Source organism: Serratia sp. CY74737 (assembly GCF_052166775.1).
Classification (GTDB): Bacteria; Pseudomonadota; Gammaproteobacteria; order Enterobacterales; family Enterobacteriaceae; genus Serratia; species Serratia ureilytica.
The window spans coordinates 1-111,987 of the sequence record NZ_JBJNOF010000014.1 but is presented as its reverse complement, the minus strand read 5'-3'; the positions used below and the strand labels follow the sequence as shown (position 1 = coordinate 111,987).

Sequence of the window (111,987 nt, the reverse complement as noted above, 5' to 3'; positions counted from 1 at the left end):
CATGCAACTGAGCGCCACTGCCTTGATATGCGGTGACAGTTTCTGACCGGCTAGTGTAGAGAGTTACTGCAACTGCGGGATTTTGACTGAATAAAATGGCAGCAAGATGGCCCGTACGGCCGGCCCCACATATTGTTACCCTTAACTTCTCGCCTGAGAACATTATTCTCCCTCCTCAACAGAAGAGAGTGCAAACCAGCTATCAAGTTGCCCCCAAACTTGCACGGAGAGAAGATCCCGTTCTTTGAGCCACTCCTCATTGAAGATCGTATTTAGATATTTTTCACCGCCATCTGCAATAACGAGAGCCACATTCCCCCGAATCGTTCCATTATTGATAAATTCCAACGCTTTATATATTGCCCCCCCGGTAGAACCGCCAACAAGCAACCCGAAACGGCGCGCAAGATAGCGTGCAGTTTCAAAAGCGCAGACGTCGGAAACCTGTTCACCATAATCAATGCAGCTGTAATCCAGAACTAATCCGACGGTGTCTCCTTCCGGTGTGCCGGTTCCTGATTGATAATAGGGCTTTCCTGGCTTTCCAAATACGATAGAGCCTTCTGGCTCTACGGCGATCGTGACTGTATCCGGATTATGAACCTTGAGGCCATGCGCTATCCCTGTCATCGAACCGCCAGTGCCAACACATCCAACCCACGCGTCGACTTTGCCAATCTGGCAGATAATTTCACGCACCAGGTCTGCATATCCACCGGCATTGGCTGCATTATCTGATTGGTTCATGAACACTGCGCCGGGTATTTCACTCGCAATTTCAGCCGCCATACGCTGTCGTTCCACAACCGCGACTTCATTTTCGCCGTAATTACCCTTAACGTAACGAATATCTGCTCCCAGAGCTCGCATGATGGTAATTTTATCCTGAGCGGCATGGTGGTCCACCACTGCAATAAATTTAAGCCCAAATTCGATAGCCGCAATGGCCAGGCCGATCCCCGTATTTCCTGACGATGATTCAACAATTGTCCCACCTGGTTGGATTCGCCCTGATTTCAGCGCCGCAACAATCATATTTCTGGCCATGCGATCTTTCATGCTCCCGCCAGGATTGTTTTTCTCCACTTTGATATAAAGGCGAGACTCAGATTGCGCCAGCGGTAATTGAATGACGGGAGTATTACCAATCAAATCAGTTACTTTTCTGAAGATCATTTTACAACTCCTTAATTGTCAACGGTAAAAATGAGGTTTTGGCGCGAGCTCATGACAGCAGTCAGTCTTGTGGGGAGCGGGTGCCGGTGGAACTGGTTTTCCAGTAAATCCATTTGGTAACCAGCAGTATTGGCAAATATCAGCAAGTCGCCCGGTTCAGGCAGGTGCTTGAATGTAATCAGACGGTTAGTTATAACGTCCTCGTCAAGGCAACTATGACCCGCAATCCATGCTTTCGCAGCAGGAGGTGGCTCATGAGAATTCTGACGAATATGGAGCGGATCGCTTAGGAATTCAGAGTTAAACCACGTTTCGCATGCACTGAAGCTACTTCCCTCGACAAAAATAACGTATCCGGAATCACCGTGAGGCCGGACTCGACATACGCGAAAAACACTTATGGCGCTCTGGTTGGCCAGACTTCTTCCGGGCTCGACACACAGCGTTAATCCTTCATCGATTAATGCATCGCAGACTCTTTTACCCGCAGGGTCCGCGCCGCCAAGAAACTGAGTGAGCCAGTGCTCAGCGTTTATATCGCCACCATAGGGATAGAAAGCATCCGGGACCCGTCGAGTACGATAGTTTTCCTGCGTTTGTGAGGATAGCCATGCCTTATAGCAATTCCCCTCTACATACTGAACGGGCAATCCTCCCCCGATATCGATAATGCATGGGGAATGGCCAAGACTACGGGCGCAGGCAATTAACGGTAAAGTGTCAAAAAAAGCGTTAACCCTGGATACGGGCGAGTAGCCACTAATATGGAAATGGAAGCCATCGATTTTTAAGGGATTACAGGTCTCGAGTTTCTGAAGCACGGCACTCACTTCACGGGATGACATACCAAAACGGCTGGTATGGCTGAACGCGGGGCGAAGGCGCAGTAGTAGACTGATCCGGCCTGTCGGGCTTTTCCAGCGTTTAGCTACCTCTATGAGATCGTCCATTTCCTCGACTGAATCCACAACAATCCGCGCCCCCTGCAGAATTAACTCCTGCAAAAAACGTATTGTTTTTGCAGGACCAGTGGCACACAAATCGTTGCCTCTGCATCCAGCGCGGATAGCATCGTTGAGTTCTTGCAGGCTGGATACATCAGCCCCTGTTCCGGCAGTGACGGCCGCCTGTAATAACGACTGTGATTTATTGACTTTAACGCCATAATAAAATTTCGCTTCAATGCCAAATCCCGCCGTAATAGCAGCCATCGCATTGAAATTATTCTCCACGGTATGTGGCCAAACAATATTGAGCGGAGAACCGTAAATTTCTGATAAGCGAACAAGAGTATCAGGAGACGTCTCTAACCATCGGGCAATAACAGGATCCACATAGGGGGGTAATTCTCTGGCAGGGCTTACCCGCCATGAAGTTGTTTCCCGGCAATAGGTATTTAACAGCGAAGCCATATTAAAACCTCTCAGAAATCAATGGTTACCGATGCAAGGAAGGTGCGTGGCGCTCCCTGCGCAATGGTGCTGTATGACGCCACGCCAGCCCAATAATGACGATCTAACACGTTCTGAACATCAAAGCGGAAAGTTGCCGGTGTACCGTACACACGCGTTTTATAGGCAGCCCCCATATCTACCGTTGTCCAGGAACGGATAGACTGCGTATTCGCCTGATTGACGTACTGCTTCCCGCTGTAATTAACATGACTGTTCAGGGACAATCCCCGTAGGACAGGGAGGTCATATTCCACACCCGCGTTTGCTTGTACCGGGGAGACGCCAACGGGTTTGTTACCACGAACGCCGGTGGAGGGAGATTTGGTGAGCTCAGCATCAATCAGGGAAAGGCTTCCTGACATTCGCAAATTATCCAGAGGTTTATGGGAGATATTCAGTTCAATTCCACGGTTCCGTTGTTCGCTGTTGGAATTGAATGTATTGTTACCGTCGATTGCACCGCTTGGCTTCGTGATCTGGAAAAGAGCAAGACTGCTTTGGATTCCCGCCTCATCGTATTTAATGCCCACTTCGTATTGACGCGATCGGTATGGACGCATCACCTGACCTGCGTTTTGTGCCGTACCAGAGGCAACATCACCTTTGCTGAGCCCCTCAATGTAGTTGGCATACAGCGAAACGGGTTTCCAGGGACGGTAGACCAGGCCAAGCATCGGAGTGACGGCAGAGTCATCATAGGTGGATGAACGATCGCCATTAGCGGCGAAGTTATCGGCACGAACCCTTTGGAGACGCACGCCTGGCGTGATGTCAACACTTCCATCCAGTACGGTCATTGTGTCTGCAAGCGCGAGACCACTTAACTGGCTGGAGGAGGTTTTTGATACTCTGGCTGGCGCAGAAGGCAGGGTGACATCAACGTCTGACGGGGAATAAATATTGGAATCTACCGTTTGCCCCCAAGTGCTGGCGATTGCGAGGCGATCATGGTAATAACTGACCTGCAGCGTCGCCTGATGATCAATGGAACCGGTTGAAAAATAACTTCTTGCGCCAGCTTCTAAAGTATAACGATTCACCTTAAAGCGGAAATTAGTAATCGTCGAGACGACATCCCCTTTGTCGTTAATAATATTAGGGGTTTGCTCTGATATGCGTGAAACCATCGAGCGCCCACCGCCTGCATTCGCAAAAACGGTCACGTTGTCATTAATATCGTATTCTGTGTGTAGCAATGCCCCCTGATCCCGGATTTTCCACCACATCCCCTTTTGTGCGATATTTGTCTTACCATCGGGAGCATCCGGAACATCAATGCCTGCAGCGACAATGAAGGGGCGATTTGGGGATTTGACTCGCTGATATTGATCAAGCAGGTCAAGGGAAGCCCTCACCCCTCCGTTCCCATAATCGAGAGCAAGCGCGCCTAATGCCGTATTTTTATAGGCATTGTCGAGTGCCAAATCGCCACCACTACCGCCACCGTTAAAACGGATTCCCCACACCTCACCGTCCGGAGTAACCCACAATTTACCGACATCGACGTATGCACCGAGTTGGTTGTTGGACTCCCAGGTGGTGGTGAGTCGTTTAATATCCTGAGCTGTAGCCCTTTTAGTCACTGCGTTGATGACACCGCCAACCCCTCCATTCGGGGACATCCCATAGAGCCCCGCGCCCGGCCCCTTCAGTAACTCTATTCGTTCGAGATATTGCGGCAATAATTGATAATTTGGTGCCACACCATAGACACCATTGAGTGCCACTTCACCGGTATTGCCTTCACCAATAGGGAATCCACGGATCATGAAAGAATCCAGGATCCCGCCTGAAGGAGAGGTAACCCGCACGGATGAATCATTTTTTATAACATCGCCGAGAGATTTAGCCTGCCTGTCTTCAATGTATCGCGAGGTATATCCCTTGATACTGAATGGCGTATCATGAATGACTTTACTTCCTAATAAGCCAATGTTGGCTTGTTTGGATAGTTCATCTTCAGTTTGTGTAACAGCACTGTCGGCGGTAACGACAACGGTATCTTCCGCGTTCGCAATATAAGGAATTAAAATTTCTACAACAGCCAAAACCAGAAACTTCTTTCTACGATTCATAACCATTATCTCGAGTCCCAGAGTTACCGGCGTATCAATCAGCTAAAGGATTATTAAGGCCGTGCTGAAGTCGATAATCAGTATATTGTTGTAAATGCATGCTCATTAATGAGCGGGTATACCAGGGATGGTTCATAAAATGCTCGCGTTCCTGATGCCAGAAGCTGTCATCTAGCCTTGGGTGAAGTTCTTTAAATACACGGTCAAGTTCTTCGCCAATAACTTTCCACATACGGTTATCTTGGATGCAATAGAAGTGAGTCAGGCAAAGGGCGATTTCATGTAAATGACTGACAAGGCAAGCATCCACGACGAAGGTTCTGACGGGTTCAATATCATCTTCAAACACCGTGGGTAAAATGCCAGGCCAGATATAAGGCTTGAGTTCGTAACCTTGCTTACGGAGTGCCGGGGCCCAGCTGCGGCCATCGCCGAAGTCACGGATAAGCATGGCCACAGCGCGGCCGGAATCATCAAATAAAACCTGCGTATTTTGTTGGTGTGCTTCAAGCGCCACGCCATAAATCAAATACATAGCCAAGACCGGTTTCAGTATGATCCGGGTGTAATGACGAAACCATGTCTCAGGCGTGTATCCTGACAAGGCAATCAGCTCACTGATAAGGGGATCGGATTTATGCGGGAGGGCGGTAAATAGCGATGCAACCGTGATAGCCAATGAATTATCGTTTCTTTTCCACGCATCCGTACTACGAAACACGACGGAGAGAAACTTACCCTCAGCGTCATCCATACGATCTTTATGACGGAAGTGCCATGCGGCATCTTCCCGGAAAAAGTCGAGTTTGCCGTCAAAACCCTGCTCCACATCCAGGATATCCTCAATAATCGTACTAATACGCGGCCCCATGTGAATGGATTTAGCCTGGAGGCTACGCATCTCACTGGTCATCCATATGGCAACGGGCAATTTTATAAAAGGCAATGCCGGGGCCGTCGGAAGCATAGTTCTGAACGACATTGAGGGTGCGGTTTCAATTTCGGGACCAAATGGCAAAAGAATGCCTTCGTCTATTTCTTTGGCGAAATGACCCAAGACCCAATGTTCAAGATGCCAGGGGTGAAGGGGAATGGGCAGCCATTCTTGAGGGTTGTGATGTTGACTTTCGAGCCAGGCGCACCATTCACTCCAGACGCCAGGAAAGGCCGATGACAGCCATTGATGGGTATCCTGAACATGAGGCATCTTCTCGCAATAAACCATGTCGGCCTGTATGGCTCCCATGCGAAGAATGACTCGGGCTCCAAATTCGGCGGACAGGGCCTCGATGTCTTCATCATTTAATCCAGGCCGGGACTTCCAGGTAGGATAATAAGGGTGGCCTTCCAGAGATCCCCACTGGTCCAGGAGAGTCGCCCCCTCTCTCAAACTGTGATGGCGTCTTATCCATTTAACAAAATAAGACTCCCCCTCTTTCTCCATGTCTTTAGTAATGCTATTCCGCCATTTTGACCGATGCGCTCTGGCCAGCCGGTCATTATGGATACTGTTAGCAACATCTTTATTGAATTTAGCTATACCCTCAGCCGAAGGGCTGAAACTAAATTCATTTTTCAGGACGTCGATCAGTTGTTCATGTGACAGAATCGGTGTTTTGCTCCCGTCGGCTGCCTCGAGGATAATATCACCACGATTAATAACACTATTCGCCGGAAAAACCGCCGTTAGATTTAGCCGAAGGGTATATTCTCCATCAGAGAGGCGGTAATTAACCCTACTTTTATCATCGAAAACCTCAAGTTTCTTTTCATCAAGTAGTTTTTCCGAAAAAAGACAACGAATTATTCGAGAGAGTGCGTTACGAGCCGAAAAATCAGGTTGTGTTGAAAGTGCCTGTCTCGCAAAGCCATTCTCCTCTGCCAGCTCCATCATATTTTCTCCCAAAGTAAGAGGGTTGAAACGATTAGGCGTAAATTGAGAACCTTAAGATCAACGTGATATTTCATTGCTCTCTCAGGTTCCTTGAAAACTTTCAGTCACTACGCTACCATCAAAATAAATTCATGTAAATGATAATCAATATCATTCTCATAACTGTAATCCATGATGAGAGAATCAATTTATATCAATCACTTAGGCGGACAAGGTATGAGTATAGAGATTAGCTATTTGTTTATCCCTGCTAATAAAGAGGTAATGTTTTCGAAGGCGTTGGCCAGTGGTACCGATGCGATCATTATTGATCTTGAAGATGCTGTTCATCCGAACGAAAAGCCCCTTGGGCGTGATAACGTTCTGAGTTGGCTACATAAAATTAATAAGAGCAGCGTTAAAACCGGAATATATATCCGGATAAATCATCCAAACGACAAGGAATTTGATGACGACATCAGTTTACTCAATTCATTAAATAAGCCATTGATTACGGGTGTGATGGTGCCAAAACTGGAATGCAGTGAAACGATAAACCATTTGAAGTCGAGGCTTAATGCCGGAATATCAAGGCTACCCTTTATCGGCATCATAGAAACGGCGCGAGGATTGTATCACTGTGAGAGTATAGCCTGTAGCGGTGTGGTCAGATTAGCGTTCGGCTCTTTAGATTATTCGCACGATATTAATTGTCTGCAAACACCTGAGGCACTTCTCTATGCGAGAAGTCGTATCGTGGTGGCTTCACGGCTTGCCAACCTACCGCCCCCTATTGATTGCGTCACCCCCGAATTTTGTACGTCCGAAACGTTGTTAACGGATTGCTGCCATGCTCGTTCCCTTGGATTCGGTGCTAAATTATGTATTCATCCGGATCAAATCAATGTGGTTGCCAAGGCATTTAGCCCTACGGAGGAACAAATTAAATGGGCTGAAGAGGTGTTAAAACAATCCAGAGATAACTATGCTTTTCAGGTTGGTGGCTCGATGGTTGATTTACCCTTAATAAAACAGGCAGTCCGTTTAATGAACAGTAAATAAACCAGAGTGAATGTATTGGTCAACCACGCAAACTATAAACAGTCAGATAGAAGCGTTAAGCCACCGTTGGGGGGGTTATTCAAACGCATTAACAACCCCGGGCATAATGTGGCTACAAGAATTCTCCTCACTCCGGCTCTGCCGGAGGCTGGCGCGGAGGGCGGCCGTCGCCCAGGATAACCGCCAGCCGATAGCCGCCTTCGGTGGTCTCCAGCGCGATGCGCGCCACGATCGTCAGCGGCACCGACAGCAACATGCCCACCGGGCCGAGCAGCCAGCCCCAAAAGATCAGCGACAGGAACACCACCAGCGTCGACAGCCCCAGCCCGCGCCCCATCACGCGCGGCTCGAGGATATTGCCGATCACCATGTTGACAGCGATAAAGCCGCCCGCCACCACCAGCGCATCTCCTAATCCGTTGAACAACAGCGCCTGAATCAGCGGCGGAATGGCGGCCAATACCGAGCCAATGTTGGGAATATAGTTGAGCAGAAACGCCAGCAGCCCCCAGATAAAGGCGAAGCGTACGCCGACCACCGCCAGGAAGATCCAGACGATCACCCCGGTGGCCAGGCTGATGATGGTTTTAATCACCAGATAGCGCGTCACGCCATCCAGCGCCCGCCGCATCGCGGCGAGCCCCTCGTTCGGTTTATCCAGCGCCTGCTGCAGCTTGTAAGGCAGCAACTGCACTTCGAACAGCATAAACACCACCGTCATCAGCAGCAGGAAGACGTTGGTCATGGCGCCAGACAGGTGCCCCAGCATGCGGGTGACCAGATTCATCGCCGCGCTGGGATCGACATACTGCAGCATCGCTTCGCTGGAGAGGCTGATATTGAAGCGATCGGCGTAATACTGCAGCTCGCGCAGTTTCTCGATCATCATGCCGCGGTACTGCGGCAGCGAACGGGCGAACTCGTTCAGCGAAGCGCCCAGCATGCCGATGAACAGCATCACGACCACAATCACCGCCGTCACCAGCAGCGTCACCCCGACGATACGCGGCACCCGTTTACGCTCCAGCATCGCCACCAGCGGGTTCAGCACCATGGCGAGAAATACCGCCAGCAAAAACGGCACCACAATGTCGGCGGCGGCTTTCACCCCGGCCAAAATGATCACCAACATCGCCAGCAGGACGGCCAGACGCAGGCTGCTGTCGGTCACACGGGTTCGGCCCATGACGTTTCCTTGTTATTTCACTGGGTTAACCGGCGCCAGGGCGCCGGCTCTTGGCGCTAATGGTAGCAAAGTCCGCCGTTATGCCGCAGAGGATTGCGCGTAACCGTTCGAAAAAATTAATCTTTCCGCCCTGCTCTTCGCCGCGAGAAATAGGCATAACCTTTGCCAACAAATAATCCCACCGAGCAATTTATGGACGGTTTACGTAAAATGACAAAAGCTGACATTAATAGATAATAATCCTAATTTTCAACAACTAGCATAAACGTTACGTGAAAGAAATAATATCATCTTCAACGATTTATCTGATGAACTCCGAACATCTCAAACAAATTCACTGACTAATATTTCTAAGAAGTAACATAGTTAAATTTATTATTGATTTTATGTTTCCTAAAGTTTAATTATTGCAGCCAGCCAATCGGTAATCGAAGGAAACAGGATGCTCTGGAAAAATACCGCCGATCGTTTCGGCCATGTGTCAGTGTTGATCCACTGGCTGGTGGCGCTGACGGTGTACGGCATGTTCGCACTTGGTCTGTGGATGGTTACGCTGGGCTATTACGACGTCTGGTACCACCAGGCGCCGGAGATCCACAAAAGCATCGGCGCGCTGCTGTTCATCATCATGGTGATCCGCGTGATCTGGCGCTTTGTATCGCCGCCGCCCAAACCGCTGGCCAGCTATGGCCGCCTCACTCGCGTCAGCGCCATTCTCGCGCATCTGGCGTTATACGCCGTGCTGTTCGGCATTCTGATCAGCGGCTATCTGATCTCGACCGCCGACGGCCAACCGATCAGCGTATTCGGCTGGTTCGACGTGCCCGCCACCGTGACCGGCATGGCGGAGCAAGCCGACACCGCCGGCGCCATTCACCTTTACCTGGCCTGGGCCGTGGTAGTGCTCTCGGTACTGCACGGGCTGGCCGCGCTTAAACATCACTTTATCGATCGTGATGTCACTTTGAAACGGATGCTGGGTAGCAGCGCCGATTAACCTTTGGATTTATGGAGATTGCTATGTTGAAAAAGACCGTTTTGGGCCTGACCGCAGGCGCCCTGCTGCTGAGCGCCGGTTCCGCACTGGCGGCGGACTACAAAATCGACAAACAGGGCCAGCACGCCTTTATCGAATTCCGCATCCAGCACCTGGGCTACAGCTGGCTGTACGGCAGCTTTAAAGACTTCGACGGCGGCTTCACCTTCGACGAAAAAGATCCGTCCAAGGACAAGGTCAGCGTGACCATCAATACCGCCAGCGTCGACACCAACCACGCTGAGCGCGACAAACACCTGCGCAGCGCCGAGTTCCTCAACGTAGAGAAGAACAAGCAGGCTAAGTTTGAATCCACCGAAGTGAAGAAAAGCGGCGACGGTTACGCGGTGGTCGGCAACCTGACGCTGAACGGCGTCACCAAACCGGTTACGCTCGATGCCAAACTGATTGGCCAGGGCAACGATCCGTGGGGCGGCTACCGCGCCGGCTTTGAAGCCAACGGCAAGATCAAGCTGAAAGATTTCGGCATCACCACCGATCTGGGCCCGGCGTCGCAAGACGTTGAGCTGATCATCTCCGTAGAAGGCGTGCGCGAGAAATAAAAAAAAGCCCGGCTTGGCGGCCGGGCTTGTCGGTTCCTCAGGCTCAGCGGGCTGGGCCTTCTTCTTCCGGTGCCGGAATGTGCATCGTGGTCTGCAACAATCCCTTCGATTTATTGAAAATCTTGACGCCGTTTTCGCGGCCGGCACGGCGCGCGCGCTGCTCTTCGCGCGGCAGCTTCAGCTCTTCACGGCAAATCTCACTGCAGCATCCTTCAAACTTGGCGGCGCAGCTCGGGCACTGAATGAACAGCAGATGGCAGCCGTCGTTCTTGCAGTTGGTATGGGTATCGCACGGCGCGCCGCACTGGTGGCAGTTGGCGATCACATCGTCGGAGATGCGCTCGCCCATACGCTCATCGAACACGAAGTTTTTGCCGATAAACTTCAGCGGCAACCCCTGTTCTTTCGCTTTGCGGGTGTACTCAATAATCCCGCCTTCCACGTGGTAGATGTTTTTAAAGCCGTTGTGCAGCATATAGGCGCTGGCTTTTTCACAGCGAATGCCGCCGGTGCAGTACATGACGATATTCTTGTCTTTGCTGTCCTGCAACATCTCCACCGCCATCGGCAGCTGATCGCGGAAGGTATCCGACGGCACCTCGATGGCGTTTTCGAAATGGCCGACTTCGTACTCATAGTGGTTGCGCATATCGACGAACACCGTATTCGGATCGTCGATCATCTGATTGACGCGATCGGCCTGCAGATACTCGCCGACGTTGCTCGGGTCAAAGCTCTCGTCATCGATGCCGTCGGCCACGATGCGCTCGCGCACCTTGAGGCGCAGCACCCAGAAGGATTTGCCGTCGTCTTCCAGCGCGATGTTCAGGCGGACCTGATCCAACGCCGGGTGCGAGGCGAACAGTGCGGCTTTGAACGCGTCGAAATTATGCTGCGGCACGCTGATCTGCGCGTTGATGCCCTCTTTCGCCACGTAGATGCGGCCGAACACCTTCAGTTTTTCGAACTGAACGTACAGGCTGTCGCGAAACGCTTTGGGATCGTCGATGGAGAAGTATTTGTAAAAAGAAACTGTGGTGCGCGGCTCGGTTTCCGCCAGCATGCGCGCCTTCAGTTCCTCGTTAGAAATTCGGTTATGTAACACTGGCATGGTGTACTTTCCTGTCTTTCGGGAGGTGACTGATTATCGCGCGCAGCCTGCCGGCCCGCGCGTGGCGCACATCATACCCGAAAAACCGCCGCCGCGCAGCCCCGCCATAATGCCTACACGGTTGCTCCTGAATAATGCCCGGCCATGATATTGCCGTTGGCCTTTAGCGGGAAACATTGTGGAAAAATTCGGCATTCGATGCATATTTAACGCCCAAAAAGGGATTTTAATGCGTTGTGTTTTCCCGGATCGTCAGAAAAATGCCACAATAGTCGCAAACAATCGGCAGAAACGAACCTTGCGACCGAGCCCACCCGGCCGTCAGACCATGCTATGACTCTGTCATTACACTTAAACAACCGTATTAAAACAGAGAACCCATGACTCAAGTTCCTACTTTCAATCGCTCCTTACTGCACCCGCGCTACTGGCTGACCTGGGTAGGCATCGGCTTGCTGTATCTGCTGGTGTTGCTGCCTTATCCCGTCATCTACTGGCTCGGCACCTCGATCGGGCGATTTTCCATGCGCTTTCTCAAGCGGCGCGTCGTTATCGCCCAACGTAACCTCGAACTCTGTTTTCCCGACATGCCGCAGGCTGAACGCGATGCGCTGGTGGTAAAGAATTTCGAATCGGTCGGCATGGGGCTGTTTGAAACCGGCATGGCGTGGTTCTGGCCGAACTGGCGCATCGAGCGATGGTTCAAGGTCAGCGGCCTGGAGCACATTCAAAAAGCGCGCGACAACCATCAGGGCGTGCTGCTGATTGGCCTGCACTTTTTGACGCTGGAGCTGGGCGCGCGCATCTTCGGCATTCACAACCCGGGCATCGGCGTTTACCGCCCGCACGACAACAAGCTGATGGACTGGCTGCAAACCTGGGGCCGGATGCGTTCCAACAAATCGATGCTGGATCGTAAAGACGTCAAAGGCATGATCCGCGCCCTGAAACAGGGCGATATCATCTGGTATGCGCCGGATCACGACTATGGCCCGCGCAGCAGCGTTTTCGTGCCGCTGTTCGCGGTGGACAAAGCCGCCACCACCACCGGCAGCTACGTGCTGGTGCGGATGGGCAAACCGGCGATCATTCCGTTCACTCCGCGTCGCCTGCCGGACGGCAAAGGCTATGAGCTGATCATGCAGCCGGCGGTGGAAAACTTCCCGCTGGACAACGAACTCGAGGCCGCCACCTTTATGAATAAAGTGGTGGAAAAAGAGATCCTGATGGCGCCGGACCAATACATGTGGCTGCACCGCCGCTTCAAGACCCGCCCGGAAGGCGAACCTTCGCTGTACTGATCACGCAAACCCGCCGCCGGCGGGTTTTTTATTGCGCGCCCCTTGAGAATCAACGGCGAGGGTGGGATGGTAATGTTTTTGCCGCTAACCCTGGAGACGCCATGTACATTGTCAGCCTGACCTACCATCGCCCGATCGCCGACGTCGACAGCCACCTTGACGGGCACATCGCCTGGCTTAAGAAATATTTTCAGGACGGCACCTTCGTCGCCTCCGGCCGCAAGAATCCCCGCACCGGCGGCGTGATCCTGGCCAAAGGCATTGAGCGTGCTCGGCTGGACGCCATCCTGGCCGAAGATCCGTTCAACGCCGTGGCCCACTACGAGGTCACCGACTTTAGCGCCACCACCACCGCCGCCGGTTTCGAGGCGCTGGCCGGACTATAAAACGCTGTAAATTCCGCGCGCCAAGCGCGGAATAAGGTTTAAACGTCATTTTTAAAACTTTATTTCATTTTTTGCCCTATCTGCGTCCCCTCGTTTGCCGTCGCCGCGCCTGCGGCGCATACTTACCACGCTAACTTTCACGTTTTGCCCCATCATCTCGCCACCGGCAAAACGCGTCACCTTTCGGCAGTGGACATTTATGGCTTCGGCAGCAGAACCCGTTAACTGGAAACGCAATCTTTTCGTCGCCTGGCTGGGATGTTTTCTCACCGGCGCCGCCTTCAGCCTGGTGATGCCGTTTCTGCCGCTGTACGTAGAGACGCTGGGCGTTACCGGCCATCAGGCGCTCAACATGTGGTCCGGTCTGCTGTTCAGCATCACCTTCCTGTTTTCCGCTATCGCCGCACCGTTCTGGGGCGCCCTGGCCGATCGACGCGGCCGCAAACTGATGCTGCTGCGTTCGGCGCTCGGTATGGCGATCGTCATGGCGCTGATGGGCATGGCGCAAACGGTCTGGCAGTTTCTCGCACTGCGTGCGGTGCTGGGGCTGCTCGGCGGGTTCATTCCCAACGCCAACGCGCTGATCGCCACCCAGGTGCCGCGCAACCGCAGCGGCTGGGCGCTCGGCACCCTGTCCACCGGCGGCGTCGGCGGTGCGCTGGTCGGCCCGCTGATCGGGGGGCTGCTGGCCGATTTATACGGCCTGCGCCCGGTGTTTTATATCACCGCCGCGGTGCTGTTCGTCTGCTTCGTGCTGACGCTGCTGTATGTCAAAGAACAATTCACCCCGGTGCAAAAGCGCGACATGCTGCACGCAAAACAGGTGTTCGCTTCGCTAAAAAACCCGAAGCTGGTGCTCAGCCTGTTCGTCACCACCATGATCATCCAGATCGCCACCGGCTCGATCGCGCCGATCCTGACGCTGTATGTGCGCGATTTGGCCGGCGCCACCCACAATCTGGCGTTTATCAGCGGGCTGATCGCCTCGGTGCCCGGTGTCGCGGCATTGATGAGCGCCCCGCGGCTGGGCAAGCTGGGCGATCGCATCGGCCCGGAACGCATACTGGTGTTCATGCTGATCGTTTCGGTGCTGCTGCTGATCCCGATGGCGTTCGTGCAAACACCGTGGCAACTCGGGGTGCTGCGTTTTCTGCTGGGGGCGGCCGACGGCGCGTTGCTGCCGGCGGTACAGACGCTGTTGATTTATAACTGCACCAATCAGGTGGCCGGCCGTATTTTCAGCTATAACCAGTCGTTCCGCGACGTCGGCAACGTCAGCGGCCCGCTGCTCGGCGCCGCAGTCTCCGCCGGTTACGGTTTTCGCGCGGTCTTCGGCGTCACCGCGCTGGTGGTGCTGTTCAACGCCGGCTATTCCTGGTGGTGTCTGCGACGACGGCCGGGCTATATGCGGGAAGATACGCTGCAGGAAGAGCAATAGCTGCATTTATCGCCAGCTTTCGCCATTGGCCGGATCAACGGCGCGTTTCCCCTATTTTTAATAATGCTTTCTCGCCGCCGGTGAATTTTCACCTAACTCAGAACCTTCTTAATACAACATCTTGTTTATCAACAAATAATTAACTTTCAGCGCATAAAACCCGCTGTCAATCATATTCCTGTCACAACCAACAGAAAAACCAGAAAAGGAGATGCTTGTCGACTTTTCGTCTAAAAAATGGGATACAGGTACTAGACAAAACCAATGACCAGTTATCAAATGGTTAAATAATATCACGCCAGATGTGAACCATCGGCCAAGTGAAGAAAAGGTCAGCACGCTTTCCACGGTTTATCAGCGTTGCAGCCGCGGTTTTGTCGGGTAATCCGCATTGGGCGGATCGCCTTCATTAAATACACATACATACCACAGTACGGGCTGCAGCCTTGCAGCGCCTTTTATTGGGAAATCGTTATGCAATCCTCTGTCAATAAGTCAGAAAGCCGGACCTTCTTCGGCCATCCCTATCCGCTGGGTTCTCTTTTCTTCACCGAAATGTGGGAGCGCTTCTCGTTCTATGGCATCCGTCCGCTGCTGATCCTGTTTATGGCCGCCACGGTGTACGACGGCGGCCTGGGCCTGGCGCGCGAGAACGCGTCGGCGATCGTCGGCATCTTCGCCGGCAGCATGTACCTGGCGGCGCTGCCGGGCGGCTGGCTGGCGGACAACTGGCTCGGCCAACGCAAGGCCGTCTGGTACGGTTCGATTCTGATCGCGCTCGGCCACCTGTCGATCGCGCTGTCCGCAGTGATGGGCACCAACCTGTTCTTCATCGGTCTGATGTTCATCGTGCTCGGTTCCGGCCTGTTCAAGACCTGTATCTCGGTGATGGTCGGTACGCTGTACAAGAAAGGCGATGCGCGTCGCGACGGCGGTTTCTCGCTGTTCTACATGGGCATCAACATCGGTTCGTTCATCGCCCCGCTGATCTCCGGCTGGCTGATCAAGTCACACGGCTGGCACTGGGGCTTCGGCATCGGCGGTATCGGGATGCTGGTGGCGTTGGTGATCTTCCGGGTGTTCGCCGTCCCGGCGATGAAACGCTATGACCGCGAAGTGGGCCTGGACTCCACCTGGAACAGCCCGGTCGCGAAGAAAAAAGGCGTCGGCGCCTGGTTGCTGGCGTTGGCGGCCATCCTGGTGGCGGTCATCGTGCTGATCGCCCAAGGCACTATCGTCATCAATCCGGTCGAGGTGGCCAGCGTGCTGGTGTACGTGATCGCCGCGTCGGTCACGTTGTACTTCATCTATCTGTTCGCCTTTGCCGGCCTGAGCCGCAAAGAGCGCGCACGCCTGCTGGTGTGCTTCATCCTGCTGATCTCCGCCGCGTTCTTCTGGTCAGCGTTTGAACAGAAACCGACCTCGTTTAACCTGTTCGCCAACGATTACACCAATCGCATGATCGGCGACTTCGAGATCCCGGCGGTATGGTTCCAGTCGATCAACGCCCTGTTCATCATCCTGCTGGCGCCGGTCTTCAGCTGGGCCTGGCCTGCACTGGCACGCAATAACGTGCGTCCGAGCAGCATCACCAAGTTCGTGATCGGCATCCTGTGCGCCGCCGGCGGTTTTGGCCTGATGATGCTGGCCGCGCAGAATGTGCTGAGCAACGGCGGCGCCGGCGTATCGCCGATGTGGCTGGTGGGCAGCATTCTGATGCTGACGCTGGGTGAACTGTGCCTGAGCCCGATCGGGCTGGCCACCATGACGCTGCTGGCGCCGGAGAGAATGCGCGGTCAGATGATGGGGCTGTGGTTCTGCGCCAGCGCGTTGGGCAACCTGGCAGCCGGTCTGATCGGCGGTCACGTCAAGGCCGACCAACTGGATATGCTGCCGAATCTGTTCGCCCGCTGCTCAGTCGCGTTGCTGATCTGCGCCGCCGTGCTTATCGTGCTGATCGTGCCGATTCGCCGCATGCTGGAAAATACCCAGTCCAAGAGCGCGCAAAAACCGGCGACCAACGCCTGACGGATAGCCCGTTTTATCTCGCAAACCGGCGCTCGATGCGCCGGTTTTTTTATGCCTGCCAGGCCTGATGTTGCAATACCACCCGGTAGCCATCAGGATCTTCAAAGGTTTGCCCCGCCCGATCCCAATAGGGATTATAGGCGGCGACTGCTAAGAACCCTGCCGCCCGCATCCGCTCACACGCGGCCCGCCATTCGTTCTCATCCGGCAGATAAAATACCAGCAGATGATCCTGCGTCGGCGCCTGCCCGACCCGTACCCCGCGATGCTGCGTGAACTCCAGATGGTAGGCATGCTGCGGATGCCCGATCATCATGCCGTCGAACCCCTGATGATCGACAAACTCGCCCAGCTTTTCGAACCCCAGCCCGCGGCAATACAGCGTAGCAATCTCTTGCAACCGATCGGTCGGGCGCGCGATGCGCAACACCGCTTTGGCTATCGACATGTCCTCCTCCTCCTCATGATAACGTCATACAGCGCCATGCCCGCCAGCATTGCCAGCAGGAACGGCCATATCCGGCTTATCTCCGCCCCGGCCAACACCCAGGCTGGGCCGGGGCAAATACCCGCGATGCCCCAGCCGATGCCGAACAGCGCGCTGCCCGCCAGCAAACGACGATCCAGACGCCCGGCGGCCGGGATCTGCAGCGTTTCCCCCAACAGGCTACGCTCTCGTCGCCTCGCCCACAGGAAGGCCGGCGCCGCCACCGCGATCGCACCAGCCATCACCAACGCCAGCGAGGGATCCCACGCGCCGGTAACGTCGAGAAACGCCAACACTTTGGCCGGATTGGCCATGCCGGCGACGATCAGCCCCAGACCAAAAATGACGCCGCTCAGCAGCGCCAACAGCGTTTTAAGCATTCTCAACCTCCCGCCAGGTGGCGCATCAACCACACGGTCATAAAGCCCAGCAGCATAAACACCACCGTGGCGGCCAGCGAACGCGGCGCCAACCGTGCGACGCCGCACACGCCGTGCCCGCTGGTGCAACCGCTGCCCAATCGAGAGCCCAATCCCACCAACAGCCCTGCGGCCGCCAGCCCACCGTTGCCGACCGCGATCTCACCGGACGGCAAAGCCGCAGCGGCAGCATACAGCCAGGGAGAGAGCAGCAACCCGCCAATAAATGCGGCGCGCCAGCCCCGCTCCTGGCCACCGGCACTCAATACACCGCCGGTAATGCCGCTGATGCCGGCGATCCGGCCGTTGAACAGCAGCAGCAGCGCCACCGCGCCGCCGATAATGGCCCCGCCCGCCAGCGCGGAATAAGGCGTGAAGTGTTGCCAGTCAATGGTCATCGCGGTTCTCCGGTTGTGGGCAATAAAGCTGATACAGGGTATGGAGCAGCGCCAACGCTTTGGCATCGGCCACCGCATAGTAAATCTGCTTGCCGGCGCGCCGGGTGGACACCAACCCTTCCTCCCGCAGCACGCCAAGCTGCTGGGACAGCGTCGGCTGGCGGATATCCAGCGCCTGCGCCAGCTCGCTCACCGCCATCTCGCCCTGACTGAGCCGGCACAGCAGCAGCAGCCGATCTTCGTTGCCCAGGGTGCGCAGCATCGCGCCGGCCTGCGTCGCCGCCTTACGCATCGCGTCAATATCCATTGACCCTCCATCAATATATAAAATTATATAATATTATTTTATAAAGTATTGACGTGCAAAGCCACAGGCTGGCGTGAAATAACGCCGCATGGCATGCTGTTTGGTCTTATCCTTTTGCCGCGCGGAGGGCGCCAGCGATGTTATTTTTTCACGACGTTCTGCCGCCCGATCAGCCTGTCCGGCCGTTAGCCAGGGATTATCATCATGGCGACAGCGAGCCGGAGCACTACCATAGCTGCGCGCAGCTGATCCACAGCCTGAGCGGCGTGGTGCAGGTCACTACCCGGCTCGGCAGTTGGGTGGTGCCGCCCGGCCGCGGCGTCTGGGTACCGGCGAAAGTGGTGCACAGTCTGCGCATCACCGGCCAGGTAGCGGCCAGGACGTTGTTCATCGATCCGCTGGCGCGCGCCGATCTGCCGGCTCAGTGCCAGGTGGTGCAGGTGTCGCCGCTGCTGCGCGAGCTGATTATCAGCGCGATGGAGATTGCGCCCGGCTACCCCAGCGGCGGGCGCGACGAGCGCATCATGGAGTTGATTCTGGATGAATTACGGGTACTGCCGAGCTTGCCGCTGCACCTGCCCGAGCCGCGCGAGGCCTCGCTGCTCGCCCTGTGCCGCCATATTCAGGCCACGCTGGCGCAGCCCTGGACGCTGGAACAGGCGGCCGAACGCCTCAATGTCAGCGGACGCACCCTGTCGCGGCGCTTCCAGCGAGAAACCGGGCTGCGTTTTGGCGATTGGGTGCGACGCGCCCGTTTGCTGGCGGCGCTGAACGCGCTGGCGATCGGACGTTCGGTGTTGGAAGTGGCGCTGGATCTCGGCTATGACAGCCCCAGCGCGTTCAGCGCCATGTTTCGCCGGGTGCTGGGGGTAGCGCCCAGCGACTATTTCAGCCGGGCCACGCCGACGTTGACGCCAGATAGCGCCCGGCGACGTTGAACAACGCCTGCAGCGAAGCGCTGGCGGAGTCGACGTCGATGCCAACGCCGTAGCTCGCCTCGCCGTGCGGCAAAACGCAGCGAATGTAAGCCACCGCTCGGCTGTCGCTCTGATGCCCCAGCGTATGCTCGTGGTAATCTTCGATAGCCAACGGCAAACCGAAGCGTTGGCGCAGCGCATCCACCGCGCTGGAAAGCAGGCCGTTGCCGGCCCCCTGCAGCTGCAGAGGCTCCCCCTGCCAGGCGACTCGCGCGTTGAAACTGTACGCTTCCACGCCGTGACTTTCCGTTTGATAGCTCAACAGCTGCAAGCGCGGCTGTTCCACCAGCCCGTAAGTGTCGCGGAATAAGCGCCACAGCTGCGCGACGCTCATTTCCTTACCGCTGCCGTCGGTCGCCCGCTGGACCACCTGGCTGAAATCAATCTGCAAACCGCGCGGCAACGCCAGCCCATGGTTCTGCTCCAACAGCCAGGCGGCGCCGCTTTTGCCGGACTGGCTGTTAACCCGGATCACCGCCTCATAGCTGCAGCCGACATCGGCGGGATCGAGCGGCAGGTAAGGCACCTGCCACCAGCCATCTTGCCGCTGCCGTTGCGCGGCGAAGCCTTTCTTGATCGCATCCTGATGCGATCCGGAGAAGGCGGTAAACACCAATTCACCGGCATAAGGATGGCGAGGATGCACCGGCAGCTGATTGCACTGTTCCACCACCTCCACCACCTGCTTCAAGCGGCTGAAGTCCAGGCCCGGCGCCACGCCCTGGGTATAGAGATTCAACGCCAGCGTGACCAGATCGACGTTGCCGGTACGCTCGCCGTTGCCGAACAGGCAGCCTTCGACCCGATCGGCGCCGGCCAGCAGCGCCAGCTCGGCGCAGGCGACGCCGGTGCCGCGATCGTTATGCGGGTGCACGCCGATCGTCACATCAGCGCGACGGCTGAAGTGGCGACAGAACCATTCGATCTGATCGGCATACACGTTGGGCGTACTCACTTCCACCGTCGCCGGCAGGTTGATGATCATCGGCCGCTGTGCCCCCGGTTGCCAAACATCCGCCACCGCTTCGCAGATCTCCAGCGCGAACGCCAATTCGGTAAAGCAGAAGGTTTCCGGCGAATATTCGAAGCACCAGACGGTATCGGGCTGCGCCTCGCAATGCCGGCGAATGCGCCGCGCGCCGTTCACCGCCAGCGCCACGGTAGCCGCCTTATCCTGGCGGAACACGATGTCGCGGAACATCGGCGCCGTGGCGTTATATAGATGCACGATAGCCCGCGGCGCTCCCTGCAGCGCCTCGAAGGTGCGGTCGATCAGATCGTCGCGCGACTGCGTCAGCACCTGAATGGTGACATCGTCCGGGATCAGCCGCTCGTCGATCAGGGCGCGCACAAAGTCGAAGTCCGTTTGCGACGCCGAAGGGAAAGCCACCTCAATCTCTTTGAAACCGCACTGCAACAGCAGCTGATAGAACTCGCGCTTGCGCGCGTTATCCATGGGCTCCGCCAGCGCCTGGTTGCCGTCGCGCAGATCGCTGGAACACCAGCGCGGTGCCTGTCGCAGGGTACGCGCAGGCCACTGGCGATCCGGTAACGTCACCGGCGGGAACGGTCGGTATTTGTTTGAAGGGTCGATTAACATGGGCTTCTCCTGATGCCTGAGTGAACGATACCGTCATTATTTCCCGCCTCCGCGCCTGCTTCTCCCGCTTTGCGGACAACCGTCGTCGCAGAGCGGACAACAAAAAAATTTGCATCCTGCGCCAGTGAGACAACAATTAGTTTTGACGTTTTCCCCCACCGCGCCGGCAGCACGCCGGACGCTTTACTCTCATTGTCAACGGAGGCGAACATGAGCCTGTATGCAACCCTGGAAGAAGCCATCGAGGCCGCACGCGAAGAGTTTCTCGACACCGCCGAAGGCGGCGGCGGTGACGAACCGCCGGTGCCGCAGCAGTTCAATCTGCAAAAGTACGTGATGCAGGATGGCGACACGATGTGGCAGGCGGAGTTCTTCGAAGAAGAAGGCGAGGCGGTGGAATGCCTGACGCTGCGCAGCGGTGCGGCGGCGCAGGCGATCTTCGACGGTGACTACGACGAGGTGGAAATCACCGCCGAGTGGATAGACGAAAACACCCTGTACGAATGGGAGGAAGGCGACTTCCAGCTCGAGCCGCCGTTGGATACCGAAGAAGGCCAGGCCGCCGCCGATGAGTGGGATGAACGTTAACCCGCACGACGCTTTGAACGCCAAGGAGGCAGCATGAACATTCGCCAGGCCCGCCCCACCGACTACCCCGCCATTTTGCAACTGCAGGCGGAAAACGTGCCGGAAGCGCTCGATGAGCGCCAAAAACGGCAGGGATTTATCGTATCGCGCATGAATGAGGCGCAGCTGACGGCGATCAACCGCGGCATCGGCATATGGGTGGCGGAACAGGAGGGCCAACTGGCGGGGTTCGTTTGCCTGATGCCCGCCGACGCGCAGCCGCGGCCGCCGGTGGTGGATGCGATGCTGGCGACGCTCGCCACGCACTCATTCGCCGGACGGCCGCTGCGTGAGCAGCGGGTATTTCTCTACGGCCCGGTCTGCCTCGGCATGGCCTGGCGCGGCAAAGGCGTGCTGAAACGGCTCTACGCCGCCGTCAAAGCGCACACCAGTCATGACTACGACGTGGGCGCGCTGTTTATCGACGACGACAATCCGCATTCGTTGGCCGCTCACGTGCAAGGGCTGAGGATGACGGCGCTGGCGCCTTTCCATTGCGGGCAGAAAAGCTACCAGCTGGTGGTGTTCGCCACCCGCTGAACGAAGTTACTTGTAGGGGCCATGCTGCGCATCGAACGGCAGCATAAAGGTGTCCACCACCATCGACAGCGGCACGTCTATCACCGTGACGTAGCGCCAGGGCGTATCGCGCAGATCCCACTGCACGCCGGGATAATACTGATGACCGTGCCCGGCGCCGGGCACGGTGCGGCTGATGATGCTGCCGCAGCCGGTTAGGGCCATCACGCCGGCCGTCACGCAGGCCAGGCGAAAGTAGGAAGAGAGCTTCACGACATTGACTCTGAGAAAGGGGTTGTTTCGCGAGTGAACAACGCATCGGCCGCAGTCTATCACAGTTCCCTTTTTTCACCGGCACCGGTGCGCTCAGGCAAAAGGTAAAAAAAACGGGGAACGCGCCGTGCGCATTCCCCGTCTAAGCGTTGCCGTTAAGCGATTAACGCCGGCCCGTTGGGTGCGCCAGCGGGTTGTGCGGCAACTGCTGGTAGTGTTCACGCCAGGCAGCGCCTTCCGGCAGCAGCCAGACGCGCTGGTGCAGACGAGCCAGCGTGACCGGATCGCTCAGCAGTTCCAGACGCTTGCCCTTCACCAGCTTCTCCGGCCCCAGCTGCAGCGCTTCGTTTACCCGCTCCTCGCGATTGCGATCGAGCGTCGCGCGCAGGTGGTGACGCGCCGTCGCCAGCGCCGTCGCCAACGCGTTGAAGGACGGGTTGACCACCGCGTGCATAAAGCCGTTGGTCAACGCGCGGTTGCGGTTGAGATGCAGGTACTCTTCCGTCGCCAGCAGCTCACGCGGCGGATTGTACTCTTCCGGGATCAGGAACAGCTTGGCGCGTTTGCTTTTCATGCCCAGCGTCGCGCGGCTCGACAGCACCGACACGAACGGCGACAGGATCAGCGAGAACACGATTGGCGACAGCCACCACAGGAAACGCAGATCCAGCCACGCCATGCCGCCGGCCCACACCAGGCCCAGCAACATCTGCGAGCCATGGCGGCGGAACGCTTCGCCCCACGGCGTGTCGTCGTCGTCACGCTGTGGCGAATTCCACACCACTTCCCAACCGAGGAAGGCGCTCACCACGAACACGGTATGGAACAGCATGCGCACCGGCGCCAACAGCACCGAGAACAGCATTTCCATCAGCATCGAAATGAACAAACGGAACGCGCCGCCATACTCTTTCGCCCCCTTGGCCCAGATCAGCACGATGCTGAGCAGCTTCGGCAGGAACAGCAGCACCAGCGTGGTGGAGAACAGCGCTATCGCCAGCTCCGGCCGCCACTGCGGCCAGACCGGGAACAGCTGCCGCGGCTGCAGGAAGTATTGCGGCTCCATCAGGGTATGCACCACCTGCAATGCGGTGGAGAGCGCCAGGAACATGAACCACAGCGGCGCCGACAGGTAGGACATCACGCCTGTGAGGAACACCGCACGGTGCACCGGGTGCATGCCCTTCACCAGGAACAGGCGGAAGTTCATCAGGTTGCCGTGGCACCAGCGACGGTCGCGTTTCAGCTCGTCCAGCAGGTTCGGCGGCAGCTCTTCGTAACTGCCCGGCAGATCGTAAGCGATCCACACGCCCCAGCCGGCACGGCGCATCAGCGCCGCTTCAACGAAGTCGTGCGACAAGATAGAACCGGCGAAGGAGCCCTCGCCCGGCAGCGGCGCCAGCGCACAGTGCTCAATAAACGGCTTCACGCGGATGATGGCGTTATGGCCCCAGTAGTGCGACTCGCCCAACTGCCAGAAATGCAGACCGGCGGTAAACAGCGGCCCGTAAACGCGGGTAGCGAACTGCTGCACGCGCGCGTACAGGGTATCCATGCCGGACGCCTTCGGCGCGGACTGGATGATGCCGGCGTTCGGGTTGGCTTCCATCAGGCGCACCAGCCCGGTGAGGCATTCGCCGCTCATCACGCTGTCGGCATCCAGGATCACCATGTAACTGTACTCACCGCCCCAGCGACGGCAGAAGTCGTCGATGTTGCCGCTCTTGCGTTTGACGCGGCGACGGCGGCGGCGATAGAAGATGCGGCCGTGGCCGTCGACATCGCGGCACAGCTCCATCCACGCCTTTTGCTCGGCCACGCAGATGTCCGGATCGTAGCTGTCGCTCAGCACGTAGATATCGAAGTGTTCCAGCTGACCGGTCGCGGCGACGGACTCATAGGTCGCGCGCAGGCCGGCGAACACGCGTTCGACGTCTTCGTTGCAGATCGGCATGATCAGCGCGGTGCGGTGCGCCGGGTTGATCGGCTCATCGCCCTTGATGGTGGAGGAAATGCTGTATTTGTCCTTGCCGATCAGCAACTGCAGGAAGCCCATCAGCGCGGTCCAGAAACCGGCCGAGACCCAGCAGAACAGCACGGCGAACAGGATCAGAATGCCGGTTTGCAGCACATACGGCAGCAGCTGCAGCACCGACTGCATCAGATCCTGGTCCAGCATGGCGATAGGATCGATCAGCGCCCAGCCCTGATAAGGCAAGATGGTTTTCATGTACCAGGTGGCGATGCCGGTTTGCACCAGCATCAGCACCAGCAGCACATAGCGGCGCATGGAGCCGACGGTACGCCAGCGGTTCTCGGCCTCGGCCTCCTCTTTGGTGGCGTGCCGATTGTGCGGCGACCGCCCCAGCAGAGAATCCCAGAAGCGCGCCACCGGGTTGGTGCGCCAGGCTTCCGGGAACATGGTGGTGCGTTTGATCGGCGGCGTCGCCTTCAGAATGGCGCGCCCTTCGGCGTCGGTATCGAAGTCGTCATCGCTGACCGCATCCGGCCAGGCGCTTTCGATGCGCGGTTTGACCGAGGCCAGCGCCACGTCATCCGCCGACAGGCTATTGACGTTGGCGTCGGCGGCGCCCATCTGCCGATGGAGCGCCTCCAGAGCTTGAGCGTCATCCGCCGTTTGAGGGTTGAGCGCCTCCGACCGCTCAGCGGTCAGAGGCAGCGCCGCAAGATAATCCTGGGCGGGTTGAGTAGGCTTATTCATTGGCAGGTAGCTGATAGCTCCAGGTTTCCGACAGTGTCTTATCGCCATTGACCAGCGCCGCGCGCATTTCTACCGGCTTCTTGTCGTCTTTCACTTTCAGACGCACCGTCAGGCGCCAGCCTTTGGTCACTGGGTTATAGCGGACGTTGTTTTCTACCATTTCACCGTTGTCGCCGATGCTGATCTGAGAAGCGACCGGCGTATTGGCGTCCAGCGCTTTCAGCACCGGGCCGACGAAATCGACCAGGAAGGCGACGCTGCCGTCAGGCTCGCGGATCAGGTTGGACTGCTTCACGTCACCGGTCGAACGCATGGTCCGCGCCACATAGGCGATGTCTTGCGAATGCAGTTTGTCTTCATCGCGGGTGAAGTTCAGACGGTAGCTCAGCGTCAGCGGTTTTTTGGCTTCCGGCAAGGTATCCGGCGTCCAGAACGCGACGATGTTGTCGTTGGTTTCATCCGCCGTTGGGATCTCCACCAGCTCGACCTTGCCTTTGCCCCAGTCGCCTTTCGGTTCGATCCAGGCGCTCGGGCGCAGATCGTAACGATCGTCCAGATCTTCGTACTCTTTGAAGTTGCGACCGCGCTGCAGCAGACCGAAGCCTTTCGGATTCTCAACGGTATAGGTGCTGACGGACAGGTGTTTAGGATTGTTCAGCGGACGCCAGATCCACTCGCCGTTACCAGCATGGATAGACAGGCCGTTGGAATCGTGCAGCGCCGGGCGGTAGTTCAGCGTCGGCGACGGCTGGTTCGGCCCGAACAGGAACATGCTGGTCAGCGGCGCCAGGCCCAATTTGCCCACCTTATCGCGCAGGAACACTTTGGACTCGACGTCCACGGTGGTGTCACGGCCCGGGATCACCGTGAAACGGTAAGCGCCGGTGGCGCGCGGGGAATCCAGCAGCGCGTAGATCACCAGGTGTTTGTCGCCCTGCTTCGGACGCTCAACCCAGAATTCGCGGAAACGCGGGAACTCTTCGCCGGAAGGCAAAGCGGTATCGATAGCCAGGCCACGAGCGGAAAGCCCGTAAACCTGCCCTTTACCCACCACGCGGAAATAGCTCGCGCCCAGCAGGCTCATAATCTCATCGTTTTTGTCGGCGCTGTTGATCGGGTAGAGCACCTTGAAGCCGGCAAAGCCGAGGTTCTTCACTGATTCAGGATCGTGTTTGACCGAGCCGAAGTTGAAGTAATCCGGGCTGTACTTGATCTGTTTTACGCTGGTAGAGGTGACTTCGTTGATTTTCACCGGCGTATCGAAATACATCCCCTGATGATAAAACTCAAGCTTGAAAGGGGTTTTCAGCTTGCTCCAATAGGCTTTATCGTGATTGAACTGAATCTGCTGATAGTCTGCGAACTTCATCTCGCGGAACTGAGAAGGAAGGTTGCTCTTCGGGGCTTCGAAACCTTTCGCAGCCAGATCCTGCGCCTGCTTGGCCACATCATCAATAGAAAAGGCCCATGCCGGCGAACTGAACAGCGTGAACAATACGGTAGCACCTAACCAACGAACGCTCGCGGCGCGTGGTTGTCCGGATAATATATTAACTAGCACATCCCCCCCTATTCGTGTGCTCAAATCATTTAAATCCATATTAATGGATTACTCAGCTTTCCGACAACATGATAAATGGATGGTTCATGTTTACGGCTCATTGTTTAAGCAGCTGATGGAGCACCAGCGTAGCAAGCCGCGCAACAAGACGCTATGGAAAAATGCGAGGGGCTATAGTAGGGTTCCGGATAACAATTTAACGTTTGACGACTTATTAAGCGTGTTAATGAGCACCCGATTAAATCACCAGCGGTAATCTATGACTAAAGGCAGCAAACAGCGCGAGTTTTTCCTCGATTCGATCCGAGCCTATTTGATGCTGCTCGGCATTCCGTTTCACCTTTCCCTGATTTATTCCAGCCACGCCTGGGCGGTGAACAGCGCGTCGCCCTCCTTCTCGCTCACGGTGCTGAACGACTTCATCCACGCCTTCCGCATGCAGGTGTTCTTCGTGATTTCCGGCTACTTCTCCTACATGCTCTACGAGCGTTACGAGCGCCATCAGTGGCTGAAGGTCAGGCTGGAGCGGGTGGCGATCCCGCTGTTGAGCTCCATCCCGCTAATTACGGTGCCGCAATTTTTCATGCTGAAATATTTCACCGATAAATTAAACGGCTGGGACGAGTTTTCTCTCTATCAGAAAATAAATGTAACAGTTTGGGAATTGGTGTCTCATCTGTGGTTCTTATTGACCCTGTCATTGTTAACCTTCGCCTGCTTTTATCTGTTCCGCAAAATCAAGCGTCAAACCCGCGAGCCTATTCCAGCGTTAATCAACAGAATGCGTGGATTAGGAAACATCTCACTGTGTTTCTTTATTTATGCGTTATGCTATTCGGCCGCGCACCGTATTATTTTAATTTTCGCGCCGCAGCTATTATCCAATGGCCTGTTCAATTTCGTGGTGATGGAGACGATGTTCTACCTGCCGTTCTTCATCCTCGGCGCCTATGCGTTTAAGTATGTGTGGCTTAAAGAGATTTTTCTGCGCCGTTCGCCGCTGGCGCTGCTCGGCTCGCTGCTGCTGTTTATCGCATATATGCTGAACCAGAAACTGTTGGCGCACAGCAGCTATATGTTCGAGCTGGAAGTGGTGATCAAAACCCTAATGGGGATCCTGATGACCAATGTGGTGTTCTCTTTCGGGCATAACCTGCTGAATTATCACTCGCCGCGCATCACCTATCTGGTCAACGCCTCGCTGTTTATATATCTGGTGCACCATCCGTTGACCCTGATATATGGCGCTTTCGTGACGCCTTATATCGGCAACAACCTGTTGGGGTTCTTGCTGGGCCTGCTGTTTGTGTTCTCGCTGGCCTTCGCTTTATATGAGCTGCACAAACGCATCCCGGTGCTGCGCTTCCTGTTCTCCGGCAAGCCGCAATAAACCTGCCCCCTGTAAACCCGAATGTTTGCAGGGGTTTTCTGTCATATTACCGCCGCGCAAAAAGCCTATACTGGTCGTTTGCATGCAGAGCACACATTGTTCAGCTTGGCGTCGTCCGTTAAGGCAAAGTGATACGGCAGCATAGATAACCTGGCTGTTATAACTGCAATGCATAAGTAGAAATCCGGATCCCTGCCTTACGGTAGTGATTGGGCTCAACCCCCGAAGGGCTGCGCGATCGCTTGATTGATTCGATGGCGTTACCTGTCTCTCCCTTCCGTCACGACAGAGAGGATTTTGAATGACCGATAAAAACACCCAGGCTCAGGAAGCCGTAGCAGAAAACGCCACCCTGCTGAAGATCCTCAGCAGGTTGCTGTCCGCGCTGGATGCTTCGATCAGCGGTAAAGAACGCAGCGTTTTGGTCGCTGAGCTCTCCAACTTCAATCTCGACGGCATTTCCGAAGCGGAACGCAAACTGGCCACCGAGCTGATCAAACGGTCGCTGGAATCGCTCGACCATTAACCCTACCGCGCCTGCAAACCATTAAGCCTGCCTGCGCGGGCTTAATGGTTTTTCCCACCGTTCAAACCCGGCATTATTGCCAAAACCGAAATACAGCAGCCTGATAATGTTGGATAAAAGGCAGAACTTCACCTCTTCCCCTCACTTTCTTAATTTAATCGCACCAAAGGGTAATAATTGATCGATTGTTTTCGCAATCAGCCTTGGCGTTTTACCCACTAAACACGTTATCATCGAAACACGCGCAGTGCCCCCTATCCCCCAGCCTCAGGAGAACGATATTTTGGATGCCAGCACCATTAACAGCTTGTTCGTCATCGGTGCCGTGCTGGTGGGGGCAAGCATTCTGCTCAGCTCATTTTCTTCCCGGCTCGGCATTCCGATCCTGGTGATCTTCCTGGCGATCGGCATGCTGGCCGGCGTTGACGGCCCCGGCGGCATCGTCTTCAGCAATTACCCGGTCGCTTATCTGGTCAGCAACCTCGCGTTGGCGGTGATCCTGCTCGACGGCGGCATGCGCACCCGGGTCAGCTCATTCCGCGTGGCGCTGTGGCCGGCACTGTCTCTCGCTACCGTCGGCGTGGTGATCACCGCCGGCCTGACCGGCATGGCCGCCGCCTGGCTGTTCAATCTCGATCTGTTGCAGGGGTTGCTGATCGGCGCCATCATCGGTTCTACCGACGCCGCCGCGGTATTTTCGCTGCTGGGCGGCAAAGGGCTGAACGAACGCGTCAGCGCCACGCTGGAGATCGAGTCCGGCAGCAACGATCCTATGGCGGTATTTCTCACCATCACGCTGATTGCGATGATCGCCGCCGGGGAAACCGCGCTGAGCTGGACCTTCCCGCTGCATCTGATGCAGCAGTTCGGCATGGGCATCGTCTTCGGTCTCGGCGGCGGCTGGCTGCTGCTGACGCTGATTAACCACATCAAGCTGGCGGACGGCCTCTACCCGCTGCTGGCGGTAAGCGGCGGCATTCTTATTTTCGCGCTGACCACCGCGCTGGACGGCAGCGGCATTCTGGCGGTGTACCTGTGCGGCCTGCTGCTGGGCAACCGTCCAATTCGCAACCGTCACGGCATCGTGCAAACCTTCGATGGCCTGGCATGGCTCAGCCAGATCGGCATGTTCCTGGTGCTCGGCCTGCTGCTCAACCCGCATGAGCTGCTGCCGATCGCCATCCCTGCCCTGCTGCTGTCGCTGTGGATGATCCTGTTCGCACGCCCGCTGTCGGTGTTTATCGGCCTGCTGCCGTTCCGCAGCTTTACTCTGCGCGAACGCGGCTTTATTTCCTGGGTTGGCCTGCGCGGCGCGGTACCGGTGATCCTGGCGGTGTTCCCGATGATGGCCGGGCTGCCCAACGCCCAGCTGTTCTTTAACGTGGCGTTTTTCGTGGTGCTGGTCTCCCTGCTGCTGCAAGGCACCACGCTGTCGTTCGCCGCCAAAAAGGCCAAGGTGATCGTGCCACCGGCGCTGACGCCGATCTCCCGCGTTGGGCTGGACGTGCACCCGGAAAACCAGTGGGAACAGTTTGTGTATCAACTTTCGGCGGAAAACTGGTGCGTCGGCGCCGCGCTGCGCGAGCTGAAAATGCCGCCCAATACCCGCATCGCCGCCCTGTTCCGCGGCAAAGAGCTGCTGCACCCTAGCGGCAGTACCCGGCTGCGCGAGAACGATATCCTGTGCGTTATCGGCCATGAGCACGATCTGCCGATCCTCGGCAAACTGTTTAGCCAAGCGCCGGCCGTGACGCTCGACGAACGCTTCTTCGGCGACTTTATCCTGCAATCCGACGCCCGTTTAAGCGACATATCGCAGGTTTATGGCCTCAATCTGCAAGATGATGTCGACGAGCAACAGACGCTGGGGCAGTTCGTCATTCAGCTGATCGGCGGTGAACCGGTGATCGGCGACCAGGTGGAATGGGACGGCCTGACCTGGACCATTGCCGAAATGGAGGGCAATCAGGTCAGCAAGATAGGCGTCAGGATCGTGACCGACTAACGCGGCCGCGCTATCAGATGAGGGAACTTCTGGCCTTAAGAACGTTCTTAATCACTATCATGATGCATGAAGTACGGCGTCGCTGAATTATATCCGTTTGATATAAAAACAATTTAACAGCGGCGCCAACGGGGATTAGGGATGTGAACGGCAAGACTCGATTTCTTTCGGTGATGATGGTCATGGCGCTGGGCGTAGCGGCGCTCGATCTCAGCATCGCCGGTTTGGTCCATAGACTTTTAATTGGATAATTTCAACGTGACGCAGCGGGAACAAGAAAAAGACATTCTGGGGAAAATACTGGTGACGGTGTCCGCGCTTTGCCTGATTCTGGTGGCGGCGTTCCTCATCTGGGGATTCATGCTGGACTGATACCGAGGACGCTCAGAGATAAAAAAAACCGCCGCGGCGGTTTTTTTATGGGTCAGGCGATCAGATCTTGCAACCTTCGCAGTCCGCTTCGTCTTCGAGGAATTCAGGGACCTCTTTTACCTTCTGCGCCGCTTTTTCTTCGGCTTTCGCCAGTTCGGCATCGATATCAAAATCGAAAATATCATCACTCATCGCTTGGTCCTCATTCTGCTTCGCGTTCAAACGCTGAGTATAATCGACAAGCCGCCGGCCGGAAACCTTTCAGTTTGCCGCCGCCAGCTGCGATGGCTCATCCTGCGGCTTTTTTCCGTAGGCCATGTCGTACACGTCGTAGAAGTCGATTTCGCCCTTGTTGCCGATGATCACCCGCATCTTCTGTTTCAGCGCGGCGCCGATGGACGGCTCATCCAGCAGCTGCTGCACCGCATAAGGCGACAGCGCGCGGGTGAAGTACCACTCGCCGTTATAGCACACTCGCAGATCCAGCACCCCGATGTCTTCAAAGCGGTAGACCGGCCGGATCTCTATCAGCAGCATGGCGAACATGAACAGCACAAAGGCGGTGAAGCCGAGGAAGGCATACATCCCCATGTACGGCACCTGATACATCACGGCGATCACCGCGAAGTAACCGGCGAACATGGCAAGGCACAAATAGCGGTGAGTGCGGGCGAATTCGCTGTTGAAGCGCGGCTTGCCGTCGCGCCCTTCGCGCCGATTGATCTGTTCAATCTCTTTAACCAAGATGCTTTTAATCGCGTCCATCGTTACAACCTTATGCTGGAAACAGCATTGCCATCAAATCTCACCGCTAAAAGTAACACAAGTACAGTTTTGCCGGGTAGATCAGTTAACCAACTTAATGGCGGCAACTGTTATAGTTCGGCTTCAGCGCGGTTGAGCGGCTTTGCCTTGCGCAAACATGAACATGCGCTGGGCGACGTCGTCGGCCTGTTTGATTTTCTGCTTTTGCGGTTCGTTGCTGCGTTGAATGGCGCGGGCGTAGGCGATTTCATGGGCCTGATCGATCATCGCGATGATGCGATCACGTTCAGTCTTCTCCATATTGCCCAACATGGTGGTGATAATCGCCTGGTAAGCGTTGGACGCGGCGGTCAGCGCCTTCTCTCTCGCCTCGAGGGCGGCGACGCGTTGCAAGAGTTCCTGCAGTTGCTCGGAGTGGGACATATCGACCTCCTGTTGCCGGGCAGCAAGCCTGCCTGATTACAGTTTAGCAAAGGATCGAGAGAGAAAGAGGAAGGAAAGCCAGCGGTTACGGTAAAGCACACCCGAAAATCCCAACGAGGAGCCGATAGTGCAAATCAACCCGGGTGCGCTTTACGGTAAGCGCGATGAGATGAAGTGAAAGAAAGCTGGCGCGCTATGCAGGACTCGAACCCGCGTCTATCAATTTTCAAGCCAAAACAAGCCATTATAAAACCAATCACTCTGCCAACTGAGTTAATAGCGCGTTCCTTCGCTTCGGGGCGTTATTATCCATAACAACATTATGGACTCAAGCTTTTTTAGCATAATGCCCTGATTTTACGGATAAGTCTTAGGTTATCGCCAGCGTTATGGCCTTACGGCAGCTCAATAATCGGGTAATCGCCGGCGATAAGCGGCTTGCACAAAATCTTGTAGCCATCGCTGTCGAAATGGCTGGCCGCGCTCTGTAGCCGCTCCACCTGCGCCAGATTGCCGACCGAGCCCAGATAAAACCAATTGTGGATCACATGGTACTGACGCAGCGTCTCGCCCTGCTCCTCCAGCGCCACGCGCCCGGCGAACGGCCAACAGGTGATACGCAGCTGCTCAAGCGCCGCGCTGAGCCGCAGCGCATGCTCCTGCGCCGACTCCACGCCACAGCAGGCGCCCGCGCACTTGCGCAGGCTGTAGCGGAAACAGGCTCGCCCCGCCGGCAGCTTTTCGATCCCCAGCTTGCCGTAACATAAACGATGCTCGTCGGCGATGGCGCGCAGCTTTTCCAGCGCGGCGTGGCGATTGGCAAACAGCCCGTAGAGATGGGGCGTGACGGCGAAGTCGATCTCTTTGGCGTGAGCAATCGTCACCGCATCAGCCTGCAAGCGCAGCGCGCACAGCTGTTTCGAGCGCCGCAGACGTTTGTTGAACAGCGGCTGTTGTTGTTTGATCAACTGCGCCTCCAGCAGCAATGCGCCCAACTCACCGGCGGTCTCGATAAAGCTGATGCGTCGGGTTTGGCGCAGCATTTTGGCCTCGTCCTGCGCGCGGAAGTGCGCCATCACCCGGCTGCGTATATTGACGCTTTTACCGATGTAAAGCGGCAGGCTCTCGCTTTGACCGTGAAACACATACACGCCCGGCCCTTTAGGCAACGGCGCCAGGCAGGCGCGCAGGTGCTCCGGGTATTGATAAATGTCGAGTTCTGGCTCGAGGCGGTTTGGCATCATGGCGGTGGCATTATCCTGCTGATGAATGAATACTGGTTTTTTACCCAGTATAACGCCCAACGCAGCCGGTTGCACACCCGGCGGATAATAACTCACCGTGATCTTTAACGGGAAAGCCTTTACTATCCCCTTTCCAGCGGGAAAGCGCCTCACGTTTAGCGCCAGTTCAAGCTGGCGCTGCCATGATGGCAGACTGGAACCGCCGCTTTTATCGTTATGGAAAACCTGGGTATGTCATCACTGAAACTCCCCTCCCGCCGTCTGGCGTTGATCGCCGCCATCGTTTTCATCGCCGTCGCCGTCGCGCTGGCCATCTTTTGGCAACGCCCGCCGCAGCAGGATTACGTTACCGCGCCGGCCCGCCTGGGCGATATCGAAAACGCCGTGCTGGCCACCGGGCGGCTGGATGCCATCGAACGCGTCAACGTCGGCGCCCGCGTCTCCGGCGAAGTCAAATCGCTGAAGGTCAAGCTGGGCGATCGCGTCACCAAAGGGCAACCGATCGCCGACATCGACGATCTGCAACAGCGCAACGATCTGCGCAACGCCGAGGCGGCGCTGAACGTAGTCAAAGCCAATATGTTAGCCAAACAGGCCTTGCTGAAACAGGCGGAGTCGCGTTTTAAACGCCAGCGTCGCATGCTGAACGACGAAGCCAGTTCTCGGGAAGACTTCGAGACCGCCGAAGCCTCGCTCGCCACCACTCGTGCCGATCTGCAGGCGCTCAATGCGCAGTTGGTGCAATCGCAGATCGAAGTCGAGAAGAAAAAAATCGATCTGGGCTATACCCGCGTGGTTGCGCCGATGGACGGCATTGTTATCGCCGTGGTCACGCAGCAGGGACAAACGGTCAACTCCAGCCAAAGTGCGCCGACCATCGTCAAGCTGGCGCGGCTGGATATGATGACCATTAAGGCGCAGATCTCCGAAGCCGACATCACCCGCATTTCGCCGGGACAAAAGGCTTACTTCACTATTTTCTCCGATCCGGATAAGCGCTACGACGCCACGCTGCGCACCATCGAGCTGGCACCGGAATCGGTGATGAAAGACGACTCGCTCGCCGGCACCAGCTCCGCTTCCGGCTCCGGCACCTCGAACGCCTCGGTCTATTACAACGCGCTGCTGGACGTGCCAAACCCGGAAAACCGCCTGCGCATCGCCATGACCGCGCAGGTGTCCTTGCTGCTCGGCGACGCGAAGAACACCCTGCTGGTGCCGATCCAGGCGGTGCATAAAATCGATGGCAAAGAGCAGCAGGTGCAGGTGCTGACCCAGGACCAGCGGTTGGAAACGCGCAACGTGACCACCGGCATCACCAACAATGTCGACATTCAGATCCTCAGCGGCCTGAAAGCCGGTGAAACCGTGGTGCTGTCGCAGCCCGCCGCCAAATCGGCTGAGGATGGCATCTTCCTGTGAACGCGATCATCGAACTAAAAGGCATCAGCCGAACGTACACCAACGGCGGTCAAGCGTTAACGGTGTTGAAAGACATCGATCTGACCATCGCCGCCGGCGAGCTGGTGGCGATCATCGGCGCCTCCGGTTCCGGCAAATCGACGCTGATGAACATCATGGGCTGCCTCGACGTGCCGGATCGCGGCGATTACTACATCAGCGGCCAGAACGCCGCTCACCTGTCGCCGGACGAATTGGCCCGCCTGCGCCGCGAACATATCGGTTTTATCTTCCAGCGCTATCACCTGATGCCCGATCTCAGCGCGCTGGGCAACGTCGAAATCCCGGCCATCTACGCCAACGCCCGGCGCGATCAGCGTCGGCAGCGGGCGGCGCAATTGCTGGCGCGGTTGGGGCTTGAGGGACGCGAAGACCACAAACCCGGCCAGCTTTCCGGCGGCCAGCAGCAGCGCGTCAGCATCGCCCGCTCCCTGATCAACGGCGGTGAGATCATCCTGGCGGACGAACCGACCGGCGCGCTGGACACCCAATCCGGCCAGGAAGTGCTGGCGATCCTGAGCGAACTGAATCAGCGCGGCCACACCGTGGTGATCGTCACCCACGATATGAAAGTGGCGCAACATGCGCAGCGCGTCATCGAACTGCAAGACGGCAAGATCATCGCTGACAGCGGCCGCAAGTCGGCGTCCGGCCCATCGTTGCCGCCGCCGCACCGCAGCCGGCAAAGCGGCTGGCAACGCCTGATCGACCGCACCCGCGAATCGCTGCACATGGCGCTGAAAGCGATGAACGCTCATCGTCTGCGCACCGCGCTGACCATGACCGGCATCATCTTCGGCATCGCCGCCGTGGTCACGGTAGTGGCGCTGGGCGAAGGCGCCAAACAGCGCACGCTGGAAAACCTCAAAGATCTCGGCACTAACGTGGTAAGCATCTATCCGGGCCGCGATTTCTTCGACGACGCCATCGACAGCATCCGCACCCTGGTGCCGGCCGATGCCGACGCGCTGGCGCAGCAAAGCTTCGTCGACAGCGTCAGCCCGGAAGTAGACGCTTCCGACAGCATCCGTTTTCGCAGCAAATCCGCCACCGCCTCGATCACCGGCGTCGGGCGCGACTATTTCCGCGTGAACGGCGTCGAGCTGTTACAAGGCGTGACTTTCCGCGACGATCGTAATGCGCTGCAGGAAGTGATCATCGACGACAATGCGCGTCAGGCGCTGTTCGGCGATTTCGGCGTCGAGCCGCTCGGCCAGATCGTGTTTCTCGGCTCGGTGCCGGCCAGGGTGATCGGTGTGGCGAAAAGCAATCGCAACTACGCGCCCAATCGCATCACTGTTTGGATGCCCTACAGCACGGTGATGTATCGCATGGTAGGCAAACCGACGCTCAGCGGCATCACCGTTCGGCTAAAGGACAATGTCGCCAGCGAATCGGCCGTCACCGCTATCACACAGCTGTTGACCCAACGCCATGGCGTAAAAGATTTCCGTTTGTACAACTTCGATAAAATCCGAAAGTCCATCGAACGCACGTCAATGACTTTCAGCCTGCTGATCCTGATGGTGGCGTCCATCGCGCTGGTGATCGGCAGCCTGGGCGTGATGAACATCATGCTGGTCTCGGTGACCGAACGCACCCACGAAATCGGCGTGCGCATGGCGGTCGGCGCGCGGCGCAGCGACATCATGCAACAGTTCATGATAGAGGCGGTGCTGGTCTGTCTGATCGGCGGCGCTTTGGGCATCGCGCTGTCGTTCGCCGCCGGGTCGCTGTTCACCTCGCTGGCGGGCGGCATGTTCACCGCCATCTATTCCTGGCAAGCCGCCGCCACGGCATTTTTCTGTTCAACCTTAATCGGCATGATCTTCGGTTATCTCCCCGCCCGCAAAGCGGCAAGGATGGATCCGGTCGTTTCATTGGCCAGCGAGTAACCCATGAAAATTTTATCTCCCCTGGCGTTAAGCCTCGCCGCCCTGCTCACCGCCGGCTGCGGCAATGCCCTGAAAAGCGACTACCGGGCGCCGCAGGTCAACTATCCTGCGGGGTGGCAATACGCTGCCGACAACGCCGCGCCGACGCCGTTCGACTGGCGCGATTTCCACGATCCCGAGCTCGACCGTTGGCTGCAACAGGTGATGGCGAGCAATAACGATCTGGCCGCCGCCGTGCTGCGCGTTTACCGCGCACGGCTCGAGGCGGAACGCGTCGGCATCAGCACCGCGCCCGGCGTCAGCGCCTCATTAGGCAGCAGCATTAATCGCCCGCTGTCCGAGTCCTCCGCGTGGAATAAAACCAGCAACGCGTCGCTCACCACCAGCTATGAGGTCGATCTGTGGGGCAAGCTGGCGCGCCAGCGCGACGCGGCCGAGTGGAGCAGCCAGGCTTCCGTGCAGGATCTGCAGGCGGCGCGCCTGAAGCTGTTGGCCGACGCCGCCACCAACTACTGGCGCATCGGTTTTCTCAATCAACAAATCAGCGTCAGCCAGGCGAGCATCGCCTATGCCAAAACGACGCTGCGGCTGGCCAACGCCCGTTATCAGGCCGGCAGCATCTCGGCGCTGGACGTAGTGAATGCGGAACAAAACTTGCTGACGCAGGAACGCAGCCTGGTGGCGTTACAACACGATCGTCAACAGGCGCTGAACGAACAGGCGGTGCTGCTGGGCGCGCCATCAGGCCAGGCCACCATCGCGCCCGCGCGCCTGCCGACGACGGCGATGCCGCAGATCAACACCGGCATTCCCGCCAGCGTCCTGAGTCGTCGCCCGGATCTCAGCGCTCAAGAGCTGCGGTTGCGCGCCGCCCTAGCCAACGTCGATGAAAAACGTCTGCAATACTATCCCGCGTTCAGCCTGACCGGTTCACTGGGCACCAGCAGCAGCGCGCTGCTGGAATTCCTGCGCAACCCGACGGGCAGCCTCAGCGCCGGCCTGACGCTGCCGTTCCTGCAGTGGCGGCAAATGGGCGTGGAGATCAAGATCGCCCGCAACGACTATGAACAGCAAGTTCTGGCCTTCAAGCAGGCGCTGTACAAAGCGATGGGCGATGTGAACAACGCGCTGTCACTGCGCACGCAGCTGCTGGCGCAGGAGACGCAGTTGCGCGCCTCACTGGCGTTGGCGCGTAAATCGGAGCGGTTGAACGAGGTGCGTTACCGACAGGGCGCCGTCACCATTACCGACTGGCTGAACGCTCAGGAACAACGCCGTCAGGCGGAACTGGCGGTGGATGAGAACCGCTTCGCGCAGTACCAGAATCTGGCGAAAATCTATCTCGAATTCGGCGGTTCATCGGCGCCGTAATCTCAGCGGCCTGGCCACCCGGCCAGGCGTTTTTTAGCGGCGAACACATCAATTTTTCCTGTTTTATCTCCCGTATTCTCTATACTGGAAACACCATCAATCAGCCGAAAAATCGCCAGATCGCACAATTATCAGACCATTCTCGCACCAAATCGGTGCAAACACTTAAGTTAAACTGCTGGATTTGATCGCCGCAAGATATAACGTTAAGCTATAGATGCAAAATAATTAGTCACCTAAATGACATAACATCGGCATGAGCGACGCTATTTTGTGATCCACATCTCAACTTAAATGTGGATAATGAATCGTCTTGAACCGCGATTCGATTAGCCGATTTGATAACTCGAAAACAACAGTGAACGGAGATTACGCTTTCACGAACAACGAATAATTCATTAAGGGATGATTATATGAAGTTAAGAAAAAAACGACATAAACCGATGCACATTAACGACATCACCATCATCGATGACAGCAAACTCAAGAAGGCCATTACCGCCGCGGCCCTCGGCAACGCAATGGAGTGGTTCGACTTCGGCGTATACGGCTTTGTCGCCTATGCGCTTGGCCAGGTCTTCTTCCCCGGCGCCTCTCCCGGAGTACAAATGATCGCCGCGCTGGCGACCTTCTCCGTCCCCTTCCTGGTGCGTCCGCTCGGCGGTCTGTTCTTCGGCGCCATGGGCGACAAGTTCGGCCGTCAAAAAGTGCTCTCAGTCACCATTATCATCATGGCGGTCAGCACCTTCTGTATCGGCCTGATCCCGTCCTATGCGTCGATCGGCATCTGGGCGCCGATCCTGCTGCTGCTGGCCAAACTGGCGCAAGGCTTCTCCGTCGGCGGTGAATATTCCGGTGCGGCGATCTTCGTCGCCGAATACTCACCGGACCGCAAACGCGGCTTTATGGGCAGTTGGCTGGACTTCGGCTCCATCGCCGGCTTTGTGATGGGCGCAGGCGTAGTGGTGCTGATCTCCAGTATCGTCGGCGAAGCCAACTTCCTCGACTGGGGCTGGCGTATCCCGTTCTTCATCGCCGCGCCGCTGGGCCTGATCGGTCTCTACTTGCGCCATGCGCTGGAAGAAACCCCGGCGTTCCAGCAGCACGTGGACAAGATGGAGAAAGAGGATCGCAACGCCATCGAGAATCCGCCAAAGACCTCGTTCAAAGAGATCGCGGCCAAACACTGGAAAAGTTTGCTGGTGTGCGTCGGTATCGTGATTTCCACCAACGTGACCTATTACATGCTGCTGACTTACATGCCGAGCTACCTGTCGCATAACCTGCACTACTCGGAAGATCACGGCGTTCTGATCATCATCGCCATCATGATCGGCATGCTGTTCGTGCAGCCGGTGATCGGCCTGACCAGTGACCGCATCGGCCGTAAGCCGTTTATCATCGGCGGCAGCATCGGCCTGTTGGCGTTGGCGATCCCGTGCTTCATTCTGATCAACAGCAACGTCATCGGCCTGATTTTCGTCGGCCTGCTGGTGCTGGCGGTGCTGCTCAACTCCTTCACCGGGGTGATGGCCTCCATCCTGCCTGCGATGTTCCCGACGCACATCCGCTACAGCGCGCTGGCGATTTCGTTCAACATTTCGGTACTGATCGCCGGTGCGACGCCGACCGTTGCCGCCTGGCTGGTGGAAGCGACCGGCAACCTGTACATGCCGGCCTACTACCTGATGGTTGTTGCGGTGATCGGTCTTATCACCGGTCTGTACATGAAAGAAACCGCCAACAAGCCGCTACGCGGCGCGACGCCGGCCGCCTCTGACCGCTCCGAGGCAAAAGAGCTGCTGCAGGAAACCTACGACAACATCGAACAAAAAGTCGAGGACATCAACGCGCAGATCGCCGAACTGGAAAAGAAAAAACAGATCCTGATCGACCAGCACCCCAAACTGGACTGATTCGCTCTGACAAGCAAAAACCACCCGCCCGGGTGGTTTTTTTTGCCTGGCGTGCACAGAGTGGTAACTTGACCCGGCGGATGCCGAAGGAGAGATGAATGAATCAGTTTCAGGAGATGGCGACCTATATCGCCGTGGTCGAGGCCGCCAACATCAGCGCCGCCGCCCGCCGCTTGGGCACCACCAAGTCGGTGGTCAGCAGACGCATCCAGCAGTTGGAGACGCGCCTTGGGACTGTGCTGTTCGAACGCGGGAAAACGCTTGGGCTGACCGACGCCGGCCATCTGTTCTATCAGCGCGCCGTTCTCATATTAAGCGAAGTGAGCGATGCCGAAGAGTCGGTGCGAACACTGCACGGCCAACTGCAGGGCCCATTGCGGTTAACCGCGCCGATGGCGTTCAGCATCCGCTATCTGGCGCCGCTGTTATCCGCCTTTATGGAACAATACCCGAACCTCAATCTGGACGTGGAGTACAGCGATCGCCTGGCCAATCTGAATCAGGAAAATTTCGACGTCGCCATCCGTATCGGCGCCTTGGCGGATTCCGACCTGATCGCGCAGCGCATCTGCGCCAACCGTCACTTGATTTGCGCCAGCCCAGCCTATCTTGCGCGTCAAGGCACGCCGACGCACCCGCAACATCTGCAACAGCATCAGGGGTTGCTGTATATTCACCGCGAGCCGACCGGCATGCTGCAACTCCCCATCGAAGGCGAGATCCGATCGTTTCGTATCGGCAGACGCCTGCGCACCGATAATGCTTTTCACCTGCTGGCGGCGGCGAAAGCCGGTTTGGGCCTCGCCATCCTGCCCGCATTTATCGCCGCCGACGCGATACGCGCAGGGGAACTGCGCATTGTGCTGGCCGCCTATTCACCCGACGGCGGCGACATTTCCGCCGTCTATCGCCGTTCAAAACGCGCATCCCCCAAGATCAAGGCGCTGGTGGACTTTCTGAGTGAGCACATTGGCCCTACGCCCTGCTGGGAAACCGCACTGTCCTCTTTCCTGACGTCAACCTGAAAGGTTCGCAGACCGCGAACAGCAGGTTCGAATTTCGCCCGCTTGTCGCTTTTATCTCCGGGTTTTAGTCTGCAGAACACACCTTCCGCCCGCTCTGGAGACTACGCCATGAAAGACCTGTCACGCCGTCAGCTGATATCCCAAACGCTGGCCGTTTCAGCCGCCGCCACGCTCAGCGCTTGCACATCGAGTTCCGCGCCGGCGGCGCAAACACAACCGGCCCAACGCGCCAGCGAGCCATCCACCTTCGACGTGATCATCGTCGGCGGCGGTTCCGCCGGCGCGGTGATGGCGGCTCGCCTCAGCGAAAACCCAACGCGCCGGGTCCTGCTGATAGAGGCCGGACACAGTTACGCGCCCTACGATTATCCGCGCCTCATCGCGAACAGCGACGTGCTCGGCGCCAATGGCGACCCGGAATTCGAATGGGGATACCGGACAGAACCCGGCTGTGTCAGCCACGCGATCGGCGCCATCCGCGGTAAAGTCCTGGGCGGTAGTTCAGGCGTCAACGGCGCCGTGGCGATCCGCGCCCGCCCGGAAGATTTCAAACGCTGGGATCTGCCGGGATGGCGCTATCAGGATCTGCTGCCCTCCTTCAAAAAACTGGAGACTCGTCATGGCCTGCACGACCGCGCAATCCATGGCGATAGCGGTCCTTTCCCCGTCGTGCAACTCACATTGGATGACATCACGCCAATGCAACGCGCTTTCGTCGCCGCCACGCGCGCCAACGGCTATGACGCCATCGACGATTTTGACGGCCCTTCAGCGAATGGCGTCGGCCCCTACCCGATGAATATTGTCAACGGTGTGCGCGTTAACACCGGCATGGCCTATCTGGATGAGAAAACGCGCGCCAGAGACAATCTCACCCTGCGTGCCGATACGCTGGTCGACCGCGTGATATTTGACGGACAGCGCGCGATCGGCGTTCGCCTGGCCAGTGGCGAAGAAATCCATGCCGCTGAAGTGATCCTGAGCGCCGGAACCTACGGCAGCGCCGCCGTTTTGATGCGATCCGGCATTGCGCCTGCGCAACAGTCGAAGCGTCTGGGGATCCCCGTCGTTGCCGATTTGCCCGTCGGTGAAAACCTGGTCGATCACCCTTTTTATTACAATGCCTACGCAGCCCGCCCCGACGTCATCGGCAGCCAATCGCCGGTTATCGGCGCCAAGCTGTGGACCCGCAGCAGCCGGGCGGAACCGGGGGAGCTCGATCTGCACATTACCGCGACGCATCTGTTCCCACATGACCAAAGCCCCACCGGCGTCGGTTTTGTCCTGGCGGTGGCGCTGACCCGGCCGCAATCCACCGGACGCATCTGGCTGGAAAGCCGCGATCCAATGGCAGCCCCTCACATTGACCTTAACTTCCTGGCGCAAGAGAGCGACCGTGTTCGCTTGCTGGAGGGGGTTAAACTGGCGCGAAAAATAGGGCAAACCGCCCCGCTGTCTACGCTTATCCACAGCGAGCTTGCGCCCGCCGCAGACAGCGACGAGGCCATTCTGGCCTCGATGACGGCGACGTTGGATACCTATCATCACCCGACCTCCTCCGCGCCGATGGGGAATGCCGGCGACCCGAAGGCGGTCGTTGACCTTCAGGGCCGCGTGCACGGCGTGCACGGGCTTCGGGTTGTCGACGCCTCCATTTTCCCCGACGTGCCCTCCGTCGCCACTAATGTGACGACGATCGCCACCGCCGAGCATATCGCCCGCCACTATGCCTGACCGTTTGGCGGCAAGATAGGCTGTTGAAACCCGGCCGGTCACCCTGATGGCCGGCCTTCGCCATTCCGCAGCGGCGCGCTCTTCAACATCGGCGATCTCAGCCTTACCATTTCGCGCCTGTTTCACTGGTTCGAAAGCCAGCGTGGATAGCCTGGGTTCGCGATAACGCAGGCGGCGAGCAAACATCGGCTATGATTGATAGACGTTACGTCATTTTCCGAGACTGTCGCTCGCGATAAAGAGGACCGCATCATGACCGACTATGTGTTCTACAATCAGATCCTGACCCGACTGGCCGCCAATCATCCCGGCACGCTGGATGAGAAAACTTACGAACTGTGGAAGCAGGACGCCACCAGCCCGCACGCCTTCGCAGATCCCTTCGCCTATCTCAAAACCAAGGGGCTGATACAGGCCTACGTAATGAGCGACATCGACGAGAACAACTATGATATCGATCCGCACCAAACGCGGATCACCGCCGCCGGTCTCGACTTCATCCGCAGCGGCGGGTTCAAATAAGACGCAAAAACCGCCCAACGGCGGTTTTTTTACCCTAAAAAGCGTCCGGACCGTTTCAGGCGGGGAAAGGCCGATAAAAAATACGCAGCACTTCACTGTCGCCCTGGCGTAGAAAACCGCCTTCCGGCTGCCAGCGCAGATCGCGCGCCAGATTGAGATTTTCCCAGCCGACCGCGCCTCCCACGCCGATGCAAAGATTTTTATTGCCTGCGGCAAATCCCGCGCCGGTGCCGATCATGGCATGCAGCAATCGGGGTGAGGCCGCGTCGCGCATGGAGAATATCCCGATAAAACATCCCTGCGGGGCGCGCAGCATATCCGCCATGGTGCGGATCTCGGTATCGTCGGGGCTGACGAAATGTTTGTACTGCTTATCGAACACCGTCAGCCACAGCTGCTTGTATTTCTCCTTACTGAGCGCGCCGGAACGGTGGGCGCACAGCACCACCGCATCCCAGCACATCTCCCCGCTGAGCGAAAGATACTCTTCCGTATTCTCCTGCGGCTTATCGGCATAATGCCGCGCAAATTCAGCGGCATTCAGATGCGGCGGCACGGCCTGTTTGGCGACGTCACTCTTGTAGCGCTTGAAATTCAACCAATGCATGGGAAGTCTCCTCTTCACCCGATAGATTAATAAATCCGCAGCCGTGAATAAGACGAGCCATCAAATCCAGCGCGTCGTCGGCAACGGCGGTGTCGTCGTCGTTCAGCCCCTGTTCCACCGCCCGCTCAATGGCGCTCATCACCGACGTCGCGCTGGTTTCTTCCCCTTGCGCTACCACGTCCAATACGGCTCTGCCGATCGCCAGACAAAGCTCATGATCAAACTCAACCTCTTTATACGGCTGCATACTCACCCCGATAAATTTTTACCCAAGAATACTAGACCACAATGACGCATCGCGCCTGCAGCCGTATCGCGGCGATCGGTGCAGCCGACAGAGAAATGCATCAGGCCCCGGATGGAAGAACCGGGGCCTGATAAATGGCAGGTTATTGCGGAGGCTGTTCGGTAGGGCGAATGATGAAGCAAGTGGCGGTTGCCGAAGCCAGCAGTTTTCCTTCCGCCGTTTTGAGCGTGCCTTCCGCGAAAGCGACGTTTTTCGACACATAGACCAGACGCCCCTCGGCGATCAGATCAATCTCCTTCGGCACCGGGCGCAACATTTTCACCTGCAGATCGACGGTGCCATAACCCGTCCCTGCGCCCAGCGTACTGTGCACCGCGCAACCGGTCACCGAGTCCAAAACCGTGGCGGCGAAGCCGCCATGAACGCCGCCCAGCGGGTTAAGGTGGCGTTCGTCGGCCCGCGCCACGATGCGGATATATCCCTCTTCAACCGCGGCCGGTTTCATGGGCACCGTTTCAGCGATCGAAGCCGGTGGAATTTTGCCGGCCATCGCTGCCTGTAATAACGCCAGCCCCGTCATTTTTGTCGGATCCATAACTCTCTCCTCTGGTGGTAAATCCGTCATATAGGAGAGGTCTGACCTCTTGACTTGCTTTTTCGTGCTGATGCCGCTTTCCGCCCGCTCTCTATGTTCTTTGAATGTGACCGACATCACTCTTTAAGGTTAATAACCACAATTTATTAATGCCTTTAGATTTAAAACAACTTTCTGCTGTAAACGCCGCCGGAAACTGAACGCAGTTAAGTTCAACATTATTAAGGCGTATCTATCATGGATTTCTTTCTGCAATTAGCGGTTATATTGGCATGCCTGCTGTATGGGGCGCGTAAAGGCGGTATTGCGCTGGGGTTGCTGGGCGGTATCGGTTTGATGATTCTGGTGTTCGGCTTTCACCTGCAGCCCGGCAAACCGCCGGTAGACGTGATGCTGGTGATCATCGCGGTGGTGGCGGCCTCCGCCACCCTGCAGGCCTCAGGCGGGTTGGACGTCATGCTCCAGATCGCCGAGCGGATGCTGCGGCGCAACCCGCGATATGTCTCGATCATCGCGCCGTTCGTCACTTGCATTCTCACTATTCTTTGCGGCACCGGCCATGTGGTGTACACCATCTTGCCGATCATCTATGACGTGGCGATCAAAAATAACATCCGCCCGGAACGGCCAATGGCAGCCAGCTCGATCGGCGCGCAGATGGGCATTATCGCCAGCCCGGTCTCGGTGGCGGTCGTTTCACTGGTGGCGATGCTCAGCAGCTACACCTTCAATGGCCGCCATCTGGAATTCCTCGATCTGCTGTCGATCACCATTCCTTCCACCCTGTGCGGCATTCTGGCGATCGGTATCTTCAGCTGGTTCCGCGGCAAAGACCTGGACAAAGATCCCGAGTTCCAGAAATTCATCTCGGTGCCGGAGAACCATCGCTACGTCTATGGCGACGCCGCCACCCTGCTGGACCGGGTATTGCCGCGCAGCAACTGGATCGCCATGTGGATTTTCCTCGCCACTATCGCCCTGGTGGCGGTACTGGGGGCCTTTTCCGACCTGCGACCCAGCTTCGGTGGCAAGCCACTTTCCATGGTCCTGGTGATCCAGATGTGCATGCTGATGGCCGGGGCGCTGATCGTCATCATTACCCGCACCAACCCGGCGTCTATCTCTAAAAACGAGGTGTTCCGTTCCGGCATGATTGCCATCGTGGCGGTGTATGGCGTCGCCTGGATGGCGGAAACCATGTTCGGCGCGCACCTGACGCAGATAGAAGCCACGCTGGGCGTGCTGGTGAAAGAGTACCCCTGGGCCTATGCGCTGATCCTGCTGCTGGTGTCGAAATTCGTCAATTCGCAGGCCGCCGCGCTGGCGGCGCTGGTGCCGGTGGCGCTGGCGATCGGCGTCAACCCGGCCTATATCGTCGCTTCGGCGCCGGCCTGCTACGGTTATTATATTTTGCCGACCTACCCCAGCGATTTGGCGGCAATTCAGTTCGACCGCTCCGGCACCACCCGCATCGGCCGCTTCGTGATCAATCACAGCTTCATTCTACCGGGCCTGATCGGCGTCAGCGTCTCCTGCGTCTTCGGCTGGATCCTCGCCGCGGCGTTCGGTTTCTTATGATCTGTAGTGTGGAGCCCTGCGGGGCTCCCTGCAGGCAGGGTGGCGGCATGACAAGAAAGGAAAAAAATGCAGGCGTAATGCGAATTTCAGACACAAAAAAACCGCCTCTCGGCGGTCTACGACATTACTACTTATTGCTTTGATTATTCGGTATTTTTATTCCCTGGTACCCGGGGCGGGACTTGAACCCGCACAGCCATAAGCCGAGGGATTTTAAATCCCTTGTGTCTACCGATTTCACCACCCGGGCTCGGGAAAGTTGGAGGCGCGTTCCGGAGTCGAACCGGACTGGACGGATTTGCAATCCGCTACATAACCGCTTTGTTAACGCGCCTTTATTCTGTTTTGCCTTTTCAGGCCAAAGCCGGTGAATCACCCACTTCGTTTTGTTCTTCGGGATTGCGATGATAAAATCGCTTATCCTAATCATCTGATTCTTAAGTAATTTATTTCGTTACTGCCGAATCGATGGACTGCATTATGGACTAAACCCCCCACCTTGGCAACCCCCCGAAATAGCAAAAAGTTCTCTAACGCTTTCAACTGCTTATTTTGTGGGCGCACTGTTCACAATGCCAACGAAAAGGCAAGCGGAATGTTGATATTATATGCATCGGCTCAGGAATTCATGGGCAAAACGGTTCTTTTTCTCAACAGGAATGGCCCTCCCCGGCTTTTCGCTTGCTTATGGCGAAGGGCTATCGTGCAAAACCTCATCAGTCGGGGCATCACGCAATCTCCGACGCCACCATAAAAACCCGGCGAACATTCCCGGTAAGACCGCGATCGCGCCAAAAATACGCTGATCGGCATTCAGCAAACCGGGGGCAATGGCGGACACCACCGCACACAACAGCAGAAACCACCGCAATTGGCGAATGCCTGAATGGGCGATACCGGCAATAGCCCCCGCCAAACATGCCGGCAAAAAACCGAGCGCATAAGAAAAAATGCCGATAAACCCCGCCATGCCCAGCAAGTCGCCGGCATCGAGAAGACTTATTCCCACCCACTCACCGCTGCCGAACGCCATCAGCAGAAACATGAGCACGCCCCCCAACGGCGGGGCGACCAGGCCGAAGAACAGCGCACATCCCGCCGCCGTTCTTATCAGATGCTTTAAAGCACCAGATTCCATACATCCTCCTATGCCCGGTTCCAAAAGACCGACCTACCGCTTCACTTTGCCGATAACCCAGCGATTTGGCGAGGCGACAGCGCAGCATGGCTGTGCCTGAGTGCTCGGATGGTGTCATACGCCGCGTTATTTTCTTCTTGCATGGCGAACCGCCCGACGTATCAAATTATTGTTTCACCGTTTAACGGCTGCATCCAGCAGTATGACAACGACAGGAAAGATACGTGAGGAGAGTCAATAATCGATATGGGAAGATGAAGAAAGGTTTCGCCGAATGGCGCAGAAGCAGAAAACGAAAAAGGGCCCGAAGCCCCTTTTCCTTACCAGCCGAATCACGGGGATTCAACAGGCTAATGTTTGGAGCGGGAAACGAGGCTCGAACTCGCGACCTCAACCTTGGCAAGGTTGCGCTCTACCAACTGAGCTATTCCCGCATTACCAGAACCGACTGATTTCTTTGCTATCTTTCGGCAATTCATCGTTGTCGTCTGATGCGATGCATTCTACTTACCTGACGTGATGAGTCAATAAAATTGTTGGCCCACCACGATCGTTTGCCGCTTTTTGCAGCGTATCGATCACGGTTCCAGCAAATCGTTACGCGCCGCGTTCAAATATTGGAACATCGACCAGAAAGTCAGCACCGCCGCAATATACAGCAAGCCGATCGCCACATATTCCACAGAGCGATCCGGGCGCCACAGCAAACCCACCAGCGACATCATCTGCGCCATGGTCTTCACTTTGCCGATCCAGGACACCGCCACGCTGCTGCGTTTGCCAATTTCCGCCATCCACTCGCGCAGCGACGAAATGATGATTTCGCGGGCGATCATGGTGGCCGCCGGCAGCGTGATCCACCAGCTGTGGTAGTGCTCCGCCACCAGCACCAGCGCTACCGCCACCATCACTTTGTCCGCGACCGGATCCAAAAACGCCCCGAAGCGCGTCGTTTGTTTCCAGCGGCGCGCCAGGAAACCGTCAAACCAGTCGGTGACAGCGGCAAACACAAAGATAACGGCGCAAACCATCGGAGCCCAGCTGAACGGCAGGTAAAACGCCAGCACAAAGAATGGGATCAGAACTACGCGAAACAGGGTAAGCCAAGTCGGTATATTCAATTGCATAATGCTACGGTAACTATCTGGCTAAAGTGGAAATTAAGAGTATGTTGCTACATTGCCCTCAGTGTTTCAATGCATTGTAGATCTTTTCTGCCAATGCTTGTGAAATACCCGGCACTTTTGCAATTTCCTCCACGCTGGCGTTCAACAAAGGTTGCAGTCCGCCCATATACTTCAACAGCACCTGGCGCCGTTTCGGCCCTACGCCCTCAATCAGTTCCAGTGCGCTGGTATTTCTGACTTTCGCCCTTCTCTGCCGGTGACCGGTAATCGCATGATTATGTGAATCATCGCGGATGTGTTGGATCACATGCAGCGCCGGCGAATCCGGTGGCAACGAAATCCCTTCGCCTTCCGGCACGAAGAACAACGTTTCTAACCCGGCCTTGCGATCGGCGCCTTTGGCGATGCCGATCAGCAACGGTTTATTCTTGTCCCAGGTGACGTTCAGCGAGTTGAACACGTCGATCGCCATGCCGAGCTGCCCTTTGCCGCCGTCGATGAAAATGACATCCGGGATTTTTTTCTCTTCCAGCGCTTTGCCGTAACGGCGTTTCAGCACCTGCGTCATCGCCGCGTAGTCATCGCCGGGGGTGATGCCGCTAATATTGTAGCGCCGATACTCCGAACGCACCGGGCCGTTTCCGTCGAACACCACGCACGAAGCTACGGTCTGTTCGCCCATGGTATGGCTGATATCGAAGCATTCCATACGGTTGATTTCCGCCAGATTCAGCACTTTGGCCAATTCCGCCAGCCGCTGATGGATCGTCGACTGTTGCGAAAGCTTGGTGGTCAACGCCGTTGCCGCGTTGGTGCGGGCCAGCTTCAGATAACGGGCGCGGTCGCCGCGCGGCTTGCTTTGAATTTGGATCTTGCGCCCCGCCAACTCGGAGAGCGATTCTGCGAGCAGGTCCTTTTCCGGCAAGCTGAAATCCAACAGGATCTCGCCGGGCAGCGTGCGCGCCTGGCTGCCCTGCAGGTAAAATTGGCCGACGAAAGTCTGCACCACTTCGCTCATATCCGTACCGCCCGGCACCTTAGGGAAATAGCTGCGGCTGCCCAACACCTTGCCCTGACGGATGAACAGCACGTGCAGGCATGCCATACCGGCGTCGAACGCCACGCCGATGACATCCAGATCGTCACTGTCGCCCGACACGAACTGCCGCTCGGTAACGCGGCGCACGGCCTGAATTTGATCGCGTATGCGCGCCGCCTCTTCGAAATTGAGCAGCTTGCTGGCCTCTTCCATGCGGGCAATCAGCTGGTGCAACACCTGTTGATCTTTGCCCGAAAGAAACAGCCGTACGTAGTCCACCTGCTGCCGGTACTCTTCTTCACTCACCAGGCCGGCGACGCAAGGGCCCAGGCAGCGGCCGATCTGATACTGCAGACACGGGCGCGAGCGGTTGCGATACACGCTGTTTTCGCACTGGCGGATCGGGAACAGCTTCTGCAGCAGCGCCAGCGTTTCGCGCACGGCGTAAGAGTTGGGAAAAGGACCGAAATATTCGCCCTTGGCGTGTTTGGCGCCGCGATGCACCGCTAAACGGGGATGGGTATCGGCGCTGAGAAAAATCAGCGGATAAGATTTATCGTCTCGCAAAAGAACATTATATCGCGGTTGGTACAATTTAATGTAGTTATGTTCCAACAACAGCGCTTCTGTTTCGGTATGGGTAACCGTTACGTCTATTTGCGCGATATTTTTAACCAGCGTTTCGGTTTTACGGCTGCTAACCTGTTGCCGAAAATAGCTGGCGAGACGTTTTTTCAGGTCTTTGGCTTTACCGACGTAGATCACCGTGCCAGTGGCGTCATACATACGATAGACGCCAGGTTGGCTGGTGACGGTACTCAGGAAAGCTTTGGCATCAAAACGGTCATTCACTGCTTAACAACGTCTCCGCATTGAACAATCCATGTCGGATGGCCAGGTGGGTCAGTTCGACGTCGCCGCTGATATTCAATTTGCTGAACATACGGTAACGGTAACTGTTCACCGTTTTCGGGCTGAGACTCAGTTGCTCCGAGATCTCATTCACTTTTTTGCCTTTGGTGATCATCAACATGATCTGCAGCTCGCGCTCAGACAGGCAGCTGAACGGCGTTTCGGCCTGCGGCTCCAGCTGGCTCAGAGCCATTTGCTGGGCGATATCAGACGCGATGTAGCGCTGCCCCGCATGCACGGAACGCAAGGCGTTAATCACTTCCTGCGGCGCGGCGCCCTTGCTCAGGTAGCCGGCGGCCCCCGCCTGCATCACCTTCGCGGGCAAGGGATTTTCGGTATGGATAGTCAGCATGATGACTTTGACGTCGGGTGCATAACGCACAATCTTGCGCGTGGCTTCCAGCCCGCCAATGCCCGGCATATTCATGTCCATCAGCACGATATCGACAGCGTTGCCACGGCACCATTTTACGGCGTCTTCACCGCACTGGGCCTCACCGACAACTTTTATACCTTTGATATCTTCAAGAATGCGTCGTATCCCTGCGCGCACCAGTTCGTGGTCATCAACAAGAAGAACGCTAATCAAGGAAAATTCTCCAAAAAAAGGGAGTAACGCAATCAGCCTCTGTTTTCGCCAGAGATATTACTTGTTTTTCAGACAAGAATGAACACAGATTAATACATACTTCCGAATAACTTTGCGGAGCATAGCTGATTTTTCAATTTTAGCCGTCTATGCCGCCGATAAATCGTCACGTCGGAAAAGATCGAGCGACGAAAATAATTTCGTCGCGCTGCGTCAGACACAGGATAGCGCGACAATCATGCCGCGAGGGAGAAATCTGTGTAAGCAATCACGACATGAATAATATTAACACGGCTGTTGGCTGTTTGTAATCATTTGATATTTAAAGCCGCGGCCAACGCGAGCCTGACAGCCGGCGTACAAAACTATTATTACCGACCAACGCCGGCAAAATCAGTGCCACCCGCCCCCAATAATTATAATAACCCCGATTGTTCAACAATAACGTGCCGGGCAAATACTTGTTAACCGCCTCGAAATAACTGGCCGACAATGGATAACCCGGGCGTGCAATGAGCAAACTTCACCCACCAGCGCCGCCAGAGCAAGCCCGGTGCAGATGGCTGACGCATGCTATGCTATACTCCGCGCCCAGTTAAATTCGCCGCCGTGCGTGGGCAACTTGCCTATAGTCCGCGCGCGGTGCGCTAAAGCAGCTTGTATCAGGCTACGGCCTCAAAAATCAGGAGAGAAAATGAGCAACGTTGATTTCACTACGTCTGCAAACCCGGAGATCTTGGCGACCGAGGTTGCCTGCCTCAAAGCCACGCTGACGCTGATCCTGAAGTCGATCGGCCAGGCCGATGCCGGGAAAGTCATCATCAACATGGAACGTTTCATCGCCCAGATTGAAGATCCGACCCAGGCGGAAATCTTCAAGAACAGCATTCAGCAAATCAAGCACGCTTACCGCCAGTAAACGCTGCCGCTCAGACCCGCGGTTCATGCGGGTCTGTTTTTCTCCGCACTACGCAATACGCAATACGCCATTGATTCTGCTCAGGCTTTCGGGCAGTGTGTTGGCTTTCCCCCGACACCCGAGACCGTTATGGGCATCCTTGTCAAAGCGCTGATAGGCGCGCTGGTCGTGGTTCTGATCGGCCTGCTGGCCAAAACGCGCAACTATTATATCGCCGGTTTAGTCCCGCTCTTCCCCACTTTCGCTTTGATTGCGCATTATGTTGTCGGCAGCGAACGCTCAATAGCGGCGCTGAAAACGACGCTGATTTTCGGCATGTGGGCGGTGTTACCCTATCTGGTGTATTTGATTTCGCTGTATTTCCTGATTAACAGCCTGCGGCTGTCGTTAGCGCTGGGTGCGGCGGTACTGTGCTGGATTGCGGCGGCGTGGCTATTAATTACGCTGTGGGGATGGTGGCAAGGGCGTTAACGCCCTTGCCTGGGCGGTTACGGCCGCCCTGCCTGCAAAACGAAGCCTCGCTGCCGATCGCCGGCGATACGCAGATAGCGGCTTTCACCGGCGCGCAGCGTCATCGGCACGCTGCCGCTGGTATCACGCCAAATACACAGAGAGTTCTCTATCATATCTTGCCCGATGCTCACCGAAGTATTGCCCGGCGGCACGCGAAACTCCGCTTTTTCTTTCGCGCCCAGCGAAGCGGCGAACTCCCCATTCACATAAACGCCGGTGCGGCAGCTACCCGCCAGCATTCCACTGTCGCGCACCACCACCACCGTAGCGTATGGCGTATCCGGGATATTCTGATAAAGCATCAGACGGCTTGGGGGCGGTAATTCAGCCTGTTGCGGTGGTACGGCTTGGGTCGCACATCCCGTCAACAGTGCAGAGGCGAACAACAACGCGGCGTAATGCTTCATCCTTGGCTCCTGAAAAAAATAATGCTTATCGTAACAAGAGAATAGCTGCTGTCAGTAGCCTTCATGTCGCAGAGACGAAAAAATCGGATAACTTCCCACTCATCGCCCAGCGCGTCTTTCCGGATAAGAAGATTCTGTATTAAAGACCTTGAAATAAAGGCGATTTTTACAAATTTAAAACTTTACCATGCCACGTTGGATATCTGCCGCAAACGCGTCACTGACGTAGCTGAAGCCATCCGGCGTGACGTAAACCCGGGTATGACCGGTCTCTGACAGCACTGCCACCATATATCCCAGACTGAGCATTTCATGCGAAGGAACATTCATCGGCGTTAGAAATCCGCGTCCGCGGCACCACTGATAAAAGCGAGTTCGCCCATATCCCAACACGGTGCCAACATCGGAAAGGTGCTTAAAATTATCATAATCCCCTGATGGTGAAGGCAAACCGCCATGGCTTTCAGGCGTTTTCTTTATCCCAGACAAAATAAACTCCTTTTTTGAACCTGTCGCTAACGGTTATCCCTCATCTGAGCTGAATTTAAAAAATCCAAATTTAAAATGCAAATGAATTCCCTGTAACTAAAAAGTATTTAATGGAAGAATTCCGAAAATAAAGGCACAATAAAAAAACAGAAATAAAAAAAATAGAGCATTAATACCGTGCATTAAAACTTGGCCATGGGTAAATATCTTAATTCAAAATTCCATTTAAACAGGATAAGAAAATACTTAGCTTGCATACTGTTCTTCCCTCTCATAACGCTGAGATAATGACCAGGCCATGCAGCAAAAAGAGAAAAGATATAAAATCGCTCTGCCCACACACTCTCATCGTCAGATCAGCCCCTTGTAAGCCTCTCCCCTATCGCCGACGGCGCATTTCAGGGTGCCGTTGCCTCAACCACCCCTAAACAATAACCATTATCATTTCCAATTGTGCCGTCAGTTGATTACACTTTTTCGCATCGCTGGTTGGGAAGATTCCTAGTCAGTGATCACCAGGATAGAGGAAGAGTTAGGGACACCATGAAGAATTACCGTTGTTTGATTGTTTTACCGTTATTGATGATGACTGCCTGTACCCAATGGGAAAGACCCGGCGCAGTTGAGAGCACCCGAAATGCCGAATATGCCGAATGCCGCAGTCGGGGCTACGATCGCTTCCCGCCAGACGTCGTGCGGGACGTAGAGTTCAGCTACGAAAACAAATACATCCCTTGCGAGAAGAATAAGAAAGATTGTCCATCGGGATATCGCTATGACAAAGAGCCGTCGATCAAAACGGTACAGACCGATCGCAATCAGTCAGCCCGAAACGCCACCATCGAGGCTTGTATGTACGGCAAGGGCTGGCGAGAGAAAACCTACTATTGGCCGCAGTGGTGATGCAGCGAAATCGATTTGGACTGAAACGCCACTGCCGCGATGCCCCATCAATTATCGTCGTCGCTGCAATGCCTTCCCAGAGCAACCAGCGTTTCCGTCCGCACCGGCGTTAAAGGGACGCGTGGCGGCGGCAAAGGCCACCCCAACAGGTGCCGCGCCGCCGTCGCGCAAACCTTGCCCTGACAGGCTCCCATACCACAGCGGCTGCTCAGCTTGGCCGTGTTCCAGTCAGGTTGATGGCATACCTGTTCCAGCGTGACGTCTTCGCAGCGGCACAGCAGCGTCTGCGGTTTGGCCAGATAACTCATGCGTTCATCAAGCGCAAAAGCGGCCGCTGTCGACGTGGCGAAACGCCGCCATCGCCGCCGCTGCGCCGTCAGGGATTCGGCTTTTGCCTTTTGCCCGGTGGCGGCATAACCGGCGATAGCGCCGGTGGTGAGCGCCAGTTCACTGCCGCCGATACCGGTACACTCCCCGGCGGCATAAATTTGCGCCTGGCTGGTTTGCTGCCAATAATCCACCGCGACGGCGTCGTGTGCGATCCGGCATCCCAGCAGCATCGCCAGTTCAATATTCGCCACCAAACCGAAGCCGCAGGCCAGCCTGTCGCAGGCCACCGTACTTTCCCGCCCGCCGTTGCCGACGCGCACTGACGTCAAGCGCTCTTGCCCCAATGCCGCCAATACTCGGCTATCGGCACGGTAATGAGTCTGAATCAGAGAAAACGACTGACGCAGCTTGGACGGCCAACGCCACAGGCCGCCGGCGAATGCCGCCAATCGCCGCAGCACCGCCTGTTCCGCTACCAGCACGACCTCGCCACCGGCCTGTTTCACACTTTTCGCCACCGCCAACAGCAACGGACCGCTGCCGGCTATCACCACCCGCTCGCCGCGGATCGCCAGCCCCTGCTTGATTTGCGCCTGTAGACCACCGGCGCCGCTCACTCCCGGCAACGTCCAGCCAGGAAACGGCAGCAGCAGTTCACGGGCGCCATTGCATAGAATCAGCTTTTGATAGCGAATCACGCCGCAGCCTTCAGCGTCTTCATACGCCAATCGGTTAGCGCCACACTGCGCCACCAGCTTGCAGCCGGAGTGCAGCACAATATTTTCCCGCGCCGCCATCGCCTGCCGATATCGTCTCGCCGCTTCAGGCAAAGCCACCTGCGGCCCATCACGCCAGATTTGCCCACCGGGGTGCGGATTATTATCGATCACCCGTATCTGCCCCCCGTTTTCCGCCGCCGCCAGCGCTGCCGCCATGCCGGCCGGCCCGGCGCCGACGATCAGCACCTCGCAATCGAAGTCACTCATCATCGCTCCTCTCAATCCGCATGCCGGATTGGCACAACGTCTGGCACGCCAGGCGGCGCAGACCGTTAATGGTTACCCGGCATTCCTGACAAACGCCCATGCCGCAAAATGGTGCGCGCGGCTGGCGTGAAATCGACAACCGGCAATGATCCCCGCCGCACAAACTGAGCGCCGCGGCAACGCTGATGCCAACCGGCACCCGGTAGGGTTTGCCGTCGATGCTCAACGCGAGCGTGTTTTGCCTCTCTTTCATACGGGCAGCTCCTCGGCGGCAAACGCCCGCGCCGCCAAATACGGGGAATCATCAATCTCCGGCGCCTGCCGGCCGATCTGCGCAGCAAGCAGCGCGGCGCTGCCGAGGGCGGTCGTGACGCCCAGCCCCTCGTGCCCCAACGCCAACCACAACCAGGTATGCCGCGGATGTGCGCCCAACAGCGGCAATCCATCGGCAGAGGCGGCGCGCAGCCCGGTCCAACAGCGAATGATGTTCAGCTGCGCCAGTGCGGGCAAGAAATGCTGCGCGCGCATGAGCATCGCCGCCAGCAGCGGCATATCCAATGACGAATCGACGGAATCGAACTGGCGGGAAGAACCGATCAGCCATTGCCCGGTGGGCCGCGCCTGCACATTGAACGCCACGGAGGCGCCGTCGCTGGCATGCGCGCTGGCGCCATACCCCAGCTCCACCAACTGATGCCGCACCCGCGGCGGATAACGATCGGTGATCGCCAGGTGGCCCTTCTTGGCACGCAGCAACGGCTGCGACAACAAATCATTGGCCCGCAGGCCGCAGGCCAAGACGACCACCGGCGCCGCCAGCGCTCTGCCGTCCGCCAACCGCACCACCGCCTCGTCCAGCGCGATCGCTTCACCCTGCACCACATCGATCGCCGCGCCAGCGTCGGCCAACAGCCAACGCGCCGCGTTCGGCGCATACAAAATGCCGTCGCCCGGCACCCGCAGCCCACCGGCAAGCCCCTGCCGCAGCATCGGCTCCATGGCGGCAACCTGCTCCGCCGTCAGCAATTCCGCCGCCACGCCCTGCTCCGCCAGCCGCGCCCGCTTTTGTTCGGCGATGGCCATTTCATTCGCTTGCTCCGCCAACCACAGCGTTCCGCAGCCGCGCCAGGCGCAGGCTTGCGGCATCCGGCCCGTCACTTCACGCCATAACCGCAGCGAATAAGCGCTCAACGCCAGCTCGGCCGGGTTGTCGTCCATGCATACCAGGTGCCCCATGCCGGCGGCGGTGGCGCCGGCGCGACAGTCGTCCACTACCGAGACGCGGTACCCCTCCCTCGCCAACCGCCAGGCGCAGGCGGCGCCGATGATGCCGGCCCCCACCACGATGGCATCAACTCCCCGTCCGCCGCCCATCAGCGTATGCCCCAGACAAAAGGATCGCGTTCGTCGAGCAGCAGTTGGCTATCGGCGCATACATAAGCCTGCCCACGAATAAAGGGGGTGATGCGCTCGCCGTTCCAGCGGTAATAAGCCTGGAATTCGCTGCCGATGACGCTGGCCTGGCGCCAGTTCATATCGGGCGCCAGTTTGCCGTCCGCCGCCAGACACGCCAGCTTGGCGCTGGTGCCGGTGCCGCACGGCGATCGATCGTAGGCTTTGCCGGGGCACAGCACGAAGCTGCGGCTGTCGGCCTGCGGATCGTCACCGAACAGCTCGATATGGTCGATCGCCCCGCCGTCTTCGCCACGAATGCCCGCCTGTTCAAGCGCCTGCCGGACCGCCCAGGTGAACGCGGTCAGCGCCTCCAGATTGTGTTTATCGATGGTCAACGGCGACTCGCCGATGAGAAAAAACCAGTTTCCCCCCCAGGCAATGTCCCCCGTCACCGGGCCGTAACCGGCCACCTCAACTCGCACCTGGTGGCGATAACGATAAGCCGCCACGTTCTCTACGGTAACGCTGCCGTCATCATGCAGCGTGGCGTTCACCGGGCCGACCGGGGTCTCGAGCAGATGACGCCCGGCGCGGATGCGCCCGAGATGCGCCAACGAAGCAATCAGCCCGATAGTGCCGTGGCCGCACATGCCCAGATAGCCGGTGTTGTTGAAAAAGATCACCCCGGCGGTAGCCTGCGGCGAACAAGGCCGACACAGCAACGCCCCCACCAACACGTCACTGCCGCGGGGTTCGAGCATCACCGCGCAGCGCCAATCGTCATAATGTTGCGCGAAATGCGCCCGCCGTTCCGCCATGCTGCCTTCGCCAAGGTCGGGGAAGCCTTCGACGATCAGCCGGGTCGGCTCCCCGCCGGTATGAGAATCAATCGCCCGCAAAGCGGTGATATGCGCAGAAAGTGCCATCGGCGTCTCCAGGGTTAATGAGATGTTACCAATGACGTTAGCCTGAACGAATGCGCGCATGACGGCTTGATGCGTTTCGGCGTGGCGAATGAAGAAATCAGCACAATGACGACAGGCTAGCCTGGCCCATCACGGGCATACGTTTAACGCAACCATAACAATAACTTATTTATCATGACGTTACTTTCATGCTAAACCACCGCGTAGCGAGAAATGCCGCAGTTTTCAAGCAACCGGCGCGCGCCGTCCGGCAAAAGTATGCGGCGATCCGCATATTTGGTAGCCAGCCGGAAATAGCGCTTGATTCGTTACAAAAAAGTTAATATTGATGCGAAAGCGCCAACCTGGCCGCCTGTTTTTCCGGCTAACGACCGAAAAGGGACTGCTATGCGATCCATTTCAGACCATCAACATCAGATTTCTCTCTCGCCGCCTGCCCTGGTGAAGCTGCCGGATCAGGAGGACGTTTTCGCCGTCGAACATTTGTCGCGCCTGTGCGACGGGCTGGCGCAGCAGCGTCCGAACAACCTGCGCGATCTGCTCAATACGCTGGCGCTGATCGCGCCGTTGCTGAACGCGATTCCCAATGTGGTGTTCTTTATCAAAGACGCCCAGGCGCGCTACCTGTTGGCCAACCTGACGCTGGCCAGGCGCTGCGGCTTCAAGACCGTCGCGCCGCTGCTGGGCAAGACGTCCGCCGACGTTTTCCCCGCGCAGCTCGGATCCGGCTACACCGAGCAAGACCTGCGGGTATTGCGCCACGGCGTGCTGATCCAGGATCAGCTGGAAATGCACCTGTACAACGGCCGTGAAACCGGCTGGTGCCTGACGCAAAAGCTGGCGCTGTACGACGCGCAGGGAAAAATCATCGGAATGGCGGGCATTTCACACGATCTGCAAGAGGCCAAAGCCAATCATCCGGCTTACCAACGGCTGGCCGCGATCGACGTATACATCCGCCGCCACTACGCCCGGCCGATCGCGCTCGAGGAGCTGACGGCGTTGACCGGGTTATCGGTGGCGCAGATAGAACGCTACTGCAAACGTATCTTCCACCTCACTCCGCGCCAGATGATCCACAAAGTGCGGCTGGAAAAGGCCACGGAACTGCTGGCGGGCGAGCTGCCGATCACCGACATCGCGCTGCAGTGCGGCTATACCGATCACAGCGCCTTCAGCCGTCAGTTCAAAGCGATGACCGGTTCCACACCGCGCGATTTCCGCCTGACGCTTTCCGCTTAATTCGCTGATTTACCGCATTAAAAGCATTCTTTATGGCGCACCGGCGCCCGATTTCTGCATGCCCGTTTTCCGGCGCCATTGTGCCAATTTCGTCGCAGCAATCGGCGAAAAGCGTCAAGCCTCCCTGTGCAATACCGGTCAATCTGTCGGTGAGACTCACCAAAGATTCACCTTTTATTAACACTTTCGGACGACAGGACAAACACGATGAGCCATAAAACCCTAAGCTGGAGCGGCGTATTCCCGGCGGTGACGACCCAGTTCCGCAACGATTTTTCTCTGGACCTCGACGCCACGCATACGGTGATCAAAAACCTGGTGCGCGACGGCGTCTCCGGCCTGGTCGTCTGCGGCACCGTCGGTGAAAACACCTCGATGACGGTACAGGAAAAGCTGGCGGTGATCGAAGTGGCAAGGGACGCCGCCGACGGCCAAGTACCGGTGATCGCCGGCATCGCCGAATTCACCACCGCCTTCGCGCAAAACATGGCGCGTGAAGCGCAAAAGGCCGGCGTCGACGGCATTATGGTGATGCCGGCGCTGGTCTACTCCGCCAAGCCGCACGAAACCGCCGCGCACTTTCGCAGCGTCGCCGGCGCTACCGATCTGCCGATCATGGTCTACAACAACCCTCCCATTTACAAAAATGACGTCACGCCCGACATCCTGACCTCACTGGTCGATTGCGAGAACATCGTGTGTTTCAAAGACTCGTCGGGCGACACCCGCCGCTTTATCGATCTGCGCAACGAAGTCGGCGATCGCTTCGTACTGTTCGCCGGGTTGGATGATGTGGTGCTGGAGAGCATCGCCGTCGGCGCGCAAGGCTGGATCTCCGGCATGTCCAACGCTTTCCCGCGCGAAGGGGAAACCCTGTTCCGCCTGGCGAAGGAAAAACGCTATGAGGAAGCGCTGGCGCTGTACAGCTGGTTCATGCCGCTGCTGCATCTCGATGCCCGCCCCGATCTGGTGCAATGCATCAAGCTGTGCGAACAGCGGGTTGGCCGCGGCAGCGCCGTCACTCGCCCGCCGCGTCTGGCGCTGCAGGGTGAAACGCTCTCCGAAATCAACGCCGTGATCGATAAAGCGCTGGCCACTCGTCCCGCGCTGCCGAACGTCGGCCTGTAACGCCTTCACCGCCCGGCCACGCCGGGCGTCGCACTTTCTCTACCAGGGGGACCCATGCCCAACGCTCGCGATGCCGCCATCAGCGGCCAACAATTTATCGGCTGCCAGCGCCGTGCTACGGGAGAAGCGGCGCTGCTCAGCCTGCGCGCCGACGACGGTCAGCCGACCGGCTACCGCTTCCACCAGGCTACGGCGGCAGAAACCGCCGCCGCCGCCGAAGCCGCCGCGGCGGCCTTTGATCCCTATTCGCAATGCAGCGCCGAACAACGCGCGAGTTTTCTCGACGCCATCGCCGAGGAGCTGGACGCGTTGGATGAGACCTTCTTCGCCTTCGCCATGCAGGAAACCGCCCTGCCGCCGGCGCGGTTAAGCGGCGAACGCGCCAGAACCAGCGGCCAGATGCGGCTGTTCGCCACGCTGCTGCGACGCGGCGACGTCGAGGGCGTGCGCATCGACTGCGCGTTGCCGCAGCGTTCTCCTCTGCCGCGTCCCGATCTGCGTCAATATCGCACGGCGCTCGGTCCGGTGGCGGTGTTCGGCGCCAGCAACTTTCCGCTGGCGTTTTCCACCGCGGGCGGTGATACCGCCGCCGCGCTCGCCGCCGGCTGCCCGGTCGTGTTCAAGGCACACAGCGGCCATATGATCACCGCCGAGCTGACCGCTCAGGCGATCGAGCGCGCAAGGGAACGTATGGGCATGCCCGCCGGCGTCTTCAACATGATCTTCGGCAACCGTGTGGGAGCCGAGCTGGTGCAGCATCCGGCGATTCAGGCCGTGGGGTTTACCGGCTCACTGCAAGGCGGCCGGGCGCTGTTCGATCTGGCCGCGCAGCGTCCCCAGCCGATCCCGGTCTTCGCCGAGATGTCGAGCATTAACCCGGTCGTGATCCTGCCGCAGGCGTTGGCTCGGCGCGGGCAGCACATCGCGCAGGAACTGGTCTCCTCCTTCACGCTCGGCTGTGGCCAGTTTTGCACCAAGCCCGGCGTGATCGTCGCGCTGCGCGGCGTCGCCTTCGAACGGTTGGCCGCGACGATGAGCGCATTGGTCGACGCCGCCCCCCCACAGCCGATGCTGAATGCCGGCACGCTCGAACACTACCGGCGCGGGCTGGCCGCGCTCGATGCCCATCCGCACATACGGCATCTGGCGGGGGAGCGCGAGATTCTGCCTCACCGGGCAGCGGCGCAGCTTTATCAGGCGGAGGACACATTGCTGCTGCAGGCCGATCCGCTGCTGCAAACAGAGGTCTTCGGCCCGGCCAGCGTGCTGGTGACGGTAGATAACGAAGCGCAGCTGCATGCGGCGCTGGCGGCGTTGCAAGGCCAGCTGACCGTCACGCTGCTGGCGGAAGACGGCGATCTCGATATGGCCGCCGGGCTGACGGCATTGCTGACGCGCAAAGCCGGCCGGGTGCTGTTCAACGGGTATCCAACCGGGGTAGAGGTGTGCGACGCCATGGTGCACGGGGGCCCTTATCCGGCGACCAGCGACGCACGCGGCACCTCGGTAGGCACGCTGGCCATCGAGCGTTTCCTGCGGCCGGTCTGCCTGCAAAACACCCCAGCGGCGCTGCTGCCGCCGCCGCTGCAGGACGCCAACCCGCTCAACCTGCTGCGGCTGGTGAACGGCGTTTACACCCGAGATCCCATAGTTTCACCTGCCCAACATTAGCCCGGCCGCATCTGCCTGCCACTCAATAACAAAAGGGTAATACCATGACAACCCAAGGCAAATTCAAGAAGCAGCTTACGCTCACCGATCTGACGTTCATCGGTCTGGGCGCCATATTCGGCTCAGGCTGGCTGTTCGCCGCCAGCCATGTCTCCTCCATCGCCGGCCCCGCCGGCATCTATTCCTGGCTGATCGGCGGCCTGGCGGTGCTGCTGCTGGGCATCGTCTACTGCGAGCTGGGCGCCGCCCTGCCGCGCGCCGGCGGCATCATTCGCTATCCGGTGTTCTCGCACGGCGAATTGATGGGCTATCTGCTGGGGTTTATCACGCTGATCGCCTTCTCCAGTCTGATCGCTATCGAGGTCGTCGCCGCCCGTCAGTACGCCGCCGCCTGGTTCCCGCTCCTCAGCCAGCCGGGTTCCGGCGATCCGACAGCGCTCGGCTGGCTGGTGCAGTTGGCGCTGCTGTGCTTTTTCTTCGCGCTCAACTACTACAGCGTCAAAACCTTCGCCAAATCCAATAATCTCATCAGCGTGCTGAAGTTTCTGGTGCCGCTGTTGGTGATCGTGGTGCTGTTCAGCTTTTTCAAACCGGAAAACCTGCACAGCCAGGGCTTTGCCCCCTTCGGCTCCGCCGGGGTTGAAGCCGCCATTTCCGCCGGCGGCATCATCTTCGCCTACCTCGGCCTGACGCCGATCATTTCGGTCGCCAGCGAGGTGCAAAAACCGCAGCGCACCATTCCCATCGCGCTGATCCTGTCAGTCGTGCTGTCCACCATCATCTATGTGCTGCTGCAGATAGCGTTTCTCGGCAGTATCCCCAGCGAGATGCTGAGCGGCGGCTGGGCCGGCATCAGCCAACAGTTTTCTCTGCCGTTCCGCGATATCGCCATCACGCTCGGCATGGGATGGCTGGCGTTTCTGGTGGTCAGCGACGCGATCGTTTCGCCCAGCGGCACCGGCAACATCTACATGAACGCCACGCCTCGCGTGATCTACGGGTGGGCACGCGCCGGCACCTTCTTCAAACTGTTCACCCGGGTGGATGGTGAATCCGGTATCCCGCGCCCGGCGTTGTGGCTCACCTTCGCCCTCTCGGTCTTCTGGACGCTGCCGTTCCCATCGTGGGAAAAGCTGATCGGCGTGGTGTCCGCCGCGCTGGTGCTGAGTTACGCCATCGCCCCGGTCACCGCCGCCGGGCTGCGGCGCAATGCGCCCGATATGCCGCGTCCGTTCCGGGTGCGCGGTTTCTGCGTGCTCGGCCCGCTGTCATTTATCATTTCGGCGCTGATCGTCTTCTGGTCCGGCTGGGACACCGTCTCCTGGCTGCTCGGCTTGCAGATACTGATGTTCTTCATCTACATCCTGTTCAAGAATCAGGTGCCGACCCACGCCGTTAGCCTCAGGCAGCAAATTTGGTCCTCGCTGTGGCTAATCGTCTTCTATGCGCTGACGATCACGCTTTCCTACCTCAGCAGTTTCGGCGGCATCGGCGCTATTGCTCATCCGTGGGACACCCTCACCATGGCGGTGATTGCGCTGGCGATTTACTACTGGGGCGCCTATACCTGTTTACCCCAGGCCAATTTTATCGGCGATGAAGAAGAATGACCCAGGGAGGACATCGAAATGACAACCATGCACGTTTTGTCGCTGGAACACGCTTATCAACTGGCGCTACGCGCACTGCGCTGCAACGGCTTCAATCAGGCGCATGCCGAGACAGTGGCGCAAAATGTCATTCAGGGCGAGCGCGACGGCTGTGCTTCGCACGGGTTGTACCGGCTGTTGGGCTGCGTCCGCTCATTACGGGCGGGCAAAGTCTCTGCCGATGCGAAACCCAGGCTCTTCGACCAGGCGCCGGCCATCTTGCGCGCCGATGCCGGCGGCGCCTTTTCCCTGCTCGCCTACCGCACCGCTCTGCCGGCCTTTATCGATAAGGTGCGCGCCAACGGCATCGCCGCCCTGGCGATCAACCACTGCGTGCATTTCTCCGCGCTGTGGGCCGACATCGAACCGCTGACCGAACAGGGTTTAGTGGCCTTAGCCTGCACGCCCAGCCACGCTTGGGTGACGCCGGCCGGCGGTTCACGCCCGCTATTCGGCACCAATCCTATCGCCTTCGGCTGGCCGCGCCCGGCTCGGCCGCCGTTTTTGTTCGACATGGCCACCAGCACGGCGGCGCGCGGCGAAATCGAATTGCATCGCCGCGCTGGCACCCCGCTGCCGGAAGGCTGGGGCATTGATAAGGCAGGCAACCCCTCCACCGACGCCGCCAGCGTGTTGGAGGGCGCGATGCTGACTTTCGGCGGCCATAAAGGCTCGGCGCTGGCGGCCATGGTTGAATTGTTGGCTGGGCCGTTGATCGGCGACATGACCAGCAAAGAATCGCTGGCCTATGACGACGGCACCGGTTCATCGCCCTACGGCGGTGAACTGATCATCGCGTTGGATCCCGAGCGTTTTCTCGGCGCGGATAAGGAGCGGTATTTCGCCAGCGCGGAGGCGATGTTTGCCGACATGCAAGCGCAAGGCGCACGCATTCCCGGCGAGCGGCGCTATCGGCAACGGCGCCACAGCGAACAATACGGCGTTGAAATCCCCAGAAAGCTGTACGACGAGATAGCGGCGCTGTGCGATTAGCGCCGAATTGATGCCCCCGCGCCGCCAATCCGGCGCGGGGCGAAGTTTAGCCTGCCTGAGCCAAGTCGCTGTGCAGGCGCTTGCGCCACACGGGTTTGCTGTCCCATTGGGCGAAATGTTTCGCCTCTTTACCTGGTTGCACTTTGTGCCACATGTCCTCTTGCCACCGGATCGGTTCCTTTCCGCGCAACGTTGGGCGGGTCTGTTTAATCGTTCGTTGCAAGACGCTCGCTTCTTCCGCAGTAATGTTCGGCGCCTGTCTGGCGGCGTCCAGCGCGCGGCTTCCCAGCGGTGCCATCACCTGATACAACACTTTGACCTGCTGTAGCGTCGCTTGCTGATTCGTGCTCATGCCTTTGCCGGACCAGTCGTCGAAATTTTCACCGGGATCGTCACCCTGCGCGCGATATTCGTTACCCGGACCCTCGACGATATTCCAGCCTTGCCAGGTCACCAGGGTATGTAACCCATCGCGATCCTGCAGATTTTCATTCTTGATCTGTTTGAGCACCTCGGCGCGGTTAGGCACACCGATCAGATTCATAAACTCGTCGAGCGCGTTCCAGTGCTCGCCAGCCACCAGACCATTCCAGACATTGCGTAAACAGTTCCAGGGGATGGTGTGATGCCAGGTCAGCGTGATAAGCGGTTTGGTTGGCGTATGTTGCCAATGGCTCGGTTCACTGCCTCGATCGCCTCTGATGATCCCATCGACTTCTAATGGCATGGCTGCCCCTCTTCTGGCTGAAATAAAGAATATGCGCAAGGCCGCTGGCCCGGTCGGCATAAAAAACGTCAGCTAAAATCGTAGCAGCTCAGGCTGAGATGGCAATAAAGCAGCCTGCGTTCTGCGGCCGACCGGCGACCGCAGAACGCGCATGAAAACGGCGGGCTTAAAGGAGGATTATCGGACCACCATCACCGATATATTGGCATGGCGAACGATGGCGGCGGCGTTGGAGCCCAACAGATAAGTTTTCACGCTCGGGCGACGCGAACCGATGATGATCAGATCGGCGTCGATCTCTTCCGCCAGTTCCAGCGCCTGATCGCGCGCAGAGCCAAAGCTGACGGTGTAATTGAGGCGATCTAACGGCAGATCGATTTCCGACATGATTTTCTTCAGCTTCTCCACCGCCTTCACTTCCGCCTGATTCTCAAACTCCTTGAGACCGAACGAATAGGCAGTAACAAAAGCCGAGGCATCCGGCAGCGCATGGAAAAAATGCACTTTAGCGCCGGACATCTTCGCCAAATATTCCACATGCTTCAGCGCATGCTCGGTCAACAGATCCTCTTCAATATCTATCGGCACTAAAATAGTCTTGTACATATCACATCCTTTCTATGTAAACCGGGTGCCTACAGAGTACTGCCGTGCACGGGCTCGGTGAACCGCTTTATCACGCTTTTGTGATCGGAGGTAAATACTGATAAGGACAATGCTTAATTTAACAAAATATAAACATCGCGCCGCTAACTGATAGGCGATTAATTATTTATTTCTCGCAATTAAATCAGCTGTAAATAAACGGCTTTGGCGGTGGCTGCGGTCTTATTGGCGACCGAAAGTTTTTTAATCGAGTTACCGATATGGAAATTGATCGTACGTTCACTCACCCCCATCAGCAGCGCGATCTCTTCCGCCGTTTTGCCTTCGCTGCACCAGCGCAAGATATCTTTCTCCCGCAGCGTCAGCACATCTTTTATCGCTTCGTCGTTCACCGATATCAACGCTTCACGCAGCGTTTTGTGGGCGGTTTGCGCCAGCCAAAGGAAAAAGAGTTCATTCACCGCGCCGGCCTGCGGCGTTTGCTGCGGCAGCGTCTTGCCGGCAAAAGTCAGGATCCCCAGGCGACCATAGCAATCCTTGACCGATTGCGACCACCCGGTGTGCAGACCAAACTGCGACATGCGCTGCCAAAGCGCCGGCCGCTCGTGATAAAAACTTTCGTCCCACTGGAATTGCAGCGTGGAATGGTGGGCTCGCTCGATGACAGGATCCTGCAAATACGCCCGCTGCCGCCGATAATCCTCGAGATAGCGCTCTGGAAACGTTCCTTCAACCCGCATTTTTGGCCGGCTCGCCGGATAACAGGAAAAAACGATGTAGGAGAAATAATCAAAACCCAGCGCCTCGACGCAGCGCCCCAGTTGGGTCAGAAAACGTTCGCGATCGGTCAAACTGCCAATCACCTCCGCCATGAGCCGTTGAGTGCGGGTATCCATAACGCAGGTTCTCCAAATAGCGATGTCGATTTATCGATAGGTCAGACTCACTATAGGATATCGCCGCCCGGCGCCAATAGCCGTTTCATATAATAAAAAATACGAACGCTATAACGAAAAAAGCTATTCCCCGGTTTATTTCCCTCAGAATAAGCCTTTTTATTGGGCTGAGCCGCAAAACTACGCGAATAGCATAACCCCGTCTGCAGGTAAACCTGTCATTTCTACCGTTAGACAGCCAAGACACCGCCAATTACTTTCCTCACAGGCACCCGGTGCCGCCGTAAATCCAAAGAGATAATAAGAATTTGCGAATTTCGCATGGCATACAGTGACGGGGATTTTCTATGGCAGAAAGTAATGCGGCAATTCAATCGGCTGCGATTATCGGCGCGGGAACGATGGGCAGAGGCATCGCTTATCTTTTGGCGCAAAAAAGCATTCGTACGGTGCTTTATAATCGCAACGGCAATACCCTCAATCAAGCTCGCGACGCTATCGTGCAAGACCTGAACAAAAAGGTGGAACAGGGCAAGCTCGCGCTGCAGGACAAAGACGCGGTGCTGGCTAATCTGACGTTCTCCGCGGAATTTGGGGCCATCGCCGACAGCGATCTGGTGATCGAAACCATCGCAGAGCATGAGCAAGCCAAACTCGAGGTGCTGGCGGCCATCGCCGCGACGGTCAAGCCCGACACGCTGATCGCCACCAATACCTCCTCACTGTCGCTTAATAAGCTGGCGACGGCGGTGACGCACAGCGAACGCTTTATCGGTTTGCACTTTTTCAACCCCGCGCCGCTGATGAAGCTGATTGAAATCATTCCGGCCTATTTTACCGCACAGGTCACCACCGAACGTTGCCGTCAACTGGTGGCGGCGTTGGGGAAACGCGATGTCGTCTGTCAGGCCACGCCGGGATTTATCGTCAACCGTATGGCCCGCCCCTACTATCTGGAAGGGTTCCGCCTGTTGGAAGAACACGTGGCGCGTGCGCCGCAGATCGACCGCGCCCTCAAAGCCGGCGGACACTTTCGCATGGGGCCGCTCGAGCTGACCGATTTTATCGGTCAGGACATCAACTATCAGGTCAGCCGGCAAATTTGGCAGGACATGCAGTACGATCCGCGCTATACCCCGGGCCATCTGCAGCGCTCGCTGGTCGATGCCGGTCTGTTGGGCAAAAAGAACGGCCGCTCCTATTTTTCCGCCGAAGAATCTCCCCCGCCGCTTGCGGCCGTCGTCGATGCGGAGGTCGAGACGCTACGCATTTACGGTGAACATCCTCTCTTTACCCTGCTACAGCAGCGGGCCACCCTGCAATGGCCGCGGCTGCGCGTGGAACAACGGCCGACATTACCGGGCCTGGGCGCCGCCATTCAGGTCAATGACGCTTTCACCGTCAGCGTTACCGATGGCCGCACGGCAAACCAGCTTGCCGAACAGACCGCGGCGGACGCCTTTGTCGTCGATGTCGCCCTGAACTACGGCGATACGGCGTACCTGGTGGCGGCGCATAGCCGCCACGCCTCTGCGGCCAATAAGGCGCTGTTTTTACGCCTGCTGCACACCGCGATCCCGCAGGTGGAATTTATCAAGGATTCCCCGGCCTTGATCGTCGCCCGCGTGCTCAGCAGCCTGATCAACGAGTCGGTGATCATGGTGGAAAGCGGCGTCTGCAGCCGGGAAGACATTGATGTCGCCGCCGTCGCCGGCGTGAACTACGCCGACGGTATTTTCGGCTGGCTCACTCGCCTCGGGGAGGAAAATGTCAGGACGACGCTGAGCAACCTGGCGCAATTGCTGCACGCGGCGCGCTATGCGCCGCATTACACCCTTCTGCACGCCGCCCAACCGGCGCTGACCACCACGCCTTAAGGATCCATGATGAGCATTAAAGATGACGGTGTTTATCTGATCGACGGCACGCGCACGGCGATCGGCGCCTATGGCGGCAGCCTGGCGCATACCCGCCCCGATGATATGGCGGCGACGATTATTCGCAGCCTGCTTCAGCGCCATCCGGCGACGCAGCAGGATCTGGATGAAGTGGTGCTGGGCTGCGCCAACCAGTCCGGCGAAGACAACCGCAACGTCGCCCGCATGGCGACGCTGCTTTCCGGGTTGGATCAGTCGGTGCCGGCCATCACCCTCAACCGCCTTTGCGCCTCCGGGTTGGATGCGGTGATCTACGCCGCGGCGAAAATCCGCAGCGGCCTCAGCGAACTGATTCTGGCCGGCGGCGTGGAAAGCATGAGCCGCGCGCCCTATGTGCTGAGCAAGGGCGAAACGCCGTTCGACAAGGGGGTAAAGCTGTACGACACCACGCTGGGATGGCGCTTTGTCAACCCGCGCCTGGCGGAACGCTACGGCAGCGATCCGCTGGGCATCACGGCGGAAAACGTGGCCCAACAGCAGGGTATCTCACGCGAGGAACAGGATCTGTTCGCGTTGGGCTCGCAGCAAAAAGCCCGCCGGGCGATCGACAGTGGTCGATTGGCGCGGGAAATCACGCCCGTGGATGTGCCGGCGGATCGTAAAACCACCCGCATATTCGCACAGGACGAATTCCCCCGGCTCAGCACGTTGCAGCAGTTGCAGGCGCTGAAACCGGCCTTCGCCGCCGGTGGTTCGGTCACCGCCGGCAACGCTTCCGGCATCAATGACGGCGCCGCCGCGCTGCTGCTGGCCTCCGGACGCTACGTGAAACGCCAGGGCTGGCAACCGCTGGCGGAGATCGGCGACAGCGCGGCCGCCGGCGTCGCGCCGGCGCTGATGGGGCTGGGGCCGATCGCTTCCACCGAGCGCTTACTGCAGCGCGGCGGTTTCACGCTGAATGATTTTGACATCATCGAGATTAACGAAGCCTTCGCCGCGCAGGTTCTGGCGGCGCTGAAACACTGGCGCATCGACGCCGGCGACGCGCGCGTCAACCCAAACGGCGGCGCCATCGCGCTCGGCCATCCGCTGGGAATGTCCGGCGCGCGCCTGGTGCTGTCGGCGGCGCTGGAATTACGCGATCGGCAGGCCGGCAACGCATTGGTCACAATGTGCGTCGGCGTCGGTCAGGGCCTGTCATTAAACCTTAAAGCCGTTTAACACAAGGAACATGCTATGAGCGTACTGAACATTCTTGAAGAAAAGTTGGCGGAAACCAAAAAGCAGGGGCGTTTTCGCGAGTTCCTCAACCTTGAACGCGGCGTACAGGACAAACCCTGGGCCACCAGCCACGGGCAACAAGGCGAGCGCCGTCTCAACGTCTGGTGCTCAAACGACTATCTGGCCATGAGCCACCACCCCAAAGTGCTGCTGGCCACCACCGACGCGGTTAACCGAGTCGGGTTAGGCACCTGCGGCGCCCGCAGCATTTCCGGCACCTCGGTCTATCACACTGAACTGGAAACGCTGCTGGCCAGCGCCTACGGCAAAGAGTCGGCGCTGCTGTTCACCACCGGCTTCGGCGCCAACGACGCCACCTTGTCCACCCTGTGCGACGCCATTCCCGATCTGATCGTGTTCTCTGACGAACTGAATCACGCCTCGATGATTTACGGGATTCGCTACAGCAAGGCGGAGAAAAAAATCTTCCGCCATAACGACGTGGCGCACCTCGCCGAGCTGCTGCAGGCCGCCGATCCGGCGCGGCCAAAGCTGATCGCCTTTGAGTCGCTGTATTCCATGGACGGTGACTTTGCTCCTCTGGCGCAGATTGTGGCGCTGGCAGAACAGTATCAGGCGCTGACCTATCTCGACGAAATTCATTCGGCCGGCGTGTATGGCGAACGGGGGCTGGGCTATGCCGAACAGCTGGGCCTGTTGGATAAAATCACCATTATCCAGGGCGGGTTCGGCAAGTCTTACGGTGCGGCGGGCGGCTATATCGCCGCGCCCCGTTCGGTGGTGGAAGCCGTGCGCAGCTGGGCGCCGGCATTCGTCTTCAGCACCTCGTCGCCGGCGCCGGTGGTGGCCGCCGCGTTGGCCAGCTTTAAATACAACCTCGAGCACGACACCCAACGCAAGCACCTGCTGGCGATCGTCGATCACCTGAAGACCGGTCTGCGCGCCGCCGGCATCCCGCTGGTGTCGGCAGACAGCCATATCCTGCCGCTGCGGGTCGGCGATCCCCATCGCAACAAACACATCAGTAAAGTGCTGCTCGATGAGCACGACATTTACGTGCAACCGGTCAATGCCCCGACGGTGCCTGCGGGCAGCGAGCGGCTGCGGGTAACGCCGACCTCGGCGCATTCCCATGCCGACGTGGAGACCTTCCTGGCGGCGTTGAGCCGGGTCTGGGCGGTAAACGATCTGCGGAGGGCGGGATGAAGTTAGCGGATTATAACGGCCATCTGGTCACGCTGTGTCTGATGGCGACCGGGACCTTCGCCATCGGCACCGACGCCTTTATCGTCGCCGGCGTGCTCAGCGACATTTCCGCGACATTTGCCGTCAGCCCCGCGCAAGCGGGGCAGTTGATATCGGTATTCGCGCTGGCCTACATGCTGTTTGCGCCTCTGACCGCCTGGCTGCTGGGCAACGTCAACCGCAAGCACATCCTGCAGTTGGCGCTGGTGCTGTTCATCGCCGGCAACCTGGCCTGCGCCTGGGCCACCAGCTACCTGCAGATATCGTTCGGCCGAGTGTTGGCGGCATTGGGCGCGGCCTGTTACACCCCGCAGGCCGCCGCCGCCGCGGTGGGGCTGGTGGCGGAAAAACGCCGCGGCCTGGCTATTTCCATCGTCTATGGTGGCATGACGCTGGCCATCGCGCTCGGTATTCCGTTCGGCACCTTTCTGGCCAAACTGATCGGCTGGCGCGACATCTTTCTGTTCATCGCCCTGCTGGGGGCGGTGGCGCTGCTCGGCCTGTCGCTGGCGCTGCGCGCTATTGCGGCGCCGGGCAAACATTCGTTGAAAGAACGGCTCGCCCCGCTGCGGCAAAAGGCGGTGCTGACCACGCTGCTTATCACCTTTTTCGCCGTGTGCTCGGAGCACATTGTTTACAGCTACGTCAGCGTGCTGTTGAAAGACACCCAGTTCGGCCCGGAAGCCATTCTGCCTTTGGCGCTGCTGGTGTTCGGCATTGGCGCGGTGATCGGCAATTTTGCCTCCGGCGCGCTGACCGACGCCCTAGGCAGCAAATTCGTGCTGCTGTTTTCGGTGGCGATCCAGACGCTGTCCCTGTTCCTGCTGGCCTTTTACGTCACCTCGCCGTGGTGGGTGTTGGCCATCTTTCTTATCTGGGGCATTACCGGCTGGATGTATCTGGTGCCAATCCAACATCACCTGTTGTCGCTGTCGAAGCGTTTTGGGGCGCTGACCGTGTCGCTCAACAGCTCGGTGCTGTACGCCGGCATCGCGGCGGGCGGCATGCTGGGCGGCCTGACGCTCTACGCGTTGCCGGCCCACTATTTGCCGCTGTTCTCGCTACCGCTCGGCGCCATCGCCCTGCTGTTGACGCTGATCTTTTTCCGCGGGGAGGCCAGCGATGAGTGAATCACCGCCGGTGCTTTACGAACGTTATGGCGCGCAGGTTGCGGTCATCACCCTCAATCGGCCGGAGAAAAAGAACGCCATCAACCTGCAGATGGCCGAGTTGATCCGCAGTTACCTGCGGCAGGCGGATAATGACGATACGATACGCGCGATCGTCCTGGCCGGTCAGCCGGCGGTATTTTCCGCCGGCATGGATATTAACGCGTTCCGACAGGGCGAACTGCCCATCGTCACGCCAGAGGGATTCGGGGGACTGATCCATGCGCAGATCGCCAAGGTGATCATCGCCGCCGTTGACGGCATCGCTTACGGGGGCGGCTTTGAGCTCGCCCTGGCTTGCGATCTGATCGTCGCCGGCCAGAACGCGCGCTTCAGCTTTCCCGAAACCGGGCTCGGCTTGGTCGCCGCGCAAGGCGGATGCGCGCGCTTGCCGGCGCGAGTTTCTCCCTATGTCGCCCTCGACTGGCTGCTGACCGGCAGAACCGTCGGTGCGCGGGAGGCCCTGTCACACGGCGCCATTTCCCGCATCAGCGAGGGCTCGGCTCGGGAAGAAGCGCTGCGCATCGCCGAGCAGATCGCCGGGAAGGATCTCGCCGCCAGCCTGGCCGTGAAGGCCATCGTGCGCCAGGGGCTGACGCAGCGCGAGGCGCCATCGTTCGATTTTCAGCAGGCGCCGGTCGAACGCCTGCGTCAGGCGGCCGCTCGTCGTTAACCCCCTTATTGCTTGCCGGCTTGCCTGAGCCGGCATTTCCCGCTGCGCCTCCCCGCCACAGCTCATTTTACGCAGCCCGCCTCTCGGCGCTGGGCTACACTGCCGGTAGCCCTCATGCGCTGATAAGGAAAAATAATGCGCCACTTGCCTCTGCTGACCCCCAGACTGATCTTGCGCCCGTTCACCGCCGTCGATCTGCCCCACTTTACCGCCTACCGCAACCATCCTGACGTGGCGCGCTACCAGAGCTGGAGCGACTACAGCGCCGCACAGGCGCAGGCCTTTTTCGCACAGCAACAGCGGCTCGCGTTCAACCGTGATGACACCTGGTTTCAACTGGCGGTCGAGCGCCGCGAGGACGGCGCGTTGCTGGGCGATGTCGCGGTGCATTTTTTCGATGAAGGGCGTCAGGCTGAACTGGGCGTGACCTTCGATCCGGTTCATCAGCGGCAAGGACAGGCGCGCGAGGCGCTAAGCGCCGTCATCGCCCTGCTGTTCGGGCCGCTGGCGAAACACCGCATTACCGCCGTGGTGGACGCGCGTAATCTTCGCGCCGCCGCGTTGTTCAGTAAGCTGGGCTTTCGCCGTGAGGCCTGTTGGCGGCAAAACGTGTTTTTCAAAGGCGCATGGGGCGATGAATTCGGTTTCGCCCTGCTGCAAAGCGAATGGCGGGAGCATGAACAACATGACGCTGTTGAATAAATACCTTGGGCAATACCAGTTCTCTGAGCGGCATACGATCGTCATCACCGCGCCGCAATCGCGGGTGTTGGACGCCGTGGCCGCTTACGATCCCAAGCGCGATCGTTTTTTCCGCAGCATGATAGCGCTGCGCGAATTGCCCGCGCGGCTGATGCCACGCGATAAGCCTCGTCCTCCGCCGTTTGGCCTGCATAACTTTTGCCTGCTTGAGCAGGATGAAACCGCGTTGGTCTATGGCCTGATCGGCCGGTTTTGGCAGGCCGAATACGGTTTGGTGAAGGTCGCTGACGGGGCTGACTTTCAGGCCTTCGCTCAGCCCGGCGTCGCCAAACTGGCGCTGGGGTATGCCGCGAGCCCGCTGGAGGGTGGGCGCTGCCGTCTGGTAACGGAAACGCGCATCTTCTGCCCCGACAGCGCCAGCCGGCGGCGGTTTACCCCCTACTGGTATGCGATTCGCCTGGTGAGTGGGTTGATAAGACGCCGCATGCTGCGCGCCATTAAAACCGCCAGCGAAAAGCAGACGGCGAATCATTCACCAGATTGATTAATTTAAGAGCATTCTTAGAGAATGAAAATCATTATCAGCCTATTTTTTAATCACAACAAGATAGTGTTGAGAAGCCATTGACCCCGCCCCCTGCGGGGATTTTTTCGCCTATTTATCGCCTGTTTCAGGGAACGCCTGCATAAACAGGAAGGTGCAAGGCTTGCGCTGATACTGATTGATCTGCGGCACCAGCCGGGTGAAATGCTCGGTCTGGCAATGCACTTCGAGAGCCGCGCGATCCGGCCAGCTTTCGATAAAAATAAAGTGCCCGGGATCCTGCTGGTCGATGCACAGTTCATAACTGATGCACAGCGGCTCCTGCCGGGTTTTCTCCACCAGCTCGCGATACCACGGTATAACGGTGTCAATGTGTTCCGGGTGAATGAAATCTTCAGCAATGACCTTCAGCATGTTGCGCTCCTGCGTTCTGTTGTGCCGTGCTTCACCTTATCGCCCTCCCTCGCGAGATGAAAGCGCCACTCTCCAGTGTCGGTCCTCGGGTTCCCAATTCGGTGATAGCGCACACAGATCTCGATCAAAGCGCTTGAACGCCTCCTGGCCCTGTGTGAACTTTCAATTAACAAAAAGGCAACACACCATTCACCATGGTGATATCTGTACCGATATGCCGACGCAATACGCGGCGTTTTTTTCGCCCCTAAAGGCCTGACCATTAGTCCTTTAGACCTTTAAGGCTCACGCAGAAAAGCCATGTCATCGCCGCATGATGGGCCACGGCGCCAGGACGGTCCTTATGACCGACGCTTATCATTCTCAGAAGAGAGGTTACCGCCAGTGAATCACGCCACCTATGCCGCTCCAGCGCTCAACGCCGCCATCCGCAAAACCTGGCGCAGACTGGTGCCATTGATGTTCGCCATGTACTTCATCGCGTTTATCGACAGGGTCAACGTCGGCTTTGCCAAAGACGCGATGGCCATCGATATCGCGCTGTCGCAATCCGCCTTTGCACTGGGCGCGGGGATATTCTTTGCCGCCTATGCGCTGTTCGGCATTCCGGCCAACCTGTTGATGAATCGCTGGGGCGCCAAACGCTGGCTCAGCGCCACCACCGCGCTGTGGGGGGCATTGTCGGCCTGTACCGGGCTGGTGGCCAACGAGCAGCAATTTATTGTCCTGCGCTTTCTGCTGGGGATCGCCGAAGCCGGCTTTTACCCCGGCATCCTGCTGCTGGCGTCGATCTATTTTCCCAATAAGGTGCGCGCCTCGGTCATTGGCATTTTCGTGCTTGGCGTACCGGCGGCCCTGACGCTCGGCTCACCGCTGTCGGGGGCCTTGCTGGAGATGCACGGCGTGTTGGGCAAGCCCGGCTGGTTCTGGATGTTCGTGCTGGAAGGGTTGCCGGCCGTCGTCCTCGGCGTCTTCGCCTTTTTCTATCTCGACGATAGCCCAGGGCAGGCCCGCTTTCTCACCGAGGAAGAACGTAATGCGCTGGTCACACAGCTGGCCGCTGAACAGCAGCGCACCGAAACCAGCAGCGTTAAAGCGGCGATGAGAAGCGGCAAAGTTTGGCATCTGGCGTTGATCTACGGCACCCTGCAAATCGGCGTATACGGCCTGATGTTTTTTCTGCCGTCGCAGATCGCCTCGCTGATGGGCACCCATCTCGGCTTCAAGGCCTCGTTGGTAGCCGCCATTCCCTGGGCATGCTCCGCGCTTGGCGTCTATTTCCTGCCGCGCTATGCCGACAGAAAAACCGCCAGAAGATTGCCGATCGCCGTTGGCTGCATGGTCGCGGCAGCGCTGGGGTTGGTCGTCTCTTCCTATGCCGGCCCGTTGCTCGCTATCGTCGCCCTGAGCTGTTGCGCAGTCAGTTTTCTGGCGGTACAACCCATTTTCTGGACGTTTCCCGCTCAGCTGCTCACCGGTCCGGCGCTGGCGGCCGGCATCGGTTTTTGCACCACGCTCGGCGCCGCATTCAGCTTTTTAGCCCCGCTGATCCGCACTGAGGCGGAACAGCGTTTTCACAGCCCACATGCCGGGCCGCTGGTGCTGGCCGCCTTTTCACTGCTGTGCGCCGTGCTGTTAGGGGCGCTCAGACATCGGCATGCTGAGGCACGCAAGCAAGACGCAGAGATAACCGGATAGCGACGCGTTATTTAGCCATTATTGAACCTGCGGATGGGACACTGACAGTCAGCCCTCTCGCCCACAGGTGTTAAATGGATGAATTGACGCACATTCTCGCCAAATACAGCCCGGAACCGGAGATGTTGCTGCTGCTGATTTTCCTGTTCGCGCTGGGAAAATCCGTGATCGTGGTGTCCTCCGTCCTGCCGCCTGCCTCGGTGACGCTGCTGATGGGCATCCTTGCGGGCAAACATGCGCTGCCGATCGGCGCGGTTTGGGCGGCCATCGCCCTTGGCGCGGCGTTGGGCTCAATCCTGTCTTTCCACTGCGGCGCACTGCTCTGCCGTCGCGATCTTGGCCGCCGGCTGCCGGCACGCTTTCACGCCCCACTGCGCAAAGCGCAACGTTCCTTGCAAAAGCGCGGGCTGCCGCTGCTGTTCGCCTCGCGTTTTCTGGCGGTGATGCGTTACACCGTGCCGCTGATGGCCGGCATGCTGCAACTGCCGGCGAGGCACGTCTATGCCACCGCCGCACTCTCAGCCGCCGTTTGGGCACTGCTCTTGATGTCGGCCGCGCATGTGTTCCCCGTTTCTTGACCTGAAAGATTCTTGGGCAAATGCCCCATCCCTGCGCCGACGTTGCGCCAGCGCACAGCCTCCCTTGCCGTATAAAGTACGGTGCAACATCGCAGTTTGCGCCAGATCACCTTTCTGAACATCAGTCGAAAAATGCGAATTTTTTTGCAGAATACGCGCTTAAAACGGCGCCATGAGGGCACGATCAAAGAAATGTCTGAGCGTAACACGCTGATTTGGTTGGCGGGCCGTACAGGGGGCGAACCTCTGTCTCGTTGATTAGGCGTCAACGGCTCTACCGCCTGAGCTAACGGCCCAACGAGATAAATCGCCCTTCTTGTCACCCTCGCTGTCAAACGCTTACACCCATTACTTTTTCTCATGCGAATTTTACAACCCTTTGTTTAATCAACGAGATAAGCCGCATAAGGTCTGTTAATCCCACCGTTTGAAGAGTAATCTTCCGCTCCCTGAACGTCCGATTTGCCTCCTCTCGTGTAAAGATTGATCGACTTTTATCCCGCGTATAAATGTTGTAAACATGTTGCACAAAGGTGGCGTTATTGCACTACCTTACTAAAGCCGGACCAACCGGATAAATGTATAAAAAAGAGCCACTTCAGAGCTCACGACTTCACTAATGACAGGTAAAACAGGACATCATCAGATGGTAGATCACTCTAAAATAGCGACTGACGCGACGCCCGCTTCAGAAGATCATCTACGGCGAAACCTCACTAACCGACATATTCAACTGATCGCCATCGGCGGCGCCATCGGCACCGGTCTGTTTATGGGCTCCGGTAAAACCATCAGCCTGGCAGGCCCTTCGATCATCTTCGTGTACATGATCATCGGCTTTATGCTGTTCTTCGTGATGCGCGCCATGGGCGAGCTGCTGCTGTCCAACCTGGAATACAAATCGTTCAGCGATTTCGCCGCGGATCTGCTCGGCCCGTGGGCCGGCTTCTTCACCGGCTGGACCTACTGGTTCTGCTGGGTGGTCACCGGCATCGCCGACGTCGTGGCGATCACCGCCTATGCCCAGTTCTGGTTCCCTGAACTGTCGCAGTGGATCGCTTCGCTGCTGTGCGTGCTGTTGCTGCTCGGCCTTAATCTGGCGACGGTGAAGATGTTCGGTGAAATGGAGTTTTGGTTTGCGATGATCAAAATCGTCGCCATCGTCGGGCTGATTGTCGCCGGGTTGGTGATGATCGCCATGCAGTTCCAGTCGCCAACCGGTACCGTAGCCTCGTTCACCCATCTGTGGAATGACGGCGGCATGTTCCCGAAAGGCATCAGCGGTTTCTTCGCCGGCTTCCAGATCGCGGTATTCGCCTTCGTCGGCATTGAGCTGGTAGGCACCACCGCGGCGGAAACCAAAGATCCGGAGAAGTCACTGCCGCGCGCCATCAACTCGATTCCGATCCGCATCATCATGTTCTACGTGTTCGCCCTGATCGTCATCATGTCGGTAACGCCGTGGAGCTCCGTGGTACCGGACAAGAGCCCGTTCGTTGAATTGTTCGTGCTGATTGGCCTGCCGGCCGCGGCCAGCGTGATCAACTTCGTGGTGTTGACCTCCGCCGCCTCCTCCGCCAACAGTGGGGTATTCTCCACCAGCCGCATGCTGTTCGGGCTGGCGCAGGAAGGCGACGCGCCGAAATCGTTCGCCAACCTGTCCAAGCGCGCGGTGCCGGCCAACGGCCTCACCTTCTCCTGCATCTGCCTGCTGGGCGGCGTGGTGCTGATTTACCTGATCCCGAACGTGATGACGGTCTTCACCCTGGTGACCACCGTGTCGGCGATTCTGTTCATGTTCGTCTGGACCATCATCCTGTGTTCGTATCTGGTCTACCGCAAACGGCGCCCGGCGCTGCACCAGAAATCGATCTACAAAATGCCGGCCGGCAAACTGATGTGCTGGGTGTGCATGGCGTTCTTCGTGTTCGTGTTAGTGCTGTTGTCGCTGCGCGAAGACACCCGCCAGGCGCTGATCGTCACCCCGCTGTGGTTCATCCTGCTCGGCCTGTCTTACGTGTTCCTGCGCAAGAAGAAAACCGCGTGATGCAAAAAGGGGCGGATATCTCCGCCCCTTTGATCTTTCTTGCCTTTGCGCTAATCCGCTTCCGTCGCCACCGCCGCTTTCCCCTTGCGCCGTACGCGCAGCTCGCTGACCACCACCCCGATCACAATCAACGCGCCCCCCAACAACGCCACGCCCGGCAAACGCTCACCGGCGAGCCGCCCGACGATGCCCGCCCAGACCGGTTCGCCGGCGTAGATCACCGTAGCGCGCGTGGGTGAAACGCTGCGCTGCGCCCAGTTCATGGTCAGCTGAATCAACGCGCTGGCCAGCCCCAGCCCAATGGCGCTGTACAGCAGGTAATCCGAATACGGCGGCGGCGATTCGCCGGTCGGCGCCATCATCAAAAATGAGGCCAGCGAGGCGGTCGCCAGCTGCACAATGGTCACCCGGCGGATATTCACCTTGCCGGCAAAGGCGCCGATCAGAATGATCTCTGCCGCCATGCCCAACGTGCCGGCCAGCGTCAGAATTTCGCCGAGGCTCAGCGACATGTCCGTGCTGCTCGGCGCCGCCAGCAGCATCAGGCCGGTAAAGGCCAGTAGAATACCGATCCACGACATGATGCCGGGGAACCGCCCCAGCACCAGCCATTGCAACAGCGGCACGATCGGCACGTACATGGCGGTGATGAACGCCGATTGGCTGCTGGTAATCGTCTGCAGACCGACGGTTTGCATGCTGTAGCCGAACATGATCGCCAGCCCGATCAGTACGCCCGCCTTCAGTTCATACAAGGTCAGGCCGCGCAGCACGCGCAGCGAAAACAGCGTCAACGCCAGCGTGGCGGTGGCGAAACGCAGACCGACGAAAAAGAACGGCCCGCTGACTTGCATCGCGTGATGCACGGCCAAAAAGGTGCCGCCCCAGATCATGGTGATGAAAATCAACACCGCTTCCGGCAACCTGATTTGCGGAACCACGGCGGAAATAAAGGATTTTTTTGCTGCTGACACCGGCTTGCCCTTCCTGCTGAGTGCAATATAATGCACAGATCCTGCCAGTATGAGATAAAGTCCGGCGATGAGCAATACGGCGCATAACGCGAAAACCGATCCCCCCAAAGTGCTGCAGTACCTGAGCAGCAATCTGCGCGGCTACCGCCAACAGGCGGGCCTGAGCCAGATGGCGCTGGCCGAACTTTCCGGCGTCAGCCGCCGCATGCTGGCGGGCATCGAGGCCGGCGATCGCAACGTCAGTCTGGCGGTGCTCGACAAGCTCGCCGCCGCCCTGGCGATTTCGTTCACCGATCTGATTCAGGCGCCAGAGGCTCGCGGCAGCCATCTGGTAGGCGAGTTGGCCTGGCAAGGCGCACAGCCGGGCAGCCAGGCGCTGTTTGCCGCCAGCGTGCCGGCAAGCCAACGGGCCGAGCTGTGGGAATGGACGCTGATGCCGGGCGAGCGCTACGACTCGGCGCCGGACGCCGAAGGCTGGAGCGAAATCATCTACGTGATTGCCGGCACCCTGACGCTGGAACTGGAACAAGGCACGCTGACGCTCAGCGCCGGCGCCACGCAAACCTTCAACAGCGATCAGCGCTACGCTTACGCCAACCACGGCGATCTCCCGCTGCGCTTTATCCGCAACGTCGCCTTCTGACTGCCCGCCGGCCCGCGCCGGCGGCGGATGTCGTGTCGCTGTCGTGCCGCTGTCGTGGCGCCGCTACCCCGCGCCTCCTACACTGGATGACAGTGACAGCGAACTCGGGAGTGCACCATGCAAAAGTACCGCATCAGACCATTACGCCTGGAAAAAGGCTGGTCGCAGGAGCAGTTGGCGGCCATCGCCGGCCTCAGCACCCGCACCGTACAGCGGATTGAAAACGGCGAACAGGCCAGCCTGGAAACCTTGACCGCAATCGCCGCCGCGCTGGGCGTGCAGGTCAGCGATCTCAATGCGCAGCCGCAACAGGCAATGGAGGAGGAGACGCCTGACGAACAGCGCATTCGTCGCCAGGTCGCGGCAGAAGGCAAACTGCTGAGCATGGCGGTACGTTTCGCCGTGATTGGCGTGATGTTGTTCGCCATCAACTGGTTTACCCATCCGCAATATCTCTGGTCGCTGTGGGCGATCGGCGGCATGAGCCTCGCGCTGATCATGCGGGCGGTGCGCACCCTGCTGCTGCGCAACGTCTTCAGCCGCTGGCAGGAACAGCGGCTGGCGCAAAAACTCAGGCGCCTGCCGTGAGCGTTAGCCACTCGGCCAGCCGGGCCAACGCGCTGCCCGGCACGATAGGCTGCGGCGACAGCAGGTAATAGCCGCTGCCATCGGGCGTAAAACCGAACGGCGCGCTCAACAAGCCGGCGGCCAGATCGTCTCGCACCTGCAGCCATGGGCCGATTGCGATACCAAGGCCGGCTACCGCGGCCTGCAGGCTGAAATAGAAATGGTCAAAGCGCTGTTCCGGATGCCCCGCCAATGTCACCCCCTGCTGATGCGCCCAGTGCCGCCAGGCATCCGGCCGGGTCGCGGCATGCAGCAGTTTGGCGCCCGGCAGCAAAAGCCGCCGTCCGTCCACAGAGGCCGTCAGCCTCGTCAGCGCCTCGGGTTGGCACACCGGCCCGACCTTTTCATTGAACAGCGCCAGGCTATGCGCCTGCTTTCCCCAATCGAAGTCATTGCGCCGGATCGCCGCCGTGATGCCGTCATGGAACGAAAACGGACCGCCGCCCGCCACCAGCTGTAAGTTGATGTCCGGGTGCGCCCGCTGAAAAGCCGGCAAACGCGGGATCAGCCAACGCATCAATAAGGTCGGTTCACAGGACAAGATCAGCGGCGCATTGAGCGCCTGCTGGCGCAGCTCCAGTGCGGTATGGTCCAAAATGCCGAAGGCCTGCTGTGTCGCCTGAAACAGCTTGCGGCCCGCCGCCGTGAGCAGTACTCGCCTATGGCGGCGCTCAAACAACGCCACGCCCAATTCCTCTTCCAGCGCCCTCACCGCCCGGCTGATGGCGCCATGCGTCAAATTCAGCCCCTGCGCCGCCTGGGTGAAACTTTCCAGCCGCGCGGCGGCCTCGAAACAGCGCAGCCCGCCCAACGGCAATGGCCTGGCTCTATTGCGTGAGTTTTTCTCACCGATATCGTCACTATTCATCGTTTGTCACCGAGAAAAATTACTCTTATAAATCAGTCACTCTATTGATAAACATCGCAAGGATAACTATGACTGAACTCATCGCTGTCGTCACCATTACTTTACTCGCTGTAATCAGCCCCGGGCCGGATTTCGCCATGGTCTCGCGCAACAGCCTGCTGCTCTCCCGCCGCGCCGGCATCTTCACCGCCTGCGGCATTGGCGCCGGCGTACTGATCCATGTCAGCTATACGCTGATTGGCGTCGGCGTGTTGATCCAACAGTCGCCCTGGTTGTTTAACCTGCTCAAAGGCATCGGCGCCGCCTACCTGATCTACCTCGGCTTTACGCTGCTGCCCAACGCAACCCATCACGACGCTGCGCCCACCACGACGCCGGCCGCCATCAGCGATCTCGCCGCCCTGAAAACCGGCTTTCTCACCAACGCGTTAAATCCGAAAACCACCATCTTCATCGTCAGTTTGTTCATGCAGGTGGTCTCTCCCCACACCGCGCTCGGCGTACAGATCGGCTATGGCCTCTTTATCGCCGCCGTCCATGTATTCTGGTTCGCCGCCGTCGCGCTGCTGTTTTCCGCGCCGGGCGTCAATGCGCGCTTTTTGCGTTTGCGCCGCGGCATCGATCGCACCTTTGGCGGGCTGCTGATTGTCTTTGGCGCCCTGTTGGCGATCGCCGGCATCAGGTAACGCCGCGACGCCAAGTTCGTCATTCGCTTCTATGCTTATCAGGGGTTTTTGTTAATCATCTGAGCGGGAGTACGAAACATGACGAAACTGTTGGTGCTTTATTACTCAATGTACGGCCACATCGAACGCCTGGCGCAGGCGGTGGCCGAAGGGGCGAATCGGGTCGATAACGTGGACGTGACGGTCAAACGCGTGCCGGAAACCATGACGCCGGAAGCCTTCGCCAAGGCCGGGGGCAAGCAACACCAGCAGGCGCCGGTCGCCACCCCGCAAGAGCTGGCGGACTATGATGGCATTATCTTCGGTACGCCGACCCGCTTCGGCAACATGGCCGGACAGATGCGCACCTTCCTCGATCAGACCGGCGGCCTGTGGGCTTCCGGCGCGCTGTACGGCAAAGTGGGCAGCGTCTTCTCCTCCACCGGCACCGGCGGCGGCCAGGAGCAAACCATCAGTTCGACCTGGACCACGCTGGCGCACCACGGCTTCATCATCGTGCCGATCGGCTATGCGACGCCGGAGCTGTTTGACGTTTCGCAGGTGCGCGGGGGCACCCCCTATGGCGCGACCACCATCGCCGGCGCCGACGGTTCGCGACAGCCGAGCAACGAAGAGCTGACCATTGCCCGCTATCAGGGCGAGCACGTGGCGAAAATCACCGCCAAGCTGAAAAGTTAATCGCCCTCCTGCACCCGTGATTCAAAGGGCCGCGCATTCGCACGGCCCCATCTTGTTGCCGACCCGCCGCAAGGTTAGAATGCCCCTCCCCCGGCCATTCAGCGTCTGAAGGCCAGGCCCGAATTCGTTCTGCCCGTCGCTCATCGGCTTTCAGCCCGAGGACGGGCGTTCTGTTTTTTGCGCACAGCGAAGGGAATAAGTCAGTGTCTAAAGATTTTGATGAACTAATAAGAGACATGGATCTTATTATTGAAAATGTAGACAGCTTCAAAGCTCTGGCTCCGCGCGCGCCCGAGCCGGCTCCGGCCCCGCCGCCGCCGGTTCATCACTACGACTCGTTCTGCGAAAACATCGCGTTGAAAGTGGTATTGAAGGTGCTGCTGTCTTCGGTGGACAAGATAGTCAAAGTGCAGATCGCCAACAAGGTCGAGCAAGAGATCGCCCAAATTGAGCAGCAGGTGGTGCGCGCCGGCGGCGGGCCGGTATCACCGGACGATCTGGCGCAGATGACGCACTACGTTCGCCGCACGGTCAACGACCTGCTGGAATAACCCCCCTTTTGAAACGGCGTCTGTTGGACGCCGTTTTTATTTCTGCCGACTTTAACGTGCGGTATCGCTGTACCATGACTGACACATTCACAACATGAATGTGTTGCATTGTTGTATTCGTTTCACTGCGATAAGTTTAATTTACTGTAAATACATACAGTATTTTTTAACTTATTGAGGATATGAATATGCGCTTTAACAACAAGATGTTGGCCCTGGCCGCCCTGCTGTTCGCCGCACAGGCGTCGGCCGAGACGCTCGAATCTATCGACAACTGCGCGGTTGGCTGCCCGACCGGCGGCAGCAGCAATGTGTCGATCGTGCGTCATGCTTATACGTTGAACAATAACAGCACCACCAAATTCGCCAACTGGGTAGCCTATCACATCACCAAAGACACGCCGGCCAGCGGCAAGACGCGCAACTGGAAAACCGACCCGGCGCTCAATCCGGCAGATACCCTGGCCCCTGCCGATTACACCGGCGCCAACGCGGCGCTGAAGGTCGATCGCGGCCATCAGGCGCCGCTGGCCTCGTTGGCCGGCGTTTCCGACTGGGAATCGCTGAACTACCTGTCCAACATCACGCCGCAAAAGTCCGACCTGAACCAGGGCGCCTGGGCGCGGCTGGAAGATCAGGAGCGCAAGCTTATCGATCGCGCGGACATCTCTTCGGTCTATACCGTGACCGGGCCGCTGTATGAACGCGATATGGGCAAACTGCCGGGCACCCAGAAAGCGCACACCATCCCCAGCGCCTACTGGAAGGTGATTTTCATCAACAACAGCCCGGCGGTGAACCACTATGCCGCTTTCCTGTTCGATCAAAACACGCCGAAGGGCGCCGATTTTTGCCAATTCCGCGTGACGGTGGACGAGATCGAGAAACGCACCGGCCTGATCATCTGGGCTGGTCTGCCTGACGACGTACAGGCTTCGCTGAAGAACAAGCCCGGCGTTCTGCCGGAGTTGATGGGCTGCAAAAACTGACGGAAAAACCCGCTTCGGCGGGTTTATTTTACTCGGGCATCAGACGGCGCTCACTCCGCCAACGGCATCACGCTTACACTCGCTCATCCGCCGCAACAATAAATTGGTGAAAACGTTCGATTTCCAATTTACGCATGGCGTTCATTTTATGCTGGCTGACGGTTTTCTCGGAAATGCCCAACGCCTTAGCGACGCCGGTATTCGGTTTTCCCGCCAGCAGCATGGCCAACACCGAAAGCTCGCGCGGCGACAGGCTCTGCCCTTTGCAGCTCGCGGTGAACATTTTTATTGCCTCAACGAACGTCGTAAGACCAATGTTTTTTTTCAGACAGTTAAAATTCGCCAGTCGCGGCGTTTCCACGCCGGTTAAGACGATCGTATTGTCAGGCCTGTCGATAATATGCGATAAGAAATTCATAACCCGACAGATAGACGAGAAAGAGACGATGACCACTTCTGCATGACAATACATGGCATGTAATCCACGGCGTGCAGATGAATGCAGCCCCATAACTTCAACGCCCTCCAACGACATTAAGATCTGCGATATGCCATAGAATAAATAGTAATCATCAGAAAATATAGCCACTCGCACAGGATCACCCCATTGCTATTTGTCATGGGCGCGTTTTTAACAACGCCCCCATGGCAGTCATGTCAATTAACTTTATTGGTCCGACTTACTTAAGTGAAGAACATAATGAGATCAGCAATGCGGACAGCGATGAGAGATATTTTTCATCCAAATTCATAATGCCATCTTCACTGTATTTCACGTTATTATCTAGAATTTCATGAATACTCTCGACGGCACATACGGCATCCTTCCAAACTACGCGCCGACCGAAAGGCGAAGCGCCGAGATATTGCGCGCTTTGGCGAAAACCAACGATAAAGTCGCGCAATATATCGAGCACAATCAATACTTCCTCCCTGCTGACACACCGCTTCATTTGCACTTTATCCAGGAAAACGCTGAGCGTGCTTTGTAAGGAAAACAGGTTCTTGAACAACCCGCCGGCGATATCCTTCGGTGTTTTCACGCTGGTTGATATGACAAAAGGGAGCTCTCCATGCTGCGAGATATATTGATAAAGCCCATTTATCGCCGTCGTCGGCTTAATATCCAAACCGCGAAGAATGACGTCAACCTCATCTTTTAGCGATTTTTCCACTTTGACACCGATCTGGATTTGTTCCGTCATACAATTCATCCTCAACATAGAGATCCGGATTAAACACCAATATTATTCAAGCAAATAATATTCGCCACCAATTACCATGTTAAGATTTTTCTTATATGTGGCAACCTGTTTTTTATTATTAAAAATAACAAAAGAATTATTTATATATAATGTTAAGCGTAGCCGATGTGTTAATTCCCCCGCTGCTCATTGCGGTGGGGCTGTAAGGATAATAATAGGCCGCCATGCCGATGGAAAATTGTGCATCCAAGGCATTGCCGGTTCCCACATGAAATAATGAAGTCGCCGCGCCTGGCGTCACGCTGGAAAGCGACAGCGTGACGGGATTATTCGGCGTAGCCGTCTTGACCAGCCGGATGCCAATGCCTTTTGCCGCCTCAGCGCTTTTATCAATCAAAACCGTATTATCCGAAGACAACAGATTATTGCTGGATAAAAACATATTGATATCCCGATCGGCCGTGCCGCCACTTTGCCGATTCTGGCAGCTGAAATTCAGCGTAAAGGGCGTCAGGCCATTTTGCGCCCCCTGAGTAATCTGCGATATCCCCAGCGTCGGCAACTTCACCGCCAGGCCGGCATTGTCGAAAGTGCAGGTCGTCATCTTGGGCGCATACTTGATGGTCATCGGCTGCCCGTACATATCGCGCTGATCGTAAGGCCAATTGAAACCGTTGAGCAGCCAGGTCAAGATCTTCACCAACTGCTTGGCGGGCCACAAAATGATCTCCAGCAAGGACATCCCGCTCAGATCGGTCACGAACATCACGTCCTTAAGGCTAACCGTGTCGCCGGGTATCGATGTGCCCGTCTTGCTGACCAGACTGAAACGAATATTCATCGGCTGATTCAATTCCGAAGCGGAGTGCGATCCCCAACCGCTAAGTTTTTTGTTGGCGATGTCGTTGGTTATTTCAGCGCGTATCCAATATTTACCGTTGTTGAATCCCAGAATGGTCGCCTTTGTGCTGTCGGTTGACAGGATGCGCGTATAGCCGAATTCGCTGCTCGAGGTTGAACAACTGAATGAACCGCTGTATTGCGTATAAAAACTGCCTTCCCAGACCGGGGTTTTATCGCTGAGCTTATCCGACAAATCGACGTAGATAGGCGGCGCATATTGAATGCCGTTGCCGTAGCATGAAGCGTAACTGTAACCGCTGAACAACAGGGACAGGGTCAGTGCGAGTATCCTGAGCATGGTGTAATTATCCTTTTATCGACATGTGTTGGCTGCGCTGTCCATCGAGATTTTCGGGCGTTCAATCTTGCAGACACCGTCATTCAGCCTGACCTCCAGTGACGTTGGCTGCTGCTCCACCCGCAGATACAGGACGCTGGCCTGCCCGACGAAGCCAATGGCATGCCCGCTTTGATCCGCCACCTCCGCACCAAATGGCAGGGGCTTATTGCCGCGCTTAAAGGCGCGCAGCGTATAAGGCCGACGCCGATCGGTTTCGAATCTCAAATAGTTGACGGCGCCGGCATAGGGCACGCTGTTGGCGATATTGCCGACGATCTCGGCGCCGGAACTGTTGCCGGTATCCGACAATGTCACGGAGTTTTGCCGGTAAGGCGTGGCGTAAGGCACCAAAGCCAGCCCTTCGTCGTTAGTGACGATGCTCTCGTCGCCGTTCACCATCAGCCCTTTGGCCTTGGGCGCGTCCACCACCATCATGGTGTTGCCCATTTCGTTGGACGCCAGCAAATGCCAAGGGATCGCCACCAGGCTGCCTCGGGCGCTCATGCCCAACTGTCGATAGTCTGATGATTCACTGTAGGAGCCGCCAACGGTCGTCGCGTTGGCGCGATAGGCGGCATTCACGCTCGCCATGCTGTTGCCGCCGCTTTGATTGCTGCCGGCAAGCGCATAACTCAGACGGTTTGATTCCAGCGCATTGCCGCTCAGGCTCAGCGAGCTTTGCTGATAGTGCGAATCGGTGGCGGATAAGCTGGTGCTGAGATAGGCATTGTTGTCGAACATCGACAACGGCACGCTCAAAGAGAGATAAAACCGCATCTCTTCTTTGCGATCGGAATTTCTCACGCGACTCGCGGAAATGTTGTAACTGACGCGCGCGAAGGCATTTGAATACCCGAGCTGGTATTCCCGGCTTTTATTCGTATCCGACCAATAGTCGCGCTGGGTGCCGGAGAAATAGAGCGTGCCCCACCCGTCTGCGAGCCTCTGATTCAGGTTCAAATTGAAGGTATTGCGCGGACGAGCGGCGCGAACGGCATCCCAGGTATTCAAATCCAGCGGGGCAAGCTCATCGTCATCCCGATCGTTCCAATAATCGTGAAAGCGCTTGTCACGCTCGCGGTAGCCTTGATGGGTGTAGATGGCATCGTTGAAACTGTAATAACCTTTGGTCGAATAACGGTATGCCGCCAGCGTGAAGTTGGTTGCGGTAGCGTCCAAAAACTTGCTGTAGGCGATCCGAAAACTTTGCCCATTCTCATTGCGATCCTGCAAATGCGTCGAGGCCTGAGTCACATCGACGGATACCGCGCCGAACGGCAGATTCCAGCCACTGCCCAGCAGCCAGGCGCGATAGTCCTCGCTGAGGATCGTACCGGCGTAACCGGTGACCAGATTATTGAAGCCGTACTGCAGCGTGCCCTGCACGAAAGCGGGCGCATAGTCGGTATCCGCCTGATTGACCTTACCGGCAACCAGGCCATATTTGCTGACGCCCTGCTTCAACATGTTGGGAACGGCGGAAAACGGCACGGTAAAGGATTGTTCCCGCCCGTCGGCTTCCCTGACCACGACCAACAGATCCCCCGCAGAACCGGTCGGCAATATATTGTCCAGCGTAAAGGCGCCCGGCGGCACGTTCTCCTGATAGATGAGGTTGCCGTTTTGCAATACTTTCACCAGGGCATTGCTCTGCGCCACGCCCCGTACTATCGGCGAAAAGCCCTGCTGCGAATTGGGCCGCATGTTGATATCCGAGGCTAAAGCGCCGCCCCGCACCCGAATCGAGTCGAACAAATCACCCGGCGAATAGAAATCGCCCATCGTCAGGTTCGATTTGATGGCGGCGAAGCCACGCTGCACATAGCGAGTATTATTTTGCCAATCGCTGCCTTGCCGCGAACTGCTGCGGAAATTGCTGCTGTCTCTGAATTGCCAACCCGCCAGATTGACCCCCGATTCCAAACCGGTATAGAAATCGTCGTTTGACGCCTTGTCGCCCTGCAACGACTGCACGTGGTAATAGGTGGCGTTATAGGCCAGCAGCAACGCAGGCACGCCGCGATCCCAAAATTTGGCGTCAACATAGCCGGCCTCTGCGCGAATCACTCGCGACTGGGGCACCGTCAGCTTAAGGCTCAACGTCCCCACATCGAAGTCCGCCCTTCCTCCTTGCACCAACGTTTGGACGGGGATCGGCCCCTTGTCCATCCCGATGGACAAACGACTCATATCGATGCCCAACAGGGCGGCGTCACGATGGGCGATGCGAATATCGCCTTTATGTTCGCCGAACTGCAACGAGAACCGCCCTTTCCAACTCTGGTTGACATACACGTCGACCGTTTGCGTGCCTGCCGGCATGTCATTATTGAGGTAAAAACGCGACAGATCGGATTCGCTGGACGCGCCGGCCAATAAAGAAGTGTCGAATTTCATCGCCGATGCTTTATTTAACGGTATGAATACAGATGCGGTCAGTATCGAAAGCAATTTTAGTTTAAGCTTCATGGCCGTTCTTCACGTTAGCGGGCTGTAATGGCTTTAGATTTATAAGCCCCCAGGTCGTCGATATAGAGCAGGGTGTAGGGAATATTCCGGCTCACGCCAACTTTGGTCGGGGCAAAGAGGCTGGAATATGGCCCGACCATCACTGAATCGACCAACAGATTCTTTTTGCCTTTCTGATCAACATTAGCCAACGTAAAATAGTAAGGGCCTTTGTTGATAACCTTAAATCCCTTCCCCGCCGCCTGGAGTTCAATGAAGTCTGTGATGTTATTGACACTGCCGGTTAACCCTGTCGGGCGATAAAATAGCTTGATGCGCGATTTGATGGCTAATTGCAGCGTGTTGACGCCCTGCAAATTCTCCGGCGTAGGCGGGATATCCAGCACATTCAAATAAAATATCGACTCACGATCGCCGGGAAGCGCCGCGTTCATTTTTTGTATGCGTAATTGCTGGCCATTATTTCCGGCAACTTTCACAACCGGCGGGGATAACAAGAACGGCACGTTTGCCGTTTCAGGCGTCGAATTTATATCACCGTCATCAATCCATGCCTGCACCAGTGCCGGATCGTCACCATTGTTGACTAACTGAACGATAACATCCTTGTTTTTTTCCGGATAAATAACGCGCGTTCCATTAATTACAATATTGGCATCGGCGCAAAAGCTGCTGAGAAACAATCCAGCAAAGATTAAGCACTGTTTCATAGTCACCCCAGAAGCCAGGCCTTTGCCTTGGGCACAGGCCTGGCTTAATTGCAATTACAGGTAAGAAATGGTGTAAGTCACGTTGGAACTCAATTCCCCCACTTTTGCCGCCAACGCATTGGTCTTGTAGTAATAGGCGTCCAGCGTCAGCGTTTCGGCATCCGGCGCCGTTTTATCGCCTTTGATCTTGGTGACATAAGGCACGTTCAACGGAATCGGCGTGGATGAACCCGGCTCAGCCAGAGAAAAACCGACGTTTTTCGCTACGGCGGCGTCGCTTTCATTCACGGAGCTGTTCAGCAGATATTTCCCGTCGGTAGAGATATTATTCGCCGAAGAGAAGTAGATCTTCAGCGGCGTACCGGCCGTTCCCGCCGCCGGCGTGCAGCCGGAGAACGTCAGCGAGAAAGATTTCTTGTTTTTGGTGATGGGGCCGACCACGGTGCCCGCATCAGTCACGGAAATCGGGCTGAGCGCAACGGTAAAATCGGCGCTTTTCCCGCCATTGATGGTACAAGTGGTATCCGTAACGGCACCGCTAAACGAAATAACGCCACCGGCGGAATTATCTGCCGCCGTTGCGCCCACAGATGTTAACGCGGCAGCCAATACCGCCAAAGAGATGCCTTGCTTAATCATAATAAACCCCATTACTTTCTTCGCTGAGAGAGCATATATAAAATGACCTACACCATTAAACCGTTTAGAGGCTAACGAAGCTTAGGCAATAGCAGAGTATTGACAGCATCCTGCCATCTAAAAGTTTATATGCGACGGTATATATTTATATATATCCAAGTGTATTCTAAAAGATATCCGACAATGGGAAAAATCTCATTCACCGCCAGATGCAGGACATATTAATTCCAAAGACAAAAAAATTGCAACATCGAATCAAATAATTTTCATAACAATAAAAAAAATGAATCGAGCAATGGCCGGAAGGATGCGCGCCTTAAAAGAGTGAGTACGACAGCCTGCTTACTGCGCGGGTTCAATGAGCGCCGCCATTTCCTCATAAAAGCGCCTGTGGCATAAAAAACAAAAAAACCATTGATATAAAAAGAAAAAACACATACAAAGAAAAATCTTAGATTCCTTAACCCCCTTCATCCCCTCACGTAAGGTTTACTTTTCCCCTACCTTAAAAATTATCCGACCTACCGCTATAGGAGTAGCCCGAAAATGCGACACTCTCTGCACATGAATATTCAGACACACAAGAAACAGCGTCCGAATTTTTCTTTACCCAGTCGATAAGGATGAATTTTTCAGAGAAAAATATATCTTTCCCTATCAATATAAAACCCACCTTTAAAGTATATTAAAAAATATACTGAAAGATAATTCATTTAAATAATCGCTACAGGGGTCAAACAAGATAGGGGAAAAGGGATGCATCGCGAGTAACGGCGGGAATAAAAAACCCGAGCGCCACAGGCTCGGGTTGATAGCAACACAGACATTCGACGATCAGAGCGGCTTTTCAGTCCGTACGATGCCGTGATTCTTCATCACCTCTTCCATCGTAAGGCTATCGTCATACGGCGTCTCGTCGACCACGACGTCTTTCGGACGCTCATAGGGTTTGGTAGCACGTTTGAACATCCACCACCATACGAACACCAGGAAAGCGCCGGACTTGAGAAAAATCATGGTCCATAGGGCGACTTGATACCAGTTCATCTCTGTCTCCTAAGAGTATTAAGCAAAATCGATAAGGCGGCGTTAATTATCGTGCCGGTCACGCCTGACAGCAGCAGGCATCCGAGCAGCCTGCCTTGATGACCGCATAATCTCACCGATGCGTAGCCCTTATCAATAGCCGTTCGCGTTTCCTGCGGGCGACCGTCAAGTTCTCAGCACGCAAAAGCAAAAAACCCCGCGCTCTAAGAGCGCGGGGTCAGAATGTATGGCGGAGGAGCAGAGATTCGAACTCTGGAACGGTTTCCCGTCGACGGTTTTCAAGACCGTTGCCTTCAGCCACTCGGCCACCCCTCCGCAACGACGCGCACTATAAACAGAGCTTATTCGCTTGTAAAGCCCAGGCGCGTTCAACCGCGCGAAAAATCGACGGAATGATGCAAGCCGGCGAACAAACGCGCGGCCGCTCCCCCGCTGTTGCAACAATGATAACTAAGGGTAAAGATTGGTAAACAAACTTTAATCAAGCGCTTGCGCTGCCTATCATCGGGATTATTTTGTGATGGCCTGATAAGAGAGATCATTATGGACCGCATTGTCGTCTCGTCTTCCTCGCGCGACTCCCTGCTCAGCACGCATAAAGTCCTGCGCAACACCTATTTCCTGTTATCCCTGACGCTGGCTTTCTCGGCGCTGACCGCAACCGCCAGTACCTTGCTGGGCCTGCCTGCGCCGGGCTTGCTGCTGATGCTGGTTGGCTTCTACGGGCTGATGTTCCTGACGCATAAACTGGCCAACAGCCCGGCAGGCATTCTGGCGGCGTTCGCGTTGACCGGTTTCATGGGATACGCCCTTGGCCCGATCCTCAGCTCGTTCCTGAACGCCGGCGCGGGCGATCTGATCATGCTGGCGCTGGGCGGCACCGCCGCGGTGTTCTTCTGCTGCTCGGCGTATGTGCTGACCACCCGTAAAGACATGTCGTTCCTGTCCGGCATGATGATGGCCGGTTTTGTGGTGCTGCTGGTGGCGGTGATCGCCAACCTGTTCCTGCAGATCCCTGCTCTGCACCTGGCGATTAGCGCGCTGTTCATTCTGTTCTCCGCCGGCGCGATCCTGTGGGAAACCAGCAACATCATTCACGGCGGCGAGACCAACTACATTCGCGCCACCGTCAGCCTGTACGTGTCGCTGTACAACATGTTCATCAGCCTGTTGAGCATTCTGGGCTTCGCCCGCAGCAACTGATCGCGTGTTACCCCGCCTTCCAGGCCCCGCTCCGGCGGGGCTTTATTTTTTGCGGCTGAAAAAATTTGCTAAACTGGCGGCCGTTCCGAATTATCCGTTATCGAGGCAGTATGTTGGAGTTTGAAGGTCGGGTTATCGACACTGACGCGCAGGGCTATCTGAAAAACAGCGCCGACTGGCATGAAGGCCTGGCGCCGCTGCTGGCCGCACAGGAAGAGATCGTGCTCACCGAAGCACACTGGGAAGTGGTGCGCTTTGTGCGCGACTTCTATCAGGAATTCAATACCTCACCGGCTATTCGCATGCTGGTCAAAGCCATGGCGCAGAAATACGGCGAAGAAAAAGGCAACAGCCGCTATCTGTACCGCCTGTTCCCGAAAGGGCCGGCCAAACAGGCCACCAAGATCGCCGGGTTGCCCAAACCGGTAAAATGCATCTGACCGCTCCGCCCGCAGCGCCGCTGCAGGCGAGCGCTTAATAGCGAATGCCGAACCCGTCGTAGTCGGCTACGCCCTGCGGCTCCACCAGCACGCGTTCGACGCGCGCGCTGCGCGGGCCGCCCTGCTTCAGCCATGCGACCAGCGAGTCCACTTGCGCCTGTGTGCCGCAGGCCACCACCTGAACGCTGCCGTCATCAAGGTTGCGCGCATAGCCCGTCACCCCCAGCGCCTCGGCCTGCCGCTGAGTGGAATAGCGAAACCCTACCCCCTGCACCACGCCATACACATACGCAGCAATGCAAACTTGTGTCATAATCGCCCCCTTAATTCAGTTTTCGTTATGGCATTGCCGTGCCTTTGCACCGCCGTGTCACTCTTTCTATCCTAGCTGGCAGCATTATTAATTATGACCGTACGCCTGTTTCTCGCCAAAGGACGTGAAAAGTCCTTACTCCGTCGCCACCCTTGGGTGTTCTCCGGCGCCGTTCAACGCGTTGAGGGTAAAGCCCTCTCCGGTGAAACCATCGATATTCTCGACAGCCAGGGCAAATGGCTGGCTCGCGGCGCCTATTCGCCCGAGTCGCAGATCCGCGCACGCGTCTGGACTTTCCAGCAGGATGAAGAGATTAACATCGATTTCTTCATTCGCCGCCTGCAGCAAGCGCAAAGCTGGCGTGATTGGGTCGCGCAGCGCGACGGCCTGGACGGATACCGCCTGATCGCCGGCGAATCCGACGGCCTGCCGGGCATCACTATCGATCGCTTCCAGAATTTCCTGGTGCTGCAGCTGCTGTCCGCCGGCGCCGAATATCAGCGCCCGGCCCTGCTTTCCGCCCTGCAGCATTGTTACCCGGAATGTTCGATTTACGACCGTTCCGACGTGGCGGTGCGTAAAAAAGAAGGCCTGCCGCTGGCGCAGGGCCCGGTGCTGGGCGATCTGCCGCCGGAGCTGCTGCCGATCACCGAACACGGCATGAAACTGCTGGTGGACATTCAGCAAGGGCACAAGACCGGTTTCTATCTCGATCAACGCGACAGCCGCCTGGCGGCGCGTAACTACTCCGCCGGCCGCCGGGTGCTGAACTGCTTCTCCTACACCGGCGCCTTCGCCGTTTCCGCTCTGATGGGCGGCTGCGCGCAGGTGATCAGTGTAGATACCTCGCAGGCGGCGCTGGATATCGCCAGACAGAACGTCGAGCTCAACAAGTTGGATCTGAACAAGGCAGAGTTCGTTCGCGATGACGTGTTCCAACTGCTGCGCAACTACCGCGCCCAGGGCGAGAAATTCGATCTGATCATCATGGATCCGCCGAAGTTCGTCGAGAACAAAAACCAGCTGGCCAGCGCCTGCCGTGGCTACAAAGACATCAACATGCTGGCGCTGCAGCTGCTGAACCCGGGCGGCATTCTGCTCAGCTTCTCTTGCTCCGGGCTGATGCCGACCGATCTGTTCCAGAAAATTTTGGCCGACGCCGCTGTAGATGCCGGACGTGATGTACAATTTATAGAACAGTTCCGCCAGGCTGCCGATCACCCGGTGATCGCCACGTACCCTGAGGGGCTGTATCTGAAAGGCTTCGCTTGTCGGGTGATGTAACTTGAAATGCGCTGCCTTGCCCCCATATATGAGCAAGGCATTGTTTCTCAGGAGGTCATCATGATTGCCAGCAAATTCGGTATCGGACAACAGGTTAGGCATAAACTGCTGGGGTATTTGGGCGTCGTTATCGATATCGACCCTGAATACTCTTTGGAACAACCCAAAGCTGACGAGATAGCGGCGAACGATGAACTGCGTTCCGCTCCTTGGTACCACGTGGTGATGGAAGACGAGGAAGGCCAACCGGTGCATACCTATCTGGCGGAAGCGCAGCTGGATGGCGAGCCCCAGGAAGCGCATCCCGAGCAACCATCGCTGGATGAACTGGCGGAATCCATCCGTCACCAGTTACAGGCGCCACGCTTGCGCAATTGACCGCGCCAAGACCTGAGAAACTCTGAAAGGGCCCGGCATCGCGCCGGGCTCTTTTTATTAGCGTTCCAGCCCCAAACGCGGGATTTCGATTTTCGGGCAGCGATCCATCACCACCTGCAGCCCGGCCTGTTGCGCCAGCACTGCCGCCTGGTCATTAATCACGCCGATCTGCAACCACAGCGCCTTGGCGCCGATCGCTATCGCCTCTTGCGCCACGCCGTAGGCTGCCTCCGAATTGCGAAAAACGTCGACCATATCGACCGGCTGCGGGATGGCGGCCAGCGTGGCATAAACCGGCTGCCCCAACAGCGTCTGCCCCGCCAGTTTTGGGCTCACCGGGATCACCTGATATCCCTGCGACAACAGATAAGCCATCACCCCATAGCTGGGCCGCGACGGGTTATCACTGGCGCCCACCAGCGCGATGGTTTTCACCTGCTGCAATAACTCAATAATCTCTTGATCTTGCATCTTCAACTCCCGTTTATCACTGCGTCACTCTTCCGTTTCGAGTGTAACCGATCGGCATTCGCGCGGCTAAACGCTACGCGCAGGAAACTTCAGCGTAATCTTATGGTCTGAGGCTGTCGCGGTTCAGCCACGCACAGACGTGTCTAATTACAAATAAATATGTAAAAATGTAAATAAAATACCCAATTGAAAAATTTTGACACAACCTATGCCATGTTCAACACTTAGAGCTACGTCACTTTATAAGGAGATAATGATGAAATTTGGTCTGGTGGTTGCGGCGTTGCTCAGCATCAGCATGCCTGCCGCGGCTACGACCCTGAAACTCTCCCCGGACATCGATCTGCTGGTGGTCGACGGCAAGAAAATGACAGGTTCGTTGTTAAAAGGCGCCGACAGCCTTGAACTGGATGGCGGACAGCACCAGCTGCTGTTTAAAGTGACCAAAACCGTACGTTCCGGCCAGCATACGCAGGCCTATGCGTCCCTGCCGCTGGTTGCCACCTTCAATACGCAAAAGATCAGTCAGGTGGCGATCGAACTGCCGCGCATCGAGAACGATCGCGACGCGCAACGCTTTGATAAAACGCTGAACTATCGGGTAGTGGATAAAGAGGGTAATGCCCTGCCGTTCCAGCATGATGTGCTGCATCCCGACAGCGTCACCTTCAATGCCGATTTGGAAAAGGTGATGACGGATTACAACCGCCAAAACCGCCCGGCTTCCGTCCCGCTTTTCGTCCAGCCGAACGCAGGCAACACAACAGCCTCCCTGCCGGCCGGCGCACCAGTGAATGCCCCGACGGTGACGCTGAAAGGTGAAAACGTGTCGGAACAGATGCTGCAATACTGGTTCCAACAGGCGGACAAGGAAACCCAGAAGCGCTTCCTGCACTGGGCCAACAAACAACCGGTTCGCTGATCCCTCCCGGCGCCTTAGCCGCGAAGGCGCCTTTTCTTCGCATTTTCAGCTGCAAACGCTAGGCAGTGAAAAACAGTTTCAGTAATCTGTCGCACATCACCGATTAGCGAAGGACACTGAGATGGAATTGACCACCCGCACTATCGCCGAGCGCAAACACATTGCGCTGGTGGCGCACGATCACCGCAAACAGGCCCTGCTGGAGTGGGTTGAAAGCCACAAGACCATTCTGGCGCAGCACCAGTTGTACGCCACCGGCACCACCGGCAACCTGATCCAGCGCGCCAGCGGCATTCCCGTCACCAGCATGCTGAGCGGCCCAATGGGTGGCGATCAGCAAGTCGGCGCACTGATTGCGGAAGGCAAAATAGACATGCTGATCTTCTTCTGGGATCCGCTGAACGCGGTTCCGCACGATCCGGACGTGAAGGCGCTGCTGCGGCTGGCGACCGTCTGGAATATTCCGGTGGCGACCAACCGTTCGACCGCTGATTTTCTGATTGACTCCCCGCTGTTCAAAAGCGAGGTGGAGATCGCCATCCCCGACTATCAGCGTTACCTGCAAGACCGCCTGAAATAGTCCTTTCGGCCTGGCTACCGCCAGGCCTGCTGCTTACGGTTTTTTCTGCACCGGAACGCCAAGTTCACGCAGGTGGTCGACGAACACCGAAGGACGTTTACGATCCTGCAACAGCCATACCTGATGTTTGGCGCGAGTCAACGCGACATACAGCAGACGGCGCTCTTCGGCATCCGGAAAGTCCTCCGGCTGCGGCAGTAACACCTCTTCCAACACCGACTCGCGCGCCACGGCGGGGAAGCCGTCACGCCCCTCATGCAAACCGGCGATGATGACGTATTCCGCCTGCTGCCCCTTGCTGGCGTGGATGGTCATAAACTCCAGATCCAGCTTTGGCCAGCGGGTGGCCGCTTTCGCCAGCGCTTCCGGTTTCAGATGGTGGTAACGCGCCAGCACCAGGATGCGCTCATCCGGCTTGGCGTAGCCGCTCAGCTTGTCCAGTAGCGGCTCCAACTGCTCGTGCGGCAGGATCGTCACCGACTTTTTATTACCCTTGCTCAGGCTATTGAGCGGTTTTTTCAGCTGGTGCGGGTTCTGCTGCACGAACCGGTTGGCCACCTCGCCGATGCGTTCATTGAAACGATAGGTGGTATCCAGCGCGCACTGCGCGCCTTCGCCGAAGTTCGTGGCGAAGGCCGTGGTTAACGTCAGTTCTGCGCCGCTGAAGCGATAAATCGCCTGCCAGTCATCCCCTACAGCAAACAGGCAGGTCTGCTTGTTCTGTCGGCGCAATGCCGCCAGCAAGAGCGCACGCTGCGGTGAGATATCCTGAAACTCGTCGACCAGAATATGTTTCCACGGGCTGACGAAGCGCCCCTTGTCGAGAATGTTTACCGCCTGATGGATAAGGCCGGAGAAGTCCACCGCCCCTTCCTCTTTCAAGGCGCTTTTCCAGGCTTTCAGCAGCGGCGCCATCAGCCTGATGCGTTTTGAAAACAGATCGCGGATTTCTTCATCCGCCTGCTCAATCATTTCCGCCTGGCTGCCGCCGTGCATGCGCATCAGCCCCAACCAGCGTTCCAACCGGCTTGCCAGGCGATCCGCCAGGCGCTTATCCTGCCAGAAGTCGCCTTCCGGCACTTCCCATTCCAGCTCTTCGGTCAACCATTGACGCCACCCCTTGGCCTGCGCTTTCTTCTCCGCGCACTGTTGGCGCCAATGGGTAATCAGCAGCTCTTTGCGCACTTTGGCATCGGTTTCCAACCGGCTGATGGCCGGCGCTTTGCGGCTGCCTTGTTGAATGATTTGCAGCGCCAAGGCATGGAAGGTCTTGGCCTGAATACCGACATCACCCAAGCGTTCTTTGATGCGGTCGTTCATCTCGCCGGCGGCCTGACGGCCGAACGCCAACAGCAAGATTTGACCCGGCTCAGCCTCCTGACGACGCAGCAGCCAGCCGGCGCGCGCCACCAGCACCGACGTTTTGCCGCTGCCGGCGCCGGCCAACACCAGCACGGAATCCTCGCCATTGACCACCGCCCGGCTCTGGGCGTCGTTGAGCGGCGAACTCTCGACGGTCTGGAAGAAATCATGGTGTTGATCCAGCATGCGCTCGGTCCACTGCCGGTTGCGTTGCTCGATACTGCGCTCCCCCTGCTGCAACCATTGCAAACACAGATGGTAATCAGCCCGGCAGTTATCGAATTCCTCCAGGCGCGCCACCGGCATCGGTAGCGCGGAGAAAGCCTCGCGAATTTGCTGCTGCAGCTTGCCCAGCTCAGACTTTTTGAACCATTTATCTTGTTGTTCAATGCGCTTAATCTGCGCCACCTGCTGTTGCAACACGCCGGCGCTGACGTCGCTCATCTCGGCGCTCCACTGCTGCCACGCCTGCTGCAGAAAGTGATAAAAACGCTGCGTTTCCTGCCATTCGGTGCCGTGCAACCGCACCACTTTTTCGTCCGGTAATTCAAATTCCAGCTCGCCCCAGACGATGCCACGCTTGCACCTGACCTGAATCAGTTGATTGAAGGGGATCAGGTATTCATGTTTTTCCCCGCTCACCTCAACGCCGGCGTGCAGCAACCGCACGCGGTTATAAGGGTGCTGAGCCAGGTGTTTCCCCAGCGATGTCGCTTTAAGTTCCATATCGTCGCGCCATGACTATGTTGAGATTAAATAACGGATATCTGCCAGTTTACCTGCGATAAGCAGTGGCACTCTAGCGCTAAAAAAAGGGTAGAATAGATTTTGCGTTTTTATCGTGAATACGCCCGCATCGCGGTTTGGCTATCATTAGAGCAGAATGACGTCTATGCGTACTGTACTGAATATTCTTAATTTTGTGTTGGGCGGTTTCTTCACCACGCTAGGCTGGCTTATTGCTACAGTGTTCAGCGTGCTGCTTGTCATCACACTGCCGCTTACCCGCTCCTGTTGGGAAATCACCAAGCTGTCGCTGGTGCCGTTCGGCAACGAAGCGATACACGTCGATGAACTGTATCCGGAAAAAAGCAATGCGCTGCTCTCCGCCGGCGGCTCACTGCTCAACATTATCTGGCTGGTGCTGTTCGGCTGGTGGCTGTGTCTGTCACACATCGCCGCCGGTATCGTGCAATGCGTTTCAATCATCGGCATTCCGGTCGGCATCGCCAATTTCAAAATAGCCGCCATCGCGCTGTGGCCGGTGGGACGCCGCGTCGTCTCGGTAGAAATGGCTCAGCAAGCCCGTATTGAGAATGCTCGCCGCCACTATCAACAGCGTTAATTTTTTCTCCGTTTGAGGAGTTTTTCGTGCTCTCTTTTGCACCCGCAGTTCGTCGTTATACTTACAACAGCAACCTGCTGTATCACTTGCGCATCCTCATTGCGCTGATCGGCACCACCGCCGTTCCCTGGTGGCTCGGCATTCCCAAGCTGACTATCCCGTTAACGCTGGGCGTGGTGGCAGCCGCCCTGACTGATTTGGACGACCGCCTGGCCGGCAGATTACGCAATCTGCTGATCACGTTGGTATGCTTCTTTATTGCTTCCGCCTCGATTGAGCTGCTGTTTCCCTACCCTTGGTTGTTCGCGCTTGGCTTAACCACCTCGACCTGCGGTTTTATCCTGCTGGGCGCCTTGGGGCAACGTTACGCCACCATCGCCTTCGGTGCGCTGCTGATCGCGGTTTACACCATGCTCGGCACTTCCATGTACGATGCCTGGTATCAGCAACCGCTGCTGCTGGTGATCGGTGCATTGTGGTACAACCTGCTGACGCTGGCGGGCCACCTGCTGTTCCCGATCCGACCGCTGCAAGAAAACCTGGCGCGCTGTTACGATCAACTGGCCAATTATCTGGACGCCAAAGCCAACCTGTTCGATCCCGACGCCGAACGCGACGCCGATCTGCCATGGATGGACGTCGCAATGGCCAACAGCGCGTTGGTCGCGTTACTCAACCAGACCAAAGCCTCGTTATTGACACGCCTGAAAGGCGATCGCGGCCAGCGCGGCACCCGTCGCACCTTGCACTACTATTTTGTCGCGCAGGATATCCACGAACGCGCCAGTTCTTCTCACGTTCAATACCCTGCGCTCAGCCGGCAATTCCGTCACAGCGACATTTTGTTCCGCTTCCAGCGTTTGCTGAGTATGCAGGCGCGCGCCTGCCGCCAGCTGGCGCAATCTATCCTGCTGCGGCAAAAGTACCAGCACAATCCGCGTTTTGAGCCGGCTTTCAGCCGCATTCAGGAAGCGTTGGCGCGCATCGCCGAAACCCAGGGCAATAGCGAACAGACCAAGGCGCTGGCGCATCTGCTGAAAAACCTGCATGCGATAGATGCGCAGTTGGCCAATATCGAGTCCGAGCAAACGCTGGCGAGCGGACAAGCGGAAGAGAACAGCCTGGCCGACGATCGCTTGACCGGTTGGAGCGACATCCGGCTGCGCATCAGCCGCCATTTAACGCCGCAGTCGGCCCTGTTCCGCCATGCGATCCGCATGTCGGCGGTGCTGTGCGTCGGTTACGCCTTTATCCAGTTCACCGGTATGCAGCACGGTTACTGGATCCTGCTGACCAGCCTGTTCGTCTGCCAACCGAACTACAACGCCACCCGCCGGCGCCTGGCACTGCGCATCATCGGCACTCTGGCAGGTATCCTGATCGGCCTGCCAATCCTCTATTTCGTGCCTTCCGTAGAAGGGCAACTGGTGTTGATCGTCATCACCGGCGTCCTGTTCTTCGCTTTCCGCACCGTACAGTATGCCCACGCGACGATGTTCATCACGCTGCTTGTGTTGCTGTGCTTTAACCTGTTGGGTGAAGGATTCGAAGTGGCCGCCCCGCGCGTTTACGATACCTTGCTGGGATGCGCCATCGCCTGGGCGGCCGTCAGCTTCATCTGGCCAGACTGGAAGTTCCGCCAACTGCCGGCGGTGGTGGATAAAACGCTGAATGCCAACTGCCGCTATCTGGACGCCATTTTGGTGCAATATCATCAAGGTAAGGATAACGGCCTCGCTTACCGCATTGCACGACGAGATGCCCATAACAGCGATGCGGAACTGGCTTCGGTCATCTCCAACATGTCAGCCGATCCCAAGGCCGACAAAGCGCTGCAGGAAGCCGCCTTCCGCTTGCTCTGTCTGAACCACACGCTCCTGAGCTATATCTCCGCATTGGGGGCGCACCGCGAGCGGCTGAACACCCCAGCCACGCTCGATCTGCTCAATGACGCCGTGTGTTACGTGGACGGCGCCCTGCATCAGGAAGAACGGAACAGCCAGCGCATTGCGCAGGCGTTGGAACAGCTGGCGGAGCGCATCAGCAAAGCCGTTCCGGAACCTGAAAGCAAAGAGCAATTGGTCTTGCAGCAGGTGGGATTGGTGCTCGAACTGCTGCCGGAGCTCACCGCGCTGCATGCCCAAATCAATAAGGCAGCCTAACTATTCAGGGCCCGTTCGATGGGCCCTGAATAACCGGCTCATGCCCATGGCGGCGCATCGCCATCGTATGATCGAACCAACGCACTAACTCGCTGCGTAATTCGGCCGGCAACGCCGCCTGATGATAACCGGCTATCGCCCCGCCCAGCGACAGCAGCACTCGTAGCCCCAAATTAGTCTGCTGTTTCAATAAACGGAGATAGCTGCGTTTGGCGCCATGCAGCCGCAGATCATAAGCGTTGCGAATACCCGCTCGCCACAGCAAACGTTCCATATTGACGTCAATATTCGGCAATGCCTTCAGTCGGCCATGATCGCCAGCCTTAAGCCGCTGCTCCCGGCGCGCCTCCCTGACAGCCTGCCAGGCCAGCCCCACCAGCTCGTTGCGTTCCCGCCACAGCGACTCGTCAACCCAGTAATAGCGCAAGGTAATGGGCACACCGCGTTTGGAATAGACCATATTGACCATTCCGCGGGCGCGAAAGGCGGGTTCCATGCTTGCCGTAGCCCGCAAATACAGCTCCCCCTCCGCTATCACCGCAAACATGACGCCCTCAGCCAGCAGACCGTAACCGCCGAACTGCGACCGAGTCGTGATGGCCCCCAATGCCGCAAAGCAATTTTTAGCCTGCGCGATTCTTCTCGTCGACATCCTTTTCATAGCGTTCCTCCTTTTTAGGTTCTGGCCTTTAGGTTCTGGCCGTATTATTTCTCTCATCAATGAAAAAAGTAACGTGAACAACTAATTAGAAAAATACGCACTATCCGCCCGCCTGCCAATCACAAAAACCATCGGTACAAAAAATGATCGCAATTATGCGAGCCGCTACGAAAATTTGGGTTGATCTTATCCTAAATCAGGGATACTGTATAAACATACAGTAACACGACGGGCGGGAACTTTATGCGTACTCAATCACTCTACCAACCTCATTTCGGCCATGGCTCTTATACAACGCGCAATGTTGCGAAGAACACGGATGTCGGCAAAGAGAATGGCTTGATCAGTGAACTTGTTTACAACGAGCGCCAGCCCGCAGTGGCTCAATTGCTGTTGCCCCTGCTGCAGCAACTGGGCAAGCAGTCTCGCTGGCTTCTGTGGCTCACGCCGCAGCAAAAATTAAGCAAACAGTGGCTGCAGCAATCCGGCCTGCCGGTGGATAAAGTGGTGCAATTGAGCCAGATCAGCCCGGTGAATACGGTTGAGGCAATGGAAAAAGCGCTGCAAACGGGGAATTACAGCGTGGTTCTCGGCTGGTTGCCCGAGCTAACGGAGGAGGATCGCCTAAAATTAAGACGAGCGGCAGAATTGGGTAACGCATACGGGTTTATCATGCGTCCACAACGTGACATTAGCCCGACTCACGGACAGTGTTCTACCCTAAAAATTCACTCTTCTTTGTATCATTAAGTAAATTTAGGATTTTTCCCATCATTTTCGCACCCCGTAAAGGGAACCTTTGCGGGATAAGGCAAAAAGCTAGTCCGGCCGCGGTTCGGCAAGGAAAAACGCCCTGTTGATAGCCGCTTTTTTGAGCGGAGAATGTTAGCAAATATGTACGATTCTGCGTTTTTTTTTAGAGCCTTATCACATCACACTTGTAACTTTCGCGCCACGTTGTAGACTTTACATCGCCAAGGTTGCTCTATAACGTCAGAAAAACTGGCGAGTAACAAACGAGGGCTTAAACCTTGGCGAAGGAATTTAACCAAGGGCTTAAACAGCTTTAAAGCTCATTGCCTATTTGGATGATAACGAGGCGCAAAATGAAAAAGACAGCTATCGCATTAGCAGTGGCACTGGCAGGTTTCGCTACCGTAGCGCAAGCCGCTCCAAAAGATAACACCTGGTACACCGGTGCTAAACTGGGCTGGTCCCAGTACCACGACACTGGTTTCTACGGTAACGGTTACCAGAACGGTATCGGCAATGGCCCAACCCATAAAGATCAACTGGGTGCAGGCGCGTTCCTGGGCTACCAGGCAAACCAATACCTGGGCTTCGAACTGGGCTATGACTGGCTGGGCCGCATGCCTTACAAAGGCAGCGTGAACAACGGTGCTTTCAAAGCGCAGGGCGTTCAACTGGCCGCTAAACTGAGCTACCCAATTGCTGACGATCTGGACATCTACACTCGTCTGGGTGGTATGGTATGGCGCGCAGACTCCAAAGCGAACTACGGCCGTACTGGTCAGCGTCTGAGCGACCACGACACCGGCGTTTCTCCGCTGGCTGCTGTTGGTGTTGAATACGCACTGACCAAAAACTGGGCTACTCGCCTGGACTACCAGTTCGTAAGCAACATCGGTGACGCAGGTACCGTTGGCGCGCGTCCAGACAACACCATGCTGAGCCTGGGCGTTTCTTACCGCTTCGGTCAGGATGACGTAGTTGCTCCAGTTGCTCCAGCTCCAGCTCCGGCTCCAGTTGTTGAAACCAAGCGTTTCACTCTGAAGTCTGACGTGCTGTTCAACTTCAACAAGTCTACTCTGAAAGCAGAAGGCCAGCAGGCTCTGGATCAGCTGTACACCCAGCTGAGCTCCATGGATCCTAAAGACGGTTCCGTAGTGGTTCTGGGTTACACCGACGCCGTTGGTTCTGACCAGTACAACCAGAAACTGTCTGAAAAACGCGCACAGAGCGTTGTTGACTACCTGGTCTCCAAAGGCATCCCGTCAGACAAAATCTCTGCACGTGGTATGGGTGAAGCAGAGCCAGTTACTGGCAACACCTGTGGCTACAAATCTGGCCGCGCTACCAAAGCTCAGATCGCTTGCCTGGCACCAGATCGTCGCGTAGAGATCGAAGTTAAAGGTATCAAAGACGTTGTAACTCAGCCTCAGGGCTAAGTTTACTCGCCTAATAAAAAACCCCGCAATGCGGGGTTTTTTTTCGTCCTGTTTTTGTCAAAGCATTCAAGGCCTGGTGCAACGAAGGCGCTCTGCCCCGTTTATTTAGGTTCTTTGCCGAGAATCGCCTTCAGGTCCTCTTTCAACGACGACATCTGATTCGCATACTTCTCTTTGCGCTCAGCATCTTCGATAAGCTGCACGACGGTTTCCGACAGCGTCACGCCGCGACGACGCGCCAGGGCAGCCAAACGTTGCCAAACCAAAAACTCCAGATCGATAGATTTTTTACGCGTATGCTGGTGTTCTGCGTTAAAATGACGTTTGCGGCGGGCGCGGATCGTTTGTTTCATCCGGTTATCCAGATCCGGATTCATATGAGCGGCAATCCATGCAAGTACCTTTACCGGCTCATTTTCCAGCTTCAGCAGCTCGTTAACCGCTTCCTGAGCAGCGCTGTTTTCAATGTAGCGGGTAATGAGTTCCCCTTCCCGGTGCTTCTTCACCAGGTACTTCCATTTCCAACCGCTCTCCAGATTTTCCAGTTGCTGATATTTCATCTTGAGCTCTTCAGTGACCGCGTAACTTCAAATAAGCATAACAGCTTTACGCCGAATTTCCCCGGCAATTAAGCCGTCTTTTAGACTGTTTTTTGCACAGTCATCGCGCGATGTCAAACTCCCTGATGCCAACTGGCACTCCACATGTATCAAGCTGCCGTTATTCTTGTATAATCGCCCTTTCCCTTTTTAACGATTGCATCTAACACTTTGACCAATAACCGACTTGAATGGCAATCTTTATTGCCGGACGTAACGCCTTATCAGGCGATATTTGATACCGCCGCTCAGTTGGCACCCGTGCCCTTTTCCGCCATTCAGCCTCGGCTGGAAAATGCCCTGACGCTATTTTGTCACCCCCAATCGCCACCGCGATTCATGCTGTTGAAAGCGCAAGAAACGCGAGAATACCTGGAACTGATCGCTAACGCCGTCAAACCGCTGCTGCCGCAAAACACGGCATGCCGCGGCAGCCACTATGTCATTCAGGATGGCAAGGTCAGCGTAGAGCCTGCCAGCCATGGCGATGAACCTTTCGCTGCCGGCGGTGCTTGCGTGTTCCAGGAGTGGATTGAACCGGAGCAGCTGTTTGGTTGCGTGCGGATCCACAATGGCGACATCACTCTGCAGCCCGGCCTGGTGCACCAGGCCAACGGCGGTATTCTGATCCTGTCAGCCCGGGCTCTGCTGGCCCAGCCGTTGCTATGGCTGCGGTTGAAGCAAATGATCGGCCAGCGTCAGTTCCATTGGGTTTCGCCTGACGAAACCCGCCCGCTGCCGGTTGCTATTCCGCCGATGCCGCTGGATCTGCGGCTGATTGTAGTCGGCGACCGCCACGGCCTGGCCGATTTCCACGATATCGAGCCAGAACTGAGTGAACAAGCGGTCTATGGCGAATATGAAGACGATCTGCAACTGACTGAAGTTGATGATATGGCGCAGTGGTGCGGCTACGTCAACGGTGTGATCGCCGAGCGGCAGTTACCGATGTTGGCGGCCGATGCCTGGCTGCCGCTGATCGTTCAGGCGGTGCGTTATAGTGGCGATCAGGGCATCCTGCCACTCTCGCCGGTTTGGCTTGGGCAGCAGTTGTCCGAAGCTGCACTGTACGCCGAAGAAAACCGCATTACGGCCAAAGCGTTTGAAGCGGCATTGAATGCCCGCGAATGGCGTGAAAGCTATCTCGCCGAGCGTATGCAGGATGAGATCGAACTGGGTCAGATCCTGATCGAGACCGAGGGTGAAGTGGTTGGGCAAATCAACGGCCTGTCAGTCCTGGATTATCCCGGCCACCCACGCAGCTTCGGCGAACCGTCGCGCATCAGTTGCGTTGTGCATCTCGGCGACGGCGAATTTACCGACGTCGAACGCAAGGCCGAGCTGGGCGGCAACCTGCACGCTAAAGGCATGATGATCATGCAAGCGTTCGTGATCGCCGAACTGGACCTGGATCAGCAGCTGCCCTTCTCCGCCTCGATCGTTTTTGAACAATCTTACGGTGAAGTGGACGGCGACAGCGCCTCGCTGGCTGAACTGTGCGCCCTGATCAGCGCCCTGTCACAACAGCCGATCACACAACAGATCGCCGTCACCGGCTCCGTTGACCAATTCGGCAACGTACAGCCGATAGGGGGCGTTAACGAAAAGGTCGAAGGTTTCTTCGAGGTTTGTTTACGCCGCGGCCTGACGGGCAAACAGGGCGTCATACTGCCCGTGACCAACGTGCGCCACCTGTGCCTGCGTCAGGATGTCGTTGACGCAGTGCGCGAGGGGCAATTCCACCTGTGGGCGGTAGAGAGCGCGGCGGAAGCCTTGCCTTTGCTCACCGGTTGCCTCTACTCTGACGAACAACAGCCGAATTTGTTGGCGGCCATTCAGGAACGGATTGCGCAGGTGAGCCTGCAGGAACGCCGCCGTCCATGGCCGCTACGCTGGCTCAACTGGTTCAACCACGGCTGATCGGACTTGTTCAGCGTACACGTGTTAGCTAACCTGCGTCCTTCATTAAAATAAGGCTTACTGAGAACATGGTAGATAAACGCGATTCCTATACGAAAGAAGACCTCGAAGCATCCGGCCGCGGCGAGCTGTTCGGCGCCGGTGGCCCGCCGTTGCCGGCGGGTAACATGTTGATGATGGACCGCGTGGTCAAAATGACCGAAGACGGCGGGACTCACAACAAAGGTTATGTGGAAGCGGAGCTGGATATTAATCCGGACCTATGGTTCTTCGGTTGCCACTTTATCGGCGATCCGGTCATGCCGGGCTGCCTGGGCCTGGATGCGATGTGGCAGCTGGTCGGTTTCTACCTCGGTTGGCTCGGTGGCGAAGGCAAAGGCCGCGCGCTGGGCGTCGGTGAAGTCAAGTTCACCGGCCAGGTGCTGCCGACCGCGAAAAAGGTAACCTATCGTATTAACTTCAAACGCGTCATCACCCGCAAGTTGATCATGGGCGTCGCCGATGGCGAAGTGCTGGTTGACGGTGAAGTGATCTATACCGCCACCGATCTGAAAGTGGGCCTGTTCAAAGATACCACCGCGTTCTAATCACGCTGACGAGAAGGCGGCCACTGCCTTCTCTCTAACGTTCTTCGCATGCCATCACGTTCGACGTGATGGCATTTCTTTCTCTGATCCTTTCCCGGCCTTTCAAAGACTCCCGCCCCTCTTTTTAGCCGCCATTAGCATCATCTTATTATTCAGTTCTCATCAAAGAGGATTAAGGCCGATAGCGAAGATGCGCTGTTGGGCGATATGAAGACGCTGGGTGCTCCTTATTTCATCGCCCGACACCGAAATGTCTTCCCCCACCGCTCTCTGCCCTATGCTTACCCGAAGCGGCCAAAGCAACAGGCAGCCTGAAAGGCGGCCTCCCTCAATACCCGCATCAGTGCGATAGCGGTTTTTTTGCATCCGGTTATTCTCTTGCCCCTCAAGATCCTCTAACATGACTAGCATGGTAACTACAATTATTGTACTTAGTGAGGAAGGTATGCAAAAAACCCGCTTTAGCGACGCGCCTTGCCCCGTAGCGCGTGCATTGGATCGCGTGGGGGAATGGTGGAGCATCCTGATCCTTCGCGATGCTTTTCAGGGGCTGTCCCGGTTCGACGAATTCCAACAAAGTCTGGGGATGTCACCCACGCTACTGGCGCGTCGCCTGAAGGATTTGGTGGCCCACGGCATTCTGTATAAAGAACGTTATCAAACGCGGCCGGTGCGCTATCACTACCTGCTTACTGAGCGCGGCAACGATTTTCTCCCGGTGTTGGCGGCGCTCTCACAATGGGGCAACAATCATCTGACCGACGGGGACGTCAGCGCCCTGTTGGTCGACGGACGCAACGATCGGCCGATCCAAGTCCAGTTGGTCAATCGTGATACCCAACAGCCGGTGCCGCCGCAGTTCATTACGCTGGCGCCAGGCCCGGCGGCAAGCGACGGCATACATCAACGCGCCGAACTGATGCGGCAGCGGCGCCTCGCCGACTTACCCGAATTTACCAAGGAGCCATCATGAGCAATCGTCGTATCGTCATTACCGGCATGGGCGCCGTTTCACCGCTAGGGTGCGGTGTTGAAGCCATCTGGCAACGTTTGTTAAGAGGAGAATCCGGCATTCGAGCGTTGCCTGACGAGATCGTTGCAGATTTACCGGTCAAGGTCGGAGGGCAGGTCCCGGCGCTGGCGCAAGATGCTGAAGCGGGCTTTAACCCCGACGCCTCCGTCGCCCCCAAGGACCAAAAGAAAATGGACCGCTTTATCCTGTTTGCTATGGCGGCGGCGGACGAAGCCATTCGTCAGGCCGGCTGGATAGCCGATACGGACGAAAAACAAGAGCGCACAGCCACCGTCATTGCCTCGGGTATTGGCGGTTTCCCGGCGATTGCCCAGGCGGTGCGCACAACCGACAGCCGCGGCGCCAAGCGGCTGTCGCCGTTCACCATCCCCTCATTCCTGGTCAATCTGGCGGCCGGCCACGTTTCAATCAAACACCACTTCAAAGGGCCGATTGGCGCGCCGGTCACCGCCTGTGCCGCCGGCGTGCAAGCCATTGGCGACGCAGTGCGTATGATCCGCAATGATGAAGCCGATATCGCCGTGTGCGGCGGTACCGAAGCCGCGATAGATACCGTCAGCCTGGGCGGGTTCGCCGCCGCGCGCGCCATGTCCACCGCTCCGGCCGAATTGGCGCAACAGGCCTCTCGGCCCTTCGACAGCGCCCGGGACGGATTTGTCATGGGGGAAGGCGCCGGCATGCTGGTCATTGAAACGCTGGAACACGCGCTGGCGCGCGGCGCCACCCCGCTCGCGGAAATCGTCGGCTATGGCACCAGCGCCGACGCCTACCATATGACATCCGGCGCTGAAGACGGTAACGGCGCCTATCGGGCGATGAAAATCGCGTTGAAGCAGGCGAACGTCGTTCCCGAGGAGGTACAGCATTTAAATGCGCACGCGACGTCAACACCCGTAGGGGATTTGGGCGAAATCAACGCCATCAAGCACCTGTTTGGCACGGCCGGGACTGTCGCCGTGACCTCAACAAAATCAGCGACGGGGCACCTGCTGGGCGCCGCCGGCGGGCTGGAAACCATCTTTACCGCCTTGGCTCTGCGCGATCAGATAGCCCCTGCCACGCTAAATCTGGATAACCCCGACCCGGCGGCGGCAGGTTTGCATCTGGTCGCGAGACAGGCGGAATCGATGAACATGACCTACGCCTTATCAAACGGCTTCGGCTTTGGCGGCGTGAATGCGAGTATTTTGTTGAAACGCTGGCGGGATGAATAAGCGCCTGAAACAAAAACCTCCGCCAGGGGGCGGAGGTTATTCCTTTTATTTGACAGGGAGCCGCTTAAGCGGTCACAGCCCTGTCTTCCATGGCTTCTCGCCAACCTCCCAGCCATTGAGACCGGGCGTCCACTGATGATTGGTAGGGACAATGTTCCCTGGAACGCCCTAAAATACCTGCCTGATACCCTCTCGAATGCGCCCTTTCCAGACGATCGCGTTTCTGTCTCTTCATGCCTCGTTTCCCTCATTTTGGTCTGGTGGAAAGAAAACAATGGCTGCTTTTTGCGCAGCCACGAGTAATCAATAGCGCTAAAAGAAGAGAAGATCAATGCGCAAAATTCACGCCAATGTCATATTTGTGAGCTACGCCCGAGGAAAATGCTAAGTGGCTGATCTGCAGAGGAAGGAGTTAACCAATTGAAATGAAATAGAAATCCCTGCCAGCGAGAAAAAACGACTTTTCACGCCGACAGGGATTAGACGATTTTAGACCAAATTATGACTAAATGCCGCCCATCTGTGCTGCGATAGCCTGGGCTTCCTGCTGCCACCCCTGCGCCAGCGTGCGCACCAGGGCATCATAGCCGTCTTCACCCTGTTTCAGCTCCAGGCTGAAAGGCCGTTTGATCAAACGCCCCTGGCGGTTCAGCACCCACTCGCCGCGAATGATCGCTTTCCCGTCAAAGCGGCCGTGGAAGCCGCTGATGGTCACGTTCAGCACATCCTGATCGCTGCTCATCGGCTGCGAAGAGACCACCCACCCCGGCAGCGCGCTGCTGAGGTTGGTGACCAGCGTTTGCTGCAGCTGCTGATCGAGCGGGCTGGCCCACAGGTTGTTCTGGGCTATCACATACTGCACGTCGTTGGTCTGATACACCACGCCGCTCTGCGCCAGATAATCCGCCACGCTCACGTGCTCCAGCCACAGCTGGCGCGTGGAGGCGCCGCTGCTGCCGGCCGCGG

112 protein-coding genes and 6 tRNA genes (1 of these 118 only partly in view) are annotated in these 111,987 nt (G+C 57.3%); 60 read left to right on the top strand and 58 right to left on the bottom strand.

What is annotated here, in order from left to right:
- The 5 genes in view from ACJ8PE_RS19080 to ACJ8PE_RS19060 are tightly spaced (at most 34 nt apart) and all read right to left on the bottom strand, a layout consistent with a single transcriptional unit that may run on beyond the window.
- Positions 1-163, bottom strand: the start of a protein-coding gene (locus ACJ8PE_RS19080) for an NAD/NADP-dependent octopine/nopaline dehydrogenase family protein (protein WP_197792799.1). The gene continues 995 nt to the left of window position 1, outside the view; only the first 163 of its 1,158 coding nucleotides appear in the window; the start codon lies at positions 161-163; the stop codon falls past the left edge of the window.
- Positions 163-1,176 (bottom strand): PLP-dependent cysteine synthase family protein, encoded by a 1,014-nt coding sequence (locus ACJ8PE_RS19075; RefSeq protein ID WP_099782702.1) that lies wholly within the window; start codon positions 1,174-1,176, stop codon positions 163-165. Before ACJ8PE_RS19075 ends, ACJ8PE_RS19080 begins: the two co-directional genes overlap by 1 nt.
- 11 nt (positions 1,177-1,187) lie before the next feature.
- Positions 1,188-2,588, bottom strand: coding sequence for a Y4yA family PLP-dependent enzyme (locus ACJ8PE_RS19070; RefSeq protein ID WP_197761107.1), 1,401 nt, complete (start codon positions 2,586-2,588; stop codon positions 1,188-1,190).
- Between the two features lie 11 nt (positions 2,589-2,599).
- Complete coding sequence (locus ACJ8PE_RS19065) at positions 2,600-4,705, bottom strand: TonB-dependent receptor (RefSeq protein ID WP_197761109.1); 2,106 nt, start codon at positions 4,703-4,705, stop codon at positions 2,600-2,602.
- Positions 4,706-4,739: 34 nt separating this feature from the next.
- The gene (locus tag ACJ8PE_RS19060) at positions 4,740-6,596 is read right to left on the bottom strand and encodes an IucA/IucC family protein (RefSeq protein WP_442536851.1); all 1,857 of its coding nucleotides are present in this window, start codon (positions 6,594-6,596) and stop codon (positions 4,740-4,742) included.
- A gap of 219 nt (positions 6,597-6,815) precedes the next feature.
- Between ACJ8PE_RS19060 and ACJ8PE_RS19055 the strand changes: the two genes are divergently transcribed.
- Positions 6,816-7,640 carry an HpcH/HpaI aldolase/citrate lyase family protein gene (locus ACJ8PE_RS19055; RefSeq protein ID WP_197761111.1) on the top strand — a complete coding sequence of 275 codons (825 nt, stop codon included), beginning with the start codon at positions 6,816-6,818 and terminating at the stop codon, positions 7,638-7,640.
- A gap of 127 nt (positions 7,641-7,767) precedes the next feature.
- Here ACJ8PE_RS19055 and ACJ8PE_RS19050 read toward each other — a convergent pair whose 3' ends face one another.
- Entirely contained in the window at positions 7,768-8,826 is a 1,059-nt protein-coding gene (locus ACJ8PE_RS19050; RefSeq protein ID WP_197792783.1) for an AI-2E family transporter, read from the bottom strand.
- A gap of 442 nt (positions 8,827-9,268) precedes the next feature.
- Between ACJ8PE_RS19050 and ACJ8PE_RS19045 the strand changes: the two genes are divergently transcribed.
- On the top strand, positions 9,269-9,823 hold the full coding sequence (locus ACJ8PE_RS19045) for a cytochrome b (protein WP_147839471.1): 555 nt from the start codon (positions 9,269-9,271) through the stop codon (positions 9,821-9,823).
- Positions 9,824-9,846: 23 nt separating this feature from the next.
- Positions 9,847-10,425: a YceI family protein gene (locus tag ACJ8PE_RS19040; RefSeq protein ID WP_123894596.1), complete on the top strand. Its 579-nt coding sequence runs from the start codon at positions 9,847-9,849 to the stop codon at positions 10,423-10,425.
- 43 nt (positions 10,426-10,468) lie between these two features.
- On the opposite strand, the gene trhO is transcribed toward ACJ8PE_RS19040, so the two are convergent.
- Positions 10,469-11,536 carry an oxygen-dependent tRNA uridine(34) hydroxylase TrhO gene (gene trhO / locus ACJ8PE_RS19035; RefSeq protein ID WP_033638032.1) on the bottom strand — a complete coding sequence of 356 codons (1,068 nt, stop codon included), beginning with the start codon at positions 11,534-11,536 and terminating at the stop codon, positions 10,469-10,471.
- Positions 11,537-11,916: 380 nt separating this feature from the next.
- On the opposite strand from trhO, the gene ACJ8PE_RS19030 reads away from it, so the two are divergent.
- The 4 genes from ACJ8PE_RS19030 (at position 11,917) to ACJ8PE_RS19015 (ending at position 16,689) form a co-directional block, all read left to right on the top strand.
- On the top strand, positions 11,917-12,837 hold the full coding sequence (locus ACJ8PE_RS19030) for a Kdo(2)-lipid IV(A) acyltransferase (RefSeq protein WP_197792782.1): 921 nt from the start codon (positions 11,917-11,919) through the stop codon (positions 12,835-12,837).
- Positions 12,838-12,938: 101 nt separating this feature from the next.
- Complete coding sequence (locus ACJ8PE_RS19025) at positions 12,939-13,223, top strand: YciI family protein (RefSeq protein WP_033642669.1); 285 nt, start codon at positions 12,939-12,941, stop codon at positions 13,221-13,223.
- Between the two features lie 199 nt (positions 13,224-13,422).
- Positions 13,423-14,661: a multidrug efflux MFS transporter MdtG gene (mdtG, locus tag ACJ8PE_RS19020; protein WP_033650732.1), complete on the top strand. Its 1,239-nt coding sequence runs from the start codon at positions 13,423-13,425 to the stop codon at positions 14,659-14,661.
- A 474-nt stretch (positions 14,662-15,135) separates the two neighbouring features.
- Positions 15,136-16,689 (top strand): peptide MFS transporter, encoded by a 1,554-nt coding sequence (locus ACJ8PE_RS19015; protein WP_042784184.1) that lies wholly within the window; start codon positions 15,136-15,138, stop codon positions 16,687-16,689.
- A 49-nt stretch (positions 16,690-16,738) separates the two neighbouring features.
- Here ACJ8PE_RS19015 and ACJ8PE_RS19010 read toward each other — a convergent pair whose 3' ends face one another.
- Genes ACJ8PE_RS19010 through ACJ8PE_RS18995 form a run of 4 tightly spaced genes read right to left on the bottom strand, consistent with a single transcriptional unit; the run spans position 16,739 to position 18,300 of the window.
- Positions 16,739-17,137 carry a VOC family protein gene (locus ACJ8PE_RS19010; RefSeq protein ID WP_047026302.1) on the bottom strand — a complete coding sequence of 133 codons (399 nt, stop codon included), beginning with the start codon at positions 17,135-17,137 and terminating at the stop codon, positions 16,739-16,741.
- Positions 17,128-17,556 carry a YeeE/YedE family protein gene (locus ACJ8PE_RS19005; RefSeq protein WP_197761115.1) on the bottom strand — a complete coding sequence of 143 codons (429 nt, stop codon included), beginning with the start codon at positions 17,554-17,556 and terminating at the stop codon, positions 17,128-17,130. The genes ACJ8PE_RS19010 and ACJ8PE_RS19005 overlap by 10 nt, the downstream gene beginning before the upstream one ends.
- 2 nt (positions 17,557-17,558) lie before the next feature.
- The gene (locus ACJ8PE_RS19000; protein WP_197792777.1) at positions 17,559-17,993 is read right to left on the bottom strand and encodes a YeeE/YedE family protein; all 435 of its coding nucleotides are present in this window, start codon (positions 17,991-17,993) and stop codon (positions 17,559-17,561) included.
- Complete coding sequence (locus tag ACJ8PE_RS18995; RefSeq protein WP_069100846.1) at positions 17,983-18,300, bottom strand: ArsR/SmtB family transcription factor; 318 nt, start codon at positions 18,298-18,300, stop codon at positions 17,983-17,985. Before ACJ8PE_RS18995 ends, ACJ8PE_RS19000 begins: the two co-directional genes overlap by 11 nt.
- A gap of 137 nt (positions 18,301-18,437) precedes the next feature.
- On the opposite strand from ACJ8PE_RS18995, the gene ACJ8PE_RS18990 reads away from it, so the two are divergent.
- Positions 18,438-19,238, top strand: coding sequence for an AraC family transcriptional regulator (locus ACJ8PE_RS18990; RefSeq protein ID WP_404768970.1), 801 nt, complete (start codon positions 18,438-18,440; stop codon positions 19,236-19,238).
- On the opposite strand, the gene leuA is transcribed toward ACJ8PE_RS18990, so the two are convergent.
- Entirely contained in the window at positions 19,189-20,877 is a 1,689-nt protein-coding gene (leuA, locus tag ACJ8PE_RS18985; RefSeq protein ID WP_197761119.1) for a 2-isopropylmalate synthase, read from the bottom strand. The two genes, ACJ8PE_RS18990 and leuA, sit on opposite strands and share 50 nt — an antisense overlap.
- A gap of 210 nt (positions 20,878-21,087) precedes the next feature.
- On the opposite strand from leuA, the gene ACJ8PE_RS18980 reads away from it, so the two are divergent.
- Both ACJ8PE_RS18980 and ACJ8PE_RS18975 read left to right on the top strand, forming a co-directional pair.
- Positions 21,088-21,465, top strand: a complete 378-nt coding sequence (locus ACJ8PE_RS18980; protein WP_015377419.1) for a MysB family protein — start codon at positions 21,088-21,090, stop codon at positions 21,463-21,465.
- Positions 21,466-21,498: 33 nt separating this feature from the next.
- Positions 21,499-22,044: a GNAT family N-acetyltransferase gene (locus tag ACJ8PE_RS18975; protein ID WP_197761122.1), complete on the top strand. Its 546-nt coding sequence runs from the start codon at positions 21,499-21,501 to the stop codon at positions 22,042-22,044.
- Positions 22,045-22,050: 6 nt separating this feature from the next.
- Here the strand turns inward: ACJ8PE_RS18975 and ACJ8PE_RS18970 are convergent, their stop codons facing one another.
- From ACJ8PE_RS18970 to mdoG, 3 genes are all read right to left on the bottom strand, one after another.
- Positions 22,051-22,296, bottom strand: a complete 246-nt coding sequence (locus ACJ8PE_RS18970; protein ID WP_197761123.1) for a YceK/YidQ family lipoprotein — start codon at positions 22,294-22,296, stop codon at positions 22,051-22,053.
- A gap of 163 nt (positions 22,297-22,459) precedes the next feature.
- Entirely contained in the window at positions 22,460-25,018 is a 2,559-nt protein-coding gene (gene mdoH / locus ACJ8PE_RS18965; protein ID WP_197761125.1) for a glucans biosynthesis glucosyltransferase MdoH, read from the bottom strand.
- A complete protein-coding gene (mdoG, locus tag ACJ8PE_RS18960; protein WP_169539530.1) occupies positions 25,011-26,579 on the bottom strand; it encodes a glucans biosynthesis protein MdoG in 1,569 nt (522 codons plus the stop codon). Before mdoG ends, mdoH begins: the two co-directional genes overlap by 8 nt.
- A 259-nt stretch (positions 26,580-26,838) precedes the next feature.
- Between mdoG and mdoC the strand changes: the two genes are divergently transcribed.
- From mdoC to ACJ8PE_RS18940, 4 genes are all read left to right on the top strand, one after another.
- Positions 26,839-27,969 carry a glucans biosynthesis protein MdoC gene (mdoC, locus tag ACJ8PE_RS18955; protein WP_197792775.1) on the top strand — a complete coding sequence of 377 codons (1,131 nt, stop codon included), beginning with the start codon at positions 26,839-26,841 and terminating at the stop codon, positions 27,967-27,969.
- A 301-nt stretch (positions 27,970-28,270) separates the two neighbouring features.
- Positions 28,271-28,495, top strand: a complete 225-nt coding sequence (locus ACJ8PE_RS18950) for a hypothetical protein (RefSeq protein ID WP_033642653.1) — start codon at positions 28,271-28,273, stop codon at positions 28,493-28,495.
- A gap of 283 nt (positions 28,496-28,778) precedes the next feature.
- Entirely contained in the window at positions 28,779-30,500 is a 1,722-nt protein-coding gene (locus tag ACJ8PE_RS18945; protein ID WP_004927894.1) for a potassium/proton antiporter, read from the top strand.
- 243 nt (positions 30,501-30,743) lie between these two features.
- Positions 30,744-30,872 (top strand): hypothetical protein, encoded by a 129-nt coding sequence (locus ACJ8PE_RS18940; protein ID WP_033642652.1) that lies wholly within the window; start codon positions 30,744-30,746, stop codon positions 30,870-30,872.
- 60 nt (positions 30,873-30,932) lie between these two features.
- Here the strand turns inward: ACJ8PE_RS18940 and ACJ8PE_RS18935 are convergent, their stop codons facing one another.
- The 5 genes from ACJ8PE_RS18935 to cho form a co-directional block, all read right to left on the bottom strand.
- The gene (locus ACJ8PE_RS18935; protein ID WP_015377413.1) at positions 30,933-31,064 is read right to left on the bottom strand and encodes a hypothetical protein; all 132 of its coding nucleotides are present in this window, start codon (positions 31,062-31,064) and stop codon (positions 30,933-30,935) included.
- 69 nt (positions 31,065-31,133) lie between these two features.
- Complete coding sequence (locus tag ACJ8PE_RS18930; RefSeq protein WP_047026308.1) at positions 31,134-31,637, bottom strand: YlaC family protein; 504 nt, start codon at positions 31,635-31,637, stop codon at positions 31,134-31,136.
- A 123-nt stretch (positions 31,638-31,760) separates the two neighbouring features.
- Entirely contained in the window at positions 31,761-32,060 is a 300-nt protein-coding gene (locus ACJ8PE_RS18925) for a sigma-S stabilization anti-adapter protein IraP (protein WP_033642650.1), read from the bottom strand.
- Between the two features lie 186 nt (positions 32,061-32,246).
- Positions 32,247-32,343: transfer RNA gene (locus ACJ8PE_RS18920), tRNA-OTHER, on the bottom strand.
- Positions 32,344-32,455: 112 nt separating this feature from the next.
- Positions 32,456-33,304, bottom strand: a complete 849-nt coding sequence (gene cho, locus ACJ8PE_RS18915) for an excinuclease Cho (protein WP_197792774.1) — start codon at positions 33,302-33,304, stop codon at positions 32,456-32,458.
- Positions 33,305-33,520: 216 nt separating this feature from the next.
- On the opposite strand from cho, the gene ACJ8PE_RS18910 reads away from it, so the two are divergent.
- The 7 genes from ACJ8PE_RS18910 (at position 33,521) to ACJ8PE_RS18880 (ending at position 43,228) form a co-directional block, all read left to right on the top strand.
- Entirely contained in the window at positions 33,521-34,726 is a 1,206-nt protein-coding gene (locus tag ACJ8PE_RS18910; protein ID WP_089194547.1) for an efflux RND transporter periplasmic adaptor subunit, read from the top strand.
- Positions 34,723-36,660, top strand: a complete 1,938-nt coding sequence (locus tag ACJ8PE_RS18905; protein ID WP_047571986.1) for a MacB family efflux pump subunit — start codon at positions 34,723-34,725, stop codon at positions 36,658-36,660. The genes ACJ8PE_RS18910 and ACJ8PE_RS18905 overlap by 4 nt, the downstream gene beginning before the upstream one ends.
- A 3-nt stretch (positions 36,661-36,663) precedes the next feature.
- Positions 36,664-38,031 (top strand): TolC family protein, encoded by a 1,368-nt coding sequence (locus ACJ8PE_RS18900; RefSeq protein ID WP_042784173.1) that lies wholly within the window; start codon positions 36,664-36,666, stop codon positions 38,029-38,031.
- 413 nt (positions 38,032-38,444) lie between these two features.
- Positions 38,445-39,947: a glycine betaine/L-proline transporter ProP gene (proP, locus tag ACJ8PE_RS18895; RefSeq protein WP_025302375.1), complete on the top strand. Its 1,503-nt coding sequence runs from the start codon at positions 38,445-38,447 to the stop codon at positions 39,945-39,947.
- 98 nt (positions 39,948-40,045) lie between these two features.
- Positions 40,046-40,972 (top strand): LysR family transcriptional regulator, encoded by a 927-nt coding sequence (locus ACJ8PE_RS18890; protein ID WP_197792772.1) that lies wholly within the window; start codon positions 40,046-40,048, stop codon positions 40,970-40,972.
- Between the two features lie 108 nt (positions 40,973-41,080).
- Positions 41,081-42,706: a GMC family oxidoreductase gene (locus tag ACJ8PE_RS18885; protein ID WP_197792771.1), complete on the top strand. Its 1,626-nt coding sequence runs from the start codon at positions 41,081-41,083 to the stop codon at positions 42,704-42,706.
- 252 nt (positions 42,707-42,958) lie between these two features.
- Complete coding sequence (locus tag ACJ8PE_RS18880) at positions 42,959-43,228, top strand: hypothetical protein (protein WP_033642645.1); 270 nt, start codon at positions 42,959-42,961, stop codon at positions 43,226-43,228.
- Between the two features lie 55 nt (positions 43,229-43,283).
- Here the strand turns inward: ACJ8PE_RS18880 and ACJ8PE_RS18875 are convergent, their stop codons facing one another.
- The 3 genes from ACJ8PE_RS18875 to ACJ8PE_RS18865 all read right to left on the bottom strand — a co-directional run bounded on the left by ACJ8PE_RS18875 (position 43,284) and on the right by ACJ8PE_RS18865 (position 44,677).
- A complete protein-coding gene (locus tag ACJ8PE_RS18875; protein ID WP_197792770.1) occupies positions 43,284-43,835 on the bottom strand; it encodes a hypothetical protein in 552 nt (183 codons plus the stop codon).
- The gene (locus ACJ8PE_RS18870; RefSeq protein WP_033642643.1) at positions 43,801-44,082 is read right to left on the bottom strand and encodes a hypothetical protein; all 282 of its coding nucleotides are present in this window, start codon (positions 44,080-44,082) and stop codon (positions 43,801-43,803) included. Before ACJ8PE_RS18870 ends, ACJ8PE_RS18875 begins: the two co-directional genes overlap by 35 nt.
- A gap of 142 nt (positions 44,083-44,224) precedes the next feature.
- Positions 44,225-44,677, bottom strand: coding sequence for a PaaI family thioesterase (locus ACJ8PE_RS18865; protein WP_442536831.1), 453 nt, complete (start codon positions 44,675-44,677; stop codon positions 44,225-44,227).
- A 237-nt stretch (positions 44,678-44,914) separates the two neighbouring features.
- On the opposite strand from ACJ8PE_RS18865, the gene ACJ8PE_RS18860 reads away from it, so the two are divergent.
- Positions 44,915-46,255 (top strand): anaerobic C4-dicarboxylate transporter, encoded by a 1,341-nt coding sequence (locus tag ACJ8PE_RS18860; RefSeq protein ID WP_033642641.1) that lies wholly within the window; start codon positions 44,915-44,917, stop codon positions 46,253-46,255.
- A gap of 164 nt (positions 46,256-46,419) precedes the next feature.
- On the opposite strand, the gene ACJ8PE_RS18855 is transcribed toward ACJ8PE_RS18860, so the two are convergent.
- The 7 genes from ACJ8PE_RS18855 to uvrY form a co-directional block, all read right to left on the bottom strand.
- Positions 46,420-46,505 (bottom strand) — tRNA-Leu (locus tag ACJ8PE_RS18855).
- Between the two features lie 10 nt (positions 46,506-46,515).
- Positions 46,516-46,589: transfer RNA gene (locus ACJ8PE_RS18850), tRNA-Cys, on the bottom strand.
- A gap of 351 nt (positions 46,590-46,940) precedes the next feature.
- Positions 46,941-47,393 carry a hypothetical protein gene (locus ACJ8PE_RS18845; RefSeq protein ID WP_047026313.1) on the bottom strand — a complete coding sequence of 151 codons (453 nt, stop codon included), beginning with the start codon at positions 47,391-47,393 and terminating at the stop codon, positions 46,941-46,943.
- Positions 47,394-47,751: 358 nt separating this feature from the next.
- Positions 47,752-47,827 (bottom strand) — tRNA-Gly (locus ACJ8PE_RS18840).
- Positions 47,828-47,971: 144 nt separating this feature from the next.
- Positions 47,972-48,520 carry a CDP-diacylglycerol--glycerol-3-phosphate 3-phosphatidyltransferase gene (gene pgsA / locus ACJ8PE_RS18835; RefSeq protein WP_033642639.1) on the bottom strand — a complete coding sequence of 183 codons (549 nt, stop codon included), beginning with the start codon at positions 48,518-48,520 and terminating at the stop codon, positions 47,972-47,974.
- A 58-nt stretch (positions 48,521-48,578) separates the two neighbouring features.
- Positions 48,579-50,411 carry an excinuclease ABC subunit UvrC gene (gene uvrC, locus ACJ8PE_RS18830; RefSeq protein WP_071845073.1) on the bottom strand — a complete coding sequence of 611 codons (1,833 nt, stop codon included), beginning with the start codon at positions 50,409-50,411 and terminating at the stop codon, positions 48,579-48,581.
- Positions 50,404-51,060, bottom strand: coding sequence for a UvrY/SirA/GacA family response regulator transcription factor (gene uvrY / locus ACJ8PE_RS18825; RefSeq protein ID WP_004927947.1), 657 nt, complete (start codon positions 51,058-51,060; stop codon positions 50,404-50,406). Before uvrY ends, uvrC begins: the two co-directional genes overlap by 8 nt.
- A gap of 694 nt (positions 51,061-51,754) precedes the next feature.
- Between uvrY and ACJ8PE_RS18820 the strand changes: the two genes are divergently transcribed.
- On the top strand, positions 51,755-51,979 hold the full coding sequence (locus ACJ8PE_RS18820; RefSeq protein ID WP_004927950.1) for a DUF2594 family protein: 225 nt from the start codon (positions 51,755-51,757) through the stop codon (positions 51,977-51,979).
- A gap of 129 nt (positions 51,980-52,108) precedes the next feature.
- Positions 52,109-52,450 carry a GlpM family protein gene (locus ACJ8PE_RS18815; protein WP_025302360.1) on the top strand — a complete coding sequence of 114 codons (342 nt, stop codon included), beginning with the start codon at positions 52,109-52,111 and terminating at the stop codon, positions 52,448-52,450.
- 17 nt (positions 52,451-52,467) lie between these two features.
- On the opposite strand, the gene ACJ8PE_RS18810 is transcribed toward ACJ8PE_RS18815, so the two are convergent.
- The gene (locus ACJ8PE_RS18810) at positions 52,468-52,899 is read right to left on the bottom strand and encodes a hypothetical protein (RefSeq protein WP_033642636.1); all 432 of its coding nucleotides are present in this window, start codon (positions 52,897-52,899) and stop codon (positions 52,468-52,470) included.
- Between the two features lie 174 nt (positions 52,900-53,073).
- Positions 53,074-53,388 carry a hypothetical protein gene (locus tag ACJ8PE_RS18805; protein ID WP_033642635.1) on the bottom strand — a complete coding sequence of 105 codons (315 nt, stop codon included), beginning with the start codon at positions 53,386-53,388 and terminating at the stop codon, positions 53,074-53,076.
- Between the two features lie 543 nt (positions 53,389-53,931).
- On the opposite strand from ACJ8PE_RS18805, the gene ACJ8PE_RS18800 reads away from it, so the two are divergent.
- Positions 53,932-54,291 carry a hypothetical protein gene (locus tag ACJ8PE_RS18800; protein ID WP_033642634.1) on the top strand — a complete coding sequence of 120 codons (360 nt, stop codon included), beginning with the start codon at positions 53,932-53,934 and terminating at the stop codon, positions 54,289-54,291.
- 47 nt (positions 54,292-54,338) lie between these two features.
- Here the strand turns inward: ACJ8PE_RS18800 and ACJ8PE_RS18795 are convergent, their stop codons facing one another.
- The 4 genes from ACJ8PE_RS18795 to ACJ8PE_RS18780 are packed head-to-tail and all read right to left on the bottom strand — an operon-like array spanning position 54,339 to position 57,928.
- On the bottom strand, positions 54,339-55,607 hold the full coding sequence (locus tag ACJ8PE_RS18795) for an NAD(P)/FAD-dependent oxidoreductase (protein ID WP_197792767.1): 1,269 nt from the start codon (positions 55,605-55,607) through the stop codon (positions 54,339-54,341).
- A complete protein-coding gene (locus tag ACJ8PE_RS18790) occupies positions 55,600-55,860 on the bottom strand; it encodes a (2Fe-2S)-binding protein (protein WP_033642632.1) in 261 nt (86 codons plus the stop codon). The genes ACJ8PE_RS18795 and ACJ8PE_RS18790 overlap by 8 nt, the downstream gene beginning before the upstream one ends.
- A complete protein-coding gene (locus tag ACJ8PE_RS18785; RefSeq protein ID WP_197792764.1) occupies positions 55,857-56,981 on the bottom strand; it encodes an NAD(P)/FAD-dependent oxidoreductase in 1,125 nt (374 codons plus the stop codon). The genes ACJ8PE_RS18790 and ACJ8PE_RS18785 overlap by 4 nt, the downstream gene beginning before the upstream one ends.
- On the bottom strand, positions 56,981-57,928 hold the full coding sequence (locus ACJ8PE_RS18780; RefSeq protein ID WP_197792763.1) for a 4-hydroxyproline epimerase: 948 nt from the start codon (positions 57,926-57,928) through the stop codon (positions 56,981-56,983). The genes ACJ8PE_RS18785 and ACJ8PE_RS18780 overlap by 1 nt, the downstream gene beginning before the upstream one ends.
- Before the next feature lie 387 nt (positions 57,929-58,315).
- Here ACJ8PE_RS18780 and ACJ8PE_RS18775 point away from each other — a divergent pair, with 387 nt between their 5' ends.
- From ACJ8PE_RS18775 to ACJ8PE_RS18755, 5 genes are all read left to right on the top strand, one after another.
- Positions 58,316-59,170 carry an AraC family transcriptional regulator gene (locus ACJ8PE_RS18775; protein WP_197806149.1) on the top strand — a complete coding sequence of 285 codons (855 nt, stop codon included), beginning with the start codon at positions 58,316-58,318 and terminating at the stop codon, positions 59,168-59,170.
- 207 nt (positions 59,171-59,377) lie between these two features.
- Complete coding sequence (locus ACJ8PE_RS18770; RefSeq protein WP_033650710.1) at positions 59,378-60,298, top strand: dihydrodipicolinate synthase family protein; 921 nt, start codon at positions 59,378-59,380, stop codon at positions 60,296-60,298.
- Positions 60,299-60,352: 54 nt separating this feature from the next.
- On the top strand, positions 60,353-61,969 hold the full coding sequence (locus tag ACJ8PE_RS18765) for an aldehyde dehydrogenase (NADP(+)) (protein WP_197792760.1): 1,617 nt from the start codon (positions 60,353-60,355) through the stop codon (positions 61,967-61,969).
- A gap of 44 nt (positions 61,970-62,013) precedes the next feature.
- Positions 62,014-63,579, top strand: a complete 1,566-nt coding sequence (locus ACJ8PE_RS18760) for an APC family permease (RefSeq protein ID WP_072627916.1) — start codon at positions 62,014-62,016, stop codon at positions 63,577-63,579.
- Between the two features lie 18 nt (positions 63,580-63,597).
- The gene (locus ACJ8PE_RS18755; RefSeq protein ID WP_197792758.1) at positions 63,598-64,611 is read left to right on the top strand and encodes an Ldh family oxidoreductase; all 1,014 of its coding nucleotides are present in this window, start codon (positions 63,598-63,600) and stop codon (positions 64,609-64,611) included.
- Positions 64,612-64,657: 46 nt separating this feature from the next.
- Here ACJ8PE_RS18755 and ACJ8PE_RS18750 read toward each other — a convergent pair whose 3' ends face one another.
- From ACJ8PE_RS18750 to ACJ8PE_RS18740, 3 genes are all read right to left on the bottom strand, one after another.
- Positions 64,658-65,338: a hypothetical protein gene (locus ACJ8PE_RS18750; protein WP_094141838.1), complete on the bottom strand. Its 681-nt coding sequence runs from the start codon at positions 65,336-65,338 to the stop codon at positions 64,658-64,660.
- A 177-nt stretch (positions 65,339-65,515) separates the two neighbouring features.
- The gene (locus ACJ8PE_RS18745) at positions 65,516-65,944 is read right to left on the bottom strand and encodes a universal stress protein (protein ID WP_033642623.1); all 429 of its coding nucleotides are present in this window, start codon (positions 65,942-65,944) and stop codon (positions 65,516-65,518) included.
- A 179-nt stretch (positions 65,945-66,123) separates the two neighbouring features.
- Positions 66,124-66,840 carry an autoinducer binding domain-containing protein gene (locus ACJ8PE_RS18740; RefSeq protein WP_197792756.1) on the bottom strand — a complete coding sequence of 239 codons (717 nt, stop codon included), beginning with the start codon at positions 66,838-66,840 and terminating at the stop codon, positions 66,124-66,126.
- 347 nt (positions 66,841-67,187) lie between these two features.
- Between ACJ8PE_RS18740 and ACJ8PE_RS18735 the strand changes: the two genes are divergently transcribed.
- From ACJ8PE_RS18735 to ACJ8PE_RS18705, 7 genes are all read left to right on the top strand, one after another.
- Positions 67,188-68,717, top strand: coding sequence for a 3-hydroxyacyl-CoA dehydrogenase NAD-binding domain-containing protein (locus ACJ8PE_RS18735; RefSeq protein WP_197761139.1), 1,530 nt, complete (start codon positions 67,188-67,190; stop codon positions 68,715-68,717).
- 9 nt (positions 68,718-68,726) lie between these two features.
- A complete protein-coding gene (locus tag ACJ8PE_RS18730) occupies positions 68,727-69,938 on the top strand; it encodes an acetyl-CoA C-acyltransferase (RefSeq protein ID WP_197792755.1) in 1,212 nt (403 codons plus the stop codon).
- 15 nt (positions 69,939-69,953) lie between these two features.
- Positions 69,954-71,165: a 5-aminolevulinate synthase gene (hemA, locus tag ACJ8PE_RS18725; protein ID WP_042784152.1), complete on the top strand. Its 1,212-nt coding sequence runs from the start codon at positions 69,954-69,956 to the stop codon at positions 71,163-71,165.
- Positions 71,162-72,334, top strand: coding sequence for an MFS transporter (locus ACJ8PE_RS18720; protein ID WP_033642618.1), 1,173 nt, complete (start codon positions 71,162-71,164; stop codon positions 72,332-72,334). Before hemA ends, ACJ8PE_RS18720 begins: the two co-directional genes overlap by 4 nt.
- On the top strand, positions 72,327-73,046 hold the full coding sequence (locus ACJ8PE_RS18715) for an enoyl-CoA hydratase-related protein (RefSeq protein ID WP_108680414.1): 720 nt from the start codon (positions 72,327-72,329) through the stop codon (positions 73,044-73,046). The genes ACJ8PE_RS18720 and ACJ8PE_RS18715 overlap by 8 nt, the downstream gene beginning before the upstream one ends.
- A 135-nt stretch (positions 73,047-73,181) precedes the next feature.
- Positions 73,182-73,748 carry a GNAT family N-acetyltransferase gene (locus ACJ8PE_RS18710; RefSeq protein WP_197761142.1) on the top strand — a complete coding sequence of 189 codons (567 nt, stop codon included), beginning with the start codon at positions 73,182-73,184 and terminating at the stop codon, positions 73,746-73,748.
- Positions 73,723-74,292 (top strand): hypothetical protein, encoded by a 570-nt coding sequence (locus ACJ8PE_RS18705; protein ID WP_226772991.1) that lies wholly within the window; start codon positions 73,723-73,725, stop codon positions 74,290-74,292. The genes ACJ8PE_RS18710 and ACJ8PE_RS18705 overlap by 26 nt, the downstream gene beginning before the upstream one ends.
- Before the next feature lie 111 nt (positions 74,293-74,403).
- Here the strand turns inward: ACJ8PE_RS18705 and ACJ8PE_RS18700 are convergent, their stop codons facing one another.
- On the bottom strand, positions 74,404-74,706 hold the full coding sequence (locus ACJ8PE_RS18700; protein WP_197792753.1) for a putative quinol monooxygenase: 303 nt from the start codon (positions 74,704-74,706) through the stop codon (positions 74,404-74,406).
- A gap of 384 nt (positions 74,707-75,090) precedes the next feature.
- On the opposite strand from ACJ8PE_RS18700, the gene ACJ8PE_RS18695 reads away from it, so the two are divergent.
- Both ACJ8PE_RS18695 and ACJ8PE_RS18690 read left to right on the top strand, forming a co-directional pair.
- Complete coding sequence (locus ACJ8PE_RS18695; protein ID WP_046686798.1) at positions 75,091-76,404, top strand: MFS transporter; 1,314 nt, start codon at positions 75,091-75,093, stop codon at positions 76,402-76,404.
- A 74-nt stretch (positions 76,405-76,478) separates the two neighbouring features.
- On the top strand, positions 76,479-76,982 hold the full coding sequence (locus tag ACJ8PE_RS18690) for a DedA family protein (RefSeq protein WP_197761143.1): 504 nt from the start codon (positions 76,479-76,481) through the stop codon (positions 76,980-76,982).
- Between the two features lie 220 nt (positions 76,983-77,202).
- On the opposite strand, the gene ACJ8PE_RS18685 is transcribed toward ACJ8PE_RS18690, so the two are convergent.
- Positions 77,203-77,278 (bottom strand) — tRNA-Arg (locus ACJ8PE_RS18685).
- Between the two features lie 350 nt (positions 77,279-77,628).
- On the opposite strand from ACJ8PE_RS18685, the gene cycA reads away from it, so the two are divergent.
- Entirely contained in the window at positions 77,629-79,029 is a 1,401-nt protein-coding gene (gene cycA / locus ACJ8PE_RS18680; RefSeq protein ID WP_033642613.1) for a D-serine/D-alanine/glycine transporter, read from the top strand.
- A gap of 50 nt (positions 79,030-79,079) precedes the next feature.
- On the opposite strand, the gene ACJ8PE_RS18675 is transcribed toward cycA, so the two are convergent.
- Positions 79,080-80,003, bottom strand: a complete 924-nt coding sequence (locus ACJ8PE_RS18675; RefSeq protein ID WP_033642612.1) for a DMT family transporter — start codon at positions 80,001-80,003, stop codon at positions 79,080-79,082.
- A gap of 67 nt (positions 80,004-80,070) precedes the next feature.
- On the opposite strand from ACJ8PE_RS18675, the gene ACJ8PE_RS18670 reads away from it, so the two are divergent.
- On the top strand, positions 80,071-80,646 hold the full coding sequence (locus ACJ8PE_RS18670; protein WP_197792751.1) for a helix-turn-helix domain-containing protein: 576 nt from the start codon (positions 80,071-80,073) through the stop codon (positions 80,644-80,646).
- A gap of 117 nt (positions 80,647-80,763) precedes the next feature.
- Entirely contained in the window at positions 80,764-81,234 is a 471-nt protein-coding gene (locus ACJ8PE_RS18665; protein WP_197792749.1) for a helix-turn-helix domain-containing protein, read from the top strand.
- Here the strand turns inward: ACJ8PE_RS18665 and ACJ8PE_RS18660 are convergent.
- Positions 81,218-82,141, bottom strand: coding sequence for a LysR family transcriptional regulator (locus ACJ8PE_RS18660; RefSeq protein WP_033642608.1), 924 nt, complete (start codon positions 82,139-82,141; stop codon positions 81,218-81,220). The genes ACJ8PE_RS18665 and ACJ8PE_RS18660 overlap by 17 nt on opposite strands.
- Before the next feature lie 68 nt (positions 82,142-82,209).
- Here ACJ8PE_RS18660 and ACJ8PE_RS18655 point away from each other — a divergent pair, with 68 nt between their 5' ends.
- The 4 genes from ACJ8PE_RS18655 to ACJ8PE_RS18640 all read left to right on the top strand — a co-directional run bounded on the left by ACJ8PE_RS18655 (position 82,210) and on the right by ACJ8PE_RS18640 (position 85,045).
- On the top strand, positions 82,210-82,827 hold the full coding sequence (locus ACJ8PE_RS18655; RefSeq protein ID WP_197792748.1) for a LysE family translocator: 618 nt from the start codon (positions 82,210-82,212) through the stop codon (positions 82,825-82,827).
- Between the two features lie 78 nt (positions 82,828-82,905).
- Positions 82,906-83,505, top strand: coding sequence for an NAD(P)H:quinone oxidoreductase (wrbA, locus tag ACJ8PE_RS18650; protein ID WP_033650699.1), 600 nt, complete (start codon positions 82,906-82,908; stop codon positions 83,503-83,505).
- 236 nt (positions 83,506-83,741) lie between these two features.
- Positions 83,742-84,056: a hypothetical protein gene (locus ACJ8PE_RS18645; protein WP_016928271.1), complete on the top strand. Its 315-nt coding sequence runs from the start codon at positions 83,742-83,744 to the stop codon at positions 84,054-84,056.
- Between the two features lie 188 nt (positions 84,057-84,244).
- Positions 84,245-85,045: a DNA/RNA non-specific endonuclease gene (locus tag ACJ8PE_RS18640; RefSeq protein ID WP_033650698.1), complete on the top strand. Its 801-nt coding sequence runs from the start codon at positions 84,245-84,247 to the stop codon at positions 85,043-85,045.
- A 73-nt stretch (positions 85,046-85,118) separates the two neighbouring features.
- Here the strand turns inward: ACJ8PE_RS18640 and ACJ8PE_RS18635 are convergent, their stop codons facing one another.
- From ACJ8PE_RS18635 to ACJ8PE_RS18600, 8 genes are all read right to left on the bottom strand, one after another.
- Entirely contained in the window at positions 85,119-85,634 is a 516-nt protein-coding gene (locus ACJ8PE_RS18635; protein ID WP_080280843.1) for a response regulator transcription factor, read from the bottom strand.
- A gap of 91 nt (positions 85,635-85,725) precedes the next feature.
- Entirely contained in the window at positions 85,726-86,250 is a 525-nt protein-coding gene (locus ACJ8PE_RS18630) for a hypothetical protein (protein ID WP_049866670.1), read from the bottom strand.
- A gap of 136 nt (positions 86,251-86,386) precedes the next feature.
- Entirely contained in the window at positions 86,387-87,451 is a 1,065-nt protein-coding gene (locus ACJ8PE_RS18625; RefSeq protein WP_197761155.1) for a fimbrial protein, read from the bottom strand.
- Between the two features lie 15 nt (positions 87,452-87,466).
- On the bottom strand, positions 87,467-89,962 hold the full coding sequence (locus ACJ8PE_RS18620) for a fimbria/pilus outer membrane usher protein (protein WP_197792746.1): 2,496 nt from the start codon (positions 89,960-89,962) through the stop codon (positions 87,467-87,469).
- Between the two features lie 14 nt (positions 89,963-89,976).
- Positions 89,977-90,672 (bottom strand): fimbrial biogenesis chaperone, encoded by a 696-nt coding sequence (locus ACJ8PE_RS18615; protein WP_197792744.1) that lies wholly within the window; start codon positions 90,670-90,672, stop codon positions 89,977-89,979.
- A 54-nt stretch (positions 90,673-90,726) separates the two neighbouring features.
- The gene (locus ACJ8PE_RS18610) at positions 90,727-91,323 is read right to left on the bottom strand and encodes a fimbrial protein (RefSeq protein WP_369795919.1); all 597 of its coding nucleotides are present in this window, start codon (positions 91,321-91,323) and stop codon (positions 90,727-90,729) included.
- An 822-nt stretch (positions 91,324-92,145) separates the two neighbouring features.
- The gene (locus tag ACJ8PE_RS18605; protein ID WP_004928089.1) at positions 92,146-92,358 is read right to left on the bottom strand and encodes a hypothetical protein; all 213 of its coding nucleotides are present in this window, start codon (positions 92,356-92,358) and stop codon (positions 92,146-92,148) included.
- A 227-nt stretch (positions 92,359-92,585) separates the two neighbouring features.
- Positions 92,586-92,673, bottom strand: a tRNA-Ser gene (locus tag ACJ8PE_RS18600).
- Positions 92,674-92,901: 228 nt separating this feature from the next.
- Between ACJ8PE_RS18600 and yccA the strand changes: the two genes are divergently transcribed.
- Both yccA and tusE read left to right on the top strand, forming a co-directional pair.
- Entirely contained in the window at positions 92,902-93,561 is a 660-nt protein-coding gene (yccA, locus tag ACJ8PE_RS18595) for an FtsH protease modulator YccA (protein WP_033642602.1), read from the top strand.
- A 110-nt stretch (positions 93,562-93,671) separates the two neighbouring features.
- Positions 93,672-94,001 (top strand): sulfurtransferase TusE, encoded by a 330-nt coding sequence (gene tusE / locus ACJ8PE_RS18590; protein WP_033642601.1) that lies wholly within the window; start codon positions 93,672-93,674, stop codon positions 93,999-94,001.
- A gap of 34 nt (positions 94,002-94,035) precedes the next feature.
- On the opposite strand, the gene yccX is transcribed toward tusE, so the two are convergent.
- A complete protein-coding gene (gene yccX / locus ACJ8PE_RS18585; RefSeq protein ID WP_033650696.1) occupies positions 94,036-94,314 on the bottom strand; it encodes an acylphosphatase in 279 nt (92 codons plus the stop codon).
- Between the two features lie 93 nt (positions 94,315-94,407).
- Between yccX and rlmI the strand changes: the two genes are divergently transcribed.
- On the top strand, positions 94,408-95,598 hold the full coding sequence (gene rlmI / locus ACJ8PE_RS18580; RefSeq protein WP_042784137.1) for a 23S rRNA (cytosine(1962)-C(5))-methyltransferase RlmI: 1,191 nt from the start codon (positions 94,408-94,410) through the stop codon (positions 95,596-95,598).
- 60 nt (positions 95,599-95,658) lie between these two features.
- Positions 95,659-95,976 (top strand): heat shock protein HspQ, encoded by a 318-nt coding sequence (gene hspQ, locus ACJ8PE_RS18575; RefSeq protein ID WP_004928104.1) that lies wholly within the window; start codon positions 95,659-95,661, stop codon positions 95,974-95,976.
- 57 nt (positions 95,977-96,033) lie between these two features.
- Here the strand turns inward: hspQ and ACJ8PE_RS18570 are convergent, their stop codons facing one another.
- Complete coding sequence (locus tag ACJ8PE_RS18570) at positions 96,034-96,447, bottom strand: CoA-binding protein (protein ID WP_197761159.1); 414 nt, start codon at positions 96,445-96,447, stop codon at positions 96,034-96,036.
- Positions 96,448-96,703: 256 nt separating this feature from the next.
- On the opposite strand from ACJ8PE_RS18570, the gene ACJ8PE_RS18565 reads away from it, so the two are divergent.
- Positions 96,704-97,369, top strand: a complete 666-nt coding sequence (locus ACJ8PE_RS18565; RefSeq protein ID WP_099782773.1) for a DUF2057 family protein — start codon at positions 96,704-96,706, stop codon at positions 97,367-97,369.
- A gap of 121 nt (positions 97,370-97,490) precedes the next feature.
- Positions 97,491-97,949 carry a methylglyoxal synthase gene (locus ACJ8PE_RS18560; protein ID WP_042784134.1) on the top strand — a complete coding sequence of 153 codons (459 nt, stop codon included), beginning with the start codon at positions 97,491-97,493 and terminating at the stop codon, positions 97,947-97,949.
- 33 nt (positions 97,950-97,982) lie between these two features.
- Here the strand turns inward: ACJ8PE_RS18560 and helD are convergent, their stop codons facing one another.
- Positions 97,983-100,037 (bottom strand): DNA helicase IV, encoded by a 2,055-nt coding sequence (gene helD, locus ACJ8PE_RS18555; protein ID WP_197792742.1) that lies wholly within the window; start codon positions 100,035-100,037, stop codon positions 97,983-97,985.
- 166 nt (positions 100,038-100,203) lie between these two features.
- Between helD and ACJ8PE_RS18550 the strand changes: the two genes are divergently transcribed.
- Together ACJ8PE_RS18550 and yccS are read left to right on the top strand one after the other, a co-directional pair.
- Positions 100,204-100,656, top strand: a complete 453-nt coding sequence (locus tag ACJ8PE_RS18550) for a YccF domain-containing protein (RefSeq protein WP_025302313.1) — start codon at positions 100,204-100,206, stop codon at positions 100,654-100,656.
- A 26-nt stretch (positions 100,657-100,682) separates the two neighbouring features.
- Complete coding sequence (gene yccS / locus ACJ8PE_RS18545; protein WP_042784133.1) at positions 100,683-102,818, top strand: YccS family putative transporter; 2,136 nt, start codon at positions 100,683-100,685, stop codon at positions 102,816-102,818.
- A 4-nt stretch (positions 102,819-102,822) separates the two neighbouring features.
- Here the strand turns inward: yccS and ACJ8PE_RS18540 are convergent, their stop codons facing one another.
- On the bottom strand, positions 102,823-103,479 hold the full coding sequence (locus ACJ8PE_RS18540) for a TfoX/Sxy family DNA transformation protein (protein WP_033650692.1): 657 nt from the start codon (positions 103,477-103,479) through the stop codon (positions 102,823-102,825).
- Between the two features lie 243 nt (positions 103,480-103,722).
- On the opposite strand from ACJ8PE_RS18540, the gene sulA reads away from it, so the two are divergent.
- Positions 103,723-104,229: an SOS-induced cell division inhibitor SulA gene (sulA, locus tag ACJ8PE_RS18535; protein WP_033642592.1), complete on the top strand. Its 507-nt coding sequence runs from the start codon at positions 103,723-103,725 to the stop codon at positions 104,227-104,229.
- A gap of 356 nt (positions 104,230-104,585) precedes the next feature.
- Positions 104,586-105,668, top strand: coding sequence for a porin OmpA (gene ompA / locus ACJ8PE_RS18530; RefSeq protein ID WP_033644244.1), 1,083 nt, complete (start codon positions 104,586-104,588; stop codon positions 105,666-105,668).
- A gap of 101 nt (positions 105,669-105,769) precedes the next feature.
- On the opposite strand, the gene matP is transcribed toward ompA, so the two are convergent.
- Positions 105,770-106,228, bottom strand: coding sequence for a macrodomain Ter protein MatP (matP, locus tag ACJ8PE_RS18525; protein WP_033642591.1), 459 nt, complete (start codon positions 106,226-106,228; stop codon positions 105,770-105,772).
- Between the two features lie 210 nt (positions 106,229-106,438).
- Between matP and ACJ8PE_RS18520 the strand changes: the two genes are divergently transcribed.
- From ACJ8PE_RS18520 to fabF, 4 genes are all read left to right on the top strand, one after another.
- Entirely contained in the window at positions 106,439-108,187 is a 1,749-nt protein-coding gene (locus tag ACJ8PE_RS18520) for an AAA family ATPase (RefSeq protein ID WP_197792740.1), read from the top strand.
- A gap of 68 nt (positions 108,188-108,255) precedes the next feature.
- Positions 108,256-108,774, top strand: a complete 519-nt coding sequence (gene fabA, locus ACJ8PE_RS18515) for a bifunctional 3-hydroxydecanoyl-ACP dehydratase/trans-2-decenoyl-ACP isomerase (protein ID WP_004928144.1) — start codon at positions 108,256-108,258, stop codon at positions 108,772-108,774.
- A 445-nt stretch (positions 108,775-109,219) separates the two neighbouring features.
- Complete coding sequence (locus ACJ8PE_RS18510) at positions 109,220-109,747, top strand: winged helix-turn-helix transcriptional regulator (RefSeq protein ID WP_033642590.1); 528 nt, start codon at positions 109,220-109,222, stop codon at positions 109,745-109,747.
- Positions 109,744-111,021, top strand: a complete 1,278-nt coding sequence (fabF, locus tag ACJ8PE_RS18505; protein ID WP_197792739.1) for a beta-ketoacyl-ACP synthase II — start codon at positions 109,744-109,746, stop codon at positions 111,019-111,021. The genes ACJ8PE_RS18510 and fabF overlap by 4 nt, the downstream gene beginning before the upstream one ends.
- A gap of 64 nt (positions 111,022-111,085) precedes the next feature.
- Here fabF and rmf read toward each other — a convergent pair whose 3' ends face one another.
- Entirely contained in the window at positions 111,086-111,256 is a 171-nt protein-coding gene (rmf, locus tag ACJ8PE_RS18500; protein ID WP_004928150.1) for a ribosome modulation factor, read from the bottom strand.
- Positions 111,257-111,526: 270 nt separating this feature from the next.
- A partial coding sequence (gene pqiC / locus ACJ8PE_RS18495; RefSeq protein WP_442536830.1) for a membrane integrity-associated transporter subunit PqiC occupies positions 111,527-111,987 on the bottom strand: 461 nt, incomplete at its 5' end.

What these genes read in the sequence shown, in the direction of transcription:
- ACJ8PE_RS19075 (WP_099782702.1), bottom strand. Translation starts at nt 1,176, where the DNA reads ATGATCTTCAGAAAAGTAACTGATTTGATTGGTAATACTCCCGTCATT.
- ACJ8PE_RS19070 (WP_197761107.1), bottom strand. Translation starts at nt 2,588, where the DNA reads ATGGCTTCGCTGTTAAATACCTATTGCCGGGAAACAACTTCATGGCGG.
- ACJ8PE_RS19065 (WP_197761109.1), bottom strand. Translation starts at nt 4,705, where the DNA reads ATGAATCGTAGAAAGAAGTTTCTGGTTTTGGCTGTTGTAGAAATTTTA.
- ACJ8PE_RS19060 (WP_442536851.1), bottom strand. Translation starts at nt 6,596, where the DNA reads ATGGAGCTGGCAGAGGAGAATGGCTTTGCGAGACAGGCACTTTCAACA.
- ACJ8PE_RS19055 (WP_197761111.1), top strand. Translation starts at nt 6,816, where the DNA reads ATGAGTATAGAGATTAGCTATTTGTTTATCCCTGCTAATAAAGAGGTA.
- ACJ8PE_RS19050 (WP_197792783.1), bottom strand. Translation starts at nt 8,826, where the DNA reads ATGGGCCGAACCCGTGTGACCGACAGCAGCCTGCGTCTGGCCGTCCTG.
- ACJ8PE_RS19045 (WP_147839471.1), top strand. Translation starts at nt 9,269, where the DNA reads ATGCTCTGGAAAAATACCGCCGATCGTTTCGGCCATGTGTCAGTGTTG.
- ACJ8PE_RS19040 (WP_123894596.1), top strand. Translation starts at nt 9,847, where the DNA reads ATGTTGAAAAAGACCGTTTTGGGCCTGACCGCAGGCGCCCTGCTGCTG.
- trhO (WP_033638032.1), bottom strand. Translation starts at nt 11,536, where the DNA reads ATGCCAGTGTTACATAACCGAATTTCTAACGAGGAACTGAAGGCGCGC.
- ACJ8PE_RS19030 (WP_197792782.1), top strand. Translation starts at nt 11,917, where the DNA reads ATGACTCAAGTTCCTACTTTCAATCGCTCCTTACTGCACCCGCGCTAC.
- ACJ8PE_RS19025 (WP_033642669.1), top strand. Translation starts at nt 12,939, where the DNA reads ATGTACATTGTCAGCCTGACCTACCATCGCCCGATCGCCGACGTCGAC.
- mdtG (WP_033650732.1), top strand. Translation starts at nt 13,423, where the DNA reads ATGGCTTCGGCAGCAGAACCCGTTAACTGGAAACGCAATCTTTTCGTC.
- ACJ8PE_RS19015 (WP_042784184.1), top strand. Translation starts at nt 15,136, where the DNA reads ATGCAATCCTCTGTCAATAAGTCAGAAAGCCGGACCTTCTTCGGCCAT.
- ACJ8PE_RS19010 (WP_047026302.1), bottom strand. Translation starts at nt 17,137, where the DNA reads ATGTCGATAGCCAAAGCGGTGTTGCGCATCGCGCGCCCGACCGATCGG.
- ACJ8PE_RS19005 (WP_197761115.1), bottom strand. Translation starts at nt 17,556, where the DNA reads ATGCTTAAAACGCTGTTGGCGCTGCTGAGCGGCGTCATTTTTGGTCTG.
- ACJ8PE_RS19000 (WP_197792777.1), bottom strand. Translation starts at nt 17,993, where the DNA reads ATGACCATTGACTGGCAACACTTCACGCCTTATTCCGCGCTGGCGGGC.
- ACJ8PE_RS18995 (WP_069100846.1), bottom strand. Translation starts at nt 18,300, where the DNA reads ATGGATATTGACGCGATGCGTAAGGCGGCGACGCAGGCCGGCGCGATG.
- ACJ8PE_RS18990 (WP_404768970.1), top strand. Translation starts at nt 18,438, where the DNA reads ATGTTATTTTTTCACGACGTTCTGCCGCCCGATCAGCCTGTCCGGCCG.
- leuA (WP_197761119.1), bottom strand. Translation starts at nt 20,877, where the DNA reads ATGTTAATCGACCCTTCAAACAAATACCGACCGTTCCCGCCGGTGACG.
- ACJ8PE_RS18980 (WP_015377419.1), top strand. Translation starts at nt 21,088, where the DNA reads ATGAGCCTGTATGCAACCCTGGAAGAAGCCATCGAGGCCGCACGCGAA.
- ACJ8PE_RS18975 (WP_197761122.1), top strand. Translation starts at nt 21,499, where the DNA reads ATGAACATTCGCCAGGCCCGCCCCACCGACTACCCCGCCATTTTGCAA.
- mdoH (WP_197761125.1), bottom strand. Translation starts at nt 25,018, where the DNA reads ATGAATAAGCCTACTCAACCCGCCCAGGATTATCTTGCGGCGCTGCCT.
- mdoC (WP_197792775.1), top strand. Translation starts at nt 26,839, where the DNA reads ATGACTAAAGGCAGCAAACAGCGCGAGTTTTTCCTCGATTCGATCCGA.
- ACJ8PE_RS18950 (WP_033642653.1), top strand. Translation starts at nt 28,271, where the DNA reads ATGACCGATAAAAACACCCAGGCTCAGGAAGCCGTAGCAGAAAACGCC.
- ACJ8PE_RS18935 (WP_015377413.1), bottom strand. Translation starts at nt 31,064, where the DNA reads ATGAGTGATGATATTTTCGATTTTGATATCGATGCCGAACTGGCGAAA.
- ACJ8PE_RS18930 (WP_047026308.1), bottom strand. Translation starts at nt 31,637, where the DNA reads ATGGACGCGATTAAAAGCATCTTGGTTAAAGAGATTGAACAGATCAAT.
- ACJ8PE_RS18925 (WP_033642650.1), bottom strand. Translation starts at nt 32,060, where the DNA reads ATGTCCCACTCCGAGCAACTGCAGGAACTCTTGCAACGCGTCGCCGCC.
- cho (WP_197792774.1), bottom strand. Translation starts at nt 33,304, where the DNA reads ATGATGCCAAACCGCCTCGAGCCAGAACTCGACATTTATCAATACCCG.
- ACJ8PE_RS18910 (WP_089194547.1), top strand. Translation starts at nt 33,521, where the DNA reads ATGGAAAACCTGGGTATGTCATCACTGAAACTCCCCTCCCGCCGTCTG.
- ACJ8PE_RS18900 (WP_042784173.1), top strand. Translation starts at nt 36,664, where the DNA reads ATGAAAATTTTATCTCCCCTGGCGTTAAGCCTCGCCGCCCTGCTCACC.
- proP (WP_025302375.1), top strand. Translation starts at nt 38,445, where the DNA reads ATGAAGTTAAGAAAAAAACGACATAAACCGATGCACATTAACGACATC.
- ACJ8PE_RS18890 (WP_197792772.1), top strand. Translation starts at nt 40,046, where the DNA reads ATGAATCAGTTTCAGGAGATGGCGACCTATATCGCCGTGGTCGAGGCC.
- ACJ8PE_RS18885 (WP_197792771.1), top strand. Translation starts at nt 41,081, where the DNA reads ATGAAAGACCTGTCACGCCGTCAGCTGATATCCCAAACGCTGGCCGTT.
- ACJ8PE_RS18880 (WP_033642645.1), top strand. Translation starts at nt 42,959, where the DNA reads ATGACCGACTATGTGTTCTACAATCAGATCCTGACCCGACTGGCCGCC.
- ACJ8PE_RS18875 (WP_197792770.1), bottom strand. Translation starts at nt 43,835, where the DNA reads ATGCATTGGTTGAATTTCAAGCGCTACAAGAGTGACGTCGCCAAACAG.
- ACJ8PE_RS18870 (WP_033642643.1), bottom strand. Translation starts at nt 44,082, where the DNA reads ATGCAGCCGTATAAAGAGGTTGAGTTTGATCATGAGCTTTGTCTGGCG.
- ACJ8PE_RS18865 (WP_442536831.1), bottom strand. Translation starts at nt 44,677, where the DNA reads ATGGATCCGACAAAAATGACGGGGCTGGCGTTATTACAGGCAGCGATG.
- ACJ8PE_RS18860 (WP_033642641.1), top strand. Translation starts at nt 44,915, where the DNA reads ATGGATTTCTTTCTGCAATTAGCGGTTATATTGGCATGCCTGCTGTAT.
- ACJ8PE_RS18845 (WP_047026313.1), bottom strand. Translation starts at nt 47,393, where the DNA reads ATGGAATCTGGTGCTTTAAAGCATCTGATAAGAACGGCGGCGGGATGT.
- pgsA (WP_033642639.1), bottom strand. Translation starts at nt 48,520, where the DNA reads ATGCAATTGAATATACCGACTTGGCTTACCCTGTTTCGCGTAGTTCTG.
- ACJ8PE_RS18820 (WP_004927950.1), top strand. Translation starts at nt 51,755, where the DNA reads ATGAGCAACGTTGATTTCACTACGTCTGCAAACCCGGAGATCTTGGCG.
- ACJ8PE_RS18815 (WP_025302360.1), top strand. Translation starts at nt 52,109, where the DNA reads ATGGGCATCCTTGTCAAAGCGCTGATAGGCGCGCTGGTCGTGGTTCTG.
- ACJ8PE_RS18810 (WP_033642636.1), bottom strand. Translation starts at nt 52,899, where the DNA reads ATGAAGCATTACGCCGCGTTGTTGTTCGCCTCTGCACTGTTGACGGGA.
- ACJ8PE_RS18800 (WP_033642634.1), top strand. Translation starts at nt 53,932, where the DNA reads ATGAAGAATTACCGTTGTTTGATTGTTTTACCGTTATTGATGATGACT.
- ACJ8PE_RS18795 (WP_197792767.1), bottom strand. Translation starts at nt 55,607, where the DNA reads ATGAGTGACTTCGATTGCGAGGTGCTGATCGTCGGCGCCGGGCCGGCC.
- ACJ8PE_RS18790 (WP_033642632.1), bottom strand. Translation starts at nt 55,860, where the DNA reads ATGAAAGAGAGGCAAAACACGCTCGCGTTGAGCATCGACGGCAAACCC.
- ACJ8PE_RS18785 (WP_197792764.1), bottom strand. Translation starts at nt 56,981, where the DNA reads ATGGGCGGCGGACGGGGAGTTGATGCCATCGTGGTGGGGGCCGGCATC.
- ACJ8PE_RS18780 (WP_197792763.1), bottom strand. Translation starts at nt 57,928, where the DNA reads ATGGCACTTTCTGCGCATATCACCGCTTTGCGGGCGATTGATTCTCAT.
- ACJ8PE_RS18775 (WP_197806149.1), top strand. Translation starts at nt 58,316, where the DNA reads ATGCGATCCATTTCAGACCATCAACATCAGATTTCTCTCTCGCCGCCT.
- ACJ8PE_RS18770 (WP_033650710.1), top strand. Translation starts at nt 59,378, where the DNA reads ATGAGCCATAAAACCCTAAGCTGGAGCGGCGTATTCCCGGCGGTGACG.
- ACJ8PE_RS18765 (WP_197792760.1), top strand. Translation starts at nt 60,353, where the DNA reads ATGCCCAACGCTCGCGATGCCGCCATCAGCGGCCAACAATTTATCGGC.
- ACJ8PE_RS18760 (WP_072627916.1), top strand. Translation starts at nt 62,014, where the DNA reads ATGACAACCCAAGGCAAATTCAAGAAGCAGCTTACGCTCACCGATCTG.
- ACJ8PE_RS18755 (WP_197792758.1), top strand. Translation starts at nt 63,598, where the DNA reads ATGACAACCATGCACGTTTTGTCGCTGGAACACGCTTATCAACTGGCG.
- ACJ8PE_RS18750 (WP_094141838.1), bottom strand. Translation starts at nt 65,338, where the DNA reads ATGCCATTAGAAGTCGATGGGATCATCAGAGGCGATCGAGGCAGTGAA.
- ACJ8PE_RS18745 (WP_033642623.1), bottom strand. Translation starts at nt 65,944, where the DNA reads ATGTACAAGACTATTTTAGTGCCGATAGATATTGAAGAGGATCTGTTG.
- ACJ8PE_RS18740 (WP_197792756.1), bottom strand. Translation starts at nt 66,840, where the DNA reads ATGGATACCCGCACTCAACGGCTCATGGCGGAGGTGATTGGCAGTTTG.
- ACJ8PE_RS18735 (WP_197761139.1), top strand. Translation starts at nt 67,188, where the DNA reads ATGGCAGAAAGTAATGCGGCAATTCAATCGGCTGCGATTATCGGCGCG.
- ACJ8PE_RS18730 (WP_197792755.1), top strand. Translation starts at nt 68,727, where the DNA reads ATGAGCATTAAAGATGACGGTGTTTATCTGATCGACGGCACGCGCACG.
- hemA (WP_042784152.1), top strand. Translation starts at nt 69,954, where the DNA reads ATGAGCGTACTGAACATTCTTGAAGAAAAGTTGGCGGAAACCAAAAAG.
- ACJ8PE_RS18720 (WP_033642618.1), top strand. Translation starts at nt 71,162, where the DNA reads ATGAAGTTAGCGGATTATAACGGCCATCTGGTCACGCTGTGTCTGATG.
- ACJ8PE_RS18715 (WP_108680414.1), top strand. Translation starts at nt 72,327, where the DNA reads ATGAGTGAATCACCGCCGGTGCTTTACGAACGTTATGGCGCGCAGGTT.
- ACJ8PE_RS18710 (WP_197761142.1), top strand. Translation starts at nt 73,182, where the DNA reads ATGCGCCACTTGCCTCTGCTGACCCCCAGACTGATCTTGCGCCCGTTC.
- ACJ8PE_RS18705 (WP_226772991.1), top strand. Translation starts at nt 73,723, where the DNA reads ATGAACAACATGACGCTGTTGAATAAATACCTTGGGCAATACCAGTTC.
- ACJ8PE_RS18700 (WP_197792753.1), bottom strand. Translation starts at nt 74,706, where the DNA reads ATGCTGAAGGTCATTGCTGAAGATTTCATTCACCCGGAACACATTGAC.
- ACJ8PE_RS18690 (WP_197761143.1), top strand. Translation starts at nt 76,479, where the DNA reads ATGGATGAATTGACGCACATTCTCGCCAAATACAGCCCGGAACCGGAG.
- cycA (WP_033642613.1), top strand. Translation starts at nt 77,629, where the DNA reads ATGGTAGATCACTCTAAAATAGCGACTGACGCGACGCCCGCTTCAGAA.
- ACJ8PE_RS18670 (WP_197792751.1), top strand. Translation starts at nt 80,071, where the DNA reads ATGAGCAATACGGCGCATAACGCGAAAACCGATCCCCCCAAAGTGCTG.
- ACJ8PE_RS18665 (WP_197792749.1), top strand. Translation starts at nt 80,764, where the DNA reads ATGCAAAAGTACCGCATCAGACCATTACGCCTGGAAAAAGGCTGGTCG.
- ACJ8PE_RS18660 (WP_033642608.1), bottom strand. Translation starts at nt 82,141, where the DNA reads ATGAATAGTGACGATATCGGTGAGAAAAACTCACGCAATAGAGCCAGG.
- ACJ8PE_RS18655 (WP_197792748.1), top strand. Translation starts at nt 82,210, where the DNA reads ATGACTGAACTCATCGCTGTCGTCACCATTACTTTACTCGCTGTAATC.
- wrbA (WP_033650699.1), top strand. Translation starts at nt 82,906, where the DNA reads ATGACGAAACTGTTGGTGCTTTATTACTCAATGTACGGCCACATCGAA.
- ACJ8PE_RS18645 (WP_016928271.1), top strand. Translation starts at nt 83,742, where the DNA reads ATGGATCTTATTATTGAAAATGTAGACAGCTTCAAAGCTCTGGCTCCG.
- ACJ8PE_RS18640 (WP_033650698.1), top strand. Translation starts at nt 84,245, where the DNA reads ATGCGCTTTAACAACAAGATGTTGGCCCTGGCCGCCCTGCTGTTCGCC.
- ACJ8PE_RS18630 (WP_049866670.1), bottom strand. Translation starts at nt 86,250, where the DNA reads ATGACGGAACAAATCCAGATCGGTGTCAAAGTGGAAAAATCGCTAAAA.
- ACJ8PE_RS18625 (WP_197761155.1), bottom strand. Translation starts at nt 87,451, where the DNA reads ATGCTCAGGATACTCGCACTGACCCTGTCCCTGTTGTTCAGCGGTTAC.
- ACJ8PE_RS18620 (WP_197792746.1), bottom strand. Translation starts at nt 89,962, where the DNA reads ATGAAGCTTAAACTAAAATTGCTTTCGATACTGACCGCATCTGTATTC.
- ACJ8PE_RS18615 (WP_197792744.1), bottom strand. Translation starts at nt 90,672, where the DNA reads ATGAAACAGTGCTTAATCTTTGCTGGATTGTTTCTCAGCAGCTTTTGC.
- ACJ8PE_RS18610 (WP_369795919.1), bottom strand. Translation starts at nt 91,323, where the DNA reads ATGGGGTTTATTATGATTAAGCAAGGCATCTCTTTGGCGGTATTGGCT.
- ACJ8PE_RS18605 (WP_004928089.1), bottom strand. Translation starts at nt 92,358, where the DNA reads ATGAACTGGTATCAAGTCGCCCTATGGACCATGATTTTTCTCAAGTCC.
- yccA (WP_033642602.1), top strand. Translation starts at nt 92,902, where the DNA reads ATGGACCGCATTGTCGTCTCGTCTTCCTCGCGCGACTCCCTGCTCAGC.
- tusE (WP_033642601.1), top strand. Translation starts at nt 93,672, where the DNA reads ATGTTGGAGTTTGAAGGTCGGGTTATCGACACTGACGCGCAGGGCTAT.
- yccX (WP_033650696.1), bottom strand. Translation starts at nt 94,314, where the DNA reads ATGACACAAGTTTGCATTGCTGCGTATGTGTATGGCGTGGTGCAGGGG.
- rlmI (WP_042784137.1), top strand. Translation starts at nt 94,408, where the DNA reads ATGACCGTACGCCTGTTTCTCGCCAAAGGACGTGAAAAGTCCTTACTC.
- hspQ (WP_004928104.1), top strand. Translation starts at nt 95,659, where the DNA reads ATGATTGCCAGCAAATTCGGTATCGGACAACAGGTTAGGCATAAACTG.
- ACJ8PE_RS18570 (WP_197761159.1), bottom strand. Translation starts at nt 96,447, where the DNA reads ATGCAAGATCAAGAGATTATTGAGTTATTGCAGCAGGTGAAAACCATC.
- ACJ8PE_RS18565 (WP_099782773.1), top strand. Translation starts at nt 96,704, where the DNA reads ATGAAATTTGGTCTGGTGGTTGCGGCGTTGCTCAGCATCAGCATGCCT.
- ACJ8PE_RS18560 (WP_042784134.1), top strand. Translation starts at nt 97,491, where the DNA reads ATGGAATTGACCACCCGCACTATCGCCGAGCGCAAACACATTGCGCTG.
- helD (WP_197792742.1), bottom strand. Translation starts at nt 100,037, where the DNA reads ATGGAACTTAAAGCGACATCGCTGGGGAAACACCTGGCTCAGCACCCT.
- ACJ8PE_RS18550 (WP_025302313.1), top strand. Translation starts at nt 100,204, where the DNA reads ATGCGTACTGTACTGAATATTCTTAATTTTGTGTTGGGCGGTTTCTTC.
- ACJ8PE_RS18540 (WP_033650692.1), bottom strand. Translation starts at nt 103,479, where the DNA reads ATGAAAAGGATGTCGACGAGAAGAATCGCGCAGGCTAAAAATTGCTTT.
- sulA (WP_033642592.1), top strand. Translation starts at nt 103,723, where the DNA reads ATGCGTACTCAATCACTCTACCAACCTCATTTCGGCCATGGCTCTTAT.
- ompA (WP_033644244.1), top strand. Translation starts at nt 104,586, where the DNA reads ATGAAAAAGACAGCTATCGCATTAGCAGTGGCACTGGCAGGTTTCGCT.
- matP (WP_033642591.1), bottom strand. Translation starts at nt 106,228, where the DNA reads ATGAAATATCAGCAACTGGAAAATCTGGAGAGCGGTTGGAAATGGAAG.
- fabA (WP_004928144.1), top strand. Translation starts at nt 108,256, where the DNA reads ATGGTAGATAAACGCGATTCCTATACGAAAGAAGACCTCGAAGCATCC.
- ACJ8PE_RS18510 (WP_033642590.1), top strand. Translation starts at nt 109,220, where the DNA reads ATGCAAAAAACCCGCTTTAGCGACGCGCCTTGCCCCGTAGCGCGTGCA.
- fabF (WP_197792739.1), top strand. Translation starts at nt 109,744, where the DNA reads ATGAGCAATCGTCGTATCGTCATTACCGGCATGGGCGCCGTTTCACCG.
- rmf (WP_004928150.1), bottom strand. Translation starts at nt 111,256, where the DNA reads ATGAAGAGACAGAAACGCGATCGTCTGGAAAGGGCGCATTCGAGAGGG.